The sequence below is a fragment of the Dinghuibacter silviterrae genome (assembly GCF_004366355.1).
Classification (GTDB): domain Bacteria; phylum Bacteroidota; class Bacteroidia; order Chitinophagales; family Chitinophagaceae; genus Dinghuibacter; species Dinghuibacter silviterrae.
In genome coordinates this window covers 1,497,815-1,613,157 of sequence record NZ_SODV01000002.1, presented here as the reverse complement: position 1 = coordinate 1,613,157, position 115,343 = coordinate 1,497,815, and the positions used below count along the sequence as shown (strand labels likewise).

The following is a 115,343-nucleotide window of genomic DNA, read 5'->3' as shown; positions in this document are numbered from 1 at the left end:
GACGTACGAGGGCTGGTACGAGGCCAGGTACACCTTCCTTTTCCCTGAAAATCTCATCCTTCCCCAGGCGCTTCCCAACCAGTCGTCCTTTTTCCAGGATTTGCAAAACGACCTCACCCAGGGCGCCGTCACCGTGGATATTGTGCAGGCTGCCTATGACAACTATTTGCAAAGCCTGGACCAGGTGGCAAGACTGCAATTAAAGGGAATGTGGTATGATGAACCCACCCAGACACTGCACGTCTTCGCCTGTACCTATGGAGGAGACCCGGCCACCTTCTATTACCGGTATTTCAAAAATATCGACAACATCAACGGGTCCTGGAGCCCCTGGGAAGAAGTCACGGCGGACATCTCCTCCGACCAGGTCATCCCGGTGGTTCAAAACGGACGGTTGTACCTGTACTGGCCCATGTTTACCCAGGCGACCGACGAAGACAAGAAGACGCAGACACAGACAGCGCAGCAAAACTCCGGGAAAACCACCGCCAGCACGCCCCCACCCAACAAATACTGGCAGATCCAACTGGCGTTCAGCGAGTACAAGAATGGCCAATGGTCGGGGAAAAAGGTTTCCAAGGATTCCCTGTCTTCCGCCACCATCCTGTACAGTGGAAACGGCCCCACGCTTTATCCCGACGTTCCGGACTTTGTCTTCGTAGCCCTTGACATTCCCACGCCTTCGTCGAATGCCTATACCGGGACCATAGACGCACTGCTCACCAACAATACCATGGTGATCACCTGTTTCCAGTCCTCCTCCGCCGAAGTGAACCTGGACCTGACCTTCAAGCTCAGTGGCAAGGACTATGACTTCTCCTATAGTGTCACCGTCGATATGGGGGCGCCCAACGTTCCCGTGCAGGAGCTCCTGGACCGGCTCAACAATTATATATTCGTGGGCAATCTTCCCGACACCATGTCGTCGGGCGCGCTCATCAATTATACAAGCTCGGGATCGCTCGCCACGCTTCTCTCTATCCTGAATCCGCTGCTGCCATCGGGTCTGACGATCGTGGCCTCTTCCCTGAGTTACAACACCAACGGGGGAGCGGGCACCCTCGCCATCATAGCCGAAGGCGGGCCCAATTCCTTCCTGTTGGATCCGGCCCGGGGATATGCGACCGCTATTGACCTGGCTTCCGTAGCCAATTACTCGCCTTATATCGCCCCCACCTGGTTCCAGGGCAGCAACTGGGATAATATGCTCACCGAAGGCACAGGCGCCTTGCTGGACGGCAGTGGATACGCCATACTCAACGCCCCTTCCGGCACACGGTATGCCAACCTTCTCTACCTGCAAATGGGGCTTTGGGCCAAATACCAATACCTGCTCACCAACAGTCTCGATTTCGATTACCTGGGGATCATGATGCCGTTTTTTTACCAGGATGCGACCCGCACCTTTTTTGTGAACCAGGCGTTTTACCTCAACGGCTTCCAGTACTACCAGGGCATGGAACTGGCCTTCCTGGCCACGGGCGGGGATGCCGGGCAACTCAGCACCTTTTTTTCCAACACCAATTACCTGACCCTCGACAACGGGCCGTACTTCCAGTTCACCAACTTCTATCATCCTTTCGCCCACCAATTCATCAAGCTCAATGCCCAACAGGGCATACAATCCATCCTCAACCGGCCGATCCAGCTTACGGGGGACGCCACCTATTACAATAGCCCGGAGGTGTTGGCCAATCCTATCGTAAGCAGCCCAAACTACAAAGACTTCAGCTTTTCGTCCGCGTATTCTCCTACGGGCAATGTGTTGAACGTGGATGCCTACGGGGGGCGCCCGCTGGAACAAATGGACTTCGGCCCCCTTTCCGTGGGACAGTTGTCTGCCTACGGCCAATACAACTGGGAACTGTTCTTCCACACCGTCCTCCTGTCAGCCATGATGCTCAGCCAGAACCAGCAATTCGAAGACGCAGACACCTGGTTCAAGCTGATCTTCAACCCCACCGACACTTCCAGCGACCCTGTGCCCCAGAAATTCTGGGTGACCAAGCCGTTTTTCGAAAATACCAACCCCACCCTGACGGCCGACCAGATCCTTCTCTATGAGATCGACCCTGGGGCCCAGGAAGCGTTTTGGCTCTCCGTCAAGCTCTGGCGCAACGACCCCTACGACCCGCACATGCTGGCCCAATACCGTATCGTACCCTACATGTATACGGCCTTTATGAAATACCTGGATAACCTGATCGCCTGGGCCAACTTCAACTACCAGCAGTATACCATGGAATCGGTCAACATAGCCATCCAGTTGTATATGCTGGCGCTGGAATGCCTGGGTACCGAGCCCGAGGCGATCCCACCCCTTGTAGAAACGCCGGTGTGTAGCTACTATCAACTGGAGCTGGGCTTGGAAGCCCTGATCTTTATAGACGGATCGGAAGGCTACCTGTCGGACCCCGTCGTACAGTTCGAGAACCTGATCCCGCCCGCCTCCCCCGGGGGCTCACCCTCGGGTGGCGGCAAGCCCAAACCCAAGATCCAACAATTGCCGGGCCTGTACTTTTGCATTCCTCCCAACCAGGTCCTGTTGGGCTATTGGACGAAGATCGAAACCCTGCTCAACCAGATCCGGAACTGCATGAACATAAAGGGTCAATTCCAACCGTTGTCCCCCTTCCCGAACGTACCGGGTATGGGAGGGCCGGAAGGCAGCAGTATCAGTGACTGGGGAGGTATCCTGCCCAACTACCGGTTTATGGTGATGATCCAAAAGGCCACGGAACTGTGTAGCGAGGTAAGGAACCTGGGATCGGCCTTGCTCTCCGCATTGGAAAAACAAGATGCCGAAGGCCTTTCGCTGTTGAGGGCGACCCAGGAGGTCTCTGTCCAACAAGCGGTGGATAAAATCAAACAACTCCAAATCACAGACGCCAACCTCAACCTGACCAACCTCCAGGATTACCAGGCGCTGATCAACGACAAGATTGCCTACTACAACGGGCTGGTACAGGGTGGACTCCTCCAATTGGAGCAGCAGGCACTTGCCCTCAACCAGCAATCCCTCTCCCTGGAAGATCCCATATCCGACGGGACTATCCTGGCCGGTATATTGCGGCAACTGCCCAATTTCACCATGGGTATAAATGGCGTGTTCGGTTCTCCGGCCGCGACCGTCACCTTTGGGGGTACGACCCTGGGCGAAGGCGTGGATTGTTTTGTACAACGGATGAGTTTCCAGGCGCACTTCGACGACCGGTCCGCCTCGCTGGCCAACACAAATGCCGGGTACACGCGGCGGATGGCTGAATGGAACTTCCAGTTAACCATGGCCAAGGACGAACTGACCCAGGTCGGCGCCCAGATCCAGGCCGCCCAGAATAAGATCCAAATCGCCACCCAGGACGAGCAAAACCAACAGCTGCTGATACAGAACGCAGAGGACGTTGAAACCTTTCTCCAAAATAAATATACCAACCAGGTGCTGTACACCTGGATGGTCACCCAGTTGTCCAACGTCTACTTCCAAAGCTACCAGCGCGCGTATAGTTTTGCGAAACAAACAGAAATCTGTTTCCGGTACGAATTGGGGATTCCGGGGACATCCTATATCCAATACGGGTACTGGGACAGCCTACACAAAGGCTTGCTCAGCGGGGAGAACCTGATGAACAGCCTCAAACAAATGGAAACGGACTACTTTGCCCTCAATGTCCGTGAATACGAGTTAACCCGGCAGGTATCCCTGGCGCAGCTCGATCCCATCGCGCTCCTCCAGCTAAAGTCCGCAGGCTCCTGTTACGTGACGGTACCGGAAGAGCTCTTCGACCTCGACTACCCAGGCCAGTACTTCCGGCGCATCAAACAGGTAGCCGTAACCCTGCCCGGTATCGTAGGACCTTATACCCCTGTCTGTCTCAAAATGACCCTGATGTCCAATTCCGTCCGTATCGACAATACCGCCGGGACGGCCGGCAACTACCCCCGCCTTACCGACGCCAAGGGCACGCCCACCAATGACAGACGGTTCCTGGACAATGTCGCCATGACCCAGTATATCGCCACCAGCTCCGGGGTCAACGACGCCGGGTTGTTCGAGATGAGCGGGAAAGACGACCGGTATGTACCCTTCGAAGGAGCAGGCGCCATCAGTACCTGGCAGATCCAGCTCACCAGTGTATATCCCCAGTTCGATCCCTCAACCATTACCGACCTCATTCTCCATGTCAAATACACCTCCCGTGAAGGAGGTCCGGCCCTTCAATCGGTGGCCAGCCAAAGCCTGCAAAGCAAGCTCGGCAGCGCCCTGAACACCTCGGGGCTGACGTTGACAAGGGGATTCAGCGCCCGGAGAGATTTCCCCACTCAATGGTACAAGTTCCTCCATCCCACCGGGACGACACAGGAGCTGGACCTGGATACCAGCACGCGATTCCCCTATTTTACGCAAGGGTTGACGGTTAAAATCAGCAACGTGATCGTTCTGGCCGACATGACGACCGGGGTCAACGCGCCTTCCCTATACCTCTCGGGACAGAAACTAAGCAACGTGCCGCTCCATTTCGGACCGAATCCGCTGTTTGGTCAAATGATGTACAGTACGACCCCTTGTAAGGATGCGCCCGGGCTTTGGACGATCAACAATGGGACAGGATCGGGGGTTGTGCCTGTTGCCCCGGCGGATATCAATGACCTCTTCATCATTTTCGTGTATAGTCTGTCGCCCCGGCAATAGGGGGCAAAAAGACCGCCGCGGTCGTCCGTGGCGGTCTTTTTTTGCCTATATTTAGTGGATAGCACCCTCTTTCATGTAAACTTTAAACCGCTTTTGATGAAGACCCTGACCGGTTTACTGGCTGCCGTCCTGCTATTCGCGTTTACCAGCCCAAAAAATCCGCAGACTTTTGTATCCCACTACGAGAACGTATTGGGCACGTCGATGGAGCTAAAAATCTTAGCCTCCTCGCCGGAGGAATCCGCGAAAGCGGAAACCGCCGTCCTGCAGGAAATTTCCAGGCTTTCCGGAATATTAAGCGGGTATGATCCCAGTAGCGAATTCAGCCGGTGGGTGGCCACGACGGACAAGCCGGTCCACATTTCGACGGATTTGTACGATGTGCTCTCCTTGTTCGACCAGTGGCGCAACCGGACGGACGGGGCGTTGGACGCTTCGGCCGAGGCGGTTACCCGTTGTTGGAAAGAAGCGGCGAAAAAGGGCAGGGTCCCTACGGAGGAGGAGCTGAGCGCGGCGGTGGCCGAAGTCCGGCAAACGCATTGGGCATTGAACCCTGTGGGCCATACGGCCACCCATCTTGGAACGGCCCCGCTTATGCTGAATTCCTTTACCAAAAGCTATATTATCAAGCACGCCTCAGACGTCGCTCTTGCCGCGGCAAAAGTGGATGCGATCGTCGTCAATATCGGGGGTGACCTTCTGGTCTCGGGCAGGCAAACGGAGGATATTCTGGTCAGCGATCCGAGGGCGGATGCAGAGAATGACGTTCCGCTCGACCGGATCCGGGTCAGCAACAGGGCGGTGGCGACGAGCGGCAACTATCGCCGGGGTGAATTGATTCAGGGCAAATGGTATTCGCATATCGTCGACCCCCGCACGGGCCAGCCTGCCGACAACATTCTCAGTGCAACGGTGGTCGCCCCCAGCGCCACGGATGCGGGGGCGTTGGCAACGGCCTTTAATGTCATGCGGCCGGAAGAAAGCGAAAAGCTGGCCGAAAGCATGCCCGGGGTAGATTACCTTATCCTCACGAGGGACGGCAGGACGGTAGAAAGCACCGGCTGGAAACGGCTCGAAACAGAAAAAACCTCAAAGCCGCAAAGTGCCGATAACGAGCTGCTGATCAGTCTCAGCATCACGCTTCAACAAGGTTTTGCCAAGCGGCCCTATGTGGCGGTGTGGGTGGAAGATGAAAATCATGCGCCTGTCCGCACCATTTCCGTTTGGCACGGCCCCGACCGTTACCTTCCCGAACTCAAGTCGTGGTACCTCAAATACCGGGACCGGTATTATACGGACAATACCTTCTCCGCTTCGATCACCAGCGCTACCCGGTCGGCAGGCAAGTATTCATTGAAGTGGGATGGCAAGGACGATCATGGTAATGCGGTAGCACCCGGGAAATACATCGTCAAAATCGAAGCCGCCAGGGAGCACGGAACCTATCAGCTGATGCGCCAGGAAATCCAATGGGATGGGTCAGCTCAGAAATATACCCTGGCTGGAAATGCGGAAATTTCGGACGCAACCATGGAGTGTACGCAGAAATGAGCAAACTTGTCTGGAAGCGGAAAACCGCCATGCTGGTCCGGTGGTTGCATATTTATCTGAGCATGGTGAGTTTCGCGATCGTTTTCTTTTTCGCGGTGACCGGTCTTACGCTAAACCATGCGGATAAATTTGGGGACGAGGTGCATACGGCCCAGCAAAAAGGCCGGTTAAACCCGGCCTGGACGAAGGACCCCGACACTACGAAGATCGCACGGCTGGATATCGTGGAATATTTGCGCAATACCTGCCACCTGAAGGGCACGCTCAGCGATTTTCGGATTGATCCCGACCAGATCGGGGTGTCCTTTAAAGGGCCGGGGTATGCGGCGGATGCATTTATCGACCGGGGGACCGGGGCATTCGATATCATGGAAACCACGGCCGGTTTTGTCGGGGTGATCAACGACCTGCATAAGGGACGGGACACCGGTCATACATGGTCGCTTTTTATCGATATATGCGCCCTTTTATTGGTGGTGGTTTCTCTGACCGGGTTTTTGCTGATTCTTTTCCTCAAAAAGAAACGGCTCAGCGGGCTGGCGGTCGCCGTTTGCGGGCTTTTTGTCGCCTGGCTGGTCTACCGGATATGGGTAAAATAAAAACTTTGCAATATGAAACTCCTCTTGTTGATTGCTTGCACCTTGTTGTCCACCGTCACGCTGGCTCAGAAGCTGAAACCATTTGACGGGTACTTTCAATCCCCCCAGAACAAGGACCTGGTCGTCCGTTTTACATCGACCGACAGCCTGCTTGTGGCCAAGTTGATGTGGAACAATGGGGAGATGCACCTGGTGCCGGACACCGGATGGAGCTTTGTCAGTAAAGAGACCGGCGATGAGGGGCATATCCACCTGGTTTTCCATAAAGATCCGGTGACGGGGGTTGCAGACCGCGTCAATGTTGGAGGAAACGGCGAATGGACCCGCATCAAAGATTACCATCCGGTGGAGAAAAAAGAGATGGCCCATACCCCGGATCAATTAAAACGCTTCGAGGGGCTTTACCAGTTCCAGGAAGACCCCACCCGTTTTGTACAGCTGATGGTCAAAGGAAACGAGCTTGTACTCAAACAACACTGGGACGGCCGTGAAATCCCCTTCGTGCCCGAGACCGAGCTTGCATTTTTTAGCAGGCAGATACCTCAATTCAATCTCTCTTTTACCAAGGACCCGCAAGGGAATATTACCGAGCTACTTGCGTTTGGGCGAGACCGTTGGATCAAGACCCAAAATCCGACCCTTTCTTCCGCCCAACTACAGTCGTATGAAGGCCAATTCCAGTCTGCAGACGATCCCGACAACCAGATCCAATTGGTTGCCACGGACAAGGGGCTGAAAGTCGTACAGCTTTGGGATAAGAAAGAAGTCCCCTTGCTGCCCCTGACGGACACCTATTTCAACAACGAAGCCCTTTCCTTCCCCTTGAACATTATAAAAGACCCGGCAACCGGCACGATAAAACAGGTAAAAGTGCTGGGGGATCAGCTTTTTAATAAAGTATCCCGGTAGTCCTACCACAATGCAAAAATCGGCACCGCCCAGAGATTTTTTCCAAAAGGCGCAACATCTTTTCCGGCATACAGCACTATCCCGCCCATAAAGTCATTACCCGCCAATTCTTGAAATGCTTTGATACCCTTGAAGTCTTCCATGGTCACCGCCTCCGTTCTTTTAACCTCGATAGCCAGCACAGAACCGTCCGGCTTTTCCAAAATAAAATCTACTTCTTTGCCATCACTGGTGCGGAAATGATATAACTCAGCTTTTACATCACTATTGCTCAATTGCTTTAACAACTCTGTCGCCACAAAATTCTCCAATAGGTGGCCAAATAGCGCTGGCTTTGTCCGGGCTATATCGTCGATATTATAATCGAGCAGGTGACAAATCAAATTAGTGTCTATCAAATAGCCTTTGGCAGCTTTGACCAGCCGTTTTCCTACGTTTCTGTGCCAGGGCCTGACGTCAAAGGTCAAAAACATGAGCTTCAGGATTCCCCGATATGATTTTCCTGTAACGGAGTTCAGTCCCACCTCTCTCGATATATCGGAATCGTTCATCAGGCCTCCGACCCGCGCCGCCAACACGTTCAATAATTGCGGCAATAAGGAAATCTTTTCCAGGTCAGAAATCTGCCGTACATCCCGTTGCAGTACGGAAGTAATATATCCATCAAACCAAATTCGACGTTCGTCCGTACCGACCTGGGCAATATCAGGAAATGTACCTCGCTTAATAGCTTCTATCAGTGAAATCCCTTTATCTTGGATTTCTTTAAAATCCAGCCGCAGCAGACGTTCGAGCCCACCTGGGATATTGTAGGTTGCTTCCGCTGCGGTAAACGGATATAAGGTCAGAATCGCCATTCGCCCCACCAAGGAATCTGCAAGTGCGGGCAAGGCAAGGATATTGGCCGAACCGGTCAGTAGATACCTGCCATTTGCAGTTTCCTTATCCGTGATTCTGGCTTCATCCACCGCAATTTTCAAAGCCCTGAATAGCTCCGGGGCCAACTGGACTTCATCAATAATAACCGGCCGTCCAGGATAGCTGGACAAAAAGGCTTCAGGCGCGGACGACGCAGAAGCCAAATAAACGGGCCTGTCAAGCGTAATATAGGTGGGCTGCTCTTTGCCAGCACTAATTTCCGGGGCAATCTTCTGTGCCAAGGTACTTTTCCCGGTTTGCCTGGCGCCATTCAAAAAGACAATCGGGCTTACCTTCAAGGCGTCCTTTATTCTAGGGGTAATATGGCGGTTTACGTACTGCACCTTCCAGTTTTCCTACAAATTTAAAGATATCCTTTAAATATTTAAAAGATATCCTTTAAATTTGCAAAAACTTCTTGTAGTTTGCCGGCAGCCCCACCTACCGTGGCGTTAACTGGCGACAAGGCCGTTCTGTCGAACAGAAACGTGTTGCCTGTCAGTGACTTCTGGGCCAGAGGCCACGCCATTAGGCAGGCGATCGGCCGCCCCGAGCACCTCATACAACCCATGCGGCGTCTGCGGAATCATCATTTGCTTACGGGACGGCAACCGGTTATACCCAAGCGGTATACCAAAGCACTGGACCCCATAGGGTGGCGGAACGACAGGTTCGGCCCGTACGCTATTGAAGACAGCTAAGGCAAAGTCTGCGCAGTTGTAGTCCAATAAACGATAGGAGCTCATGGAGGCGGAGAATGCGGCCTCTCGCACCGTTTCAAAATCCTGGGGAGAAATGGTCATCCTGGTACGTGCGTGCGCCCTATGCAGCCTGTTGTCCCGGATGCAGGAAGGATAGGGCCGGAGAGGCTTCCAGAAGGACAGCCTGCGTGCCGGATAAAAACCAAAGGACCTTGAATGGGCAACGGGGCCATTTTGCTTTCTGAGGATCAGGAAACAATGCCCCGCCATCAGCCCCCACCCGGAGAAGTTCATCGATGCGCCGGGGTCGTTCTTGACCGGAAGCGCAATACACAACTCAAGGGTATAGGTAGCACCGGCGTCCGGCACCCTCTCAAAGGTTTGAAAAATGTCTTGGATGTTCACTCCCCGTTTCCAGGAGGAATGTTGCGGTTTTCGCCGGCGGATTAGCCATTTCATAACGCTTGGATTGCCTTTAAATTAAATCCAGGCGTTACAAAAAAACGATGTGAAAAAGCAACTTCTCAGGGATCCTTACGACTGATCGACCAGGGAGCAAGGTCAAGATAACTGGCGATGTGTTTTTTTGGAACCCTTTGGAGAAGCTTTGGCCAGCGATCTCTTAATAGATTATACCGCTCCTCGGCTGTCCTCCTTCGGATGATCAGGAGACGTTCTTCGCTTTGAAGATAATTCCGCTTGATCAGTTCAAAAGCGATAAAATTGAATTCCAGGTATTTCCTTCTACAGTATTCCATATCCTCATAAGACAACGCATACAACTCGCAATCTTCAAAGGCGATGAGCGATTCGTAGCTTTGAACCTGCTGGAAAAAACTCAATATCGGGGCGACCGCATTCCCTTCCATCATAAAGCGGGCGGACACCTCTTCGCCGGTATCCAACACATAATAACACCGGACGATGCCTTTCCAGATGAAATAAATGTCCCGGGAAACCTGTCCCTCCTTCAATAGGAATTGTTTTCTTTTTACCTCCTGGAATCGTACCACTTTTGACAGATATTCCTTTAATTCCTCTGACATAGGGTAGATGGAATTCAAATAATCGATGATCATGGCTATAATTAAGAGACCGCCGCGGGGGTGGCGCGGCGGTCAATTTTTGCGAAACAAAGAGTTCAGCAGGGGTAGCTGCAGGGTACTTGCGTACTATACCAGGAACAGGCGTCACTGGTACAACTGGCCGTCCATCCCCCACCCAAAAAAACGCACGGTACGGTTTCTTTCACGTAAGAGCCACTGCAATAGCAAGTGATGCTCGCCGAGCAACCGCCGCCGCCGCCCTTCAATTTTCTCATGTCTTCCTTTGATAGTTTTGTCATAGTATGATTAGTTTAGCTGATGACAGTATACAACATAATTGATATAGTTCATAGGCATATAGGTTCGATTGTATAAGTGCGCATGGAGGGGAGCATTTATCTAAACCGTTTCAGCCACCCGATAACCAGGGGCCTCGGGCGGAATGGCCTTAAATTTATTAAACCGATTTAGTAAATATAACTGTATCTTTACCCCCACCTTTTTTAGACGCTACATCATGAAAAAACTGCTGTCGACTGCTGCTCCACTTTTCCTTGCCGCCGGCCTGGCGGCGCAATCACATTACCCAGGTCAACATGCCTCAAAATTTGCGATAAAGGACGCCCTTATCCCCAAAGTCTACGCCTTCGATCTGGAGGACGTTACCCTCCTGGACAGCCGCTTTACGGAAAACATGGAACGGGAGGAGCACTGGATCATGAGCATCCCCGTTGATAAGTTGTTGCATAGCTTTCGCACGAATGCGGGTGTGCCGTCCGGGACCGAGGGCGGGTACTCGGAGGAGCTCCGGTTGGGCGGCTGGGAGTCGCTGGACTGTGAGTTAAGGGGGCATACGACGGGGCATATCCTGTCGGGGCTGGCGATGCTGTACGGCACGACAAAGGACGACCGGTACCGGAGCAAGGCGGATAGCCTCGTCAAAGGCCTGGCGGAGGTCCAAAAGGCGCTGGACCAGGGGGGGTATTTAAGTGCTTTCCCCCAGGAGCTGATCAACCGGAACCTGGAGGGCGGGAACGTGTGGGCGCCGTGGTATACGCTGCACAAGCTGCTCGCGGGGTTGATCGACCAGTATTTGTATGATAACAACCGGCAGGCGTTGGACATAGCGAAAGGCATGGGGAACTGGGCGTATAACAAACTAAAAACGGTCGGGCCCGCGCAAAGGGCGGTGATGTTGAAGAATGAGTTCGGGGGGATCAATGAAACCTTTTATAACCTATATGCGATTACGGCGGACACCAGCTACCGATGGCTGGGGGACTTATTTTATCAGAACGAAACCCTGGAACCGCTAAAGGCGGGGAAGGATATATTGGCGGGCAGACATGCGAATACCTATATCCCCAAGCTGATCGGGCTGACGCGGGAATATGAGATCGACGGGAAAGGCGATGGAGACGGAATTGCCCGGTTCTTTTGGGAGACGGTGGTGGAGCACCATACGTTTGCGACGGGGAGCAACAGCGATCAGGAGCACTTTTTCAAGGCGGATGATATTTCGGATCACCTGACGGGGTATACCGGGGAAAGCTGTAATGTATACAACATGCTGAAACTGACCCGGCATTTGTATACGCATACGATGGACGAGCGGTATATGGACTTTTATGAACGGGCGCTTTTTAACCATATCCTCGGGCAACAGGATCCGAAGACGGGGATGATCGCGTATTTCCTGCCCATGATGGCGGGGGCGCATAAGGTGTATAGTACGCCGGACAGTTCTTTTTGGTGCTGCGTGGGGACGGGGTTCGAGAACCAGGCAAAGTACGGGGAAAGCATTTATTACCATACAGACCGCGGGGTCGTGGTGAACCTTTTTATTCCTTCGGAGCTGCATGGGCAGTTTGGATTGAGACAGGAAACGGATTTCCCGCAAACCGGTGCGACAAAATTGACGGTGTTGACGGCGGGTGGGGACATACAGGAGCTTCTCCTTCGGTATCCGTCCTGGGCCGTGGACGGAGCGAGCATCCGGATAAACGGGAAATCAATACGTATCAAGGAAAAACCAGGCAGTTATATCGTGCTGTCCAGGCGGTGGCAGACAGGGGACGTCATAGAGGTAAATTTCCCCATGCGTCTTCACACCGTTCCGGCCAACGACAATCCCAACGTCGCCGCCATAGCCTACGGGCCGATCATCCTGGCGGGGGAAATGGGGACGGAAGGGTTTACAGGACGGGAGCCGTATTCAGACCCACGGAAGCACAACGACTATTATACGTATGACTACCATGTACCGGCAAACATCGGGACGACGCTGGATAGCGCAAAGATCAGGCAGACCGGTCCGCTGACGTTCGAGGTCAAAGACCGTCACCTCGTGCTGCGCCCGCTGTACGACATCCACCGGGAACGGTATATTGTTTATTGGAAACTGGCGCGATGAAAAAGAAACTCTCTATCAGGGATATTGCGGAACAGCTGAAGGTGTCAAAGACGACCGTTTCGTTTGTGTTGAACGGGAAGGCGGCGGAAAACGGGGTGAGCAAGGCCATGGAGCGCCGGGTGCTGGCGTACATCGAAAAGGTGGGGTACCGGCCGAACCGGATGGCACAGGGGCTGCGGACGGGCAGGAGCAAAACGATCGGGATGATGGTGGAGGATATTTCAGACGCCTTTTTCTCATCGATCGCCCGGAAATTCGAGGAAATCCTTTCGGTAAAGGGGTACCGGATCATTTATGGAAGTACGGAGAACAACACCGCGGTAGCCAAAGACCTGATACAGGTTTTTAGAAACCACCAGGTAGACGGATACATCATTGCGCCGCCACCGGGGATCGAGGAGGACATCAGGGAACTGATCGCAGACGAGCTACCGGTCATCGTTTTTGACCGGACGTTGCCCAACCTGGAGGTGGACAGTGTCTTGGTGGATAACCACCAGGGCGCTTACCGGGCGACCCGGCACTTACTGGACAACGGCTATAAGCATATCACATTGGTGACGCTGACGTCGGAACAAATCCAGATGCGGGAACGGGAGCGCGGGTATTTAGACTGCCTGGCGGAGGCGGGGAAAAGAGCAAAAATCCTGCGCATCAAATACCACGAACAAAGGGAGAAGGCCGTCAGCGACATCGAGAAAAATATACCCGCGGACACGGACGCGGTCCTGTTTGCCACCAACTACCTGGCAGAAAACGGACTGGAAGCCATTGCCATGCGGAGATGGAATATCCCTGACCAGGTGGCAATTGCCGTATTTGACGATTGCAACTGGTTCAAATTATTCAAACCTTCGATCACGGCAGTGGCGCAGCCGCTGGAGGCCATCTGCACGGAGGTCGTCGACCTTCTTTTACAAAAGCTGGAACACGCGGGGCATAAGGCCCCCCGGTCGCTCCATCTTCCTACCCACCTTGTGATCAGGGATTCGTCTCAGCAAAGATCGCAGTAATCCACGACTGTCCTTACCCAGGAACAGTTGCTGGTGCAGCCTGCGGTCCAGCCCCCGCCGGCATACACGCAATCGACAATTTCTTCCTTGTCTGTACCGCTACAGTCGCAAATCAGGATGGCCATGCAGGTGCCGATGCCACCCCGTACCTGTTTCATTTCGCTTTTGGATAGTTTTTGCATACTTTGATTAGTTTAGCTAATGAAAGTATACTACATTTTTCCGGGATTTGCAAGCGTAAAAAGCGCCCTTTTAATTTTCCAATATTTCCTTATACCCCAGATACCACCCCCTTGGCTTAAGCGTGAGGCCCCTGGCCAAACGCCTTACTACGTTGATCTGCCTCGCCGTATCGTCGTATAGGTAAGCGGTAAATACGAGGTATTGGTTTTTTTCATGGCGGGTCAGCGCATATACTTCGCACGTTCCCGAAGGTTTTACTTTGGTGCCTACCAGCTCCGTGGCATCCACATCCCCCTTGGTCATTCCCCTCATGATCTCCCTGTCGGCCCTTATCTGACCTAAATCTTCAATGACCATGAGTGCATGACTGTCCATCCCCGCCAACCTGTCCTCCATGGTGGGGGTGGCCGGCGTAATGATGATGGTATCGCGGCTTCCGGGCGCTGTGTAGATGTCCCCTAGGGACCCCCTTTCGGCCAACCTGAAGTTTGCATGCACGGTGTCGAGGTTGTAGACGATGGGCATAAAAGAAGTGACCACGGGTCCTTCCATGGGTCTGTCCAAGACGGGGACACCCGCCGCTATATCGCTCACGTAAAGGGAAAGAAGTGTGGCGACAGCCGAATCCCTGGCCTTATTGTCGCCTGCGTTGAATTGGGCCAGCGCGGTCACATAGGATTCCCTGTTGCCGAACAGGTAGACCACCTGCTCTTTGCCTTGGTGACTGCTGGGGGCATAATAGAGCAACGCGGTATCGTAACTCGTTCGAAAGACACGCTTATAGTAAAGCGGGGCGGGGCGTCTTTTAAAAAGGGTGTCCAGCGTCCGTTCTATATAGGGAAAATCGTCCCTGAAAGAGGCATGAGCGGTGTATCGGATCTTTATAAGGATCGAGCTATCCCTGAAATAAAGGAGTTGACGGGGTGTATCCAATTGCCATCCGAGCGGCAGGGGTAAATAAAGGGGTGTCCCCGGGATGCCCTGGTCGTCGGTTGACCGGATGGGATCAATGGAAGAAGGTATGTTTAGATCGTGGGAGGTATGCCGGCAACTGATAAACAAGAGGAAGGACAGCAGTAAGAGGGTGCTTGTTTTCATTCCCCAACATACAAAAATGTCCTGAAAGTAAGGTTGACCCGGGGCTTGTTGATCTTCGCGGTCACCGGAAGGCTGTGCAGCCAGTGGGTCTGGGTTTCTCCCTTCATGACGAGAAGGCTGCCTTGTTCCAGAAAGACTTCCACGGTCTCCCGGGTCTTTTTGTGCCGGAATAAAAACCGCCGTTCGGCGCCAAGGCTGAGGGAAGCGATGGTGGTATTGACGCCGAGCGACGCTTCGTTGTCGCTATGCCAGGACATGGCCTCGGAGCCGTCGGCGTATAGGTTAAGGAGGCAGGAGTTGAAGGACGCTTTGCCCACCCCCTGGACAATCGTCTTTAATTCGTTGAGCACGGGCGTCCACGGCAATGCGTGGTGGGCCACACCGGAATAGGTATAGGCAAAGGAATGGTCCCCAAACCAGGCGACCTTGCGCCGGGTATTTCGAAGCTGGCCTTGTACAAAGACCTGGTCGTGTTGCCAGGGAATGTCAGCGAGTAACCGGGCCAGATAGTCGTTGGCTTGGGCAAGGATGGGCCCAAAGTAGCGCACTTCCCCGTCGTAGGGGAGCAGGTTGGTGCCGTAGTGTGTAAAAAGGTCGATCACTTAACAAAAGTACACCCCACCCTACGGCCAAAAAACCCGAATATTGCGACATGAGAACCCTACTGATCATAAGCGCGTTGCTTACCAGCGTTGCCGGCTTTAGCCAATCTTTCCTCCACCCGGGCCTTCTTCAAAAAGAGTCGGACTTCGACCGGATCAGACAGAAGATCCGGCAAGACGCCGAGCCCTGGGTGTCGGGGTGGAAGGTCCTGGAGGCCAATAGCCACGCCCAGGCGAACTACAAACCCCGGCCGGTGTCCATTGTGTACCGGGGTTATGACGGGGTGCACAAGGAGAATTATGCACTGCTATATAACGACATCGCGGCGGCGTATGCGCTCGCGATCCGGTGGAAGATCTCTGAAGACACGGCGTTTGCAAACGCGGCAGTACAGATCCTGAACGGTTGGGCGGATTCGCTGACGGCCCTGGAAGGAACGAACGACCGGGTGCTGGCGGCTGGATTGTATGGTTATGAACTGGCCAATGCCGCGGAGATCATGCGGACCTACCCGGGTTGGGATGTACCCGCATTTGACCGTTTCCGGCAAATGATGAAAAACGTTTTCTACACGATCAACCACCAGTTCCTGACCCGTACGGAGGGTTGCATGACCCATTTCTATGCGAATTGGGACCTGTGCAATATGGACGCGGTCATGGCGATCGGTGTGCTTTGCGACGACCGGTCCATGTATAACGAGGCGATCGGCTATTTCAAAAACGGGCCGGGAAACGGGAACATCCTAAAAGCGGTGAACGTATTGTACGGGGATAGCCTGGGGCAGTGGCAGGAAAGCGGCAGGGACCAGGGGCATACGCAACTGGGCATCGGCGAAATGGGCGCGCTTTGCGAAATGGCATGGAACCAGGGGGACGACCTGTATGGGTATGACAACAACCGTTTTTTAAAGGGCGCGGAATATGTAGCCAGGTATAACCTGGGGGATTCGGTGCCGTATACGGAATATACCAATTGCGCGGGGGTGGACCAACCGGTGATCAGCGCGACGGCGCGAGGCTCGGCGCGACCCGTCTGGGAGCTGGTATATAACCACTATGTCAGACGCCGCGGGCTACAGGCACCGAATTGCGCACGGATGGCGGCAGCCCTGCGGCCGGAAGGAGGCGGCGGGAATTATGGGCCGAACAGCGGTGGGTTTGACCAACTGGGGTATGGTACGTTGCTGTATACGCTGGAGCCTTAAACAACCGGCGCCAGCGCCGCCGCGACTCCGAGGCTCCTTCTCCCCGCCTGGTTATTCCGGTATTGGTGGGGCGAGAGGTGCATGTGCTTTTTGAACAACCGGGAGAAATAATAGGGATCGTCATAGCCCACCTGGCAGGCGATTTCCTTAATCTTGAGGTCGGAATCGAAAAGGAAGATGCAGGCTCGTTCGAGCTTTAACCGGATAAAGTATTCGAGGGGAGGCATACCGGTCGTTTTGTGAAACAGGTGGGAAAAATGCGAACCGGACAGGCCGCAGGCGTGGGCCAGCTCCTTGACCGTAAGGGTTTTGTCAAGCTTGCCGCGCATATACCCGATGGCGTCGTCGATGACGTTGTCTTTCTTCACCTTTGGCGTATTGGCAGGGAAAAGAAACGTCGCAATCAGGTGATACAGGCATAAATTGGCCCCCGCAAGGGTTTCGTTGGTATAGCCGGTTTCGAGGTGGCGGTAGATGGTATCCCATAGCTGCAGCCCCTTTTCATTGAACATGATGGGACGGGGCTCGGGGCTCGAACCGATGCCAAAGCGCTGGTTGAACATCTCCACGTCTCCCCCGCTGAAGTGGATCCAGTAGATCGTCCAGGGGTCTTTCTCGTCCGCGCCGTAGCTTAGGAAGTCACGGGTGGCGGGGAGAATGACGAATTCATTGGGGCCGACCGTAAAGCGTTTGTCCCTGACCGTGTACCAGCCCTTGCCGCCCACGCAATAAATGAGGATGTTGTCGGCACACCCCTCCCTTCGCCGCCGGTAATGGCCCGCCGCCTTTGGAAAGTAGCCGATCTCTGCGACAAACAACCGGCTCAGCACCGGGTCGGGCAGTATCATGTTCCTCCGGACCATGGCCGGCAGGCTGAGGAGCTTCTCCCCGATAAACCCATCTCGTTTTTTTTCGCTGGTCATCATACATCATTTTGCTAATCCATAAGGTGAAAACAGGAGGAACATCAGCACGACGGCGATGATCAACCCGAGGCTATACCAGTGACGGTGTTTCCATGGTCTTATGTCGATCAGGGGCATGGGCCTGGAGCGGTAAGGAACCGCCTGCGGCGCGACACGCCCGATGAAGAGCATCAACCCTGCAGTGAGTATAAACAAGATGAATACGACGTGGAGATAGTGCAACCCCGTCGGCAGGACCGACTGGGTGAGTGCATAGATGACGACGAAAAAGACAAGACCGGCTTTGGCAGCGACGGCCGGTACCTTTTTGGTCGCAAAACCGATCACCAGCACGGTAAACACGGGGATGCTGAAAAAACTGGAGACCTTTTGAATATAGGTGTAGAAGCCGCCCCTGAAAAACATGATGAAAGGGGCGATGCCCACGCCGAGCAAGGTCACGGCCACCTGGAAGCGTTTGCCGGCGCGGATCAGGCGGCGACCGTCGGGCGCGGGGGCGGCGGTTTTGCGTGGGCCGTATAGGTTCATGATAAAAAGCGTCGCCGAACTATTAAGACCGGCGTTGAACGTACCCAACGCCCCTCCAAACACGATGGCAGCGATAAACCCCACCCAAAGCGGGGGCATAACGTCGCCCACGAGACGGGGGAAAACCGAAGTGGTATCGTCGAGGTGGCTATAGACATGGAGGGCGATCAACCCGGGGATATTGAGCATCAGGGGCGCCAGCAGCTTGCCAACACAGGCCAGCGCGATCCCTTTTTGACCCTGCTCCAGGTTTTTGGCCGCCAGGGCGTCCTGCATGATGTATTGCTCCATACCCCAGTAGTACAGGTTCACGAGGAACATCCCTGTAAAGATGGTGCTAAAAGGTACCTGGTCGCCCGCGGAGCCGATGGCGTTGAGGTGGTCCGTCCGGGTGTGGAGCACGGTGCGTATCCCCGCCCAGACGTCCCCATGCCCCAGGTAACGGAAGCCAAAATAAGGTAATAAAAGGCCGCCGATCATCATCCCCAAACCCTGCACGCTGTCGGAAATGCTGATGGCCTTAAAACCACCGAGCAAGGTATAACAGCACCCGATGACGGCCAGCGCGACGACAAAAACCCAGATCGCCGCCCAGTGGCTGATGCCCAGGTGCTCGTGCAGGTGAAAAATGCCTTCAAAGGCCACCGCTCCTCCGTAGAGTACGGTGGGGATGAGGCTGAGCAGGTAACCGGCCAGGAAGATAAACGTGACGATCTTTTTGGTGGCTCCGTCAAACCGCTCCTCCAGGAAATCGGCGGTGGTGACCGCGCCGATCCGGAGGTAGAGGGGCATAAAGAATTCACTGACCACGAGCATGGCCACGATGGAGCTCATGCCCCAGGCCATGACCGTCATGTTGTTGATATAGACCGACTCGTTCTCGCCGATAAACTGGTTGGCGCTCATGTTCGTGAAGAACAGCGAGCCACCGACGACCCAGAAGCTAAGGCTCCGGGAGCCCATAAAAAAGTCGGAGGTCGTGCGTAAGCGTTGTTTCCTCGTCTTGAACCAGGAAACCGCGGCCACAAACAGCGTCCAACCCAGAAAGCTTATCGTCGCGAAAGTAATCATATCGACTTCCTTCGTATTAATATCGTCGGCACCACTTCCCGGACCGGGTGTCTATGCAGCACGAAATCCGCCGCCTTTTCCGCCATCAGCCTGAAGTCCGTGGAATACGTGGTGATCCCGTCGCAGATGATCTCCTTCACCACGTCGTCGTTGTGCGATAACACCCCCACGTCCTTGCCCAGCTTGAATTTCTTGACCCCGCTGTCCCGGAGCATTTCCCAGAGTTCCGCGTTGTTGATGGTGAAATAAGCTTTTCCTCGTTCAAGCGAACCAGGCAGGTACTCCGTTTTAATGCTCCCTTTAATTTTGAAATCCTTAATGAACTTCTTAAAGGCGCGATAGATTTCCACGGGTGTATCCGAATCCGGGCGATAGTAAAAAATCATTTCATCGAACCTTTTGATCGTCTCGCCGAGTTCCGCGAATGCTTTATACGAGGCCTTCTCGAACTCCTGTACGATGTAGGAGAAGTTCCCTTCCATGGGTTCGAACCGGTCGATCATCAGGAATTTGTCCAGCGGCAGGGTTTGCAGGATCCCGGCCGTGCGCTCGTTCGGAATAGGGGCAATGACGTACATGCCGTATTTGCCGCGCACGTTGGAGACGATGTTCTCGAAAACCGAAATATTGTTGTGGTGGAAAAAGACGTCAATGTGGACGTATGGTCCAAGCCTGTCGCGGAAGGTTTTGTAAAAGGTCTCCTGGAACGAATCGAAGGCAAACAACAACAGGGCGATTTTCAGTTGTTGCTCCGTATCCTCGTTGGAGACAAAAAAACCAAGCCGGTTCTTGGAGACCACAATTCCGCGGGTGGTCAACTCCTTGTACCCCCGGGCGATGGTTTCTTTGGCAAATCCCAGTTCCTTGCTCAGGTTATTGACCGAAGGGAGCAGATCCCCCCTGGACACGATCCTGGCGTTGATCGCATTGATCATCCCTTGTACCAACTGGTCGTGTTTAGACAAGCCGGGCGTTCCCTCCAGTTCCAGGATTTGTTGGTAGATCTCTCTCATACAGCAGCAATCTGTCCTATACTATACTATCCTACAAATATAGAAAAAATCGGATTGCAGCAAAAAAAAGTTAACGAGCCTTCGCCCTATACGCCGTTGTAGACATCCCGGCCATCTTTTGAAAGAAGGCGGAGAAGTAGTTGGCGTCCGAAAAACCCAATTGGTGAGCGATCTCCTTGACGGACCAGGAGGTCGTTGCCAGGAGGGACTGGGCTTCCATAAAGACCCGGTTGTCGATCGTTTTTTTGGCGTTCATCCCGTTGTACTTTTTCACCAAAAAATTCAGGTGCGCGGGGTGAACGTTCAAGGCATCGGCATAGAACCGGACCGTCCTTTCTTTGGAAGCATGCTGATCCAGCAGTTCGTTGAATTTTTCGATGGTCGGATGGTAGATGCTTTCCTTCCCGATGGCCTCTGCGTCGGTAAAAAACCGGTCGCATAGGATAAGCAGCTCCAGGATCTTGAGGGCGATCATCTGGTTTTTCTCCAGGTGGCCGGAGGCATTTTCCCGGAGAATGTACTCGAAGATTGCCTCCAGCTTCTTCCTTTGGCCGGCGGACACGGTCAGGTAGGGCCTCAAAGAGGACTTAAAGACCTTTTTGTCGATGACGTGTTTTTTGGGAAACGCGTTGTTCAGGAAAAAATCGATGTTGAAGTTGATGAGGTACCCGGAACACCGCAGCGACTGGTAGACCGTGGAATGGATCACCCTTTGCGGGATCAGCATCAGGGTATTGCTCCCGATGGGGAAATGAAACATACCGATGTTCTTCTGCGCCGTTCCTTTCTTAAAAAAGGTGATGTAATAGACCGACTGACGGTTGGGCGGCACGATTCCATTCATCTTCCGGACAACGTCTTCCAGGCGATGTACCGAATAACTGAATTTGTACTTCAGCCTTTTGTCCATATCGATGACACCGTCCTTTGCAAATCGCTGGAAGACCTCTTTGTACCTGTCCAGGATGTCGGAATCGCTGAGGGGTTTTGTTAATGACATGATGCAATGTACAAAAAGGCCGGACCGCATGCGGCGGTCCGGCCTTTTATGGATCAGGACTTTTTTCGCGCCTTGACCTTTTGGACAATTTTCTCCTTTAACCGCGCCTGTTTTTCCTTCAAGGCGTCTATCCGTGCCTTGACGGCCGCCTTGTCTTTGTCCACTGCGGCGGACAGCTCTTTCTCCTCTTCGTCGATCTCGGCATTCAACTCATCCCATTGCTTGCGATCGTCTGCGGCATACGCATCCCGGATCGCCGAACGGAGGATGACACCATGAAAGGGGGCCATGTAGCTGTCGATCATGAAGTCGCTGTCTTCTTCGGCATCCAGCAAAATGGCAAAGGAGCCCGGCGCCATTTGTTTTTTGGCGTCGTCCGCAAATTGCTGGGCCACGTCGTCGAAGTCGTCTTCTCCGGCAGCGCCGGCGGCGACACCTGTCAATAATCCAAGGGCGGCACCAAGCGGTCCGGCCAGCCACCCGATGAGGGAACCGGCGATGGCGCCCTTGGCGGGCAGGTCGGACCCTTCCGGCCCTTCATGATGCAGTTGGACGAGGCTGCCATCCACTTTTTTTTGAACGAGGGCGATATTGTAGATCGCGATATCTCCGATTTGGTCGAGCTCGTGCAATTTTTCGAAACCCGCCAAAGCGCTCGCCTGATCCTGGAAGGTCGTGCAAATAAGATTTTCCATATAATGTGTAGTGCTGGTTTATGCGAGATTCCTTACCGTCTGTTTGATGTCCCGGAGCCGGAAGGCCAGTGCGATGGACAAAATCCCCGCTACGATAAACGCGCTGCCGGAGCAGGCGATGATCCCCACGACGGCAGCGGCGGGATAGTAAATGACGAAGACCGAAAGGATCAGCAGCAGGATCCCCCCTGCCAGCAGCCAGCCCCAGCCGGGGACGTTATAGTTGTCGAGGTCGATGGAAGCCCCCATGATGTAGAAGGAACGGAACATCAGCCAGAAGCCGACGAAAAAAGGGAGGGTGGCCATGGTCACGACCGGGAACGCCAACAGGTAGATCCCGATGACGATGTCAATGATACCGGAAGCCAATGTCCAACCCCAGCCCGGCAGCCACCCCTTGTTACCGGTGGCAAAACTGACCTGGGTGATCCCCACGCCCAGCATGACGATGCTAAAAAGGATGCTCAAGCCGACATAGCCTTCCGCCGGTCTCATAAAAATGGCGACACCGGCGGCCAGAAATAAAATGCCTTTGATGACGAACCACCACCAATTTTTGATGGTTCCGACAGCGTTTGATACGATACTCATTACTGGGATTTTGAACAAAGAACGTGCGTATTGCGAAGAATACTATTGGGAAAACGAAGAAGGTTCTTTGATTTTCGAACTACCGTCTGAAAAAATGATCCGAAAGCCGCGCGTACCCGGTCACCACCTCGGCAGACACCTGCGCACCGGCAGCAATGGGAAATGACCCTATGAGGGTCACCCGGTTACCCGGAGCAACAGAAAGAATTTTCCCCTTGAAACGCCCACCGAGGGTAACCTCCTGCCCCGGCTGGAGGGAGGCGCTGAACAAAAAGCGACCGGTGACGGTATCGCCGGCGCAGGTGGAAACGACAAAGACCCCCTGTGCGGTATCGGTGTACCGAAGGGTCCACCCTACCCATAAAAGAAGCCCCACCCCCAGCGTCACCAGAAGCGTTCCCAGCCGCAACAACAGGGGCGGCCGGCGGATAATGATTTCTTGCGCCTCGGGGCTGTGCTGGAGCTCAGGTGCCGAGTTCGAGTTGATTTTTGACGAGCTCATAATACTTCCCTTTTTTTCCGACCAGGACATCGTGGGCACCGGACTCGACGATTTCCCCCCCATCCAGTACGACGATGTTGTGTGCGTTGCGAACGGTGCTCAGCCGGTGTGCGACGATGACGACGGTCCGCCCCACAAAAAACCGGTCCAGGTTTTCCATAATGGCGCGTTCGTTGTTGGCGTCGAGGGAATTGGTCGCCTCGTCGAAACAGATAAACCGGGGGTCCTTGTACACGGCCCGGGCAATGAGGATCCGTTGTTTCTGCCCCTGGCTGAGACCGGTACCATCGGCGCCGATCATGGTATGTACCCCGAGGGGAAGGGTGTCGACGAACGATTTGATGTTGGCGATCCGGAGCGCCTCGTCCAGGCGGGCGGGATCGGGATTCCGGTCGCCGATACAGACGTTTCCCTCGACGGTATCCGAAAAGATAAACCCGTCTTGCATGACGACCCCGCACTGGCTTCTCCAGGCGGCGTGCCGGATACTGGCCAGGTTTTCCCGGCCGACGCAGATCGTCCCCTGGTGAGGATTGTAGAATTTGAGCAGTAGCTTGAGCAACGTGGTTTTTCCGCTGCCGCTGACGCCAACAATGGCGGTCACCCGCCCTTCCGGAATGTGCAGGTGAATGTTGTTCAGCACGGGTCTGGCCTGGGCCTCGGTGCCGGGATACCGGAATTGAAGACCGGCGATGGATATGCTTTTATCAAGGGGCAGGTCGCCGGTCTGTTCTCCGGACCGGACGTCCTCGTGTTCCAGGGTGTAGATCTCGTTCAGGCGTTCCGCGCTGATGAGGGCGTCCTGCGCCGTTTGCGTAAACTGGACCAGTTGTTCGACCGGGGCGTTGAGCTGGCCGATGATGTATTGCACGGACAACATGGCGCCTAAGGTAATGTCCCCCTGGAGCACCAGCTTGGCCGCCAGGAAGGTGATCAGGATGTTTTTGCCTTCATTCAGAAACAGGCCGCCCACCTGTTGATACTGGCTGGACGCCATGACCTTTACGTTGATACGGAAAAGACCGGCCCGCAACCGCTCCCAGTCCCAGCGTTTGTCGACCTCGGCGTTGGCCAGCTTGATATCCTGCATGCCGCTGATCAACCCGATGAGGTTGCCCTGCTCCCTCGACATATAGTCAAAGCGCTTAAAGTTCAAGGCGCGCCTGTATTGCAGGAACAAGGCCACCCAAATACCATAGAGGATGCTTCCGCCTAAAAAAATCAGGAAAATCAACCAGGAATAAAAACAAAGAACCACGCCAAACACAAGCACATTGATCAGGGAAAAGACGACATTCAGGGTAGTATTGGTCAGAAACGCCTCGATGTAGGTATGGTCCTGGAAGCGTTGCATGATGTCGCCATGCCGTTTGGCGTCGAAAAAAGACAAGGGCAGCCGCATCAGCCGCACCAGGAAGTCCGACAGGATGGAAAAATTGATGCGGGTGCTGATGTGCAGCAGGATCCAACTGCGGATAAATTCAAGGGATATACGGCCGGCAAACAACATCATCTGTCCCAGCAATACCAGGTATATAAAATCCAGGTTTTTCCGGGCAATCCCGATGTCGACGATGGACTGGGTCAGGAAGGGGAAAATCAACTGGATCAGGCTCCCGATCAACAAACCCAGCAACAACTGAACGGTCAGCCCGCGGAACGGCCGCCAGTGTTTGCGAAGCAGTTCCAGGGCAAGCCCTCGCCTTTTGGGCCGGGAGGCCGGCTGCGCCTCACCGGGCATCGGTTCCAGGAGCATGACGACGCCCTGGTTATTGCGTCTCTCCCATTTCTCCAGAAATTCGCCGACCGTATACCGGAGAAGACCAAAGGCCGGGTCTGCCACCTGCACGCCCGTCACTTGCCCATGACGCTCGCGTTTGGAGACAAACACGACAAAGTGGTTTTGTGTCCAGTGAATAATACAGGGAAGGGGCGCTTTTTCCAAAAGGGTCTCCGGGGTCACCCTGGAGCACCTCGTCCGGAAACCCAGTTTGCCCGCGGCCTCTTCCAAAGAGAAAAAAGAAATGCCCTCCCGGGTGACCGTACATTGTGACCGTATCTCCTGAAGGGAAAAGACTTTCCCATGATGGCGCGCGATCATCCGGAGGCAGGTGGGGCCGCAGTCCATCGCGTCGAGCTGTTTGTAAAATCGGAATCGCATCTATCGCAACGCTATAATTTTTTTCCTATACCAATCGCTGAGCAGTACGAAGGCCTGTCGCTGGGAAAGGGGCGCCGACAGGTCCTGTATAAAATCGCCCATCCGGTATACGGTGGTTTCGTTATTGATCTTATCGATCGCGGCTGTCAGGCCGTCGCTGTAGTCGAGGACCTGTTCGTGCCCCCGTCCATAGAGGTAAAGGTCGCGGCCACGGCGGAAATAAAGAAGCCGGTAGGGTTCGGCCACATAGATTTCCCGGTCCAGGTCTTCTTTGGTCAGCACCCGGTCGTCTTCCGGCCGGCTTTTCGAAAACCAATACCCGCCGCTGGCTAGCCGGCGCATGGTCCGTTGGTGTTCGTCGTATAAAAGGCTCCTGAAACTCCGGTCCTGGGCGTTGTCCCGTAAGACGGAGGCTAGTTCGAAAAGCTTCGTCCGGTCTCCATTCTCCTGGCCCGCGTGTATCACAGCCTCCCCGTCACCGACGAGCCGGACCAGGAAGTCGTCGCTTAATTTCCTAAGATAGGACGCCCGGGTCGGATTATTAAACCACAAGGTGATACCGATGGAAAAAGCCTCCGTATTCCCGATATGGTATTTGTTCCACGGCATATAGTACAAATCTCCGGCGCTAAAACGATATTCGTCCGCGGCCGCGAGCTGCTCATCAAAAGCGCGGGATGCCATGTCCGCCGTGTATTGGTCCTCGTCCCAGTTGTACATCACCTTGTCCCCGGGACCGATGTGAAAATGCAAGACGTTATTGCCGGTTCCGTCGTGATGGATCCCCAGGGGCGTAAACCCGTAGTTCCCCATAAAGACGGTGCTGTTGTAACCCAGCAAGGGCAAGCCCGTTATCTCCTGGAGCCGGACGACGGCTTTCTCCAGAAATGAAGCCACGACACCGGACAACTGTTCGCACTGGTTGATGATCAGGGAGAATTTGTCGGCGCCAAAAACCCTGGTTCTCCATACGTCCATATCCTCCCCTTCTGCCGGGGGTGCCGACGCGACCAGGCGGTTGTCCGCCTGTTTCCCATTGATGTAGGTCCTGAAAGTATCGGCAAGGGCCGAGTTCCGGACGATGCAACCCGCTTCCTCCCGTAACTGCCGCACGTCCGCTTCCGAAAGAGCATTCCGGACGACAAGGGACTGTGTCCTGTCCGCGGTTTCCGCCAGGAAGGCACTCCACCAGTCCCTGGAGAAAGAAGGATGTTCTATAGAAATCGCTTTACCCAACATAGGCCATCAACTAATAAAAGAGCGAGTAAGCCAGAAAATCCTGGCCTACCCGCTTCCTGCAAGAACGGATTAATCATTCCCGGAGAAATCCCGGAAACCAGGCTCACTGTTCTTGGCAGTGACCGTGGGGTTTCCTGTTTCGGTGAGACCACCTTTGGTGATTTGCAATTCCTCTTTCGGGATGGGCTTGAAAATGTCGTCCGACAAATTTTCGAATGTGTTCATAAGATTAGTTGCAACCCTCCGTTCGACATTGAACGGCATCGGCATTCCGAACTTAAAGAATTTTTTTTAACTTTCAAATCGATCAGCATCCCGTATGATACTAATCTTATCAAGCCCCACAGACCACTCCACCAACCGGGTCTCCGAATGGATAACCAGGCTGGGCGGGCATTACATAAGATTAAACGACACCCTTCTCTACAACGCGGATACTCCCTTCGATTATGGCTACCGGAATGGAACGGAGGATGTAGGCCTAACCGTGAGCGGTTACAGCTTTCGCCTTTCCGATATTCATATCGTATGGTACCGGAGATGGACAAGCCGGGATTATCTCCGAGGTCTTCACGAACTTACCGAGAACAAGGAATGGGCCTCGAACCTTGTGCGCCATATTTCCGTCGAAATCCAAACCGCCGGGCAGTTCTTTTTACACCTGCTGCGGCACAAGCAATGGCTGGACCCGCCGAAAGCCACCGGAGCTGTCCGCAAACACGAAGTACTGACGATGGCTGTGGAGGAAGGGTTGCTCATACCCAATACCCTCGTAACGAACCATAGGGAACGGGCGCAATCTTTTCTCCTGGAAAACCGAAGGATCGTATCCAAACCCCTGTCGGAGATCACTTTTTACAACAGCGATGACTTCGAGTTCCTTTGTTACACCCGGGAGATCGCCGAAGAAGACCTGCTGAAGCTGCCCGCTTTTTTTTACCCGACGCTTTTTCAACAATTGATCGAACGGAAGCTGGAGATCCGGACGTTCTACCTGGATGGCGAATGTTTTTCGATGGCCATTTTTTCAGGGGAAGGATCGAAAATGGATTTCAGGGACCTCGACATGAACCGGCCGGTCCGGATGGCGCCCTACCGCCTGCCCCAACCGGTCGAAGCCTCCATACGGCGGTTGATGGACCGCCTTGGGCTTTCCACGGGCTCCCTGGATTTGATGCTGTCCACCGAAGGCCGGCTGTATTTCCTGGAGGTGAATCCTGTGGGTCAGTTTGGCATGACCTCCTATCCTTGCAATTATCAATTGGATAAAAAAATCGCTGAATACCTGATCGCGCATGACCAATGACACACCTCCACCCGGGTTCCACGACCTGCTCGATGGAAAGAACCCTTTTTTCGAACGGCTTCCCGCGTATTACCGGCACTTTACCGTCAGGGACGTCCGGGTAGAAGACGAGTTCAATACGGGGAAACGGGTTTTAGCCCGGCCCTCACCGGACGACGAGCAGGTCTTCTGCCCGCCTTTTTATAAACGCATCTCCAAATGTTTTTAGCGTGACTGAAACCTCCGTCATCGCCTTGTACGAAAACTGTATCCCGGTAAAGGGAGCAAGGCGCAGCATTATATGCGATCTCTTTTACCAAACCTATATGTTTATCCCCAATGTCCTCTACGAGATCCTGACCGTACACCGGCACCGGACCGTCGGCGACGTCAAGGCGGCCTACGGAGGTCAACACGACGCGGCGATAGAAAGTTATTTTGCGGAGGTCATCGCCAGGGGATATGCTCAGGAGTGTACCCCGGAGGAAGCCGGCCGTTTCCCCGCGCTGAACCCCCATTGGGAAAGACCTGAGCTCATCACGAACGCCATCCTCGACATCGACCCCCAAGATCCGTACGACCTGTCCAAGGCCATCAAGGAACTGGTATCCGTGGGCTGCAAGGCCGTACAGGTACGGATTTTCAACGAAGCATCCCCGGCCTTTCTGGGGTCCGTCCTGACCCTTTTCGACCGTACGCCCATAGAGCATATCGAACTATTGCTAAAGCACAGCCCCCTGCTGGAAGACCAGGCGCTGCTGGCCCTTTGCCGTCCTTTTCCCCGCGTCAACGCGATCACCCTGCACTCCGGTCCCGAAACACCCCCCACGGATTATAACCGGGCGGGTCTGACGGTAACCCGCGTGGCCCGGGAAATCCGGTCCTCCTCGCATTGCGGGGTCATCAATCCGGCCTTTTTCAACGTCACCCTGGAAAACTTCCTGGAATCCCACCGGTTCAATTCCTGCCTGCACAAAAAGATCTCCATCGACGTCCACGGCCAGGTGAAGAACTGTCCCAGTATGGAAAAGTCCTACGGACATATTTCGGAGACCCGCTTTCTAGACGTCCTGGACTTGGAAGGATTCCAGGATTTGTGGACCGTTACCAAGGACCAGGTCGACGTTTGCCGGCAATGCGAGTTCCGGTATATCTGTACCGATTGCCGGGTGTATACTTCACCAGAGGGCAAGCCGTCGAAGTGTAGCTATGACCCCTTTACCGCTACCTGGGCTTAAAATTCGATTTTATAATTCAACACCGGTATCAACCCCGTCTGGTACACGGTGACGACCTTTTTCCGCACCTGGTCGTATTCCACGTCATAGACATTCTTCTGGTTGGTCACGTTTTGCAGGTCGAGGGACAGGGTCGTGGTGTGGTGTTTTTGGTTTTTGGTATAACTGACCCGCAGGTCGGTCCGGAAGTAGGCGGGGTTTTGCTGGGTATAAGCAAGCTGTTGTTTGTAGATCGTGGTGCCCTGGAGCGAGGACTGGAGGGTATCCACGGGGGTGTTCCAATAGCCCCCCGCCCAAAGCGTGCGGAGGTTGGCGCCCCACGTATGGGTGCCCTGTACCCAGTCCTTGCCGCCGGTGAAGTTGACAATATAGTGCCCGTTAAAACGGGTGTTGCGCAACACGCCGTCGAGGGCCCGGTATTGGGATTGGTACAACGAGCCGTTGACCATGTAGTATACGTGGTGGCTGAGGTATTTTTCCAGGGTGAGTTCGAGTCCATAGTTCTGGCCGGAGCCCTTGTTGACCAATGGGTCCGACACGTAATCGCTGCTTTCGATATTAAGGGTGGAAAAAGTGTTGGTATCGGCGGCGTTGACGGGGACATTGAAAAGGCGTTGGAAGTATAGCTCCGCTTTAAAATGGAGGTCATGGGCCAGGCGCTGGTTGTAGGATAGCACGAAGTGGTGGGCGCGGGTAAGGCCGAGGTTGCTGTTGGGCCGGTAATAGGCGCCCGTAGCAGTGGTGTCCTGGCCGAAGTAGACGCCCAAAGGCTGTATCTGGCTGTGCAGGCCGTAGCCTAGTGAAAGGCTGGTTCGTGGGGAGACGTCCCATTGCAGCGACGCACGGGGTTCCACCGCCCAGGTATGATTGTACAACAATTCCAGGTAGTGCAGCCCTGCGTTGACGAGCAGGTGCGGCGCAGGCCGGCCCTGCCATTGTGCAAAGGCCTGTACGGTTTGCACGTGACCGCTGGCGTCGACCTGCACGAGGAGGGGTGCACCGGGGTCTTTACGTGCCTGCTGGTTATAGTTGAACCCAATAAGGTCTGCGCTATACCCTGCCCGGAGGATGTTGCCGTTCCCGAAACGGTGGTTGAGCGTCGACGTAAGGGTCCATTTAGGAGTCTGGTCATTGGCGCTGTACACACGCTCGTAGGCATAGTCGTCCTCCACATAATCTTCCGTGAGCTTTGATTCGGTATAGGAATACGCCAGCACGGAATGGAGGCTGGTGCGGGCGCCAAAATGCAGTGTGTGTGTAAGCCCGGTCATACCGGTAGGTCCGTCAAACCGCTCCGCATAACGATCGGGCTGGTTTTTCCATTGGGTCGAGTCTAGCTTTGGGGTGGTGCGCTGGGTGCTGAGTCCGCCAAAACCAAATAAGGAGAAGTCGCCGGCTTTTTTTGTAGGAAAAAATAAATTATAGGACAAGTCCGAATAGTTGATCGTACCGTTGGGCAGGTCCACCCCCATCGCCCCTAAGAGGGACAAGGTGGAGTAACGGTAATTGACGAGATAAGATCCCTTGGCCATCGGTCCTTCGGCCGAGGCTTCCACGCCCAGGAACCCCGCTTGCAGTGAAAATTCATGTTTCTCATCGTTGCCTTTCCGGAGGTGGAGGTCGAAAACACCGCTCAGGGCGTCGCCGTATTCCGCGGGAAAAGCGCTGGTGAGAAAGTCGGAGTTGGCCAGGAGCTGGGCGCTGAGGATGGAGATGCCGCCCCCGCTGCTGGCCGTATTGGCAAAGTGATTCGGATTGGGGATGTCGACGCCTTCCATGCGCCACAAAAGACCGACGGGTGAATTGCCGCGGATGACGATGTCGTTGTTGCCGTCCATGGGGGCCATGACACCGGCAAAGCTTAGGGCCATGCGCAACGGGTCTTCCACGGAGGCGGCGTATTTCTGGGTCTCTTCCACCGAAAAGGTCCGGGCGCTCACCAGGCTCATTTCATTGAGCGGTTTGTTCTTCCGGGGGTCGGCTTTGATGACGACTTCCTGTTCTTCGCGAGGCAGGATGTCTAATGTGATCGTCAGTACGGTTTCCCGCCCTGCTTCCACGACAAGATTGTCGTCGCTCGCTTCGCGAAAACCAACGTGCGTCACGCGGAGCTGGTGCTGTCCCAGGGGCACACCGGAGAAGCTAAAGTAACCGTTGGTGTCGGTCAGGACCGAACGATTTTCCCCTACCAGGGTAACAGTAGCGGAAGGGATGGGCTTTTGAAGGACCGGGTCGGTAACGGTTCCCCGGACGCGCTGGGTAAGCGTTTGGGCGGACACGGGTCCCGTGATGAATAATAGGAGTGCTAGCAGGCGGGTCATGTTTTTTGAAGTACGACAACCCAGCCTTCGTTTACCCCTATTGGATTTTTTCCCAATTTTTCACCTCATACAGGCTTCCTTGAAAATTTCCGCTCCTGGTGACGTGTCCGGCGTTCCCATCCCATTTCAGGACGACGTGGTTGTACTTACCTTTTTCGTACCCGTACGTCTCGCCATCGTCCTCGTAAAGGCTACCGGCCGCCGGTTGTCCTCCATAGACGCGGCAGGTGATCTTGAATCCGGTTTGCGCATCGATAAAGGGAACGGGGTCCGCCAGGGGCAGGATGCTCCCCTCCCGGACAAACAGGGGAACCTGGTCGAGGGTCATATCGAGCTCGTAAGACCGCCCGCCCGCGTATTTCCGGTTGGTGTTGAAGTCATACCAGTTGCCCGCGGGAAAATAGACGTTCCGGTGGCTGCTGCCATCCAGAAAGGGCGCCGCCAGCAAAGAAGGACCGATCAGGTATTCATCGTCTACCGTCCTGGCCGTATCGTCGGACGGGTAATCCATGACCAGTGCCCGAAACGGCGGCTCCCCGTCAAAGTGATAGGCTGAAAAAGCCGTATAGAGATAGGGCACCAACCGCATCCGCAGCTCGGACAAAGACCGGATCCTGTTTTCCAGCTCCTTTCTGTCGGGAAGGAATTCTCCATTGTCGTTTTTCGCGCGGTCGATCTGGAACCAGGGCGGGTTGCTCAGGTACCAGGAATTGAAACAAAGCTGGGCTGATAAAACACCGGTTTGTGTCCGGCGGATCAGGTCCGCCTCGGACCGGGTGTCCCGGATTTCCGGTGACCACAGCAAACCCGAAAAGCCCGCATTCAGGATCATCCGTACGTAGTCGGCATTGTTATACATATCGCTGTAAAGTACCGATGGATAAGGGGAGGCAAAGGCGCCGGAGGAGCGTACATCCAGCCAGGTCCGTTGGTTTTGGAAAATGCGCAGGATGGCCTTTTGATAAAGCAGGCCAAAAAGTTCGTGCATCTTTTCCCCGTCTATCCCGGAGGGGAAAAGCGACAACTCGGGGAAGCTCCATTGCGCGGCGGCGTCCTTGTAGTCCGCGGCGTCGCATTCATCGAGTTTAAAGGCGGCAATCCCCTTTTGCACAAAGGCGGTGTCGTGGTAGGCGCCGAAAATGGCCCTGGCTTTGGGGTCGGCAAAATCGGGTACCAGGCCGCCCCAAACCATATAGTCACCTGCCTTGCCCTTTAAGGGTTTGAACAAAGGAGACACCGGGTTCGTATAGGCATGTTCCCAAAGGTTGAGGTGGTAGTGCAGGCTGTCCATTTTATTGATGAACTTTGCCGGCTCGGGAAATCGCTGCTGGTTCCATACAAACGAGCAAGAGTACGCCCTGCTCTGCCAGCCCGGCTCCAGACCATACGTCGTACACGGAATGTTGTTCTCCCGGAAATACCCCGCCAGGTTCACCGCGCGCTCGTCTGTAAAGTCGCCCTTCCCCCGGTATTTCATCCCAAGGCCCCACAGCGGCGGCAGACAACCGCCCCCCGCGTACAGGTTATACCTGCGGACGGCCCCGTCCATACCCGGACCTGCAAAAAGCAGGACCTCGACCCCCTTTTCGGAAGGTACCTCGACGATCATCCGGTCGGAATACCGGTTGTGCGGCGAGTAGAGGTCCTTTGTGGTAAAACCCAGTTCCCGGGCCGTATTGTCCTTCAGGTCCACCGCCTTTTGCATGGTACCGCAATAAAACGTCACATACCGGCTGGAATTGATCAAGACGCCGTACCCATTGGTCGACACATAAAAAGGAACGGGTGCATGGGAAAACCCCACGTTACCGACGATGTTGCTGCTGGCGTGCATCTCGCGGCGCAGCCCCCTTTGCTGGAAGGTGTTCACCTGGAGACCGAAACCGTATATTTTCTCCGCGTCGTCCATGGGGAGTTCGAGGACGCAGCCCCTCGACGTCGTTTTAAACCGGATGTCTTGTATGTCTACCGGTGGTTGCTCCGGGGCGCTCTGGTTTGATTCCACCGGTGCCTTTTTGAACATCGACGGCGTAAACGTTTCCGGGGTTCCATAAGTGATACTCCATACACCGGGGGCGACTTTTTTTATCGTCTGTGCGGTTGCCCCCGAACAGGCGAGGGCGCAAAGGATCATTATTCTTTTCATGGCAATACGATAAACACCTTCGAGAGGGAATCCAATATGACTTGTTTATTTTTTCTCAAATAGCTGCCATAGGCGACAAAATATCTTTCCGCCTTGCCCTTTTCGGATGTGATAACCGTCAGGTAGGCATCGGTTTCCCATCCGTCAAACGAATTGTTGCTGTTACGGCCCATCATCCGGCCGTCCGCCAGGAGGTTCAGGTAGACGACGGATTCTTTGTCGCCTTGTATGATGGTCACGCCGATCATGTCCTTGCCTTCCCTCTTTTCGATGCTTGGGAGTTTGTTTGCCGAATCGGGGAGGATAATGGCCGTAATGAACTTGGTCTGGCGCGTTTGTTCAGGGGCCTTTATCGACAGGTAAGATTCTTTTGTATTGGCGTCATGATCCTTGTAACCCTCCTGTTCGCTCAACACCAGCTTTTCCGGAAAATCATGCGGGAAACCGCCGTTGACCAACGTCTCCGGGAAAAGCGGCCGGACCAGGACGTGGGCATTCCCCTTGGAAACAACAATGTCCTGCCCCACCTGTTTTGCGGTGGCATCCCCGTGGTGCAACAGCCATTCAAAAGTGCCCGGCTCGTAGGTCTTCAGGTCGTCGATGACCAGGATGACGTTCCCGATCCAAAGAAAGTGCCGGTAGTTCCGCTCGAAGTACCGCGCCGTGGGACCGGTGGCGTCCCCGTACACGTATTTGAGGTCCCCCGCGTCGATGAGGTTGTACAGGTGTCCGGGTGTTTTTACCCCATAATATTCGTCATCCGTGCTTTGCGCCTGTCCGTTAAAAAGGACGACGTTGTGGGCCCGGCTTTGAAAATAATAGTCCGAATACAACGGGTTGTTGTAAAAGACGGTACCCCCGTCCGTGAGTAAGTATTGTCCCTGGTAAAAAAGGATAAACGAATTCGCATCGGCATGCGCATGGTTCCAGGTTTCCCCTGATTTGACGGCCAGCAGCGTGGCGTTGTTGTCCCAGGAGGAGCGGAGCATGGCCCAGCCCATGTCTTTATAGAGCATGGCATTTTTTAGACCCGGCGTTACCGGGGCTGGCCTTTCTTCGTCATAAGCCAGCCCCATAGCGGTTTGCTCGTAGTGTTCGGATTTCCCCAACTGATGCAATAACCAGCGATTGGCCGGGCTGTCATACCCATTGGCCAGCAACAGCAGGACCGGATACCAGTCCCGGTTGTCCGCGTGGCTATCTCCGAAATCCACCCGCAACAAAGGACCGTCGTTTGGGTAGCTCGCCTGGGCAAAGAAGTCGCCTAACTTTTGCAGCAAGGGAACATCGTAGGGGGCTTTGTGTATCACATTCGTATACGCCAGCCGGAACAACAGATACTCCTTCATCGCAAAAGACGCATACCCCACACTTTCATAAAACCCTCCATCCCGGTCAAACGTGCGGGGTTTGTTGTTGAGGACATCGCCTTCAAAATCGAACCACTGCAATGAGGCCCCGGCAATTTTTTCGATCCATTTTTGGGCTTCGGGCTCCTCCTCCCGTACCGCCAGCGCCCCTACCCCTGCCATAAATACACAGGAGCTCCACCAGTTATGCCCCATCGAGTTCAGCGAATGGATCCGGGTATCCCCTTCAATCCAGTCACCCAGCGCGGGCAGGATCCCCTTTCTCGTGATGCTGTCTGCAAATGCCTTCCGCTCCTTTTCGTCCAGGTAGTCGTAGATACAGTCGTACGCGACGGAAGCCTTGTAGGTCCGGTCCGCCAGGTCAAGCCCTGCGTTCCAGGCCGGCTCCCGGCTTAACAGCGCCGCGCTTTCCCAAACCGGTTGGGCGCACAAGGTTTGTAAGCATTGTTTGAGCTTACGCGCGTATTTTTCTTCTCCCGTCACCCGGTAGACCAGCCCCAGTTCTTCGACCGCCTGTAACGAGTTCTCCCCGTCCGCTTTTTTTAGCACGGCACGCCAGGCGGTGGTGTCGTTTTTGATCCTCGCCCGCAAGTGATCGACACATTCTTTTGTATAGTAAAGGCTGGTATGGCCGGGCTTTGCCGCCAGGCCCCCCGCTGCAAACAAGAACACCACAAAAAGCAACCGTCTCATTATTGATGTGTTTTTTCTATGTAAATCGTTTGGGTCACCGGCTCCGCGGTTTGGTAAAGCGGCGTTTGGGTACGCCCCCATTGATACGCTGTCACCGTGACCGCTACAGGGTACCTGCTTCGGGGCGGGATTTTTGTAAGGATCAGGCTGTCGCCTTTGATGTAGGCGGGGCCAAAGTCGACATAATAGTATACGGGTCGTCCGTTGTCCGATGTCGCCTCCAGCTTTTGCCCTTTAATTTTGGGGAAAGTGATCCGCCCGCTCTCGTTTGGTCCATCCGGCAGGTGGATCTTTCCCGGCTGCACCGCCCATCTGTACTGTTCATCCCCTGGTTGCCAGGCCAGCAACCATATATCGCCCCCTATCCCGTCGCGGTTAAACCGCACGCGAAAGGTATTCGGCCCCGTTTGCTCCGCAGGGCCGGTGATCACCTCAAAACGTATAGGGCCGTCTGCGTGACCCAATGTCGTACCGCTGCCGAGCAGTTCCCTCGGCATTTTGTCCAGGAAAGCGCCTCGCACGGTAAACGTCAAACCGTCTTCCCCGGGCTCGAATTTTAGGGGCGCATACCCGGTTTTCGCAGGGTCTATGGTGTCTCCATCCTGTACGAAGGTAGGCATCTGGCGTGCCCGCTGTTTTCTGTCGCCTTCGAAGGCGGCGGCGGCTCGTGCGGTTTCTTCATCGAAGAACCAGAAGGCCTTCCGCGGGTCGCCCTGATATTTTTTGTAGGGAGCGGGTGGATAGCGGTCGGGGGACATACCGCCGGTGTCGGTAAGCCAGCCCTGGCCGGGGGCGATGGCGCGGAGGAGGGCGGGCGCGGAGGCCCGGCGGGCAGCGGCCGCAGAGGCGCCTGCGCCGTCGTTTCCGGCTGGCGCCGGTGGCAGACGGTACGCGCACGCCTTCCGGATGTACAACGCCACGAACCGTGCCAGGCGGTCATTCCAGTCGAAGTGCCCGCCTCCGGCGTCGGTGACCACCCCCACGAGGTTATGTTCGTCCGCGCTGCGCAAGGCCACCGCTCCCCGCGTCACTACGGGCCAGTAAAAGTCCCGGTCGCCCGGTTGCGTAGCCGGGTCCGGTACCCGGTACTGCGGCCACTCCGTGGTCTGGCCGACGATATAGCATACGGGCACATCCTTGAACCCAAGGCTGTCCGGCCAGGGAATCGTCTTGAAAGGGATCGTGGCGATCGTCCGGCCGGGGTTCCACTTCGCTACCGTCCATGCAAAGTGCCCGTGGGCTGAATGCCCCATGGGCAGCAATGGGGCCGTAGCGATCTCGGTGTACCCCGAGGCGTCCGCCAGGTCGTCGAGCAACTGCTCCAATGCCCGGCCCGAAGCCTTGTCCATGTCCGCGGTGATGGTTGCGTTCTTACCCAGGCTCACCCACGCGATCCCCAAACCCTCATCGGCTGCCGTTTTCCGGATCAGCGAATCTTCCAGCCAATCCCGCTCTGTCAGGTTGGAAAGCGCGATGATGATCCCCCGCACAAAGCGGCAACGCTCAGGAATCCACAGGTAGGCTGTGCAACCGGCTTCGGTGACGGCGTATTGATAGACGGACAGGCGCGGGTCAGGGGCGAACCGGGGGTGAACCGCGTTCTGTCCCCTTGCGGCGACCGTCAGCACGACGGCAAAGCCCAGGAGAATAGCCGTCCGTGTGCCGCTCATTTCTGCTTTATTAGTACGCAATTCCATGGCGTCAGGGTTTTTGACCAGTTCAAATATCCGCTTCCATCTGCCCGGACTTGCTCGACCTTTGTAGCAAAGGCCGCACGCTTCAACTGCTTCGTTTGTTCCCTGTTCGGGGGTTCCGGGCTTCCCATGGCACGCCAGGCCGGCCAGGCAAAACCATGATCCGCATCCAGCGTTTCGACGTCGAAGGCAGCACCGGGGGGTACACCGGCAATGCGCATGGCAAAAGGGCGCGGGGTACCCATGTGAAGTTCACCTTCCACACTTCCGCTCACCACATCTTTTACCTCCTGTGGATAATGGTACAAGAGGGCAACGACGCGGTGCCCGCGCCGGGTAAGGACAAGCCCTTCTTCCCGGTGGAGCAGCTCATCCCCCAGGTTGTGCAACATCCGATAGGCATGAAAGGAGGGTTTGACGATACCCTGGTAATTGATGAGGCCGAAGCCGCCATGAAATATGCTGTTTCCCGCACCTGCTTCTTCGAAGACGTCGGTGAACGTCCAATAAGACAAAGAATCGGCGAGCCCTATGCAGTCCAGGTTTGCGCGAAGGATAAATGCGGCTGCCTGGAGGGAATCATGGGTCGGGTCGCGGGAAGAGGGACTGGAGCTCCATTCTGTAAGATGAATGGACGCGTGAGGATATGGACTTTGGGCGATTGTCTCCTTAAGCCATTCCAGGTCCTGACGCGTAGCGCCCGCCGCCCGTACCCTTCCGGCGCTCTTTTTGGTTTCGGGGTCGAGGGCCCAGTCTGTGGGATAGGGATGTGTGGACACAAAGTCGACGGGGAGGCCCTCCTGCCCGCAGTAAGCCAGGAAGTCCCTGATCCAGACACCATGCCAGGAAAGGGCATTAATATCGGGCGTCGTCAGGGTCAGGTCCTTGCTTGGATCTTCGCGTTCGCCATCGAAGCGGCCATCGGGAACAAAATTGCTGGTGGCGGGACCGCCGACACGAAGGTGGGGGTCGACGGCTTTGATCGCCTGTACCGACACCTTATACAATTCGAAGTATTGGGACCGGGTCCCGTCCCAGAACCCGTGGAGATCGGGCTCGTTCCAGACCTCGAAGTACCAGGTTCGAACCTCATCAAGACCGTACCGGTCCACACAATGGGCGGTGAAAGCACCGACCAAACCACCCCATAGGGTATAATCCTTTGGCGGGCTCGTGTGGGCTTTCCACCAGAAAGTCGTATTGGAAGTGGAGGCCAGGGCGGCAGGCATAAAGTTCAGCGCGACGAAGGGGCGCACGCCGATGTCCAACAACCGGTCGAAAAGATCGTCTATATATTGCCAGTTGTAGGCGGGTTGTCCGTTTACCTCCCTGTACACGAACATGTCGTCATGAAACAGGCCATGGAATCGACAATAGCGAAACCCACACCGGTCGTGCACAAGCCTGAGGTGTTCGAGCCAACTGGCCCGGAGGCCTTCGTTGGCACGACCGGCACCGGTACAGTTGCTCCAGAAATGGTGAAGAGGGACGCCGGGGGCGCGGGCATCCAGGGATAGGGGCGGCGTTCCGGGCATAGGGCCCGTCAGGTATGCACCGGCCGACGCGAACAATGTTGTTTTCAAAAATGATCTTCTTTCCATTACACAAACGTTTTTTCCACCGCCCCATATACCCTGACCGGTCCGAGAAGACCGGCCTCTAACAAGGGAGCGTCTTTATCGAAATCTTTCCAAACCGCAAAAGTTTTCCGGTCGCCAGGCTTTGGTTGGTTCCCGACAAACCAGGCGGGAAGTCTTTCGATGGAGTGATCTTTGGTATACTCGTTTTCCACAGACAGGTATTCATCCCCTATAAGGCGGTTTGGCCAAAGGGTCGTCACCCGGATGTCAAGGTCATTCGCACCGGGGCGAAGTGCGGCAGTGATGTCGACGCGGTAGGGTTCCTTCCAGGCGATGCCGGTGGAACGGCCGTTGACGTATACTTCGGCGATGACTTCCACCCGGCCAAGGTCGATAAAAACCCGCCTGTCCCGTCCAGGTCCCGGCAGTTGCACCGTTTTCCTGTATGATGCCGTACCGGAAAAGTGGGCGACATCAAAGTCGGGATGCAAGCGAAGAGACGTCAGCGCAGACAGCGTGAAAACGGCGCTCTCCTGCAAATGCAGCGACCACGGACCATCCACATCCACCTGGTAACAACCGGTGATCTCGCCGAAATCATAGTGCCCGTTTTCCCAAACCAATCCGAGGGTAAGCGCCGGTGGCTTTTCCGGGGCCGGAAGCCCCTGGTGGAATAGATCGGCAACCGCTTGGGGAGATAAGGCCTCATGCATAAGAATGGGAGGCGTATTATTCCCTTCAAAGAAGCTGGAGAACTGATCTTCGGCAGGGAGTGTATCAAGACCCGGATGGACCAGAAGACCAGAGCCCTCGCCCTGGGCGGAAAGACGGCCGTCAAGATATAAGGTCGGTTTTCCGGCCTGGTATACCAGCGCCAGGTGCGTCCACCCCTGCAAGGGACCATTGGCAGACAGTACTTCCCTGGGGGCGCCGGTGGCCCGTTCGTATACCCTCACGATGTTCTGACCCGCGGACATCCCGACGCTGGCGTGGCCGGGGCCGTATATGGACGTTCCTTCGCAGGAGTGAAACAAAAAGCTCTTGCCCGGGTGCGCAAACGTGTCGGGTTTTGCCCAAAGGGTGATGCTGAAATCATTGACGACATCGGGGTAAGGCCCCGGGATACCCGTAGGAAAAGGCCGTGTATCCAGGAGCACGCGACCGTCCTTGTGAATCGTTGTCCGGGCAGGCGTGGCCGGCGTCTTGCCAAAGATGACGAAAAGCGCGCCGGCGGGTTCCATATCCAGCGGTATATACGTACGCCCGTCTCTGACATCATAGCAGGGAGGTACATGGACGACCCCACTTTCTGCGTTCCATATCTCCGGCCGCCGGCCGGTAACCCGGAAGGAGACATTGACACGCTCTGGGCGACGTCGATGGTTAGCCACCATATACACGTCGGTGTCACCCACGCGGCGGTGAACGTAGTGAAGTACGGCATCCTTCCGGTCGGCAGTATAGGAGAAGTCCGGTGGAAAGTTCAGGGCGTCCCTGACCGAATGCTGTGGTACCAGGACCATGCCCTGTCCAACCAACGCATCGAGCAAGGCTTGGGTGGCGGGCGTTATGACCGCCCCTTCGGCAAGGACACACAACCGGTAGGTCATCCCGCCGGGAAGAAGGATCCTCCCCCTCTCTATGGAAAATCGCCGGAGTGCATCGGGCCCCACGACATCACAAACATAACCCGCGGGCATGAAGGCATAGGTATCGGGGACGCCGGATTGAGGTTCGTCTCCTTTGAAACAACACGCGTCGGCTACAAAATGCCCCTGCTGAAGCAAGTACTGCGCCCGCGCCAGGTAGCGCGTCCAGGCATGTGCCTGTTCTGTCCAGGTGTTGTGGCGGTCGAAGTGCGAACCGAAGGGACCCATCGTCATGCCCGGACGGCCGGTGGTGTAGGGCTGGTGGACAAAGGTGTGAAAGACGAGACGGTTGACGCCCAGTGTAAAAAAGTAATCGCCCTCGGCTTTTAAGGAATAAGGATAATCCGTCCATTTAGAGGTGGCCGGCATGCCGGTAAAGGCCTCTGCAGCCGCCACCTTTTGCCCCAGGGCATGCGCGGCGGAGGCCGCTTGTTTGGACGTGTCGTCGCTCCCATAGATATACCTGGACCAAAACTCGGACATGGTGACATCCAGGTGGGTGGCGACCTGAAGGCTATCGAAAGTTCCATCCCCATAAGGTTCCGCATACAATTGGAGGCCGCCAGCGCGACACTTTTGGTGCAGGTGTCCGTAAAAATTCTCCGCAAGCATATCCGCCTGGACCCGGCGCATGTCCCAAAGGAACCGCTCCGTATCCTGGATGCTCCCCACGATGCGGCCTGTCATAGCGGGCATCCAGGGAATAATGTCGTACCCTCGTGATTGTTTAAATACACCGGGGAACTCCCGGGTCCAGTTTTGCTTGCCCGCCTCCCAACTGTCGGACATGATACCCCTAAAAGCCTTTCCTGCAAAAGGTTTTAGCCGTTGTATAAGGGGCGTCAAAAAGTGTGTAAAGTGCTGATCCAGGGCCTCCTTCCGCAGTTTATCCAGTTCCAGACCCGGGGCCGAATCGGGGTGGGCGGCGGGCATTTCGCCCGTCGTGGTATGTCCTATGCGGAGGATGGTCCAGGCGCGTGCTTCCGGGGCAGTCCAGCGAAGACGACCGCTGATATCCATGGAGGCCGTGATGTCAAGAACGGAACCTGGCGCGATGACAAGCTCCCGGGGGAAGGAAGGCGTTTCGCCCCCGGCATTGCCCCCCGTATAGTTGGTCTTACCGGGCCAGCCGGCCAGCCGGGGACCGGAATGCAGCTCCATCCCCGATATCCACGTCGGGCTTTGGGGAATAAGCCTGTACCAGGAAGCACGTACCGGGGCGAAGCTTTGGGCGCCGGGTGTATTCATGGCCCTGAGCGCAGGCATATGGATTCGACAAACGGGCGCAAACCGAGTCCCGTCGTCGGAACATTCAAGGTCGAAAACGGGAGGATAATCCCGGGGGCCGTCGAAGGCATCCAGGGGCGTCTCCGGTTGACGGTAGATCGTGATCGCCCGCGCTTCGAATGGGCCGTCAAGGCGAAAGCATAGTTGGCTGTTTCGGTCCAGCCTTAGCTTGGTTTCCGGGTTGCCGTCCAGGAGGAGTTGGGCATCGATTTCCTGTCCGTTAAGCGTAATTGCAGCTACCCGGTCCTTCATAAGCACGCCCTCCACCGGTAAAGCCGGATAAGCAAGTACAAAGGCATCCCTGTAATACCCCTGCCTGGCATAGGGTTGGGGAATATCCAGGTCGATCTGACCTCCCTGGGCACGGGCTTCGGTCCAAACAAGCTGCTGCATACTCATCTCCGGCGTAATCCAAGGCCCACCGGACCCCGAATAGCCGGGGGCATTCTGGAGAAAAAACTCCAACCCCAGGCGATCGGCTTCCATAACCGCGTGCCGGACGAGTTCCATCCATGTCTCCGACGCATAATCGACCGGGCCCCGGGGTATACCCAGTGCCACGTCAAAACCGATAGCGCCACCTATGCCCATGCGTCGCATGGCTTCGAGATCCATGGTAATGCCCTCCCGGGTAATATGGCCATTCATCCACGTCCAATAGGTAAGGGGGCGTGCGGAAGAGGGTGGGTTTCGAAAGCCTTGCAGGAGGCCGTCTTCCCCGGCCGAAGCGGGGAGCAACCACACGCCGGCCGAGGCCATACAAGTACTTTTTATGAATTCCCTTCGCTTCATATCGTCTATTCACCCAACACCGAACGAACGAGCCCGGCGAGCACACGGCTTGAATAAAAAGCGGAAAAACCGCGCTTGTTGGCCTGGTCCACATCGACCCTTGCCAGGAAAAATCCGTACGCATGGTAAGTCTTGTCCACCCAGGGATAGGCGCCCGCCCAACTGGGGCTGCTCAGGTGTGTTGCGTGACCGCTGGCGTCTATTTCTTCGCGCCACTCTCCCAGTCCATAGATGTCGTGTCGATTCCGCACAAACTCCCCTGGTCGCACGGCGGCACCGCCCACCTGGTCCGCCTCCATCGCCTGGAGTGCTGCGACGGATAATATCCTCGCCCCGTGGTATACGCCATCGTGGGCAATCATGTCCAGGAAATGCGCATAGTCATCCAGTGTGCCCCGGGCGCCGCCCCCGATCATGGGGTTGTGCCCGCCCGTGGTATCCACCGGTGTGAAATGGGTCCCTGTCATGCCCAAAGGCCTTGCGATCTTCTCCTGGAACAACGTCTCCCAGTCCTTTCCCGTCGCCAGTTCGGCCATGCGGCCCGCGACCTGCATCGCCAGGCCGCCATAGTGAAAAACCGTACCGGGGAGGGTGTCCTCCGGGAGGTCCTTTATATGCGCCACCGCCTCGGCGAGGGTCTGGTAGTCGTCCCGGTGGCGGCCTGCCGGCTGATAATCCGGATAACCTGCGGTATGTGACAACAATTGACGGAGCGTCGCCTGGCCCTTGCCGTCTGTAAATTCCGGGAGCCACTTTACCACCTTGTCGTTCCAGGAGAGCTTCCCCTCATCCACCACGGCGGCGATCGTGGCAGCGGCCAGCCACTTCCCCGCGGACGCTACGTGAACTTCCGTGGCAGGTGTGACGTTTCCCCAAAATTTCCGGTAAAGGATCTGATCGTTTTGAGCGACAATCAGGCCCGCACCGGGATAGAAACCGCTGTCGAGCCAGGTGCGGACCTGGCGGGCTAAAGGGGAAAAGTCGGGCGCAGCAGTACCGCGACCTTGCGGCAACCCAGCGCTTGCCGGTGTCTCTTCTTTTAGGAGCCGCATCAGCGCTTCCATATAGTAGTAGTCAGCGTAAATAATGGGCACGTCCACCTCCCCACCCCCGGGCTTATTCCCCGTGGAATGTGAGAGAACGGCAGGGTTTGCGTCGCTGCTGCGATAAGGCGACGCGGACAAGGCTTCCAGCATGGCGACGGCTTCGGTTTTATATCGTGTAATACCGGTATGCCGGGCGAGTTCCAGCAACCCGGAAGCGGCCACGGCCGCTGCCGAAGCGTCGCGGGGTGCATTTGGGATCGAGGGGTCGTCGAAGTCCCAATAAGGTATGTGGTCCGGGGGGAGTCGACGGAGATAAACGTCCGCGACTTTTTGGGCAAAATCCAGGAACCGGCGGTCATGGGTTTCCCGGTAGACCATGGTAAAACCATAGATTGCCCAGGCCTGTCCCCTCGCCCACATCGATTCGTCGGCGTAGCCCTGGTGGGTAACGCCCTTTATCTTTTTCCCCGTTACCGTATCGTAGACCACGACATGATAAGCAGAATAGTCGGGCCGGAAATGGTTCCGCATGGTCGTTTCGGCATGGGTCACCGCTATGTCGTACAACCGCCGGTCCCCACCGTTTCTGGCTGCCCAAAAAAGCAGTTCCAGGTTGATCATGTTGTCGATAATAGTATTGTGGGGCCAGCCCATGCGGGCCCGCATATCCGGCCAGGACAGGATCGTCCCGATTTTCGGATTGAAAAGGGTCGCCAGGGAGTCAGCTGCGGAAAGGAGAATGCGCCGGTAGGTCGTGTCACCAGTGAGGCGGTAACCTTTTCCAAAGCTGGTGTATAACTGGAACCCGAGGTCGTGGTCCCGGGGTTTTCGGAAAGCCAAAGGAGTTTGCAGGTCGTTGAACCGCTCCGCCGTCGTCCTCCAGGCGGGATCCGCGGTATATTCGTAGGCGTACCACAACATCCCCGGGAAGAAACCGGAGGTCCAGTCCTGGATGGGCACCAGGCGCCAGGCATTTTTGACCGTGTCCATGCTCCTGGGGACGCCGTCCCCCGGGTGGAAGGCCACCGTATCGGCGGCGAGCTTTTGGATGCAATCATTTAGGGCCGCGCTTGGATCGAAGGCCGGCCGTGTGACGCGGAACCAGTCAATGTCGGCGTGAGCCACCGTGACGCCGCCGTCCCCGGCGCTTTTCCCGGCGCCGCCCCGGCAAAACAGCCCGACCTTGGCGCCGATCCACCGCCCTGGCTGGGCGTAAAAGACGGGGCCGAGTTCGGTAAAGATCACGCCATCGGTGCTACACGAGAACCGGCAAAGGGCATCGGGCGCCCGGACTTCCACGCGCAGATAAATGGAGTCCGAATGAATCGCCAGCACAGCATTGTCTTCCTCCTGCGCACCTTTATCGGCGTGGAAACAAGTGCGGTGGACGACCCGGTAGCCGCCGCCGGATTTCTCTATCGCGAGGTAACTATAATCGGAGCCCATGACTAGCAGGCCCGCCTGCAGGACGCCTGGGCCGCGGTCTTTATGCGCAGCTGCCGACAAGCGCATTTTCGTCGTCACGGTAAAATCGGGGGCGGGGAATTTTTGCAGCAGCAGGTTGGGAGCCGTCCAAAGGTTGCCGGTGTCCGGTCCGGCGGCAAATAGACGCAGGCGGCCATTTCCGAGGGCGCTCCACCCCGGCTGCGGGTTCGCCTCCCATTGCCATTGGAGCCCCAGGCGGTGGCCGTTGAACTCATCGCTTTCGGCAGGTGCAAGGCCAGTTGCGGCCGGGACGGCGCCGGTGATGGCCGGGCTTGCGCCGGCGACGTTCGGAGCCGCCATCGGCAGCGGGTAATACGTCACCGGCTCACCTCGACCCTTTCCACCGGGATCCACCCCGATCACGGGCCAGTCATCTACCCAGCGCATAGGTTGGAGGTGGAGGATTCGTCCGTACGGTCCTTTGTCCTGGAAGTGAAGGAACCAGGAGGCCCCGGCGGGCGTTTCCACCCAGGCGCCCTGGTGGGGGCCGTTGACGCCGGTACGTCCCTGGTCCATGACAATTTTCGCAGCATATGGCCCGTAAATGGACCTGGAGCGAAGAACAACCTGCCAACCGGTTTTGACGCCGCCGGCGGGGGCGAAAATGTAATAATAGCCGTTTCTTTTGTAGAGTTTGGGGCCTTCGATGGTGGGGTTGACGCCATGACCGTCATAGACAAGGCGGCCGGTGTCGAGGGCACGGGCTCCGTCACTGCCGAGAGTGGCTATGGTAAGGACGCTATTGAAGCCAGCCCGGCTGGCGGCCCAGGCAAAAACAAGGTAGACGCGCCCGTCATCGTCCCAGAGGGGACAGGGATCGATCCGGCCTTTACCGGGTAGGACACATACGGGGGCAGACCAGGCGCCGGAGGGGTTCCGGGTCTTGACCATAAAGATACCCAGGTCGGGATCGGGATAATAGATATAGAACCAACCGTCGTGGTAGCGGATCGCGGGTGCCCATACGCCGTTGCCGTGGAGAGGGCGGGCGTAGCGGTCTTCGGGGACGAGACGCGGAAGGGCGTGGCCGATGAGGGTCCAGTGGACGAGGTCGGTCGAATGGAGGATGGGCAGGCCGGGGACGCAGTTGAAGCTGGAGGCGGTTAAATAGTAGTCGTTCCCGTAACGCACGGCGTCGGGGTCGGAGTAGTCGGCGTAGATAATAGGATTCCTGTACAAGCCTGCCGTCGACTGGGCGTCTGCAAGGCTAAAAGAAAGCGATAAAAGGGCCAAAAAACACGCGCGTATTACCATCCTACAATGTAAGGTTTTCCCTTGAAGGAGTCCCCGCCGTCAGGACGTAGACACGACCATAGGCGGGGACTATAAACGATTGCTATAATGTGTTTGCGCCGGGACGGGGTTACCACCCGGGATTCTGCACAAGGTTCGGATTGAGTTGCAGCTCCTGGGTGGGGAGCGGCAGGAGGTAATTTTTTTGCTGCCAGGTACGGCCCGTTTGAAAGATGATGCAACCGTTCCCATCCAGGGGCAGGGTGCCGGCGGCGGGCCAGGCCGTTTGATAGGCGGTGCCGGTCCACTGGATGCCGAGGAGGTCCATGGGCATTTCGGTTTCGGCGGTCTTCCAGCGTTTGAGGTCGTCAACGCGGAACCCTTCGTTGAACAGTTCTATCGTTCGTTCACGGCGGATTTCAGTCCGCATGTCCAGGCCATTGGCCGACACGAAAGCATTGGTGAGCGCCGGCATGCCGTTGTCCGTGTTGATGCGTAACCGGACGAGGTTGAGGGACTGGTTGAGATCGGCGTCGCTGATCGAACCGTTGAGTTCGAACTTGGCTTCGGCATAGTTAAGAAGGACCTCGGCGTAGCGGATGACAGGGTAATCATAGGCTTCAGCGTTGGGAAGGACGTTGCGCTCGGTCGCCCACTTGTCCGCATGATAACCACTCGCAAAACAGGGATTGAAGTCGGGGTAATCCGCATTGGCAAGGTCGGCGGCATCCCCTTTCCAATCGATCCTGTTCCTGGGCGCCTGCGACCAGTAGGTTTTACCCGGGATCATCACGGTATACAACATGCGGTTGTCCCGGTGTTGGAATTCGGAAGTCTCGGTGGCATAACCCTGGAACACCTTGGAGGTGGTGACGGGCAGGCCATCGGTACAGAGGTACATGTTGGCGAGCTTGCGGGTAATTTCGTAGTGATTGTTGGCAAAGGAGAAGTTCGTCCCGAATTGGCGTTTGGCGTAGTCGTACTGGTTGGCGAGGATGTACTCGGTATTGGCGGACTTGCCGAGGCCGGCGGGGTTCGACAGCCCCTGTGCGTCGGCGTTTTCGAGAACGAACAGGTATTTGAGGGCGGAGTCGCCGAGGACAGCGGGGTTGAAAAGGGCGTACTGTCCGCTGCTCATCACGGCCTGGCTGGCGGCGACGGATGTCGTGAGGAGTGCTTGGGCGCGGGCGCTGTTGCCGCGGAACTCCTGCCAGGTGCCTTCGTAAAGGGTCACCCGTCCGAGGAAGGCTTGGGCGGCACCCTGGCTTACCCTGCCCTTCTCGCTGGAGGGCATGGCGCTTTGGACGGGAAGATTGGTAACGGCGGCCTGGAGGTCGGCGATGATTTGATTGACGACGGAGTCCCTGGACGTACGCGGGGCCGTGAGCTGGGGCGAGTTGGTCGCGAGCGGGGTGGTCACGAGGGGGACTGCGCCATACAACTGAAGCAGGTCGAAATACACATACGCCCGGAAGAACTGGGCCTCGCCAACGAATTGGGCGATGTCCGCAGGCTTAGCGTAAGACTGCGCCTTGTTCAGGAAATAGTTGATGTTCCTGATCTTGGTATAGTCTCCGCTATAGAAGGGATCGGTCGTATACACAGGGTTGGAGCCGCTGCTGAACTCGTTGAGGGTCGCACTAAGGTCCGAACGGATGTCGTTGTGTGGATTACCGGTATTGTCGTTATTGGTATTGTTGGCGTCGGTAAAGGAACGCTGGTAGGCATAAAAGGCATTGGCCGCGAGCATGAAGTCGTTGGGGGTCTTCCAGTATGTCGCGTCGGACAGTTGGTCCAGGGGGTTCAGGTTGAGCATTTTGTTGCAACCCGTCAAGAAGAGGAAGGCCAGCAGCGTTATGGATAATTTTTTCATTTTGCCGGAATTTGTCGTTAAAACGTAAGGTTTATGCCACCCGTAAGAAAACGGTAGAAGGGAAAGCGTTCGTTCCCGCTGATCGTCATGGTGGCTTCGGGATCCCAGCCATCGTTGATGTGGCTGATTTCCCAGAGGTCGTTGCCGGAGAAATAGATCCTGAGCTTCTGGATTTTCGCCTTTTGCGTCCAGGCTTGTGGCAACGTATAACCGATGACGAGGTTTTTGAGCCTTAAATAAGCGCCGTTCTCGACCGACCAGGTGGAGGGCTGGTAGTTGTAGGTGGCGATGTTGCCGGCAAACAAGGTGGCCAGTGTGGGATATTTGGCGTTGGTGTTGGTGGGTGTCCAGGTATTGTTATAGTATTCGGAGGACTGGCCGATCCATATCCAATAGAAGGGGATGCCCCATCCATACCCACGGCGGTAGATGGTCCGCTGCCCTACCCCCTGGAAGACGACCGAAAAGTCGAAACCTTTCCATTCAGCGCCGAGGTTGAACGAATAGCTCCAGCGGGGGTCGTTCCTACCCAGGTATTTCAGGTCGCCGGGCAAGGTGAGCTTGCCGTCCCCGTTAAGGTCTTTGAACATATTGTCGCCCAGCCGGAGACCGGAGGTGGTGGAGCCGATCGTAGACGGCGCTGGCATCCCGATGCTGTTACCGGCAGCGTATTTCGTATTATAGGCGTCGAGTTGCGCCTGTGTCTGGATACGGCCGGCGTATTGGAGACCGAAGTAGGCGCCGATGGGTTGACCTTCCACGGCGTTATTGTACCCCGACGCGATGACCTTTTGACCGCCAAAGCTGACGAGCTTGTTTTGGTTGTCGGATATGTTCCCACCGATATGATAGGTCACCGGGCCGATCCGGTCCTGCCACATCAGGGACAGTTCCTTGCCCCAGGTCCTCAGGTGACCGCTATTGCTCGCAGGGGCCGTGGCGCCGAGGATGGCGGAATAGGTGTGGGCTAGCAACATGCCGATGTTGTTTTTTACAAAATATTCTATCGTGCCGCTCAACCGGTGGTTAAGCACAGAGAAGTCGAGTGCGAGGTTGGCGGTCCGGACGTCTTCCCAGGTCCGGTTGAGGCTTACCAGGGTATTGGTAGGCCCCACCGTAACCACAGGGTTACCGCCGATGACCGGGTAACCGCTGTTGGTCGCTCCGGTGGACTGGCTGACGTTCAGCAACTGTATATAGTCATAGAGCCCTATCCCGTTCTGGTTCCCCACAGACCCGTAGGAGGCCCGCAGCTTCAACTCATTGAACACCTTTTGGTGTTTCATAAAGGTTTCTTCGGTCAACCGCCAGCCCCCGGACAAGCCATAGAAGGCTTTCCAGCGGTTGGAAGCGATAAACTTCGAGGAGCCGTCATAACGTGCGTTGGCCTCGAAAAGGTATTTATTCTTATAGGCATAGTTGAACCGTCCGAAATAAGAACCGAGTGCCCAGTGGGACTGACTTTCACCGTTGGTGATCACGGTACTGCTGCCAACCAGGCCGAGGGAGGGAACGTTGTCGTCCTGGAGGTCTGTGGAGCGGGTAGTATAAGCGTCGGTCTCGTCGCGCTCGTAGGAAGTCCCGAGTGTGAGGCCGAGGTCGTGTACCGTGCTAAAGGTATTCCGGTACTCCAGGTAGGCATTCGCGTTATAATAAAGGTCCTTGTTCAGCCCCCGTTGATAATAGGTGTTGACCTGGCTGGGGTCCTGGGCAATGACGGTCGTTCCCGCATAGCTATACCAGTTGATCCCCTTTTGCTGGGCCTTATTGTCGGAAAAAGTAGCGTTGTACCCGGCGCTGCCGATAAAATGGAGGTGCGGGGTAAAGGCATACGTCAGCTTGGTGCTCGTCACCAGGCGGGTATCGTATTCCTTGTTGTCGCCCCCGTCGGCCAGCTGCCAGTTGACGCTGCGCTGCCCACCCCACGTATACGGCAGGCCGTATTTGTTGGCGGAGGGGAAACCCGGCTGCTGCCAGGGACCCAGGGCCGAGGACAACATGGTGGGTTCGACGATGTTATTTTCTTCCAACGAGATATTCGTTTCGACTTTTAGTTTTTCGGAAAAGGTATAGTCGTGTGCGAGCCGGAGGTTGTATCGCTTGTTGGAATTGTCCCCCCATTGCAACTGGCTACCGTCGTCCATGTACCCCAGCGAGACCCGGTACCCCGAGTTGGTGCCCCGGCCGGAAATGGCTATGTTTTGCTGGGTCGACGTCGCATTGCCCCAAAGCACCTTTTGCCAGTTCATGCCCTGGAACATAGGGAAGTCGGCCACGTCCCCAAAACCGGGGTCGGCGCTGTTACCACTTATCCAGCCTGAATCGGGGGCATTGGCATAAAGGACGCCCAATTGGTACCAACTGTCAGACGTCGGCACCGTCCCATAATTGTCGGCGATCCGCGCCGCCATCATCATCTGGCCGTAGGGCTTGACGTCCAACAGGTGCGGCATCAGCCCCAGCACCTTTTTCGACACGGACCCATCGTATTGGATGGTGGGTTTCCCGGACTTGCCGCGTTTGGTGGTGATCAACACGACCCCGCCGGCGCCCCGGGCGCCATAGATCGCGGCGTCGGCGTCCTTGAGGAAAGACATATTGTCGATGTCGTTGGGGTTGATGGAGTTCAGGGCGTTCAGACTGCTGACGGGGATCCCGTCGATGATGACCAGGGGGTCCGCGCCGTTGGTGGACGTGGCGCCCCGCATCTGGAAGTTCCAGTTCTGGCGGCCGGGCTCCGTAGAAGTCCGGGTCACCACGACGCCGGGCACCTGTCCCTGCAAGGCGCCGATGGGGTTGTCGACCGGGCCCTTGTCCTGGAAGGCCTTGGCGTCGACGACGGAGACGGAACCGGTGAGGGTGGCTTTTTTTTGCGTGCCGTACCCAACGACGACGACGTCGTTCATGGCTGTTTTCAATGATTTGAGGCTAAATACCCGAACATTGGTCAGGGCGCCCGCCTTGACCCGTATCGGTTCGTAACCGATGCTGGTCAGGATGATGACCTGGTCCCTGCCCGCCCGGATGGTGAATAAGCCCCCGGCATCCGTCACAACACCCCGATCCGACCCTTCGATCGTCACCGAAACGCCCTGGACGGGCTGCTTGGTGTCCTCGTCGATGACCTTGCCGTGGACGACGTGGTTGGTATCCGACAGGGCCGCGACTGCGCCGTCAGAGGAGCGCAGCACCGCGGCTCGCGCGCCCGGGGCAGGCCGCCCGGCAGCGCGGACGAGCGGCGCGGCGACCCAGGAAGGCCGCCCGGCGGCCCCGGCGCCTTGGGAGATCATTACCCCCAGGTAAAGGAGGGAAAATGTAGAAAGCAATCTTGTCATATGGCTAGTTTTGGAGTGCATGGAGCCTTACCAATAAGTGTCATTAAAACATTTTTTTGATGACGCATAAAAAAATGCCTTGCAGCATCATGTAAGTTGGGGGAGATAGCAAGCATGTACCATCGTTAATGCGCTGAAGTATCATTGCAGAACAAGAATACACAACATTCCCATAGAACGAAAATTTCCGTCCGGTTAATTTCCGGCAACGTTCTCGAAAAACCCTCCAAAACCCCCACCCAATCTACACTACAACGTTTTCGCAGATTTTTTGCCTAACCGGTTAACCAATGCCTAACTTGGACCCGGAAACGATATGAAAAAGAAGAAAGTCTCCATATACGACATCGCCGAAGAAGTGGGTGTTTCCACGGCTACCGTCTCATACGTCCTCAACGGAAAAGCCGCTGAAAAGCGCATCAGTCCTGAACTTCAGAAACAAATCCTTCGGTCGGCAAAGAAGAACGGCTACCAGCCGAACATGCTCGCCAAGGGATTGAGCACTGGCAAGAGCAAGATCATCGGGATGATGGTCGAGTACATCTCCGACCCTTTTTTCTCCACTATCGCCCGGCAGATCGAGGACAAGGCCTCCCGCCGGGGGTATAAACTGCTTTATTCCAGCACCGAGAACTGCACGGATAAGACAAAGGAACTGCTCCGGGTGTACCGGGAAACCCAGGTGGACGGGTACATTATTGCGCCGCCACCGGGGGTCGAAAAGGAAATCCGCACCCTGCTGAGGTCCCAGGTCCCGCTGGTGCTTTTCGACCGTTTTTTCCCGGACCTGCCTTCCTTTAACGTGATCGTGGACAACCAGGCCGGGTGTTACGAGGCGACCCGGCATTTTATCGCCAGGGGACACCGGAACATCGCCCTGGTGACCCTGGATTCCTTGCAGGTGCAAATGGCCGAGCGGACGACGGGCTACCACAAGGCGCTGGAGGAATCGGGCCGTACACCGCTGGTCAGGCATATCCCCTTTACGGCGCCCGAGGAAGAACGCGTCCGGCGGATTATTGCCTTTATCGAAGACCACCCGGAGGTGGATGCCGTCCTGTTCTCCACCAACTACCTGGCGATCAGTGGCATCAAGGCGATCCAGTCGCTCAGGCGTTCCATACCCGGGGACCTGGGGGTGATCAGCTTTGACGACAACACCCACTTCGACCTCTTTACCCCTTCCATCACGTCGGTCGCCCAGCCGGTGTTTGGGATTTCGGAGGCCATTATGGATCTGTTGTGGCGGCAGATGGACGGACCCGTTTTGCCGCGGGCGAAAAAGGAAACGGTGGTCCTTCCCCCCCTGTTGATGGAGCGGAATTCCGTAGGCAGGACGTGAGCGGGGAAACCCCTATTTTTACTCAAAAAAATATGGATCAACCCGGCCTCTGCACGCACCTGCGTGCGGTCAAAGAACTCAAGGTGGCGACCGAGCACGTTTGCGAAGAATGTGTCAAACACGGATGGGATTGGCTCCACCTGCGGACCTGCCAGACTTGCGGCGCCACCCTTTGCTGTGACAGCTCTCCCCACAAACACATGACCAAACATTTTCACCATACGGGCCATCCCGTTGCCTCTTCCGCGGAGGAAGGCGAGCGCTGGCTGTGGTGTTACCAGGATGAGATGATGGCAGAATACTAAGAAACTCGCCGTATCTTATGGGGGATGCGTCGGTCGCTTACCATCTTGCTGGCTCTGACCTTTCCCCTGGGCGTGGCGGCCCAGCTTCCCTTGCGCACTTTTGGCCTCCGGGGCGCCCTGGAGGCGGATAGTATGACTGTGTGCCGCATAGACACTGGGTTAGACCTGGCGGCGGCGGCCGGGGGCAGATTCTCACCCGGTCGCGAAGCGATTATGAGCTGGCTGGAGCGACCGGGCCGGGAGCGTATCCGCGGCTCGTCGGAGCCGGCCGGCCGGCGGTCAGCGTCACGCGGTCAAACACTTTGGCTGAAATTCAGCCTGCGCAATACGACCGACACGGTTTTAACCTTTTTCGTCTACTGCGGCGACCTCGACTACGTCGACGCATGGATAGCAGGGCGCGACACGCTTCATAGCGCCGCAGGCGTTTTGCAACGCGTGCCCCCGGGGAGCACCCCGGCCCAACGGTACTTTTCGGCCATACCGCTTCACCTGGCGCCGCACGAGCAGGGGGTCGCATTCTTTGCCATCCGGCAGGTCAATTCCGGCGCCGGCCTTGACGGGGTGTCGCTTTATGCCCCGGCGGCCCTGGACGCCGCCTGGGCGGGCGCCAATACGGCCGACCAGGGGTATTATGTGTTCGAATGGCTTTTCCAGGGGTTTTTGTTGTGCCAGGTGTTGTACGTCCTTTTTCAATGGCTGATCGTGCGCCGGAAGGAGTACCTGTATTATTTCTGTTACCTGGTCGCCCTGACCTTGTATTTCCTGAGCAAGTTCGAGTCCTTTCTCGGGGTCGAACTTTTGTTTTCCCGTTTGCCGTTGCTAAAGGTGTACCTGTCCAAGACGCTGCTCATTTTTCCTTACTTTCTTTACCTGCGCTTTGTACGGAGCTTTTTGGATATACCGCACCGTTATACCGCGCTGAACAAGTGGATCGTCTGGGTGGAATATTTTCTGCTGGGGTATACGGTCTTCGACCTGGTGCTGATTGCGGTGACCTTTGATCCGCGGTTGCAGGCGGAGTTTTTTACGTACGTCCTGCTGGCGCTTTTCCTGTTGTCCACCTCCTTTATCGTATACCTGTTCCGGCACCGGGAAACCCTGATCTACTATATCCTGACGGGAAGCCTGTGCGTGGCCGTCGGCAACATCCTGGGACAGGTCTTCACGTATGTTGAATTTTACCACCACATCAACCTGGGGATCGATCATATCCTGGTTTTCCCGCAGACGGGGATCCTCCTGGAGATCCTTTGCTTTACCGCGGGTCTGGGTCACAAGACATTGCTCGCGGAAAAGGAAAAACTCCGCAGCCAGGCGAAGTTGATGCACATCCGCGGACAAGTCGCCCAGGACCTTCATGACGATATCGGGTCGACCCTGAGCTCCATCTCGATCCTCAGCGACCTGGCGTTGCGCGGGGGGCAGACCCAGGAAACGGTGAGCGAAATCAAGGACAGCGCGATCCTGCTGATGGAACGGATGGATGACCTGGTGTGGAGCATCCACCCGCGGAATGATTCGCTGGAGCACCTCCTGATGCGGGTCCGGCATTTCGCCACCACCCTTTTTGAGGCAAAGGGGATCGAGTATGACATCTCGATACAAAAGGACATCGGCGAGGTCAGGCTCCCCATGGACTTCCGCCAGCACGTTTACCTGGTGCTGAAAGAGGCGATCAACAACCTCGTCAAGTATGCCGGCGCCCAACAGGCATACATACGGGTGGGTTTTGACGCCCGTCACCTGGAACTGTCGGTCAGGGATGACGGGCGCGGGTTTGATACCACGCAATCCCGGAAGGGCAATGGCCTGGAGGGGATGCGCAAACGGGCGGAGATGATGGGCGCGACCCTGACGATTGTGTCGGAACCGGGGGCGGGCACCGAAGTCATGTTACAAGTGAAGCTATGATCAAAATCGCGATAGTCGAAGACAACGACGCGCTTCGCAGCAGCCTGGAAGGCCTCTTCAACCGGTCCGAGGGGATGCGGTGTGTAGTGGCCCTCCCCCACCTCCTGAACGTGGTCAGCGAGCTCGCCCGGGCCCGGCCGGACGTCATCCTCATGGACATAGGGCTGCCGAATATTTCGGGGATAGAAGGCGTGTACACCGTAAAGACCCACTACCCGGAGGTCCAGGTGCTGATGTTCACTGTATTCGAAGACGACGAGCACATCTTTGACGCCATCCGCGCGGGCGCTTCCGGTTACCTGCTCAAAAAAACGCCCCCCGAAGACATCGTACTGGCCTTGCGGGACCTTTTTCACGGGGGCGCGCCCATGACCGCCAGCATCGCGCGCCGGGTCCTCCAGTCCTTCCGGACCGCGCCCTCCACGGTCGCCAGCGACCACCGGCTGACGGCCAGGGAAAATGAAATCCTGTATTCCCTTGTGGACGGCCTCAGCTACAAAAAGATCGCGGACAAGTATTGCGTCAGCATCAGCACCATCCGTACGCACATCTGCAATATCTACCACAAGCTGCATGTCAATTCGAAGGCGGAGGCGGTGGCCAAGGCGCTGGGGCGGGGCGGCAAGCGCTGAGCGCGGCGGGGCGGCGCCGCCCGAAATCGGATGTTTATCCGATTGACCTTTGTCCGGATTTAGTGTCTCTTTGCCTTATGTTACGGAACGTCGTTGCCATCCTATGTTATTGCACCTTCGTGGGCTGGGTGATTGCCTACGGCCTGCACCGGCGCGCCAAAACACCCCTGGGCGCCTTCCACCTGCGGCAGACTTTTTTGCTGTATGTCCTTTCACTATCCCTGTCCCTGGCGGACGGGATGATCGAATGGAACCCCGTGTACAGACCGGCGCTGTCGCCCGTGCTCGTCCTTTGGGGTACGGCACTGTTTGTCCTTTGGCTGGTGGGTCTTATCGGCGCCCTGAACGGAGCTGCCCGGTCGATCCCGTTGATCGGGAAAAAAGCACAAGAAGTATTTCCGGGTATTACGGCTTAGTCGCGAACGAGCCGCTGGATATACGGCTCTATGGCGGCCGGTTTGGTGATGGGTGAAAACCTTTTTACCGGCCGGCCGTCGGTGTCTAAAAGGAACTTTGTAAAATTCCATTTGATGCGGCGGCCCCACCAGCTTCCGAGCCTGCCTTTCAGCCACGCGAAAACAGGATGCGTATCCGGTCCGTTGACGTCGATCTTGGCAAACAACGGAAAGGTCACCCCAAAGTTGACCTTGCACGTCGCCTCCATATTTTCGTTGGTCTCCGGCTCCTGGTGGGCAAACTGGTTGCTGGGGAAACCCAGGACGACCAATCCCTTGTCCTTATACGCCTGGTACAAATGCTCCAGGCCCTCGAACTGCGGGGCCAGGCCGCATTGGGTCGCGGTGTTGACGACGAGGATGACCTTACCACGGTAGTCTCCGAGGGAGACCGTGCGCCCCTGCGGGTTCAGGGCGGATAGGTCGTAGAACGTAGTGGGCATCGGTGTGGCTTTTTGCGAAGGTACGCCTCTTACGACGCCTTTAGCCCAATATAGTGGTACGTATAATCGAGGAGAAAATAATTATTGAGGAAAAAATCGATCCCGAAGATGCACCGCTGTTGCCCGCTGCTGGACACGCTTGTCTGGTAGAGCGCGTTGTCGGTGGTATAGCCGTACTGAAACCCCTGGCTGGTGGTCATTTCAACCGCCTGGCCGCTTTGGGTGGAAGCAGGCGTACTGGTCGAATAGATGCTAAAACCAACGGGCGTACCGGTATCGAGCAAAATGTTGCTGGAGAGCGCCACGGCGGACCCCGCATAGCTGACGATGCCCAAAACGTCAGGGTCGAAGGTGTTGCCTAAGTCAAGGCGTTGGGACTGCAGCGCAAAACCGGATTCCATTCCGCTGGTGAGCCCGATCGTTAGCAAGGGGGTGGCCGCATACCCCTGGTTGGAAGGCGTGCCTGTCCAGCCGATCTGGCTGAGGGGCGCCAGTTGAATCCCGGCGGACAGGCCGCTGCCGTAGTTGAAGTAGTTGAAGGGACCTTTTATACCGGCCCGGGTGGTCACCACGGTCACCGAGGGATCAAAACCGGTGGAATATACCCCGGCCACGCCGTCGCTGGACGCGTCCAGGGGAACGGAGGCCTGGGTCTGGTTGTCCACGCCTTTGTAGACGATGACAAAGGGCATGCGGTAGGTTTGGACGCTGCCGTTCTGATCGCCGAAGGTGATACGGGCATACGCGATGTTCCCATAAAATGTACGGGTAGCCGGTGCGCTCCCGTACGTCGTGGTCACCTTGACCGATGTAACGGTGATGCCGTTGATGATGGCAGAATCCGGGCTGTTGATCACAATCCCCGTATCGGCGATATAGGTCGACGGGAAAACGGAGGTCCCGCTAAGCAGGAGCCCCTCGGACCCGGTATCGAACACCGTCTTCAAACTCAGGCTCGACGTCCCGATCTTGATAATAGGCAAATAAATCCGCCGGTCACCCGGGGTCTGGTTCTGGGCAGGGATCAAATCAATAGTCACCGGAGAAACGATAGAAGCATCCACCGTGCTCTGCACGGCAGGCTGGTCGTGTTTGCTACAAGCATTCAGCAGGACCAGGATCGATAGGGACAGGATGGGCGAAAACCTCCTCAAGCGTAGCATCATATATGGTGAATATTAACGAGAAAATACATCAAATATTGCTCCTGGCCAAAGGTCGGCCGGCGTGCGCGCGAAGTGGTTTGTCTTTTTCTTTCTTTTGCGTAGGATCCAGGCCCGCAATGCGTGTTTAAGTCCTACGCAAAAGAAAGAAAAAGACAAACCACTTCGCTCTAGGCGCGGTCAGGCGGATGACCGGTACATTCGGGTTGCGGGAATCAGAGGTAACTGGAAACCTCGGTGACCATCTCCTTGCTGCCGATGAAGAGGGGGGTGCGTTGGTGTAGCTTCGTGGGTATGATGTCGAGGATACGGGAGGGACCGGAAGTGGCGAGGCCGCCGGCGACTTCGAAGAGGAAGGCGAAAGGGTTGCATTCGTAGAGGAGGCGGAGCTTTCCTTCGGGGCGTTCTTTGGTGCCGGGGTAGAGGAAGAGGCCGCCTTTGAGGAGGGTGCGGTGGAGGTCGGCGACCATGCTGCCTACGTAGCGTTCGGTGTAGCTGTCGGGGTTGAACTCGTTCCAGCGTTGGATGTCGGTGATGTAATGGCGGACACCGGCGGGGTATTGAAAGAAGTTGCCGTGGTTGATCGAATAGGTGTTGCCGTTTGAAGGACAGGTGATGTCGGGGTGGCTGAGACAGAATTCGCCGATGGCGGGGTCGAGGGTAAAGCCATTGACGCCCCGGCGGGTGCCGTAGACCAGCATGGTAGAAGTGCCATAGAGGACATAGCCCGCGGCGACCTGGCGGGTGCCGGGCTGGAGGAAGTCGGCGTCGGTCGCGGGGCTACCGGGGGCGGTTGTGCGCCGGTAGACGCCAAAGATGGTGCCTACGCTGATGTTGTTGTCGATGTTGCTCGATCCGTCCAGCGGATCGAAGAGCACGACGTACTTGCTTTGGTTGCTTTTGTGGTCGTCAAAAATGAGGACCTGGTCCGACTCTTCGCTGCCTACGCCGGCGCAGCTGACACCTTTGCGCAGGGCGGCGATGAGCTGTTCGTTGGCAAGGACGTCCAGTTTTTTGACGTCTTCCCCCTGGACGTTGCGCAAGCCTGCTTCTCCCAATACTCCGACGAGGCCGGCCTTGATGGCGTCGGCGCTGATCCTTTTGGCGGCCAGCCCGATGTCCCGCAGGAGGTGGCTGAGCTCCCCGGTGGCGTGCGGGAAAAGCCTTAGCTGATGGACGGTAAATTCGTCCAGCGTCATGATTTGTGTGGCATTCTGAACTAACATAGTGGATAAAGTTAATGGCGGAAACCATTACGACACCCGCGATAGTAAGATGTTCCATCAGAATAGTAAAACCTTACATTGTCCCCCGCGCGAAGTGCCGCTAACTTGACCCGGAATTTCTCCTAACTTTTGCTATATGAAAATGAACGCGCTTCGTTATTGCCTGCTATTGCTATGCCTGTCTCTTTTTTATCACCCCACCATAGCCCAAAACATCCTTGCCTCGGGTAAGGTGACCGACAAGACCACGGGTTTGCCCCTGGCCGGCGCTACGGTCACCATCAAAGGGACACCCGTGGCGACCACGACAGACGTGGACGGTTCCTTCCTGATCAAGATACCGCCCGGACACACCACGGTGATCGTCACCTTTGCGGGGTACGAGCCCCAGGAGCTGGAGGTCCACAACGGGCGGCTGAAAGCCAAAATCGCGCTCATCCCTAGCGAGAAATCACTGGACGACGTGGTCGTCATCGGCTACGGTACGGTGAAAAAACGGGACCTGACTGGTTCGGTCTCCACGGTAAAGGCCTCGGACATTGTCCGTTCACCAACGGGGAATGCGCTCGAAGCGATCCAGGGCATGGTACCGGGGATGGACATCGTCCAAACCAGCGGTCAGGCGAACGCGAACGTCAACATCGAGATCAGGGGAACGCGTACGTTTAGCGGCAATACGGCCCCGCTCTTTATCGTTGACGGGGTACAGGGCGTCGATCCTACCCTGCTCAATCCAAACGACATCGCCTCCATCGACGTCCTCAAGGACGCCTCTTCCACCGCCATCTACGGTTCCCAGGGGGCCAACGGCGTCGTCATCGTAACGACCAAAAAGGGGGTGGCGGGCCAGGCCAAAGTATCCTATAGCGGTTATTACGGGGTGGACGGCTGGTCGCAGTTTCCCGAACCGTTAATGGGCCAGGCCTATATCAACCTCCGGAGGGCCGCGTATCAAAATACAAACCCGCAGATCTGGAACAGCCCCGCGGATGATTCGAAGATCTTTAGTGCCACCGAGCTGGCCGGTATCCAGGCCGGTCAGTGGGTCAACTGGATAAAACTCATCCAGCAAAACGGCATCCGGGAAAGCCATTCCGTATCCGTTAGCGGCGGCTCGGACAAAACAAAGGCCTACCTGTCGGCGAGCTATTATAAAAATTCGGGCATGGTCAGCGGGAACGACCTGACCCGGTACAATGCGCTGCTGAACCTGGACCAGACCGTTACCTCCTGGTTCAAGGCGGGGATGAAGGGCGCCCTGACCTACAGCAATGTCAACGTCCGGGGTTCGGATCCCTATTCCAGGGCCTTGTATACCTCCCCGATCGGCGTACCTTATGACTCGAACGGGAACATCAACGTATACCCCGAATACGGCAATACCGGCGTGGTCAGTCCGCTTGCCGACAACCGGGGAGCGGAGATTTCCACCAACAACACCGTATCCACCAACGTAGCCTTTAACGGTTATGTGGACCTTACCCCCCTCAAGGGTTTAAAACTCAGCTCCGTCTTTGGCGTAAACCTGGCCAACTCCCGGCAAGGCCAGTTTTTCGATTCCTCTTCTTTGGAAGAAGTGAATACCAAATATTCCTATGCGGCCATCAACACCAACAACAACACGTTTTACAACTGGGAAAACATCCTGAACTACAATCATGGATTTGGAGACCATCAGTTTGACTTCACCGCATTGACGAGCTATACACACGAGAACGCCCTGACCTACTCCGCGGCTGGAACAAACCTGGTGTACAATTCGCAGCTCTTCTACAACCTTTCCGGGACGTCCGCCCTCAACCGGACGATCACGTCCAACTACGGCCGCCAGGACAATATGTCCTATGGTGCGCGGCTCAACTACGGTTATAAAGGCCGTTACCTGCTGACCCTGACCGAAAGGGTGGATGGGGCGTCCATCCTGGCCCCGGGACACAAGTGGGCGTCCTTCCCCTCGGCCGCGGTGGCCTGGCGGATGGGGGATGAAACCTTTATGCATTCGGTCCGCCAGGTATCGGAGCTCAAATGGCGGTTGAGCTACGGCGTGACGGGGAACGCCGGGATCACGCAGTACGGTACCCAAAGCTACCTGATCAACCAGACCATGGGTTTTGAAAACACCGCGGCGCCTGCGTATATCTTCAATACGACGATCGGTAATGAAAACCTGGGCTGGGAATTGTCCAAGACCGCGGACTTCGGCATGGACCTGGGGCTTTTCAAAAACCGGTTGAACGTCACGGCGGACATTTATAATACCAACACGACAAACATCATCATGCCGCGCAGCCTTCCGCCCAGCCTGGGAGTGGGCACGACCCTGCAAAACATCGGGTCAACGCGCAACCAGGGGATAGAGCTCGCCATCAATTCGCAAAACATCCGTACCCATTCTTTTTCCTGGTCTACCACCCTTACGTTTACGTCCAACCGGGAAAAGATTACGGGGCTGATCAGCGGCACCAACATCATCGACGGGACCAACCCCGAAACCGCGTCCCTTCTTTTGGGCCGCCCCATCCACTCCTTCTACAACTACGAGAAACTGGGGATCTGGCAAACCTCCGAGGCCACCGAGGCTTCGGGGCTGACATTCGGGGGCACGGCTTTCCAGCCGGGGGACATCAAACTTGCCGACCTGAACCACGACGGCAAGATTTCCCCGGACAGCGACCGGACGTATATCGGTTCTGCCGTACCCAAATGGTCTTCGGGTTTTCTGAATACCTTTACCTATAAAAATTTCGACCTGTCGGTGTATACCATCGTCCGCTGGGGCCAGATGATCCAGGACAACGTCCTCGGCTGGTACAACCCCGCGGGCCAGGGGAACAACAGTGCCGCCTACTTTAACTACTGGACGCCGGCCAACCCGACCAACGACTATCCCCGGCCGAAAGCCAACGAAAGCCTTGCCAGCGTCCCCGGGTATACCACCCTGGAATACGTGAACGGGTCTTACTTCAAACTCAAGACGGCGACCTTGGGATACACCCTGCCCCGGAAGGTCATCCGCCACGTGTGGATCTCCAACCTGAGGGCGTATGTGACGTGTAACAATATTTACGTAAAGGCCAAAAGCCACCTGATCAAATACTACGACCCGGAAGAGGGAGGTGCGGACAGCGCACCGCTGACCCGGCAACTGGTTTTTGGTTTGACTGTAGGTTTTTAAAATATACAACATGAAAAAGCTGATATACGCCCTGGCGGCGATCGTTATACTGGCCTCCTGTAACAAACGCCTGAACGAATACAACCCGTCCAATACCACCGCGGATGCGCTTTGGAGCACACCGCAGGGTTTTGTAACCGCCGTCAACGGCGCTTATTCGTGGATCCCCTTTCTGTACGGCAACAATGAAAACGGGCTTTTCTTAGCCGAACCGGGGACGGACCTTTGGTACAACTATAACAAGGTCTCTTATGATATAGACCTTACCCAATACCAGGCCTTCACGTCGGCATCCAACCCTTGTCTTGGCGTCTGGACGACCTTGTACAAAGCCATCAACCAGTGCAACGCGGGTATCGGCCGTATCGACCAGCCCACCTGGCCCAGCCAGACGATCCGCAACGAACGCCTGGCGGAACTTCGTTTCCTGAGGGGCTTTTATTACTGGTGGGTGGTCGAGTCTTTTGGCAACGTGATCCTCGACACCGTCGAGACAACGACCGTGACCCTGACGGCGCAACGGAGCCCCGTGACGGCGTTTTACGACCTGATCATCCGTGACCTCCAATATGCGGCCGCCAACCTGCCCGTCACCTACGGCAACGGCTGGGAATACGGACGCGCTACACAGGGCTCCGCGGAAGCCATGCTGGCCCGGGCATACCTGTCGAGGGCGTATTACGCCACCGGTGCCGACGCCCAGACCTATTTCAAGGCGGCCCATGACGCGGCCGTCCTGGTCATCAACAACCAGGCCCAATACCAGGTCAGCCTGTACCAGAACTATGCGTCTCTTTGGGACCCCAATAACCGGGATCCGAACAACGCCACCCACAACCAGGAAGCGTTGTTTGTGGCGACGTTCTCCACCAACACCGCCCTGGACATCAACAGCAACGCGGACCGGACACACATGTGGTTCCTGACCAACTACAGCGGCTACAGCGGCTCGTCGATCCCCGGTCTGGGCATCAGCCTGCTCTATGGCAACGACCAGAAAAACCGCCGATTTATGCCCACCCGGGCCCTGCTGGACTTCTACAACGACACCATCGACGCACGGTATACCGGGTCTTTCCAGGAGGTGTGGCTGTGTAATAAGGCATACACCTGGACCTCGACCGACGCCGCTTATTGGCACAAGGCCCCCAGCCTCGTGGGGCACGTCATGAAGATCGGGGACACCGCCCTGTACATTACCAAACACGTGGTGCCCAACCAGTCGTTTCGCCCCTACGCGGTGTTCGACGTGGACACGACCTATTTCCCATCGTCGGGCAAGATCAACTACGGCGATCGTTATGTGGTGCTCAAAAAATACCTCGATCCCCTGACGCGGACCGGGTTGACCAGCTACCCGGGCTACCTCGACGTCATCATCCTGCGGTTGGGTGAAATGTACCTCGACGCCGCCGAGGCCGACCTGCAGATGAGCAATACGACCGAAGCCGCCCAATATATCAATGTGCTCCGCACCCGGGCCGCTGTAAAAACACCCGTGGACTATACGGCCGCCATGCAGGTACAATCGTCCCAGATCACCCTTGACTTTATCCTGGATGAACGCGCCCGGGAAATGTGCGGGGAATACTGCCGCTGGTTCGACCTGAAACGCACCGGGAAGCTGGGCAGCCGGATCGCCGCTTATAATCCGGATGTAACCGGTTTTATTCCGGATTATGCGTTGCGGCCGGTGCCGCTGTCGGAAATTCAGGCGCTGTCGAATGGGGCTGAGTTCGGGCAGAATCCGGGGTATTAAAGGCTTCGCCCCGTCAGCCGCTGGATAGCCTCGCGATAGGTCTCGCCCACCGGCAATTCCATATCCTTGATAAATACGCTGTTCTTGCGGACGGCGGTGATGCTGGCCACGGCGATGATATACGACTTGTGAATCCGTACGAACCTGTCCGTGGGTAGCTCGGCTTCCATGGCCCGCGTGCTCATCCGGACGAGGAGCGGGCGGGGGCTGCTGTGGAGATGGACCTTGACGTAGTCGCCCGATCCTTCGATCCAGATGATGTCGGAGAAGAGCACCTTGACGAGGCTGTAGTCGACGTTTAGGAAGAAGAAGTCGGGGTGCGCCTGCCCCGGTGCGGCGGTCGCGCCGGGGGCCGGTGGGCCCGCCGCCCGCGTTGCGGCCGCTCCTGGTGCCGCCTGGCCCGCGGTGGCCCGCAGCTGAAAAAGCTCCTGCGCCTTGTTGCAAGCCTTCATAAACCGATCCAACCCCACCGGTTTGACAAGGTAATCCACCACGTCAAGGTCGAAACCTTCGAGGGCGAACTTGCGGTAAGCCGTAATGAGAATGACCATCGGCCGTTTGGTCAGGCTTTGGATAAACTGCAGACCCGTCAGCCCGGGCATCTGGATGTCAATGAACAATAGGTCGACCTCGTTGGCCTGGAGAACGGCGGCGGCTTCGAAGGGGTCCCCGCAGGTAGCCACCAGCTCCAGGAAAGGCACCTTGCTGATGTAGTCCTTGACCAGGGCCAGCGCAAGGGGTTCGTCGTCTATGGCGATACACCGCATCATTGGTGGAGGTTTAGTTCTAGGGTGGCGGTGAACCAGTCCGCCTCCCTGACGATGTGCAGCGTTTGCTGCTGGCCGTACAACAGGTTCAGCCGGCGGCGGACGTTGGCGAGACCGATTCCGGAGGTTTTGTCCTTGACCTCTTCCGAGGTAGGGTTATAACGGTTTTTCACGGAAAAATGCAATAGGCCGTCGCGGACGTGCATGTCGATGGTGATCGCCGGGTCCCTGATCAATCCCACCCCGTGTTTAAAGGCGTTCTCCACAAACGGGATGAGGAGCATGGGTTCGATTTCGTAAAAACCGCCGGGCATCTCCATGTTCACGGTAACGGGTACCTTCTGCCCGAAACGCTGGCGCTGAAGGTCGATATAGCTTTGCAGGTATTCGACCTCCTGGTTGAGCGGGACGCGTTCCTCGTCGGTTTCATAAAGCATGTACTGCATCAGGGACGACAGCTTCAAAATGGTCGGACCCAATTCCTCGGACTTCATGCGTTCCAGGGCGACCAGGTTGTTGAGGATGTTGAAGATAAAGTGGGGGTTAATCTGTGACCGGAGGAACGAAAGCTCGGTCTCGCGGGAAAGCTGGTCCGCCACTATTTTTTCCTCCACCACAAAGATCGTCGTACCAACGGCGATCGTCAGTACATAAGCCGGCAACAAAAAACCCACGGCCCCGGCCAGGTTGAAGTCGGGGATACCGAGCACCACGCTATGCAGGAAAAGATGAATGAGGACCATGAGCGCAAACAACAACACAAGGCCCAACGCAAAGCCCGCATATCGCCGCTGGTTGAACAGCCGTGGGGTGAGCAAAAGGGTGTTGACATAGTAAGGCCCGATCCAAAGAATGCTGGTAATCGCGTTCAGGTAGAAAAAAGCCGTGTCATACTGGTGATGGTCGTTGTGGTGCGCCATACCGTGCCCGGTGTTGAGCAGGTAGGGGAGGGACAAGACTACCGCCCATACCGCCGCATGCGTCAATATCGTATTCCACCGCTTTTTCATTCCCCTAAATATAAAGGTTTATTCGCCCTCGCTGGAGACATTGTTATTCCTACGCTTGAACAGGCTGGCGTCGACTTTCCCAAAGTTATAGGACAGGTTGAGCCGGAGCATCTGCGGGTCGCGCAGCCGGTCGTATTCCTGGACCAGGTAGGTGCTGTATGTATACTGGTCCTGTTTGTGGCTCCGGAAAATATCGTCAAAGCTCAGGGTCGCGGCGAGCTTGCCGGACAGGAACGTTTTCTTGACGCCCAAGTCTACCTCATAGAAGGGCTTTATATACCCCTGGGAGGCGCTCTGGGACTGCATGTTCGGGGGACCCGGCTGGTTCTGGTTGCTGTTCACCGGCAGGTTGGTTTTCGACTGGTACAGACCGGATACCTGGAGGGTAAACGAAGACGGGAGCTTTATGTTGGTATTGACTTTCCCAAACCAGCTCCATAAGGCTTGCTGGGCAAGGGCCGACCCGGTATTGATCTTCGAATTGTAGAGGTTCACGTTCGTGGACACATCCCACCAGGGTGTGATCGTATTCTGTGCCGTCACCTCGGCGCCCATCTGGTAGCTGGACTCGGCGTTGATGTACGTATTGATCAGGGTCGTCGAGCCAGCCGTCGTGTCTTCTTCGATGTAACCGGTGATCAGGTGGTCGGTATACTTGTAATAGATCGATCCCAGGATCGTGTTGTTGCCCGGGAAGCTTTTCAGGTAAGAGAGCTCCAGGGACTGCGTGAATTCCGGGACGAGGTTGGGGTTCCCCCGGGTAATGTTCAGCTTGTTCGAGGAATCGGTATAAGGAATAAGCTGGAAAAAGTTCGGACGGTTGACCCGGCGTGTATAGCTCAGTTGCAATTCCTGCCCGTTGCCCAGTTTCTGGCTAAAGAAAAGGGAAGGAAAAAGGCTGATGGGATACGTGTTTCCAAAGCTTTGACCGCTGTTCAGCAAGGTGCCGTGGTAGTTGGAGCTTTCCGCACGCAACCCGATCTTGTAGCTGAAGTTGTTGATACTGCTGCTCAGGATGGCATAAGCGGCATATACGTTGCTCCGGCTTTTGTAGTTGCTGGCCGCCGCGGGGACAAGCTCGTAAGCCGAAGAATCGGGGTTATAGGTATAGTTGTTGTTGATGTTCAGCCGCGATTGCAGGGCAGCCCGGACGCCGGTTTCCAGGGTGGTCTTTTTGCCAAGCGGATCCGTATAGTCGGACTGGAGGATGATGTTGTGGTCGTTCCCCCCGCCCTCGATCTTTTGCAGGGTGGTCGACCCCAGTTCCGTCGTATACAGCGAATTGCTCGTTGCATTCCCGGAGAAATAGCTGGCGTCTGCGGTCCATTCTTCCTTGTCTTTCGGGAAAAGGTGTTTTATCCCCAGCGTGCCACCCCGGCCGTTAAAGGTATGCGCCGCATCGATGGTCTCCCAGCCGGTGCCGCTGACTTTGCCTGTGCTGTAGAGGCTGTCGGTGTTCATCTGTATGTTCGAGGTGGTCGTTGCCCCGTGGTGCATCATAAATCCGGTCAGCGACAACGTGGTCCGGTTGCTGATAAAGTAGTCCACACCAAGCCGGCCGAAAAGCAGGTACCCCTTATTGGTATCCAATTCACTCTGGTCGATAAAGGTCGTGGGGGTGGTACTCAGGTCCGTACGCTGCGTGGAACTCGTCGTCCGGTCACTGATACGACGGTAGTTGATGTCCGCCGAAACGTTGATCTTGTTTTCCCGTACGTTCAAACTGGCCCCCGCCTGGGCACCGCCATACCGGTCCCCTCCGGCACGGACACTCCCGTTATATCCCTGTTTACGGTTTTTCTTCAGGACGATATTGAGAATCCCCGCCCCGCCGCCCGAGGCATCGTATTTCGCGGACGGATTCGTGATCACCTCCACGCTTTCGATGGCGTCCGCCGGTATCTCGTCCAGGGTCAGGGTCGTCGGCTTCCCGTCCACCATCAGCTGCGGTGACGCCCCCCTCAGGCTGACGTTCCCGTCGATGTCCACGTTCACGCTGGGGACGTTCTTCAATACATCCAGGCCGGTTCCTCCGGCGCTCACGATGTCCTTGGAGACGTTAAACACTTTTTTATCCATGTCCAGGGTCATGGTCGGTTTGGTCGCAGTGATGACGACTTCTTTCAGTTCCTTGGCCGCCGGGTTCAGCACCAGGTCGCCCAGGTCCTTGTCGGCGGCTTTCAGCGTGAGGTCCTGGCTGATCGGGCTATACCCTACTGCCGTGATGCTCAGCTTCAGGTGGGCATTCAGCGGCAGGTCTTCCACCGAGAATTCGCCGCTGCTTTTGGTGACCAGGCCTTTGAGCAATGTGTTTTTGTGCCGGGCATCATCCACTTTCAGGATCATGACCGAGGCATTGACCACGGCTTTGCCCGTGGAATCCACGAGCTTGCCGTATACGTGGGCGGTGCCGCCGGTTCCGCCGGGGCCGTTTATGCCGCCAGGTCCGCCCGGAGGGGGGCCCTGAGCCTTGAGTAAGCTGGAAACCAGGAGCGCGCAGAGGAAGTTCAACATCTTTTTCATACCGCGAGTTTTTTCATACCGCAAAGCTAGACTGCGGGTATTTCTCCCTCGGGGCGTTTGCGGAGAACCCGGAAAAAAGCGCGGGGAAACCGGAAAAAAAGGGGATTTTTAGTTTATGAAATGGCGTCCAGTTGCGATCACTCTTTGCTTTCTCCCGTTTTATGCCTCCTCCCTGGCGCAAAACCCCATGGAAGGCAAGTGGACCAATGGCGATTACATCTTTTTAGGGGGCATGGTGAATGATACCGCCCTCCAATATGGCGGTGGGAATGCACATGAAGGCGGTTACGACTTTTTCGCCATCCGCCGGGCAGACGGCAAGTTCTACATAGCGGGAAAGGACTCCACCCGTGACGATGCCTCACTAAAGCCCGGCCTGGGAGACGTAGGTGACCAGATCACTTTTAAAAATATCGCGGGTCTCTCCGTCATGATCATCCGGGGTAAAAATGGCAAGCTCCATGACGTCCTTCAACGCATACCCGAAGACATCGGGCTTAGCGACCTCCAGGCGGCTGACCAATCCCGCTATGGTTTGTCCGGTAGCTATGTCGACAAAGCTTCCGGCCAGAAAATTACGTTCACCCCCGATGCACAAAATGTTTTGGGCAGCACCATGGGCACCCATTACCAATTTGAAACACACTATGACTTTCTCACAAGCATCTTCACTTTTGACAACAAGAAATCTTTTGAATATGTGAAAACCCCGGACGGTATTGATATTTATACCACCCACCAGACCAGCGAAGACGACGACGACAGCTGGGTCCGTGGAAAACGCGTCCTAAGCCTTCGGAAAACGGAGTGGTTCAACCTTTCCGGCGACGCAAGTCTTCCGGGGCGATATTCTTTTGCTTCCACCTGTCTGTTGACATCGGACATCCTCCAACATTTCAGTGCCGCGGAACGCCGGCTCATACGCAATGAAATCTTTGCACGGTATGGGTATCGATTTAAGTCAGAGGACTTGAAGGCGTATTTTTCCGCACAGCCTTGGTATAAACCGGTGTCGGATGATGTGTCCGACCGGTTGACGGAGTTGGAGCGGTTGAATGTGGAGGTGTTGGGGCCGGAGGGGAAATAAAATTAATGATGAAAAGTTTTTTGTACCTTTAGGTTGTCGGCGGCTGGGCATCTGCCCCCCAACGACTAGGACGTAGACGGGGTTCCACTGAGAGCCCTGTCATTTTTTTATAGCTACATAGATCCTTTTATTGAGGATCAAGGAACGCGAAAGAGCATAGAATCTTTTTTTGTAAATCAAAAAAATCTCCAACAGGAGCTTGTTTCTCTCCACCCCGCTACGCAAACTCTCAATAAGCGGCTTCTTCTCAATATCCGAGACCACGTCCAATACAAGCCGCGGAGCTTGTTCGGAACCCTCCTTGATACGACTACGGATGTTATCCGGGCTTTTACTGATGATTCTTTTGAAATCAACCTTTAAGACAATGTGGTCTCTCCATAGAAATGCATCGAACCGCCTTTCATCTCTAATTTAGAAGCATATAGAAATATATAGCATCCCACTACTCCCCTACCCAAAAACTCCCCTCCACCCGTATATCCCTGGAGGAACTCCCCACCATCACCTTAAATTCCCCCGGCTCGACGACGCGTTTCATCTGGCGGTTCCAGAGAGAAAGCTGGTCGGGACCAAGGGTGAAGTGCACCGTTTGAGCGGCACCGGGCGCGAGGTCGACCCGCGCAAAACCGCGAAGGGCTTTTAGGGGCGTGGTCACGCTGCTGACGACGTCACGGAGGTAGAGCTCCGCGACCTCGGCGCCTTCGCGGTCGCCGGTGTTGGTGATGGTGACGCTGACGTCGGCGCTGCCGCCGGGGGTGATGCGGGCGGGGGCGATGCGGAGGTCACTGTAGGCGAAAGTAGTATAGCTGAGGCCGTGACCGAAGGGAAAGAGTGCCGTGTCTGCTTCATCCACGTAGTGGTGACGGGAAGTGGGCTTTCGGGCTTCATAAAAAGGAAGCTGTCCTACCGAGCGGGGGAAAGTGATGGGGAGTTTGCCGGAAGGATTCACCTTGCCGAGCAGAACATCAGCGATACCCTGGCCTTCGACTTCCCCTCCATACCAGGTCTCCAGGATCGCAGGGTAGTGGGCGGCGATCCAGTCAATAGTGAGCGGCCTGCCGTTGACAAGGACGAGGGCGATGGGTTTGCCGGTGGCGTAGAGCGCCTGGGCAAGGGCCTCCGCCCGAGGGCTGAGGTTCAGGCTTGCCCGGTCTTTGCCCTCTCCTACTTCCCAGGGTTCCTCACCCAAGACCAGGACGGTGACGTCGGACTGTGCGGCAAGGGCAACGGCCTCGGACCGGAGGCTGGCTTCTTCGGGATAGCCGGTGGTATCGGAGCGGTGGTTGGACGAGGGGGTGTAACCGGCGGCGTATGTAACCCTGGCGCCTGATTGCTTTAAGCCGTCGAGGATGGACAGGCCCTGCGCCGAGGGACTGGAATAGCCGCCGGTGTAGGTGCTCGTGGCGAGGGGGCCAATCACGGCGATGGATTGGTGGGCGGCGTCCAGGGGCAGGACGTGGCCATCGTTTTTGAGGAGCACGAGTGCTTCGCGGGATGCACGGAGCGCCAGGGCGCGGGCGGCGTCCGTGTGTACGTGTAGTCCTACCAGCGTGGTATCTGTATAGGGATGGTCGAACAAGCCCAGGTAGAACTTGACGCGAAGGATGTCGCCCGCGGCGCGGTCCAGGTCCTGTAATGACAATGTCTTTCGGGCTAGCGCCGTCTTGACGGCCTCCACCAGCGTCTCGTGGGCAAAGTCGTAGAATTGCATGTCCAGCCCCGCGGCGATGGATTGACCAAGCGCGTCGGCGGTGTCGGCCGCCACGTGGTGTTCGGTCAGGGTCATCTTGATGGCGCCCAGGTCGGAAAGGACGAACCCTTTAAAGCCCCATTCCTTTCGAAGTACTTCGGTCAGCAGCCACCGGTTGTCAACACAAGGGATACCGTCCAGCTCGTGGTACGCCGCCATGATGCCCATGGCACCGCCTTCCCGGACGGCCTTTTCAAAGACATACAGGAAGGAGGACCGGGCTTCGCGTTCGCCCATATTGACGGGCGCTGTGTTGCTGCCGCCTTCGGGTACGCTGTGTACGGCAAAGTGTTTGGGTTCGGCGATGACGGCATCGGGGCTGTTTAACGACAACCCTTGTAAACCCTCCACCATGGCCACACCGTTGCGGGCATTGAGGTAGGCGTCTTCCCCGTATGTTTCCTCTGTCCGGCCCCAACGCGGGTCCCGGGCCATGTCGAGGACCGGTCCGAGGATCATGTCTACCCCGTGCGCACGGGTTTCGGTACCGATGACGCGCCCCACCTGGCGGACCAGGGCGGTGTCCCAGGCGGTGGAGAGCGCGAGCGGGATGGGGAATTCCGTGGAGCCTTTACCGGCATACCCATGCAGCCCCTCTTCGATAAAGAGGACCGGGATGCCGAGCCGGGTGTGTTCGATGGCATACCGCTGTATCCGGTTGGCAAGCGCGGTACTCAACGGATAAAAATCGTGGATGGAGCCGATGCCGTGGTGGCCGATCGCCGCCTTCACCAGCGTATCGTTATACTGTGCGGCCTCGTGTCCATCCATGCCGGCTACCTGGTAGCCCCAGTACATGTCCAACTGGCGGATCTTTTCTTCTACGGTCATACGCTGCAGAAGGTCTGCGACGCGGCTGGCAACCGGTGCGTGAGGGTTCTTGTACGTTTGTGCCATCGCGGCATTCGACGCGAGACAGGCTAGTATTATCCAACGTTTCATATCTGTTTATTTGCCGGGCGGCACCGGGGTGATGACCCAGCGATTGCCCGGGGTGAATCCGACGGGACCGGGTTTGTCCCGCATGAGCCCGTTTAGTTTGTAATAATTTTCCAACTGACAAAGCATGATCCGCTCCCCCGCTCCCACCTCGATGATGGCCGGGTCCTGGTCTGCCCCGTATCCGCCCAGGGCGGCGGAGCGCACATCGGCTACGTACCCGGGCCAGCGGCCACCGGACCAGGTGTACCCGAAAAGGAAGGGGTTGCCACCCCCGAGTGCGATCTTTTGTTTCCAGTCGAGTTGTAAGGTAGAAAAAAGTTCTCCCGGACAGGCCGCGATCACGATATTGTTGTCGATGATCAGCGTGGATAAGTGGACGGGTATGCGCAACGTCTTGTTGAATCGACCGGTGAAGGTCAGGGAGTCGTCGAGCAAGCGGAGCGTCTGTTCGGTGTCGTCGGTCTTGAGCATTTTCGCCAGCATGATCGTCTCGGCCGCCAGGAGCTCACCTGTACGCTCCATCGGCCGGTAGTCGGTCTGGAAGGGGTCGTTCGGACCGGTACGCCTGGAGCTGATCATCAGCGGCTCCACGTTCCCCCCTGCCCCCTGGACAAACAGACAATTCACCTGGTTGCCAAAAGCCCCTTCGACTTTTTTACAGGCGACGCCCGGGTAGTCCGCCGAGATCGCGTAATTGAAACACACGACGTCCGCATGACAGGCATAGTTCATGAGGATCACCCTCGGCTGTCCTTGCAGATCCTCGATGCGGATGACGCCGACCTCCGGGTCCACCGGGCCGAATGGAATGCGCTCGGGATTCTCCGAGGTATAGTGGGCGTCCCCGTACCAGGACTCGCGGGCATGGCCGTCCTCCCGGACAATGAGGCGGTTGAAACCCAACTGCGGGAAGCTCCGGTGTCCGGCGGCGATACGGGCAGGGAAAAGATGGCTCATCGCGTCGCCAACGGCCCGGATGATCTGGTTTTCGTAAAACGTAGTATATGGATTGCCTTTCTCGAAGGAGCGGCCGCCGTTTTTTTGCGGCTCGGAATGGTTGTGGCTGGAGCACAGGAACACCTGGTCGAGGCCGTATGTGTCCTTGCAAATTTGCTCGATACGGTCGCTGGTAAAGACGGCGAGGTCGACAGAAACGAAAGCAATTTTTTTACCGTTGCCTTCGAGCACGAGCGTCCGGGCATAGATCGAATCGTGGAGGGGTTCGTCGCTGGGTGGGGTGAGGTTGATTTTCGAGGTGCCCGCCAGGAGTGTTGGGGGTTCGGGGGGGCCGGTGCCGCGGTCCGGCGCGGCGGCACGGCTTTGGGCCGCGGCGGCCGCGCCGGCGGGAGGGGCGGGGGCGGCGGGGGGGGCGGCGCTGGTAGTGGCGGCGCCGACGCTCGGTTCTTCCGGCCGGCGCGTTGCCGGGCTGGCCCAGATCGTTTTTATGGCGTCCTCGACGTCAATCCCCTCGGGGGTCGCGGCACTGGCGCGGTTGCCATAGTACCAGCGGCGGTGATCGAGCGGGGAGCGCATGGTGCGGCCGCCGGGCATTTCGAGGTAGGCGTTGGTGTCGACGGTACGGACCCAGTCGTAGGCGTAGCGTAGCCAACGATCACGGTAAGGCTGTGGCTGGAGCGCGAACCAGGTGACCTCGTCATAGCCCCAGATCCAGTCGAAACCGCCGTGTCCCTCATTGGGCTGGCCCGGATGTTTGCTGACACCATAGTTGTCGAATTCGACCAGGTACGGGAGGTGGTTGCAGGACCAGCCGCTGGGGGTGATACCGCCCTTGCTGCGGTTGTACAAACCGTCCGAAAAGCCCAGCTCCAGTTTGGCTTTTTGCGGAGTGTCCGGAACCTCTTTGATGCGCAAAGGGAAGGCGTGAAAATCGAGGAGCAGGTGGCCGTCCTTTACCAAACCGCCGCCCGGGGTGTGGGCGTCCAAAAGGACAAGGTGCCGGCGGGCATGGGCGGAGGCGTAGGCACGGACAAGGGCAAACACACTCGCCCAATGGCTTAGATCCGGGTCGTTCCCGTTCATCAGCTCCACTTGTCCGAAGTGGATGGCCTCGATGCCGAGGTCTATATAGGACTTGGCGAGGTAATAAAACCAGAGTTTCGTTTCCGGCCGGCTGACATCGGGAACGGACGCTCCCGGCCCCCATTGGTCTTTGCGGCGGCCGTCGGGGTAGAGCATATCGGCGTAGCGGAAGTTCCGCGTTTCTACCGGCAGGTGTAGCGCCTGGAAAGCCCAATCCGGCACAGGGACCTGCTCCACCTTGTCGGTAACAATCTCGAAGATACAGGCCTCCAGGATCATGTCGGGATCGATGGCCCTGACCTTGGGCATCCCGGCGGCTGCGCGGGAGAGGTTGTCGGGGAGGTGGTCCTCGCCTCCCCAGAGACAAAGGCTACGGCCCACAAACTTGGCGCCGATGTTCCGGAGCATCCGGAGGTTGTCGGTGAGGTCGCCCCGGCCGTTGAGTAGGCCTTCCATGGTGATGGCGCGGGAAAGGTAGGCGTCGAGGACGGGGCGGGAGATCGAGCCGTCGAAGCGGTAGTCGGGAGCGGCGCTAACGGCGGCCGGGGAAGCGGCGCCAACGGCAACTGGGGGGGCGGCGCCAACGGCAACTGGGGAAGCGGCGCCAACGGCGATTCGGGGTGCGCGGGCGCGGGTCGCCCGTTCGATAAACGCCACCACCGCGCCTGAATCGGCAGTTGGCAAGACGTGGAAACGCCCGCCGAGGGCCTTGTAGCGTTGTTCAGCGACGAAGGTATTGGATTTGAAAAAAAGATTTTTGTCCCCGGCCATGTGGAGGATGGGTACACCGGCGCGGGCGAGGGGGGCAAGGTTGTCCAACGGTTGAATGCGGGCCACGAGGCTGCGAAGGAGCGGGTTTTCAGCGTAGATGCAGGCGACGCGGTCGGGGTGTAGCTCTGCCCAGGCGTAGACGTCCCCTGCGCCTTCCATCACGGGTTTCGTGGAGAAGCCGTGGCGCACGAGGTAATCGTAAACAGCGTCCCATTCGCCGGGAACGGGGCCATCGGCATTGGTACCGACAGGGCCGGTGACGATGTAGTAGCCCCTGGCGAGTAGGGCGAGGTCTATGGGCGCTTCTTCTGTGAAGTCGGCGCGAAAGACCCAGGGGTGGCCGGCGGAGACCGGGGCAGCCGCGGCGGGCGCAATAACGGTCACGGTCACCTTCGGACTATCGAGGCCGAAGCTGTACCGCTTGTAGGACCCGCTGAAAAAGGGCCCGCGGCAGGTGAGATAGACGTCGTCTTGGAGAAAGCTATGGCTTTGCGTACCATAATAGTTCCGCACGGCCGCACGGGCGGGCACCCAGTCGGGGAGGGCGGGCGGCGTCTCGTAAAAGCTCTTTTCCATAAAGTCCGCGATGGGTTTCGGGTCGCGGAGGCTATGGGGATGGTGGCCGTAGCCCTCTTTATACATCACCGAAATACGGCCGCCCAGCTGGCGGTAGATGGTTTCGATGGTGCGGGTACCGTAGAGCGGCTGGTATTCGTTGTTGAGGACCCAGGAGGGATCGCCGAGGATGGGGTCCAGGCTGCCACAGACGTGGAGCAACGGGACGTCGGCTTTGGCCAGTCGCCAGAGATTCGACAGGCTTTCCTGGTTGATGGCGGGGTTGTCGGCGTAGATCGCGGATACTTTGCCGGGGTGCGCGGTGGCCCAAAGGAACTCGTTAAAGCCGCCCTTGCTCATACCGACGAAGGCGGGTTTGGGAGAGAGACCGTGCTTCGACGTCAGGAATTCGTACCATTTATCCCAAAGGGTGTCGGGTTCGGGGTTGATAAAGGCGATACACCAGCCGCGGTGGAGGAGCTCCACCTCGGCCTGGGGTTGGTGATCCCAATAACAGGCTTGCCATGACCAGGGGTTGCCGGGGGCGGGTTGTCGGGGGACGACGAGGATGCAGCGCCGCTGACCGGCGACCGGGTGGCGGATGCCGTTGCCTTCGTCGGGTTGGGCTACGATGGGGCTTAGCGAGCCGGTGGCCTCGTCCATCAGGAAGTCGTAGCGGTCATAGCCGTGCCAGGAGGTGTGCGCACCCGTGAATGTCGTCGACTGTGCATGCACGGTGAAACAAAACGTCATGCAGAGGAGACACAGCCAAAGGCAGGGGGATTGCTCCCCCTGTCTTGTAAAGGCGCTCCTAAAATAACTGGGAAATACCGTCATATACATCGCCAAGATTACCGTCATTGTAAGCCACCACACAAATAACCGTACTGCTCCAATGGCAGTTGGTCTGTTCGTCGGTGTACAGCAGCGGATCGTTGTCTACGGCAGCCGTGACGTCGGTCCAGTTCCCTTCAAAGGGGTCGGTTGACTGGCCCGGGTAGTCCTGCTGCAAGTACGTCGTCGTGAATGCGGGGGACGCCTTTGGGGATGGAGCGAATGCGCTGCCGGCCACTGCGATGGCCACGGCGAGCGCCGGGGTGATGTTTGCAATGTTTTTCATGCTTTTTACAGTTTAGCTTTTATGAATTGCCTACTCTGTTCAAGGGTTTTCGGCTTCCCCCTATTTGTGATCACAAATTTTTATGGAGTGGCGGGCGGGGGCGCCCCATTGACCAACCGGTAGGTAACAAGCCCACCGGGATAACAAACAACCATCGCCCGCCCCCGGACGGCGAAGGACACGAGCTTACGCCCGTCCAGGCGGGGGACCTTCAGGCTGTAGCGGTAACCGCCACCCGACAGGTCGTAGACATCGATGTCGGAAGCATCCTCGAAAGTGCCTTTGGGTTCGTTATCGGCCCGGAGCAGCGAATTGATGAATAACAGGCCGTCGCTCACGGCGGTGTTCCAATTCACGAAAAACTGCGGCGTGCTGTTGGTATATTTTACCGTGCCGTTTTCCTGATAGCTCCCGTCAGCGGTTCGTCCATGGGCAACGGTGTCGATCGTCGGCAGGAACCGGGTAACCGAAAAATCCGTGTCCAGCATCAAAATACCATTCCGGTAAAACTGTACGAACACCAATCGCTTTGTGGCGGTATCGTAGTGCATGGTGCCATCGGCGGCCAGTCCAAAGGCGGCAGCCGAATGGAATGGGTCGGTTTTGCGCACCTGCCGGTTCGTGGCGGGGTCCCACAGGATAAAAGGAAGATGGTAGGCGCCACTGTCCTTATCATAACCCCGGATCAGGTACTCGCCGCCGGTCAGTGCGATGCCCTTTATAAACGTGGGGTAAGGATAATGGTGTTGTAACAGCTGAGCCGGGGTATCCAGTCGTCCTTTAAACACATCCGGGCCGTTCCCCGCAAAGAGGTATATATAGGGCGAATCCACCTGGCAATGTACCCTGGACCAGATGTGTGGATTATTGGGCAAGGCGAAGCCGGAGACGTGCGCCGCTCCAAGAGACCACCCGAACCGGGCGACCTGGTTCTTGTGTCCGGGCATTTCAACAAAAAAGCCGGAAGGGGTGACACCGCATATTTCACCGTACCGGAAGTCCGCCCGGATCGTGTCTTCAGGGGCAGCCACCCAGCCGGCCCAGGTCCGGTTGAACCCATTGTCCTCCTTGTTGGGCTGATAGGTCCCGGTATACAGGCAATAGACCATCAGCACGGGCAGGGCGATACAGGCCACCGTGAGGAGCCAGCGGGCGGAGGGCGTCATAGGGCCTCCGTTTTAGGCGGCCGCCGGCTTCCCGACAAAAAGATACCCGCCACCGCGAGCGCCATGCAACCTATGTTGAAATAAAAGTGCACGCCCCAGCTCATCTGGTTCAATACACCCCCGCAGGAGCAAGGGATATAGTAACTGTAGTGGGTCATGACGAAGATATACGCCGTGAACAACGACATCAGGAACAAGGACGCAAACAGACCCAGCAGGCGAATGGATGGGATCAAGAGCACCAGCGCCACCAGGATCTCCCCCAACGGCAGGCTCCAGGCCGTCCACCCGGCATAGCGGGAGACAAAGGGCGACCGGTTGAGCTGGAAAACAAATGTATCGTACGCTTTCAGCTTGCTGAGCGCCGCATAAAGGAAAAGAACCACAAAAAAGGAGGCGATGAGCCGCACAACTTGAATCCTTTTCATAACATCATTTTGGGGGGCCGCTTTAACGGGCGCGACCCCAGCTTTTATTGGGTTTCGGCCCCATCACCAATTCGAGGGTACCGCCCGCCTCCAGCTCGGCGTGTGTAAACCAAGGCGTATCCAGGGGCCGCCCGTTCAGGGTGGCGGACTGGATGTATTTGTTGACAACCGAGGAATGGCGGGCGATGATCGTGAAGGTCTTTCCGTTGGCCAGCGCGATGGATACCTTGCTAAACACCGGGCTGCCGATCGTATAACGAGGGAGGCCGGGTGTCATGGGATAAAAGCCCATGGACGAAAAAACCACAAAAGCAGACATGCCGCCCCCGTCTTCATCCCCGGGTATGCCGAAAATATTGTCCTTGAACCAGGCGTCTAAGAGGAACCGCACCCGCGCCTGTGTCTTCCAGGGTGCATCGGTCACGTTGTACAGATAGGGAATCACAAAACCGGGCTCGTTCCCCATCGAATGTTGACCGGTAAGCCCTGTCGCGTCGGGGAACTTCGCCCAGAATTCGAATTTGGAGCGTCCAAGGCCTGTTCGGAAAAGTTCGTCAAGCCGGTCTTCAAAAGCCTTACGTCCGCCCATCAGCCGGACCAGCTCGGGGATATTTTCCTGGACCTGCCAGAGGTACGTCCAGCCATTGTTTTCGTCATAGTAGTCCCGGCCGCCCATACCGCCGTCCCAGGCAGGATCGATGTTGATCCAGTTCCCTTCCGCGTCTTTTGGCATGAAGAACCGGCGGCTGCTGTCCCAAAGGTTTCGGAAGTTGAGTGCCCGGGCCGCAAATTGCGCGGCGTCGTCCTTTTTGCCAAGATCGGACGCCAGCCCGGACAGGGCCCAGTCGTCATAGCTGGCACCCAGCGTGACGGCCACTGCCTGGCGTTTTTCAAAGGGATGAACGGCTTCCACGGTTTCTTTTTCCTCCGGATGAAGGGCGGGAAAGTAACCGTGCGTATAGTAAAAATCATCCAGGACCGTCTTCTCCCCGTTCCGCCAGGGAAGCATGGTCGCCTGAACCGCATTTTTGCGCATGCCTGCATAGGCCTCCTCTATGTCGAAATGCCGGAGGCCCTTTCGATAAGCATCCAGGAAAACGACGGAAGAATGAAAACCGTTCATACAAGGGTTGTCCCCGAACAAGACGGGAAAGGTAGGCATCCACCCGCTTTGGCTGTACATCCGCACATAAGATTGGAGCATGTCCTGCTCCTGGTCCGGATGCAGGATCATCCGCAAGGGGTGCAGCGCCAGGTAGGTATCCCAGGACCAGTCGTCCACATAAAAGGGCCGGGTGTCCTGGTGCACCTTCATGTCATACCCGCTGTAATACTGCCCATCCTCGGTGATGTCCACCATGCGTTCGTGACATCGATACAGGGCCGTATAAAAAGAACGGCGTTGTGCCGGTGTGCCGCCTTCGACGCGGATCTGGCCCACCACGCGTTCCCAGGCCTTTTTACCGGCCGCCGCAAGCTCGTCGAAGGAACGGTTTTCTTCCTCGTAGTTTTTTTGTGCCTGCTCCGGGCTGACGTAACTGATCGCGTATCGGAAAGTCACTTCAGTAGTAGTGGAAGGAAAAGTAATGTATGCTTTTCTATCGCCCGGCAAAACACCGGTGGCACCGCTCCGGCTGAAGACCCCATACATAAAGACCTTGATGTTCTCGTGATAGGTCTCCATGCCCGTGACTACACCGGGCTTGGGGAAGCTCCACTGAGAGGGTCCGTCGTTGTAGACGTTGAAGAGGATGGATTTGGCCGGCGCCTGCGCGGGGAAATGAAAGCGGTAACAGCCGACTTTGCGGCCGGCGGTAAATTCGAGGGTGATCCCGTCGTCCAGGAGAAAGGTAGAGTAATACCATGGGCGATTAACCTCCAGGTCGTGGTCGTAGGCCTGGCGCGCGCCCCAGGCGGAGAGCGCAGGGGCGGTGCCCGGGCCCGCGGTGGAGGGCGCGGCGGCGGAGCCCGCGGCGGCAGGCGCCACCGACGGCTTCAGCCCAAACACCTCCCCCAGCCTGTGCGACACAATGCACAGCGGGAAACTGCTGATCTGGTCGTCCATGTAGTCCTTTCGCTGGGGCGTAAAACGGATCATCTGGTTGGGCAGTTGGACCGTGGGGCGAGTGGGTTCGAGGAGCCGGCCGACGTTGCCGATGGTCGGATCGATATAGTCGACGGCGGAGGCACTGTCCTGGGCGTACGTGGAGCCGGATAGGCAAAGGGCAATCATCAGGAGGACAAATCCATTCTTCATCAAAAACAATATTTAAGGGTTATCGTTGGGGCATGGTCGTGGTGAGGGGGTCTTCCTTTCGGAGCATCCGTGCGGCCCGGCCGGTGAGCCAAAGATAGGTGTCGCCCGGTTCTCCGTCGAGGTGCAAAAAGGAGGTCCTGGCGGTATCGAGGGGTGGTTGACCGGTGACTTTGAAAATGGCGGTGCCTTCGTTGACCTCGTCGAACATGGCCACGTAGAGCATCGTGGCACCGGCGCGAATGGCGGTGGAGAGCAATGACCAGTAGAATTGCCCGCCCTCGCGGGGAATGGACCCGACGGGTTTGACGTCGTTGGGGAATTCGTACTGGCTGAGGTTGTGCCAGCTAAAACCGGGATATACGCAGGGCACGTATTCCACGTGGTTGTCGGCGCACCAGGCTTCGTCTTCCTGGACCTGGTCGCGGTAGCGGTTGGTGTCGTTGTAAAGCAGGGGTGAAAAACGGCCGACCATCCAGGGCATGATGATGTCGGCCTGGCGGATGAGCGTGTGGAGATAGGCGTCGTGGACGCAGTCTTTATCGAGGGTACGCCAATACGTGGGTACACCGAGCATGACGGTGCAGTGCCCGTAGACGGGGTCGTTCTTTAAAAAGTCGATGAGGCGCTCCAACCCGATGTCGCGGATGTCATAGGGGCGGTCGGGGAAGCCGACGCCCCATATCACGACCACCGGCTTTCCGTTTTCGTGGAGATAGGTATTGACGCCATCCTGGCGGGTGACCCGGATGGAATCGACGAGGTATTTCCAGTCTTCGATGATGGAGGTGCAATCCTCGTCTTTGGCACGCAAACCGGAAAGATCATACATGACGGCAATGGCGCGTTTGTATTTGGAAGCGGAGGCCAGTGCGAGCTGCAGGACGTGGGTGGCTTCGCGACGGCCCTCACCGGGTTTGGTGTTGCCAAAAAAGCGCTGCATGAATACGCCGTCCAGGCCGTAGGTCTGCATCCAGTGGAAATGGACGTCGACCGTGCTTTCGTCCACGGAGCTGAAAAAACGCGCGTGGCGTCCGTCGGAGAGCAGGAAGGGGGTTTCGTAGGTTTTTTTGTACTCGCTGACGTCGGGCCATACGTCGATCCCGCAGTGTTGGGGGTTGCCGTAGGCGAAGTGGTGCGCACCGGATCCGTCGCCTTCCGCGCGGAACCAGCCTTGATAGCCGGCCATTACCAAACCGTGGTACGTAGGATAAAGGGTTTCGGAAGAGTGCCGAAGCTGGCCCTGGGCAAACCAGGGGCCAGACATCAGCAGTGTCACTACGAGAGAGAGAAACTTGTCTTTCATGCCATTCCAAAGTTATGGCGCCCGTGAAGGGCGTTTAGTATCCGGGGTTTTGTTGCCAAAGCGGGTCGTTGTTCATATCCGACTGCGGTATAGGAGACAGATAGCGGGTATTGATGTCTACCGACGAATTAATCGGGTTTTCCAGGGGACTGCGGGCCGCAATCACCTGGGGCAGGAGTTGAAGCCGCACGATGTCGAACCAGCGCACGCCGTTCTCCCCGGCAAATTCATACGCCCGTTCGAAGACACAGGAATCCTGGAAGGCAGCCTGGGAAAGCCCCGTGGTCAGGGCGGGTTCACCGGCGCGTGCCCGGACCTGGTTGATGGCGGCGTAGGCGGCGGGTGTCGGGCCACCACCTGCCATTGTTGCGGCTTCGGCATAGTCGAGCAGGACCATGGGGTAGCGGATAAAGTCGATGACCTTGTTGGTGCTGGGGCTCATGGACATAATGGCGGTATTGGTTTCGACGACGCCATCGCCCACGCCCGCGCGGAACTTCCTGTAATAGGGGTGACCGGCGTGTGTCTGGCTGGAGTTCCAGGGGACGAAAATATAAGACTTGTCGGGCTGGATGAGCTTGATGGTATCGTAAAAGGTTTCGTGAGAACGGAGGCATTGAGGCCGGTTGAGATAGAAATTGATCTCCGGGTAGTAATCGTCCCATCCGCTCGCGCCGTTGAGCGCCACCTCGTCGAGGGGCACACAGGAGTTGCCGTAGGTACGGTCGGGCACACCGCCGGCGACGTTGAATTGCAAACCAAAGATGGACTCGGTGCTGTTGTTGGTGGTAAAGACTTTGAGGTAGTCGGGGACCAGCGTGTATTGGTTGCTGTTAATTACGGTGTCGGCTTCCGCAGCGGCCAGGGCATAGTAGCTGGTTTGTTTCAGCGGCCAGCCGGTCATCGTCAGGTAAACATCGGCGAGCAGGGAGCGGGCGGCATTTGCGGTGGCCTTCCCCGGTTGATTCGGGAACGTGGTGGGCAGCCAGGCGATGGCCACCTGGAGGTCGCTGACGATGGCGGCATAGACCTTGGACACCGAATCCCGCTGGGGACGCGCATTGGCATCGAGCGGACCCAGGATGACGGGGACGGGGCCAAAGACGCGCACCAGGTAGTAGTAGCTAAAGGCCCTCAGGAACAACGCCTGACCGGCGGCCTGTTCTTTGTCCTGTTCGGTGGTCTGGACCTGTTGGTAATTGGCAAGGACGTTGTTGGCCTGGTAGACCGCAGCCCAGGGTCCCTGCCACTGGTTGAGCATGCTGGTATTGGTCGAGGTTCCATTGAGCTCGTCAAATTCCCGGAAAGGGCCTTTGTTCAGCGCCGGGTCCGTCGTGAGGTCGTCCGCTCCGAAACAGGACGTCATCCGGGAGGTGAAGCCAAAGGCATAGTCCGGCGTGAGTTCGGTATAGATGGCGGCGACCGAGGCGTCCAGGTCGGCCTGTGTCTTGAAATATTGACCCGGTGTGAGGCTGCCTTTGGGGTTTTCGTCGAGCTTCTGACAACCGGCGCCGAACAGCAACAGCAGGCCGGGCAGCGATAAGAGACTGATATGATAAATGGTCTTTTTCATTGTCGTAAAATTTGATGGTTAGAATGCAGCCCTCAATCCAAAGGTGTATGACTTTGGCACCGGGATGATCCCGTTCTCCAGCCCCGCGGTAAAGGCGGTGCCGGTGGAGGGGCCTGTGACGTTTTGGACTTCGGGATCGTAACCGGGGAATTTCGTAATGCAGAACAGGTTTTGTCCGCTTACATATACCTCCAGGCTGGACATCTTCCATCGGCCGGTAACGCTTTGAGGGATATGGTAAGTGAGGCTGATGTTCCTGAGTTTGATATAACTGCCGTCATACACCCAGCGGCTGCTGTTGATATAGTTGCTGCTCGTTTTGCTAAAGGTGGGGTTGTTGGTTTGGTTGGTGGAGGTCCACATATTCAAAGCATCCACGGTCGTGGGGTTACGCTGGTCCCCTACCCCGCCCCAGGTATAGGCGATGGTTTCGGAATAGATCTGGTTGCCGTGGGTCCCCTGGAGCATAAAATAGAGGTCGAAGTCTTTATACGTAAGGGTATTGGAGAACCCAAAGGAATATTTGGGGAGGCCGTTGCCGATGGGCACCAGGTCGTTGGCGTCGATCTTGCCGTCGTTGTTGACGTCCTGATAATGGGAGTCGCCGGGTTTGTTGCCGTAAGCGGCAGCTTGCTGAGCCTCCGTCGTCTTCCAGGTGCCGAGGAACTTGTACCCGTAGAATTCACCCATAGGGTTGCCAACTTTCAACAAGGAAAGACCCGTTTCGGGAGAGCCGATCCCATTCACGGCTACGTTGTCCAGCCCGCCCAGGTTAAGGAGCTTGTTCCGGTTGAACGAGATCGTGAAGAAACCATTCCACGAGAAGTCCCTGGTCTTTACGGGCGTGCCGCCCAGACCGAATTCCAGGCCCTCGTTCATCATGCTCCCCAGGTTGACCGCGTAAGTCTGCCCGCTGTTGTAATAGGGCGCCTGGAGCTGGTAAAGCAGGTGGGTGATCTTTTTATGATAGGCATCGGCGGTGAAGTTGAGCCGTCCGTGGAGGAAGCCCGCGTCCAAGCCGGCATCCGCCTGGGCGTCGTCTTCCCACTGCAGGTTTGTCGACACCGGTCCGCCCAGGGGCGTATAGCGCGTGGGCGTGGTGCCGTCGTAGAAGTAGGCGCTCGCGTTCTCGATCCCACCCACATTGATCTGGGGGATCGTTGCGTACGCGGGGACGGCCTGGTTGCCGGTGACGCCGTACCCACCGCGAATCTTCAGGTCGGAAAAAACGGACCCTTGCATGAATGCTTCCCGGCTGATGTTCCAGGCCGCGCCAAAGGAGGGAAACAGGCTGTACTTTTTGACCAGGTGCGAGGAACCATCGTCCCGGAGCGTGGCGTCCAGCATATACCGGTCTTTGAAAGCATAATTGATTCTGCCCATGTAGGATTGCAACGCGTCCGCGGAATAGGTGGACGATGTGGTCTGGGTGGCGCCAAGACCGAGGTTGTAATACCCCAGCGCATAAGTAGACAAGTTGGTGGACTTGGAGGTCGTGCTCATGGACAACCCGTTGGCTTGTTCGTACAGGGCCGTTACGGTCAGTGAATGGCCCCCGAAGACCTGGTGCCAGGTCAGGAAGTTACTGTTTTGATAGCTCCTGCCCCGGGCGGAGTAGACCTGGGCGTAGTCCGTACCGATAAACCCATTGCCCGTATTGGGTCCGAATACGCTTTGGTTATAGTTGTACCCCAGCGAATAGGTATTGTTGGAGGTGAATGTGAGCGATTTTAAAATATGCCACGTCAGGATGCCGGTGGCGGCCACGCTGACGGAGTTGCCGTCGACCGCCTGGTTAGTGGCCTGCGCGATGGGGTTGTACTGGATGGATGCATAAGGTGCCGAAGGGATCCAGTTCCCGCCCGCATCCTTGATGGGGGAAATGGGATCCCATTGAAATGCCTGGGCAAAAGGATCCAGCAGGTCACCGGGATAGCTGTTGTTGTGGCTTTGCGGTATCTCTCCATAAACGTTGAACTGGAGGTCCAGTTTTTTGTTCACTTTGACACCCACGTTGCTCCGGAAGGTTGTTCTTTTATACCACTGGTTGAGGATAAGCCCCGGTTGATCCAGGTAGCTGAGCGAAAACAGGTAATTGACCTGGTCTGTCGCACCCGATACACCGACCTGGTAATTTTGAACCCAGGGTTTGCGCTGGAGTGACCGTTGCCAGTCGGTTCCCGCGGGATGCAACTGGAGGGAATCCAGGTAGGTCTGGTTAAAAGAGGCGCCGGAACCGTTCATCGAATCCTGCAGGTTGACAGTTTTGGCAAACTGGTAGGCATTCATCAGCTTGAGCTCTTTGGGGACCTGGTTGTTCTGGAACCAGGTGCTAAAGGTCACGCGTGCCTTGCCGGGCCGGCCTTTTTTGGTGGTGATGAGGACGACGCCGTTGGACGCCCTGGATCCATAGATCGCGGTAGCAGACGCGTCTTTCAGAATTTCGATGTCGTCGATGTCCTCGGGGGAAAGGGATTCGATATTCCCCCCGATAAAACCGTCGATCACATACAAGGGATCGTTCCCCCCCGTAATCGAATTATACCCCCTGATCCGTACAGAGAAAGGGTTGCCGCCGGGCTGACCGCTGGTCTGCGTGACCACGACCCCGGGCGTGGTGCCTTGCAGGGCGCCCTGGGCCTGGGTGATGGGCCGTTTGGCGATGTCTTCGGATTTCACCGAGCTGATGGCCCCGGTAACGTCCCTTTTCCTTTGACTACCATACCCGACCACGACCACGTCGTTCAGGCTTTTGGTGACCGATTGAAGGACAACAGGTACCGTTCCTCCGGGCGTAGCCGCCACTTCTATAGATCCATACCCCACGGAGGTAATCACGAGAATGGGTTGCGCGTGGTTTCCCGGATCGATGGAGAAGGCTCCCTGGGCGTCCGCGGTGACGCTGATGCGTGTATTCTTAATGGTGATGGTCGCACCGGGGAGTGGTGCGCCGTTTTCGTCCGTGACCCGGCCCCGGATCGGGGTTTGCTGGGCCTGAGCGATCGACAGACCGCAGACCAGCCAAAGGGCATACATGAGCAATCTTTTCATATAACAGCAATTGGTGTTTTACTAAATGTTACCACAAGAATAGGCGGGGACGCCTAATGAATACCTTAACGGCGCCCCTAACAAGGAACTAATTTGCCAAAAAGGCGCGTTGATGATCCAGGGCCAGGGCCTCCTTCACCGTCCGGGCACCGGCGAGGTCTTTTTCCTTGATATAGTAGTCGTACAGATCCCCCATGGCATCGGACCAGGGCTTGTGGCGGAAAACGATGTTGAACGCGAGCTCTTCCTCTACGGTAGCCACGCGCACCGGGTCCCGGGGCGTACCCGGGGGAAAAGGCCACTGTCCCTTGAGGCGCCATGCTTTATCGACACCCACCAGGGAGTCCACGCGGGTAATCGGCATGGTACATACCGCACTGGAACCGGCGAAACCTTGTACCGCCAGCGCCTTGTAAAACGCATCCGACATCAACCGGTATCCATCCAGGTTGGGATGAAGGTGGTCCAGGAAAAGTTCATCTCCCGGGATGCCCCCGGTGGAATTCTTTTGAAAAACGTCTTTTGTATCGACCAGGTGCGCATCGGGGAATTCCTTACACAAGGAAGCGATCAGCCGGTTGAGCGTGTCGGGTGCGCGGAACCGGAGCTCGTCCAGGTCCCTGGCTTTGCCCAGCCAGGTACGGGCGGCGGCATAATCTTCCCGGGCATACGCCAGGCGGCCCAGGTAAAAACAGCAAAGGGCGTGCCCGGGGAAAAGCGTGTCCGCCCTCAGAAAAGCTCCTGCTGCGGCTGACGAATCGCGTGCACGAAACGCCCGAAGTCCGTCATCGAATACGCGATCGAAGCTGCTGCCACCCGGCGCGCTGGCAAATGGTTCCAGGTCCTTGTCGTTGGAGACCAGGTTGCTCAGGAAAACAGGAATGCGTTGTGCCCCCAACAGGGACAACGTTGCACGCATGTTCTGGTCGAAGCGCGTGACGCCCCTCCAGTAAGGAGCTGAACCATAGGCAATATTTGCCCTCAAATCTTCCTTTTTGCGCGTGAACCAGGAAGAGACCAGTTGAAAGGTCCGTTGTCCCCGGAGCCATTGCAAAATGCTTCCCGCCGGTGCCTCCCCGTACTCGTTGTGCCCGGTATAGATCAGGACCGCGTCCGGCCGGTAAGGGGCGAGTTCCCGTGCAAACCCCAGGACGGTATAGGAATCCGCGTCTGTCAGTGAAAGGTTGACGACCTCGATCGTTCTCCCCGGAAAAGTATGCATCAACCGGTACTGAAGCCAGCGGTGAAAAGAAGCGTTTCGGGGATAGGGATAGCCGTTGGACTCCCCCAGCACAAAGATCCGGAGGGACCCGGGTGCTTTGACCTTCAAAAAGGGATCCGCATCCGCGGGCGCCGGCCGGCCCGGCAAATACCGCCGGGGCGCGTCGGGATTAAAAACCAGGTAACGGTGATCCTGCGGGTCGTCGATAAAAAGGCTCAGGTCCCTGCCGTAGTGGCATACCCGCAGCCCGAGCTCCAACAGGCAAAGCAACAGGAAGGGAAGGATCACGGCGACGCGCTTATACGACAGGGCTCTTTTCACCATGAGGGCAAAGTTGTACGCCAACCCCTAACCGTCCCCCTAATAACGCACTAATTGGCCAGGATTTCGTGAAAGGAATGCTGAAAATCCTCGCCGTACATCTGTTGATATTCTTTTGCAAACTTTTCAAACGCGACTTTGGCCAGGGAATGCCGCCCCAGTACACTCAGGCTTTTACACTTCATCTTCAAGGCGTCCTCGTTGACGGGATCAAAAAGGAAAATCCCCGCCGCGATTTCCAGCAGAAACTCGGGTTCACCTTCAAAACGAACGCTTGCCGCTGACAAAAAGTCGATCGCCTTGTCCGAAACCTCGGACTGGATGTCGTCGAGCCAGGGATAGATGGTATCCGAAAGAAAGGCGCCCCGGTGGACGATGGCCAGTAACCGCCGGACGTCCGGCTGTCCGGGCGTGGACAACTGTACCAAAGCCAGGAACTCCGCCAGGTCTATCCGGATCTCACCGGTTTCATAGTGCAGCACCCATTTGTCTGCTTCCTTCGCGATCCCGCAACTACCGAGCTTGTCCAATATGCCCTTCAGCTTGACCATATTCACCGACCGGTTGTTTTGGGCGTCCTTCGCCGATTTGTCTTTCCACAAAGTGGCGTAGAGCTTCTCCGAAGAAATACCTTTCCCGGAGCGGAGCGTATGGAGGAGAACGAGGAGGAACAATTCTTTGAGCAGAGGCGTAAAGAGCTTGGTGAGTTCCAGGCGGTCCTTGTCGTAGACTTCGAACTGGCCGAAAAGGAGGACCGCGGAGCGGGGATCGGGGGGAGGCGCCGTTTTCAGGGGGGGCGCGGCGGGCGCCATCGCGGGCGGCGCTTGGGGCGGCGTGCCTATTGGCGGCGCGGCGGGCGTCATCACGGGTGGCGCGGGAAACGGCGTGCCCATCTGCGGCGCAGCGGGCGCCATCGCGGGCGGCGCTGGAGACGGCGTGCCCGTCGGCGGCGCACCGGGCGCCGTCCCGGCGTGTGCGACGAGCGTCGAGGGCAGGCCACTGGTTTTTTTGCGCCGGCGACGCACCCCCACGACGGCCAGCGCAACAAGCGCGAGCCCCGCCAGCGCCCATAGCACAGCCCGCTGCGGAAAACTGCGTGGAGCGGGCGCGACGGAGGGGACGTATGGATTGGGAGGGCTAGCGATGGTATACACCTTTACCTCCGTCATATCCTCCTTATTGGTATACATGGTCACCGCCAGCAACTTCTGGCTTTGGGGCGCATAAAAAAGATCGGCGAAGGATTTGACGTCGTAAAACGAATAAGGAATGGAATCCCCCAGGCGTGTCATCACCGGGGTTGTCAGCGACCCGCGGATCAGCCGGAGGGAAGAATTGAATTTGTCGTTCTGGAAGATCAGCCCATAATAGTCCCGGTTCACGGGGTCGATCACCAGGCTGTTGGCAAAGCAAAAAGGTTCCTCTTGTTCCTTTAAACGGTAGAGGGTAGTAAAGGACCGGTCACGGACACTATAGGCCACCAGGTCATAGTCATATTTGGGATTGACCATCTGGTCACCGGTATTGCTGCCATAGCCACCCATGATGTAGGCCGTATCGCCGATGGCGTTGGTGCCAAGACCCGCCAGGTAGCGCGGTGTAAAAGGATCACCTTTGGCAGGAAGGGTCTCCCACTTCCGGGCGGCAAAGCTGTACCGCTGTACCGCGTTTTTGTAGTGGAGTTGTCCGTATCCCCCGACGATATACAAAGAAGAATCCTGGTAGGACAGAAACTTATTGGCCTGCCAGAACTCTGTCAGGGGACCGTTTGGAAAGTCCCCCACCCAACCGCCCCGGCCGGGGGTGTAGGTACGTACGCTTTTGGCGTCTATGTCTATGTCATAGACCGTCCCCGTGCGGGGGTCGGCGATGGCCTGGTTGCCGGGAAGCAGGTTCTTCGCACGTACGGACAAAGGCGTACTGCCCCCCTGCCCTTTCTGGACCGAATACGTATACACGGAATCGGCGCCCAAAATGTACAGTTCTTCCCGGCTGGCGTCAAAGGCAACGGCGGGTGTACCCGATACTACGGTAACGGATGCCTGTTGCCAGTTCTGGTGCAATGGTTTTATCCAGATGGGATTGCTGACAGCGGCCACCTTCCGCTGTACGCTGTCATAAGATTCGTTGCCGGTGGATTCCGACAAGGGCCAGTAATACCGGGTCTCTCCATCCGACGACAGGCGAAGGTCCCGGATACACATCGGGGGAATATCCGCGGTCTGGAACGCATCGAAGGTACTGGCACCAAAACACATTCTGAAACACATATCCTCCTTGAAAACGGCCCGGGTGCTGCCTTTGCGGACCCGGTCGACCGACCAGGCCACCAGGCCCCCCTTACGGTCGATGTGGAGCCCCACGTTTGTCCAGCCGGTGTACATACGGGGGGAATCGATGGTAAAGGAGCCCCTCAGCGCGTCTCCGATGATGAGGTTGAAATTGCGCAACCGCTGGTTATAGACCAGGTCGATGTTTTGATGTTCCGCGGTGATCAACCGGAACACATAGCCGAAGTAAACTTCCATGCTGGGAACCAGCATCAGGTCGAAGGAAATATCGATGTCCCCCCGCAGACAAAGGTTGTCCGTGGGGGTGATATTGAGCGTCGTTCTTTTTTCCTGTACTACCTCATGGCTGGAAAACCGTAACCCGTAGGATTGGCCGTTGGTGAAAAGGGGACAAAAAAAACAAAACAATATGGCACAGCGTAGTCCTCGCATAGGATAGTAAAAACTAAAAATACGTATTTTTTACTACCACGTCCGCCCTCCTTGAAGCTGGCGTTACGACGAGGTTTGTGAGGTGCCCTGCTTCGATCGTTCCTTCTACGGTGGTGTTGCCCGGCGCGTGCAGCTTGAAATCCGCATCCCAGTCCGCGGGCCAGGCCGGCAGCAGCAGGATCTTCTGTCCATCCGATTGCAACACCATTTGCTGCAGCCCGTTTTCCCCATTGCCCCCATTGTCTTCGTCAGGCTTGTAGTCATGACCCGTGGCCCAAAAGGCGGGGAAGGCCAAAAACGGATCTTTGCGGGTGAGGTTGTAGGCAACATAATACCGGGCAACATCCGCAAGCCCCAGCATGGCGGCTTGTATGGGGTCTTGCACCCAGCAACCGGGTTCCGTAAACCGCCGCGCGGCAAAGGTATGCAGGGCCAGGTCGAGGTTCGGACGGTTCAGGCCGAACAAACGGAAGGGATAGACCGCGTACAGTTCCGGGTTCTCCAGGTTGTGTCCCTTTACCGTTTGCGGACCGGTATAGGGCAGCAGCACGGGCTGACCGTCTTTTACACCGACGGGGAGTTCCGGGAGCTGTGCGTAGAGCCGTTGCCACGCGGTCCGGTCGGCATCGGTGGCGAGCCCCGCGGGCAGGTCGAGCATTTTTTGGAGGACCGCGTGGAGACCGGCGAGGTCCGGGGCGGGATCGTGTGCCTTCCAGAACATTTCAATGGAATTGTCCGGGTCGAGCAGGAGCTTGCCCGCCGAGTCCCGTCCGAAGTGTTTGCTAAAGAATTCGAGACCGGCCCGCGCGATGGGAATCAGCGTATCCCGGGCAAAGGCCTTATCCCCCGTGTACGCATAATAGTCCAGCATCATCATGCTGAGCTCCAGGATGGGGGTGAAATAGTGCCGGGTCCAGAGCGCTTCGGCATCGGGTCCGGCGTAGGACAGACCACCCCAGAAGGGCGCGGTTTCCTGGAAATACGCACCACCGTGGTGATAGTATTGGGTCACCTGCGCGGCGTTAGCGGCGAGCATGTGGCGATACATACCGAACAGGGGCCGCATCATATCGAAGTCGCCCGATTCCAGCAGCGGCCAGTACATCGGGCGTGTGTTCTGGAACCAGTATTGACCGCCCCAGGCCCGGAAGTCGGGGTTCCCTTTTCCGGCGGGGTCCTCCACCGTGAAGATCGATCCGTTAAACTTGATGGGATACGTTCCCCTGCCCGCGCAGGCGGTGACAAAACGTTGCAGGACATACCCCTGGGTCACGGCTTCCCCATCCAGACCGCCCCGTACGCGGATCCAGGACCGGTTCCAGAAGGCCTTCCACCAGGCGAGGTGGGCGGCCCATGCCTGTTCTTCCGGAACAGCGTCCACCCTTTTGACCAGGCGGTGGAGGCCCGCCAGCCATTGGGCCGGGCTGCCTTGCGCTTGCGTATAGGGATAAATGGACAGACCGTTGCCCGTGGTTTTTATCATGGCACCGAAGGTGCGGCCGGCCAGGTGTGGGTCTGCGTCATCGGGGTTGCGGTGGTACCATATTTGTTCGGGGCCGTTCAGGAGGGTGTCGCCGTGGCTGAGGCGCCAGTCGACGAGGGTGGCTTTGAGCTGTGCGTTCTGCGCATCCACGTGGATGACCGGACGGTTGGCGTCGACCCACACGCGGAGGTCGGCGGAGCCTTCGTGGATGAGGATGGCGCCGTCGCGGAGGCGGAGGATCTGGTGGAAGCCGTCGCTGAGCTGCGCGGTGTCTGTGCCGCCGCGGGGGCGCACCGACACCCGCACTTCCCCCAACTTCATAAGGACTCCACCCGTCTTCATCCAACTATCCCAGCCGGCCTCTGTCTGCGCCCCCCAGGCATCGGTCTTGGCGATGTAAAAACAAAGATCCCCGCCGGGCTCGACCCATACGTTCAACCCGATGTCCCCGTTGCCCAAGGGCATGGATGCCGCGGAGGTGGGGCCGGGTACGGTCCAGTCGAGGGTATAGGGATCGGACGCAGCGGACTGGATAAAATCAACGATGCGGGTCGGGTTGGGGAAGCTGTGGGGGTGGTGCCCAAAGCCCGGTTTGTGGAGGACGGTGATCTGACCGCCCAGTGCTCGTACCTTTTTCTCAAAGGGCAGGGTATTTTCGGCCGGCGGGACGAGGCTGTCCGCGTCGGCGCAAAGGATGAGGATGGGGTATCGCCCCCGGACGATTTGGGGGACCTTGTCGATCGGGCTGCCATGGAAATCGCGGAGCCCGGCGCTGTCCAGGTGATAGTCTGCGAGCAAAGCGGTCCGTTCCGCGTGCGCCGCCTTTGACCGGCCAAGACCGCCGGGCCAACTGCGCAGGTCGAGCACCGGGTTGTCCACATAGACAGAGGCCACGGTTTCGGGGTGACGGGCGGCCCAGTTGAACACATAGACGCCGCCCCGGCTCATTCCTTCCAGGACGGCTTTCCGGCTGAGGCCGTCGCGTTGCAATAAGGCGTAAAAATCCGCCCAGCGCGCGAGCGCTTCGTCGTTGCCGAACAACTCGGCAACGTCTTCGTAGACGAGGGTATATCCCCGTTCCAGTAATGCAATATCGGTTTGGGGTTCGTGGCCCCAAAAACGCGCGCGCCATATCCACGGATGTCCGGGGACCGCGTGCGGATACCCGGGGGCCGCGCGTTTGGGCCGTACGACCTTGCAGCTCCGGCCGTTCAGGGTGAAATCAGCACAATCGTATCCGTGAAACGAACTGACGGTATAGGGTACCCCGAGGTTCGCGAAGGGGTCAAACGCGTCATCCCTTGGAGAGGCGATATCCTCATATACGCGGCGGGCCATCAGCGTTGCCCCTTCTACGTTGGGGTGAACACGGTCCAGCATCCAGTCCCCGTGATCGATCATCAGGGAATGCAGGTCGAGTAATTCGCAGTGCGTGTCAAAAGCTGCCTGCTCCAGGAGCGGGATCACCTGTCCGCGGATCACCGGGTCCCAGATCCCTGTCGAGTCGGTTTCAAAACTGGGCAAAGGGTCCAGCAGGATCACCCGGGCATGCGCCTGGAACGACCGGATCATGGCTTCCGCGTCGGCTTTGAATTCGTCAAGGTGGACACGGTTGATAAGCTTGGCGTCGTTACCCCCCAGGTCGATGATGACGATGTCGGGGTTCCAGGCAAGGGCTTCGCGGTATCCGGCAGTCGAGGCGTAGGGAAGATCCCCCTTGCGCAGCGTCGTGGCACTGCTCACGCCATAGTTCATTACCTTATAACCGGGCCCCAGCATTTCCTCCAGTTGTCTGGGATACGATTCCCTTTCCCGGTTTTGGAGACCATAACCGTAGGTGATGCTCGCGCCGATACAGGCGACCCGGGTTTCTGCGGTGGCTACCTGGGCCGCCAGCAGAAGGCAAACAATCCAATACTTATGCATAAGCCCTGCAAATCAATAGGGGACAGCCTAACGTCCGCCATAAAAAGGACCTAATTAATGGTCAAAGCTGAAATAATAGTTGTTCCCCATGGTCTTTTTCCGGGACCTCGCGGATAAAATTGTCGTATGCGGCGTCCTGGTCGTCATACACCCCGTAGGCGTTTACGCTATAGCCATAGGTGTTAGCGCCGAGGTCGAAGACATAAACGATGGACATATCCGAGGGGTCGGAAACGCCCTCGAACCGGAAGACCTTGGTGATCAGGAGTTCGGAAGGCTTGTAAAAGCGGGTTTCGTCGACCGTCATTCCCTGTTGGGTAAAGGTTAGCTCCCGAATGCCCTTTTGATCGAGGCGGTCGAGGACCTCAGAAAGCGTGTTCATATAAATATTTTGGGGTGAATGTCCTATTTTTCCTTTGCCAATTGACGATTCAGCATAAAACAATTTTTTATGAACCAATTTCTGATCATCGTCCGGGGCAGCGATCACTCCACCGTCAGCCCGGAAGCCATGCAAAAACGGATGGCCGCCTTTGGGGGCTGGGTTGAAAAAGTGCTGAACGGACGGTATGTGTCCGGGGCACCGCTGGAAGATTTTGACGCCCGCCTGCTCAAAAACAAGAAAGAGGTGCTCACCGACGGCCCCTTTATGGACTCCAAGGAGATGATCTCCGGTTATATGGTCATCAACGCGGAGAACATCGACGAAGCGGTAGCGCTCACCAAGGAATGCCCCCTTGTCGAAGAATTCCAACTGGAAGTCCGCCGGCTGAAACCCATGATGTAAGATGTACGACGTTCACCAGTTGGTAGACCATCTTTTCCGTAGGGAAGCGGGAAAGATGGTCTCTATCCTGACCCGCATATTCGGTCTGCACAATGTGGAGCTGGTCGAGGACATCGTCCAGGACACCCATCACCAGGCCCTGTGCGACTGGACCTGCGGCCCGCTACCGGACAACCCCGGCGGCTGGCTGATGACGGTGGCCAAACGCAAAGCCATCAACGCGATCAAACGGGAACGGACGGTCCGCTCGTTCGCGGGTGACATGGACGCCCTGCTGAAATCGGAATGGACGGCCGCGTATACAATGGACAATGTTTTCCTGGAGACAGAGGTCCGGGACAGTCAGTTGCGGATGATCTTTACGTGCTGCCACCCCGCCCTGTCCCCCGAAGCACAGGTCGCGCTGACCCTCAAAACCCTTTGCGGTTTTGGCGTTGCGGAGATCGCCTCCGCCCTGCTCACATCGGAGGCCAACGTCAACAAACGGCTTTACCGCGCCAGGGAAAAATTCCGGAGCGGCGGGATCGACTTTACCGTCCCCTCCGGTCAGGCCTTGTTCGAGCGGCTGGATGCGGTCCTGCTGGTCATCTACCTGTTGTTCAATGAAGGCTATCATTCGTCGGGAAGCAACCTCGCCATCCGCAAAGACCTTTGTCTCGAAGCCATGCGGCTGGGCATGCTCCTGATGGACAAGCCCAGCCTGAAAGGGTATCCTCAAACCCCGGCCCTCATGGCGCTGATGTGTTTTCATACCGCGCGCTTCGAGGCCCGCGACGAGGGGTTGGTCCTCCTGGAAGAGCAGGACCGTTCGCGCTGGGACCAGGATTTGATCGTGGAAGGGCTCCGGTTTCTTTCCGAATCGGCCGGCGGTTCCCACGTCACCGAATACCACCTGGAAGCAGCCATCGCGGCCGAACATTGTCTGGCGCCGCGTTTTTGCGACACCAACTGGAGGAAGATATACGATTATTATATCGCTTTGTTGCGCATCAAACCCTCGCCGGTGATCCGGCTGAATTTGGCGGTTATTTCCTCTATGACCGAGGGACTCCAAGCCGCCATTGCCCAGCTGCACGCGCTTGAAGCGGACGGGTCGCTGTCCGCTTACCCGTTATTGTACGCCTCACTGGGGGAGTTTTACTTCCAGTGTGGGGATAACGAAACGGCGCTCGCGTATTTCGAGCGCTCAATAACGTTTACCCGGGTGCCGGCGACGATCGAGGTGCTGGAGCGGAAAGCATCAGCCTGCCGGCGCTAAGGTTTTAGCAGCAGGTCGACGCGGCCGTAAGCCGGGAGGTGGACCGGCTGGTTACCCAGGGGCGCCAGTATCACTTGGTGTATGTCGCTCCGGTAGACTTTACCCTGTGCTTTTATTTGCGTGATCGCCGGTCTGTCCGAAGGGTTATAGACCTCGACCCAAATCGCCCCCTTTACAGGGATGATCGTTGCGACCACGACGTCCGGATTGCTCAGTCGCAAGGGCGCGTCGATCGTGCCATTCGCGAGCACGGGTGGCGCCTCCGCTTCCTCCCCTCTTTTGTAACAATCCACCAGGCCCCCCGGCCCGTGCGGTTCGAGCACATACCGGAAGCCCACCCAGCCTTCCTGGTCCGCCTTGTAGTTCGTATGCCAGTAGTTGTTGAGGGCGTAGGAAAAATAGGTTTGGGTCGGGGCGAACGTCTTCTTCCATGCGCTCACCGAGGACCCCGGTGCGATCACCTCACTGCGCATGGAGCCCCATTCCATGATGGGCGTCTCCAGGGAACAAAGCGTTACCCCCCAGTCTTTGTTGGACAGGTCCATCCATTTGCCGATATACCCAAAGTCGCGGTTGCCCCCCGCAAGCGTATCGTTGAAGGGCCTGTAGGGAAAAGAACCATTGTCGGCAACCAGGTCGCCGCCAGGCACTTTCATGGGGAAGGCGAAGTGGACAGCTTCTTTGGTTCTTACTTTTACTTTGTCCACACTGTCGATGATGATTAGTTTACCGGTGATGTTGTCCAACCGGTATTCGATTTTTAACGCCCTTGCCCCCGGAGCGTCGGCAGTGAGACGGATGACCGTCAGCAAAGGACCATTTTCTGTTACGTCCAGGCTTTTTACTTTGGCGGTTTGGGCCTCGGAAGGGTCCCTGCCGGGCACGTATTCATATTGGTTAAGACCGTAGTTGCCGTGTCGGACAATGTCGTTCCCTTTCCAGATGAGCGACGTAATGGAGCCGTTGAGCGAGTCTATCTGCAAACGCACATGGTCGTTTGTAAATGTATACCCGTTTTGTGTTGCCCCACCGGTCGGGCTGATATGGGATGATTCCCCGGCCTTGAGGATAACAGCCGAAAAGCCCGGGATGTCGGGGAGGTATACAAGGCGGTCTCCATCCGACAACGTTTGCTGTTGCAGGGGCGAGCCGTCCGCAAGTGTAACGTGGGCCCCTTCAGTAAAACCAGGTATCCGCACCGTAGCGTGGGTGCTCCAGGAATGGGTGTTCACGACCTGGAGTGTTCCCGGCGCCGGTTGAAGGCTTCGCGCCAGGCTATCCGCGGTGACAAGGAAATTTCGCTTAAACTGCCACTGCGCCACGGTAAAAGGATTGTCCGGATCGGAAATGCTGCACCAGGCGCCCCAGGTGTGTTCGTCAAACATGACGACGCCCCGCCACGCCCCCGCGAGGGCGACCGTGTCCGGGGCCGCGCCCCCCAAGGCCTCCAGCGCCTCCGTCTGTTCCAACCCCGCGCGGACGTGCCTGTTCCAGCCCAGTTCCATCCCGGTGGACGCCGCGCCGTCTTCCCAGTAGGGAGACATATCCCCGCTGTATACCGGCAGCTTATTGCCATAGGCTTTCTCTATCGCCGACAAGGCCATCGTGGGTGTCGACAACACCAGCCGCGGATAGATATAGGTCTTGTTCCAGTTCCGGATAAAATCCGAGATCCCCGTATCCAGAGGCGCATTATCGGACACGATGTTGTAGCGTACCAGCGCATACTTATAGGGATAATGCTCGTCATTGAGATGACGGACATACGCCAGCAATCGCTGTGTCAGCCGGGCCGGGTCCCGCGCACCCGGGGTTCCATGGAACCAGGCATAGGAGGAACCCGCCACGTCTGTCAAGACCTTTTGGCCGGTGCCCGGGGTCTTCCAGTAAAAAGGTTTATCCCCCCAGGTACTCAGCACCCCACCGATCCGGTCGGAGTTGTTCGGTCCAATAGAAAAATACTTGATCCCCGCCCGCCCCAGCGCCTGTATCGTACTCCAGGTATACCCGGGCACGTCGGTGATCATGGCGGAGTTCACGGTCACGTGAAACCGCTTTTCCAGGGTCCGGGCATACGCCGTCAGCCACGTCAGTTCCTCGGCATCGAGAAGCCCCGTCAGCTCGTTGGCCAGGAACGCCTGGAGCGTCATCCGACCCGTTCTAAGCGCGTCCCCAAAAGCCTTTACGTCTTCGTCGCTGGCGCTGTCCAGGAAATTTTCCACCGCCCAAAGGCTTTCTATATTCCAGCGGAATTGCGCTGCTTCCGGGTAGTCCTTTGTCTTTTCGATCAGCCGGATGGCCTCGCGGATGTTCCGGTTCTGGATGGCCGCCACCTCCTGTTGCAGGTTTGAATAGCCAATATCCGTGTGCGAGTGATGGACCAGGTGAACCTCCAGGGGTTCCAGAGGGGAGAGTTGAAACGTATCGGACTCTTTTTTGCCGTCGACCTCCAGGGACAGCGTTATCGAGCGGTCCCTTTGGTGATAGGGCACGGCCCATTCCACGTCATTGTAGTCGCTGTGCAGCGCGAAGGTCTTGTGTTGTGCACCCTCGGCGGCCTTTAATAGGCCTTGGGCTTTTGCATAGGTCCCATATATCCGGATCACGCGCAGCGTATCCCCGTTGGGCGCCCGTTTTAAAAGCGGAAAGACCTCCGCCAGGAACCGGTCGCCGATCTGGTACTGATACACCATCAGCCAGTCCTGGTTGTCTTTATGCTGACCGGTGATAGACAACCTTAATGGACGGCCCGGCGTCACCATGGACCGCGGGACCGCCAGCGTAACCCTTCCGCTAACGTCGTTGTTTCCATCCAGCGCTTTTCGTTCGAAGCGGATGGAAACGCCTTTATCATTCCTATAAAACCAACCCGGCTCGCTGAAATTCTTGTGTGTCGTGATCGTCAGCGCCGGTATACCGTCGATGGCCAGATCATAGGGTTCATCCCCCGACGACGTACCGGCGGCGTTCCCTCCTACCCAGCAGAAATAGGCCGTATCCCCTTTGAAATCCTGGGGCACCGCTTCGGTTTCCCAGGTAATGACACCCTGACCCGTATTGGTCCGGGTCAACAACGCCTGGCTGGCCATCGGCGTGTAAGCGCTGTACCCGATGGTTTCACCGGTAATCCGGCGAGTGTAGCCGGCCAGGGTGTCCTGGGCGTGGGCACTGGGGGTGATCCCCCATAAGGGTAACAGGTAGAGGGCAAGTCGCATCGATATGTTCATTTGTTCAGACATATCAAATGTAGGGAATTTTCAATGACATCAAACAAGATACAAAAATCCGACTAAGGCAATTCCGGGGGCGTCTCCTCCCCTGCCGGCCGCTCAAACCGTGTATCGAGCGCCACCCGCTCGTTGAAAAACCCGGCGTTCTTCAGGAAAAACGCCCCGTCCATCACGCCCCCCGCATAGTCCAGGCGATAGCCCTTGCGGGCGGTATTGTCCCCGGTGAAGCGGGCCTGGTGGAGCGGTGTCCAGTGTCCCTGGTCGTCGCCGATCCATTGGTGGTTGAACAGAACATAACGCGTCTTGTCTCCCTGATTGGGCTCGAAATTCTCCAGGAAGGAGTGTAGCCCGGTGAGCCAGCCCCGCGTCTGGGGGCGACTAAAGCTGGCAATCAGGCGCCAGTGGCCCTCCTCCGGGGCATAGAACCAGGCGGTAAAGGCGGTATGTCCGTCGTCCTGCGGCTGGGCCTTCAGTAGAAAGCGGTAAGTGTTCCCGGCCTTCCACATATAGTTCAGGTAGCTCTGGCCACCGGATCCTTCGTTTCCAAATGCGCCCGCGTGCACGCCCTCGCCCTTTTTGAGAAGGATGATGCGAAGGCTGTCTGGGATGGCTTTGGGGTCATCGGTCGTAAATGGACTCCATACGGAGAAAAGGATGTGCCGTTCGGTCGGGGAATTGACCTGCATGCCGAAATACCCTACGGAAAAACCATCCGCCATAAAATATGATCCCAATACGTCCTGTCCCTTCGGTACGGTGACCTCGTTGTAAAACCACTGGATGTGGGTGTCTTTCGGGTAGGTGTAAGAGAGGTGGACCGACGGGCCCCTCCTACCCCAATAAAAGAAGTTGCCTTCGTCGTTCGGGACGTAGGCGGTAGGGCCTTGCAGGGCGGAACCGGTGACCGTCAGGGAGCGGATGTTGGCGAAGACCAGGCCCGTGCGGGTGAGGCCGCGTATGACGACGGCTTGGTAGCCGGTGTCTTTTATAGTCCATTCGCCGGCGTCGAGGTGTAGCGCGCCGGAGGCGTTGATGCGCAGCATCCGGGCGGCGCCGTTTGCCGCGCTGGCGGCGCCCGCCAGGGCAACAGACACCTGGCTCTCTCCCTGCGGCACCTCCAGGTCCACCCACAGGTGGACGGTCCCCGGGGTGGAAACGCGGAAGTAAGTGGTGAACTGCTCGGAAGCGTCGCTCCAGTGTTCGATACCGGCGGCCGGGATGTCGTTCCCGAGGCTGCTCCAGGTGTTGCCCCCCAGGGGGATCACCAGGCTATCGGGCGCCAGGGCGCTGAAGGCGAAAAGTAAAAATGTGTACATACCCTGCAATTTGGGGGTTTTTCGCACGCGCGTACCGCTCAACCGGTTGCGCAAAATTGGTGTAATATCCGGTAATGGGGGGCAGGTTGGTCTCGGATAAATCCTGGATATTGGGATATGCGTCGCCTGGCGTTGTTTTGCCTATGGTGGTCCGTGCTTCGCGCGGACGCACAGGTCCTCCGTACCACGGCGGGGGAGCCTGCCCAGCTTAGTATCCGGAGGGCCGGGGTGCACGGGGTGCGCATCACCCTGAAACCGGTCAGCTATACACCCGATTATCCCTTTTGCCCTGCCCTTGTGGATAGCCCGAAAGAGCCGCCTGTGTTGGTGATCGGGGCCGGCGGGCCCGCCGCGGAACCGGGGGCGGCGAAGACGCCGGGAGCTTCGCGCTCCTGCCGCATCGGCGACCTCACCGTCACCGTACGTCCGTCGCCGCTAACGGTAACGATTACACGTAAGGATGGCAGCCTCGTGCAGCGTTTGACCTTTGGCGACAGCGTTCGCTTCGTACTGGACGGGGCGCCCCTGCTGGGCTTGGGGGAAGGCGGCCCATTGACCCAAAGGGGCGTGGACTGGCGGACCGAGCCAATCGAGTTTGACCGGAGCGGCCGCCTGGACGTGATGCAGCCGCGCTGGCAAAGCGGCGCTTATGGGTCGCGCAACCCGGTACCGCTGCTCATCGGGACAAAGGGGTGGGCCATTTTTGTGGCCTCGCCCTGGGTGCAGGTGGACCTTCGAAGCAAAGGCGCAGGCGTTTTTATTCCCCGGAAAGCCGATACCGCGCGGCAGAACGAAAAGAACCAGGGCCAGGCATTATCCAAGGGCTTGCCGCCCGCGGACGCCACGATCGATGGCCTCTTTGATTGCATCGTCTTCGACGCGAAGAAGCCCGCGGCCTTTATGAAAGACGTCTCCACGCTGAGTGGCCCGGCGGTGCTTCCACCGCTTTGGGCCTTGGGATACATGCAGTCCCACCGGACGTTGCAGGACGAGACCCAGATGATCGCCATCGTGGACAGCTTCCGGGTCAAAAAGATTCCGATAGATGCAGTCATTTACTTAGGCACCGGTTTTACACCCCGGGGCTGGAATACAAGTCAGCCTAGTTTCGACTTTAACCCGGAAGTGTTCCACCGCGATCCGGCGCAAGTGCTCCGGGACTTGCACGACCGCCACGTACGGGTGGTCTTGCATATAGTGCCCTACGACCGGGACAAGCTGCCCTGGTTGCACGGGTCAATTCCCGCCCGGCCGGGGGAGGACCTGAACGCGCCGGGAGGAGGGCCGGACCTGGGGCACATTCAGAATTACTGGGCGCTGCACATCCCGCTCATGCAATCGGGCGCCGACGCTTTCTGGCCGGACGAAGGGGACTGGTTCGACCTGTATGAAAGAATAGCCCGGCACCGGTTGTATTACGAGGGACCGCTCTCCACTTACCCGAACCTCCGCCCCTGGAGCCTGCACCGGAACGGCTACCTGGGGATCGCGCGGTACGGGGGCTTTGTGTGGTCGGGGGACACGGAGTCCTCCTGGAAAACCCTGGAGGGACAGGTGTCGGTCGGGCTCAATTATTCGCTTAGCCTGAGTCCTTATTGGGGGTCGGACATAGGCGGGTTTTATAGTAACCCGGACAAGACGGGTGAGCTTTATGCACGCTGGTTCCAGTTTGGGACGTTTTGTCCCTCTTTCCGGTCCCACGGTCGTACGTGGATGACCAGCCTGCCGTGGGGCTGGGGGTTGCCGGACCGGGGCGTCGTAGAGGATAAGAACTCCGTTTTGCCCACGTCGATGAACAACCCGTTGATCGAACCGGTTACCCGGTTGTATGACGAGCTGCGCTACCGGCTCCTGCCCTATACGTATACGTTGGCCTGGGAAGCGCGGACCCAGGGGATGCCGCTGATGCGGGCCCTTTGGTTGCAGTATCCCGCGGATACCGTGGCCCGGGGCCTGGGAAGCGAATACCTGTGGGGGCGTGACCTCCTGATCGCACCGGTATTTGAGAAAGGCGCCACTCAGCGACACCTTTACCTCCCGCGGGGCCAGTGGTACGATTGGTGGACAAACGACATCACCACGGGCGGCTGTTGGATCGACCGCCCCGTCACCCTATCGGTAATGCCGATTTTTGTGCGTGCCGGCGCCATCATTCCATTGGATACGATCCGGCAGTACACCGGCGAGCACGTCACCACACCCATGACGCTAAAGATCTATCCGGGCGCGGATGGCGACTTTACCCTTTACCAAGACGATGGCATCAGCGAGGCGTATCTGAAAGGGGTATCCACCCACATTAGGATCACCTGGAATGATAAAACCCGTGTGCTGACCCTGCGTACGACCGGGATCGAGCGGCCGCAGCGTTTCCGTGTGGAAGTGGTGGCCGCGGGGAAGGTCGTGGAAATAGCCTACGGGGGCGGCACCCGCACCCTAAAGCTGTAACCTTACACGCTCCGCAACCGCGCAATCGGGTTGGCCCGCGCTGCCCTTATCGCCTGAAAACTGACGGTCCCCAAAGCAATAACGGCGGACACCGACCCCGACAATGCAAACATCCACCAGGCAATCCCCACGCGGTAAGCAAAGTTCTCCAGCCACCGGCTCATGATCCACCAGGACAACGGAAGGGCAATCACAAATGCAATCCCCACCAGTACCAGGAAGTCTTTTGACAAAAGACTGGCCAGGCCTGCGGTGCTGGCACCGAGGACCTTGCGGATACCGATCTCTTTGCCCCTTTGTTCAGCGCTGAAAGCAGCAAGACCGAAAAGACCGAGACAGGAGATCAGGATGGCCATCAGGGTGAAGGCGTTGATGATGTGGGAAAGGGCGATTTCGGTCTGGTATTGTTCCTGTACGGATTCATCCATGAAGGTGTACATAAAAGGTTCGCCGGGGACGTACTGCTTCCATAGCCGTTCGATGGAGGCGAGGAGTGCGTGATAGTCGTTGGTCCGGGTGTTCATGATGATGATGGGCCAGCGCGAATCGATGGCCTGCTGCTTCCAGACCATGAAGTTCTCGATGGTGTCGTAAAGGGCGCTGTAGTTGAAATTTTTCATCACCCCGATGATCTGGACCTCCCGTTGCTGGTCGTCGTAAATGTGCACGCCGATGGCGGTCGCGGGGGTCAGACCCAATTGGTGCGCGTAGGTTTCATTGATCAGGCACTTGCCCGAATCGATGGCGTCGAAGTCGCGGCCGCTGAGCAGGTGAAGGCCGTTGACGCGGGTAAAGTATTCATCCGAGATGACGAAGTTGGTATAGCGTTGGTCGGCGTCGCTCTGGCCGCGTAGGAAAAAGTGGTTGGAGAAAAACGGTGCGCCGCTGTTCAGGTACTGGCTGCTGTTGGTGACCGCCTGTACGCCCGCTATGTTACGTAGCTCGTTTAAAAACGCGGCGACGCGTTCGTCCGGGTCGATGCCCTGGATCTTCAGGACGAGCTTCTGGTCCTTGTCGAAACCCAGGTCTTTATTCTTGATATAATTCAGCTGGCTGTAGATCACGACGATACCGGTAACCAACACGATGGAAAGAACGAACTGGAAGACAACCAGCGACCGCCGGATACCTGCGGCAGATATATGGCTGGTGAAATTGCCCTTGATGACCTTTATAGCCTGGAAAGCGGAAAGGTAGAATGCAGGGTAGCTCCCCGCCACAAGACCGGTAATCGCCATCAGCGCGAGCAGCACACCCCACAAACGCGGATCGGCGAGGAGACCGGGTTGCACCGAGGCGCCGGTAATACCGTTGAGATAGGGCAACAGCAGGACCAGCAGAAGTACGGAGAACAATACACCGATGACGGACAGCATGTATGACTCTCCCAGGAACTGGCGCACCAGGTCTCTCCTATCTGCCCCGATCACCTTGCGCACGCCGACTTCCTTCGCTCGTTTGGATGCCCGGGCGGTGGACAGGTTCATGAAGTTGATACAGGCGATCAGTTGGATCAGGAAGGCGATCAACAGCAGGATATTCAGGAAGACCGGGTTGATGTTCTTTACAAAATCAAGCCCCTTCCATTCGGGTGAGGTGTGTACCGACGTCAATGGCTGGAGGTGGAGCCGGTCAGTCATATTGAATTGCATGTACTGGGCGGCTGCTATCCGGTTGACGAGCGCCGGCAGTTTTTGTTCCAGAACCCCGGGGTCGGCATCGGGTCTGAGGCGGACAAAAGAGTTAAGGTAGTTGTTCCGCGTCCAGGTCGTCGATGTCAAAGCATCATTGCCCAACGGGCTGCCGGTCAGGTTGACGACAATCTGGGGGTTTATGACGGATTTACCCAGGCTTTCGTCTATGATAGCACGGACGATGTAATCGGTTTTGCCGTAGATATTTTCGATGGTGATCGTCTTTCCAACGGGATCTTCGGTCCCAAAAAGCCGGTCGGACAGGCTCCTTGTCAGCACGGCCGAAAACGGCCTGGACAGCGCGGTGGCGGCGTTACCTTCCTGGAAATGATAGGTGAATACGTCGAAGAAGGTGGAGTCGACCAGGGCGGCTGATTTCTCCGCGATCACTTTTTGGCCGTAGTGGAGGAGCTGGGTGGAAGCCCCAATGTACGGTATGACCCGGGTGTACTGCGCTATCTCGGGGAAATTTTGCGCCATGGAAGTTACGATCGGTGCAGCGGTGGTTGAATTCTTAAACGTCTCCCCCGTTTTCAGCTGGGTCACGACCTGGTCTACCCGGTAGATGTCTCCGGCGTCTTTGTGGTGCCGGTCGTAGCTGTACTGGTCGACCACGTACAGGACGATGTACAGACAGCACAGGGTGCCGGCGGTAAGGCCGAAGATATTGATGGCGCTGAAGAAGCGGTTCTTACGCAAGAAACGCAGCGCGGTTTTGAGATAGCTTTGGAGCATACGCAAAAACCGCGCGAAGATAATGCCACAATATAGACGACACTATTTCAATCAGTTGCGCACCCGCTCCTGTTCGCTTTCGATACAATAAGTGTCCGGATCGACGCGATGGGGCCCGCGGCCCCGCCGCGGGCTACTTCAACTCCTTGATCTTGATACTCCGGAAATCCACATGAAACCCATGGTCCTGCAACAGGATGTGCCCCTTATCCGCCTCACCGAAATGATCCCATACCTTGTACTTGCTGATGGCGACGAGGTCTTCGAATTCCTTGGACTTGCGGACGTAAGAAAGGACCTTGACGCCGTTGAGCCAGTGTTCGACCCGGTTGTCGGGGTAAACGACGATGCGGCCGGTGTTCCATTCGCCGATCGGGCGAAGACAGCTTTGGGGTTTGTTGGCCGGGATGAGGTCGTACAGGGAAGCCAGGGTGCGGTCGCCGTTGCGGCCCAGTTTGGCGTCCGGGTGGACGGAGTCGTCGAGGATCTGGTATTCAAGACCGATGGCGGAACCACCGGTTTGCTCTTTCAGGGTGACAAAATATTTTACACCGCTGTTACACCCCCTGCTCGTCCTGAACTGGAAGCTAAGGTCGAACGCGCTGTATTCGCCGGTGGTGACGATGTCCCCCACATTCTTGGCTTCTTCGCCCCCGGAGCCCTGGATGGTAATCATGCCGTCCCTGACGATCCAGCCACCGGTTTTGGTGGGGAAAACGTCCTGATGCGCGCCCACCCAGCCGTCGGAGGTCTTGCCGTCGAAGAGCAGCTTCCAGCCGGCTTTGCGTTCGGCGGGGGTCAGGGTGTTGGGCACTTCAAGCTGCTTAAGAAAAGCGATGCTTTCCGGCACCTGTGTTTCCGAGCGGTCGCTCTCATCTTCGATATAGTAGTGCCCGACACCGGCTTTCTCCGCGGCGGCGATGATCGAAGGCATGTCGATCTGACCCGTGCCTAAAACCACGTCGTTGTTGCCGGAAGTACCGCCGGTATTGCTGCCGGGGATGCCGATTTTGAGGTCTTTCAGGTGCAACGCCTTGTACCTTGTAGGATACTTGTACAACAGCCCCGCGGGATCCTGACCGGGGAAATATGCCCAAAGGACGTCGAGTTCAAAATTGACATAGGCAGGGTCCGTCTGGGTGACCAGCAGGTCGTACAACGTGCCCTGACCATAAGGCACGAACTCATACCCGTGGTTGTGGTAGATGAGCGACAGGCCATATTTTTCCTTCAAAATCTTGCCTACTTTATTAAAATCCGCGATGGCCTGTTGAACCCCCTCCAGGGTAAAGTCTCCCTTGTGTGGAATCCAGGCGACCCGCACATACTGCGCGCCCAGGGTCTTTGCGGCGGAAGCCACGTCATCGGTTTTGTTCAGGAGGTCGTCGTACCCCACCCCATACGAGCTACAGTACAGCCCCCGGTCGTCCAGCATCTTTCGCAACGCCGCCGGCGTCTGGCCAAAAAGGCTGGAGAACTCGATGTCCTGGAGTCCCTGGGCTTTGATCATGTCCAGGGTGCCGGGTACATCCTTGGCGAACTGGTTGCGGTAGGTAAAAGAAACAACACCGGGGTGGCGGGCGGTGGACGTTTGTCCGGCAATCGCGTGGACCGTGGTGGCCAGGGAGAAAAGGCCGATCAGGGTCAAGGTTAACTTTTGCATAGGGCAATTTAGAAATTTTCCCCGGAACCGCCGCTCATCGCACTGCCGCTCATCAATAAGATAGGGCCCCCTAGTGCGTCTGCACCACCATCTTTATGGACCCGTCGGGGTTATAATACAATTTGTCTACACAGACGGACCTTAGCCAATCATTGTGCGACAAGTTGCTATTGTGGTAAAACGCATACCACTGCCCCTTGTACTGGACGACAGACCCATGGTCGGTATAACTGTCCGTGGGTGTGATATAAATCCCCCGGTAGGTCCAGGGACCTAAGGGGTTGTCGCTGGTGGCATACCGCATCTGGTTGTGCATGCCGGCAGAGTCGTGGTTGTCGGAGTATGTGAGGTAATACACCCCATTGTATTTATGTACCCAGGTTGCTTCGTGGAAATCCACCAGGCCTTCCATGGGTTTCATATCGCCGTCGATGTCCATCATATTGTCTTTGAGCTTGCCGCCTTCGCAGTGGCCTCCTCCTCCATAATAGAAATAGGCCTGACCGTCGTCGTCAACAAACACACAAGGGTCGATCATGGACTTTAAACCCGTGATAAAGCCCTGGACGGTAAACCCGCCGGCCGGGGATTTGCTGGTGGCCACGCCGATCTTCCAGGTGTGGTTCCAGTCGGTGCCGCTGGGGTGGGGAAAATAAAAATAATACGTCCCATTTTTATACGCACAATCCGGCGCCCACATGAAACCGCCTTCCTTGCGGCCCCAGGGGACCTGGCTGGAATTGAGGATTTCACCGTGGTCCTTCCAGTGGACCATATCGTCGGTGGAATACACATGGTAGCGATCCATGAGGTCGCATCCCCGGGGCGGTGCGACGTCGTGCGAACAATAAATGTACAACCGGCCGTCCGCCCAAACGTGGGCGGACGGGTCGGCGGTGTACATGCTGGTGATGATGGGGTTGTGCTGGGCTGCAACCACCAGCGGGGCCAGGACAACGGCCGTACAGAGGAATCGGATCATATTGTTATTTTGTCGGTACATCCACTTCTACGATGGGGCTGAAATTATACTTCCTGTAGCTGTCATTGACGCGCACCCCGAGCCGGGCGAAATAGGTGCGGCCCGCGATCAATCCGTGAACCACCAACCGGTAGGTCGTCGCCGCGATCGTGGCGTTCCAGTTGCTGTTGATCGCAGCCAGGTTGTAGCTGCCGTTGGAGGGGTCGGAAATCGTAAAGTTCGTGATAAAGGCGCCACTGCCAACGAACTCCGTCGAATTCACAAAAGGCCAGATTTCCAGTATTTCGGGCAGGCCGTTTTGTCTCGGCGCCATGAGCTGACAGGTCATCACCAGTGAATCGGCGCTCAGGGTATCGGTGAAATGGGTGATCTCCAGGTAGGGCACGACCGTAAAATTCTGGCTGGTCGAACCACCGATTTGGGTCACGACACTGTCGGTCGGCCAGAAAGCGCCCTGGGTGGGGAGTACACTGTACTGCCCGCTGTAGATCCGGGTATCTTCAAAAGAGCCGTCGGGTTTGGTGGGTATATAGTAGGGATCGGGGGTACCGCTCCAGCTCAACTGTTTGAGCATGAGTGACGCGCCGCCGGTTTCCGTTAAAAGATTCTTTCCCGTTACGCTGTCGATCAGGTTCCCCTGGTAGGTCGAATTCGGGGCGGCATAGTTATCGGTCTTGGCGCAGGAATAGGCGGCAAGGACCAACGCTGCTATCAAAAAATTTTTCATGCGCATAAGTTTTAGTACCCTGGATTGTTGGGATACAGATTGGGATTCTTTGCCAGCTCACCGCCCGGCAAGGGTTCATAATACCAGATTTTCTGGAAGGTATAGGTCCGTTGGAAAGTTTCTATCTGCTTCAGGAAAATGAATTTGTTTTCCGAAGAGATATAGTAGGGCATCAGGCCGTACAGTTTCCGGTTATCCAACACCTGGTCGGCAATCCGCCACCTCCGGATGTCCCACCAGTACTGGTGTTCGAAGGCCAGTTCCTTGTCGCGTTCGTTGCGGATGGTGTCGATCGTCATACTGTTGGTCGCTTCCACGGCACCGGCCCGGTCCCTGATCGCGTTGATGTCCGCGAGCGCGTCGGCGGTATTGCCCAGTTCATAAGCGGCTTCGGCCCGGTTTAGCAACACTTCCGCATACCGCATGTCGATATAGCTTTGGGTGCTCTGGTACAGACCGCAGGCGGAGGCGGGCGCATTGTAGTTGATGTACTTCCGCAAATAGAAACCGGTACGGGTATTATCGTCACCCGTGGACGGGTTGAAACCCGCCCTTCCGATCACGTTATGACCGGCATACACGTTATTCGAGCTGGAGCTAAAGATCAGGTTGACACCCGCGGCGGTATCTGGATATTGCCCATACACGTCGTTGGGTGTATTGAGGTTATCGCTCAGTTCCTGTGCGGCACTGCCGGTAAACGTTTTATAGATTCCTCTTTGCTGGTCGAAGGTTTGTCCACGCAGCGTCATGCCCGGGAAATAAACGGTCGCGAGCAACCGGGGTTCGAGACCATTGGTAATATCCGCCAGGTTGTTAAACCGTGTGGGCGTCCCGTCCGCGTTGACGATGGGCAGCTCGCCGTAGCGTTCCACATAGTCGTAGTCGGGATACGCCCTGGAAAGACCGTCGCCCGTCATGATGCGGCAGGTCATCGTGGCGTCCCAGCTGTGCGGCCCGGAGTTGTCGCTGTTCAGGTTGGGATCGGACTGGGAATACTGGCGGATAAAGATCTGCTCGTTGTTGGGTTTCAGGAACAGGTCGACATAGTTCTGTTCCTTGTCGGGATAACCGCCCGTGTACAGGCTGAACTGTCCTTCCACCAGCTTGGCGGCGTCATAAGCCGCCTGGAAGAACGTATTCGCGTCCCCCGCTGGGATACCTACCAAACCTGCCGCTCTTGCTGGCCCGTCGACATAGTTGGCCGCGCCATACTTCGCAATGGTCGCCGCGTACAACATGGCCCTCGACTTATAGGCCATGGCCGCGTATTTGCTGGCGGCGCCCTGTTCGATCGACGGGTTGCCGCTCGCCCCCGGTACCCACATCAGGGAGTAGGCGGTGTCAAAGTCCGCGCCGATAAATTTATAACAGTCCTCCTCCGTGTTCCTCGGCACCTGGAGGCTGGCGATGCTGGCATTGGGATCCACGACAGTCTTGACGATGGGAACACCGCCATACCGTTTTACGATGGCAAAATAGGTATACGCCCTGCAGAAGTAGGCTTCCCCCAGCCATTCGTTTACCTGGGCCGGTGTATAAAGGCTGGCGTATTTGGGGAGGTCGTTGATCAGGATGTTGATCACGCGGATCCGGTCGTAGGGCCAGAATCCAAAACCGGTGGCCGCGTCACCGGTACCCCCGAAGGGACCCGCCATTTCGCCGTCAATGGCATCGGTATGATAAAAACACTGCCAGCGTCCCCCGTTGCCCGTCATAAAGCCGCCGTTCGGCTCGTACACGAAGTCTTCCATGGGCAGGAACGTATAAATATTGGCCAGGTACGCTTCCACACCGTTGGCGGAGCTGAAGACCTGGTCTTCGCTGATGATGTTCAGGGGGGGCACATTCAGCTTGTGGCAGGATGCCAGGATGTATGCGGCCAGTATCGTTATGGTATATTTAATTTTTTTCATGTTGTACATTTTAGAAGGAGACGGAAGCCCCGACGCTAAAGGTTCTGTTTTCCGGATACAGGTAACCGCCTTGCGAAATATTCCAGTCTTGGTTGATCCGCGAGTCCCCCGCCGAAGTCGATCCGGTGACACCGGGGTGTTCCGGGTCGCTGTATTTCAGATGGGTGAACGTGGCGAGGTTATAGCTGTTGACATACACGCGCAGGTTTTGGATACCTACCCTGGTCAGCAGCTTCCGGGTCAGGGAATAGCCGATCTCCAGCGTCTTGATCCGCAGATAGGAGGCATTCTGAACGGCAGCGGTACCCTGTGCTTCGGTCGAACCGGTCGTAGGATAGTACCCCGGCACCCACACCGTATTCGGGTCGAACATATTGGCATTCGGGTCTTTGGGGTGCCACCTGTCCATGAACTCGACCAGCGCGCTCCGCTGATACATCAGCGGTTGTGACAATTGTTCCGCGTATTGTACATGGAAGTCCGTCGAACCCTGGAACAGCACGGAGAGGTCGAAATGCCTCCAGCTCGCGCCCAGCGTCAGGCCATAGTTGAGCAGCGGGAGATCCCGGATGCCGATGGGCACCATGTCCTTCTGATCGATGACGCCGTCGTGGTTGACGTCCTTATAGTAGTAGTCGCCGGGAACGACATTCTGGTTGCCGCCGCCCGTATTGGCCTCATATTTTTGTATCTGCGCATAGCTCGTGAACCGGCCTTCGGCGATATAGCCCCACCAGATGTTCGTGTTGCGGCCCGTCAGCGAGTACAGGTATTGATCGTACTGGCTGCTGGCGCGCGTTTCCTCCTGGAAGGCATACCGGTTTCTGCTGTAGCCGATGTTAAAGGCGACGTTATAGGAAAAATCGCGGATGGAGTGCCGGTGTGTCAGCGTGAGCTCCACCCCTCTTGTCACGTCTCCATTCAGGTTGGCTTGCAGCGGCTGCAAACCCGAGGTTCCGGGTAGCTGGGCATTTGGCGTAGCCGGTATACCCGTCCGCGTACGCTTGAAGTAGTCAAAGCTGCCGCCGATAAGCCCGTTGTACAGGTCGAAGTCCGCCCCGATATTAAAGGTCTTGGACACCATCCAGGTCAGGCCTGGGTCGGGTATCCCCTGGGACACCACACCACCGGTATAGGAACCGTTGAGGACCGCACCCGGACCCGGGTAGGAATAACCCGATACCCATTGGTAGTTCAGGGCCCCGTCGTCCCCCAACTTACCGTAAGACGCCCGGACCTTCAGGTTGTTCAATATGCTCGGGGCGATCAGCTTTTGCAGGAACGGTTCATTACTGATCCGCCAGCCGACCAGGGCTCCGGGGAAAAAGCCCCAACGCCCGGTGGGGCTGTATTTGCTGGAACCGTCGTCCCTGAAGGAAAATTCCGCCAGGTACCGGCCCTTGTAGTCATAGTCAAACCGGCCGATGATGCTTTTCGTCACCTGGTTGACCAGACCGCTACCGTCTTGCAGGGCTTTCAGGTAATTATAGTCACCGGCGTTCCCGGCAAACAGGTAGGGTATGCCCAGGGAAAAGCTTTCCTGCGCCTGGAAGTTGTCGCCTTTGCCATAGTTTTCTTCATACAGCATCAGGCCCGTGACGTTATGCGCCCCTGCAAACTGCCGGTGGTAGTTCAAGGACAGTTGCATCAGCGTATTGGTATTGGTATAGTACTGGCGCTGCACCCAGGAAGGCGAAGACACCGTGGTCGCGTCATACACGTTGTTGATGGCATCATAGGTGTACAGGTTATGCGCCTGGTTGATGATCGTATTGTCCGATACGCTATAGCCATAGTTATACATCCCCTTTGCCATCAGGCCGGGGATACCGGGGACGTCGTATTCCAGTTGCATCTGCCCCTGAAAGTTGTTGTTCTTGTACGTATTCTGACCAACCAGGTTCGAATTCGTCATCACCACCGGGTTGCTGTTGTCCGGCTCCAGGTGGGGGTACAGCGGGTTGTTGTTGGCATAGATCGGGTCCGTGGGCAGCAGGTTTTCCGCATACTTGAAGATGGTCCACACCGACGCGTACGGCGCGTTTTTGGTGTCCGAATACCCGGATACCAGCACCGCACCCCTTAACCGCTTGGTGAAATTGAGGTTGACATTGCTTCGGAAGTTCCACCGGTCGTAGTTGATGCTGTTCGTCTTGAACAGGCTGCCCTGCGTCATATAGCCCAAGTCAAAAAAGTAATTGACCTTGTCGCTGCCGCCGGTCATATTCAGGTTGTGCTGTGTTTCCGGGGCAAAAGGCCGGGTAATCGCGTGCATCCAGTCGGTGGATTGCAGTTTGCCCGTGGCGTATTCCTGGATAAGGCTATCGGAAAAAGCGGGGGGCGCTGTCGACACGATATTGGTCTGGTAATTCCGCTTGATGGATTCGTTATACAGCTCCATGTATTGCGCCCCATTGACTGTTTTGGGCACGTCCAGGAATTGCTGCCAGCTCTGGTTGAAGGAATAATTAATATTAAATTTCCCGTTGGCGTTCCGGGCGCCGCGCTTTGTCGTCACGAGGATGACGCCGTTGGCGGCCTTCACCCCGTAGATAGCCGCAGAGGCATCCTTCAACACGGAGATGTTGTCGATTTCGGAAGGGTCCATCCGGGAAAAGTCACCGCTGCTGCGGGGAACCCCGTCGATGATGATCAAGGGGGGGCTGGGGCTTTCGGTGGCATTGCTGCCAAAACCCCGGATGTCATACGCCGTATTGAAGGACCCCGGTTCCGAGCTCATTTGCTGGATACGCATGCCCGGCACCTTGCCTGTTAGCATATTGACGACGTTCTCGTTTTTGGTCACCACCAACTCGTCGGACTTGACCACGGAGACGGCACCGAGCACATTCACCTTTTTTTGCGTGCCATACCCGACGACAACCACGTCATTCAGGCTGTTGTCCAACACCTTCAGCGTGATGACCATCGTTTTGGAAGCGCCGACCGTCTTTTCCTGTTTCGCAAAGCCGATATAGGAAAAAACAAGCACGTCTTTGTCCCCCGGAACATCGATCGAAAAGTGACCTTCCGCGTCCGTTGTCGTGCCTTTGGTGCTGCCCTTGATGAGCACACTCACGCCCTCGATCGGGGCACCTTTTTCATCCCGAACGACGCCATGTACCACGGCCGGTGGTTGTTGTACCGCAGGGGTTGTTTGCTCGGGCGCCATCACGAGAATCGTCTTGTCGTCGATCTTGTAGCGCAGGTGCGCGCTTTGGAAACAGGTCTCCAGTATTTCGGATAGGGGCGCATTTTTCAAGTGGACGCTGACCAGGGGAGCCCCCGCCAGGACGTCGTCGTTATACATGAACTGGTAGTCCGTTTTTTTCTGGATGAGCTCGAACACCTTTGACAAAGGCGCGTCTTTGAGCGAGACCGTCAGCCGGGGCTCCTGGGCGGGTCTCCCGGCGGTTAAGCCTATCGTTCCCAAAAACGCCAGCAAGAGGCATACGGCCTGTCTGATTTTATTCATAATGCAAGCAAGTTTTGTATGAATGGAAACAACCAGAGGAGCAAAGTGGGTGAAAGGAGGTAGGAAAAAAATGGTTTATTGTCCTTTCACCGTAAGCGTCAGCCCCGACTGCTCGAAGGTGACACGGTAGGTCGACTCCAGCATACGCAGGAGTCCTGTGATATGGTCGTCGCGTTTGACCCGCCCGGTAAAGCGCAGGCTTTTATACTTCGGATCCTCGAAACGGAAGTCCACATTATACCAGCGCGACAGCTTCCGGCATATACTTTCCAGGGGCTCGTGCTCAAACACAAAAAGCCCGTTCCTCCAGGCCAGCGCTTCTTCCAGGTCGGCGTCGCCGCTTTCTATTTTTTGACCCGTGGTCACGGTCGCCTGCATGCCGGACTGTAGCACGACGGTGCCTACTTTTACGCTGCCGTCCACCAGGGACGTCCGTTCGTAGGGTTCGTCCTTATAGGATTTTATGTTGAAGCAGGTCCCCAGTACCGTCACTTCCGTCCTGGGGGTTTCTATGATAAACGGATGCGCCGCGTCCCTGGCGACTTCCAGGTAGGCTTCCCCTTCCAGCCAGACCTTTCGTTCCCGACCCGTAAACCGCGTGGGATAACGGATGCTGGAGGCGGCGTTCAGCCACACCTTCGTACCGTCCGACAAAACCAATTCGTATTCCCCACCCCGGGGCGTGATCATGGAATTGAATTCCGCATTTTCATTGAGGTTGGCGCCGGCATTCGCATATTTTAGCTCGGTTTTGGTCGTGGCGGCCTGCGAGCCGTCGTCCTCCCGTATGGTGTCCTTTTTATTGCCGCCCAGTGCGAGGACGCGGCCGTTGCCTAAGACGAGTTGTGCCTTGGCGGCGCCCGGATGGATGTCGTCGAGGGTTTTCGCCGCGATCGGCGCCGGGGCGGGGTGCGGGGCCTCCCTGCGGTAGGCGAAGATGGCTATGGCCGCGAGGATGGCGGCGGCGGCCGCATAGCGTGCCAGCGCGAGCAT

Annotated in this window: 74 protein-coding genes (2 of these 74 running past the window's edge); 21 read left to right on the top strand and 53 right to left on the bottom strand. The window is 56.9% G+C overall.

The features are described 5' to 3' along the window. The 4 genes from EDB95_RS23835 to EDB95_RS23820 all read left to right on the top strand — a co-directional run. Window positions 1-4,690, top strand: partial view of a Tc toxin subunit A-related protein gene (locus tag EDB95_RS23835; protein ID WP_133998399.1) — the final stretch only. 7,835 nt of this gene lie to the left of the window's left edge; 4,690 of the gene's 12,525 nt are visible here — the last part of the coding sequence; its start codon lies beyond the left edge, outside the window; the stop codon is at window positions 4,688-4,690. Window positions 4,691-4,786: 96 nt separating this feature from the next. Next, window positions 4,787-6,241, top strand: coding sequence for a DUF2271 domain-containing protein (locus tag EDB95_RS23830; RefSeq protein WP_133998396.1), 1,455 nt, complete (start codon window positions 4,787-4,789; stop codon window positions 6,239-6,241). Further along, on the top strand, window positions 6,238-6,840 hold the full coding sequence (locus tag EDB95_RS23825; protein WP_133998393.1) for a PepSY-associated TM helix domain-containing protein: 603 nt from the start codon (window positions 6,238-6,240) through the stop codon (window positions 6,838-6,840). The genes EDB95_RS23830 and EDB95_RS23825 overlap by 4 nt, the downstream gene beginning before the upstream one ends. A gap of 12 nt (window positions 6,841-6,852) precedes the next feature. Then, on the top strand, window positions 6,853-7,749 hold the full coding sequence (locus EDB95_RS23820; protein WP_133998390.1) for a hypothetical protein: 897 nt from the start codon (window positions 6,853-6,855) through the stop codon (window positions 7,747-7,749). Window positions 7,750-7,751: 2 nt separating this feature from the next. Here EDB95_RS23820 and EDB95_RS23815 read toward each other — a convergent pair whose 3' ends face one another. From EDB95_RS23815 to EDB95_RS23805, 3 genes are all read right to left on the bottom strand, one after another. Further along, window positions 7,752-9,011 carry an ATP-binding protein gene (locus EDB95_RS23815; RefSeq protein WP_133998387.1) on the bottom strand — a complete coding sequence of 420 codons (1,260 nt, stop codon included), beginning with the start codon at window positions 9,009-9,011 and terminating at the stop codon, window positions 7,752-7,754. 108 nt (window positions 9,012-9,119) lie between these two features. Beyond that, on the bottom strand, window positions 9,120-9,827 hold the full coding sequence (locus tag EDB95_RS23810; RefSeq protein WP_133998384.1) for a hypothetical protein: 708 nt from the start codon (window positions 9,825-9,827) through the stop codon (window positions 9,120-9,122). 65 nt (window positions 9,828-9,892) lie between these two features. Then, window positions 9,893-10,447: a Crp/Fnr family transcriptional regulator gene (locus EDB95_RS23805; protein WP_133998381.1), complete on the bottom strand. Its 555-nt coding sequence runs from the start codon at window positions 10,445-10,447 to the stop codon at window positions 9,893-9,895. 484 nt (window positions 10,448-10,931) lie between these two features. On the opposite strand from EDB95_RS23805, the gene EDB95_RS23800 reads away from it, so the two are divergent. Continuing rightward, window positions 10,932-12,827, top strand: coding sequence for a glycoside hydrolase family 127 protein (locus EDB95_RS23800; RefSeq protein WP_133998378.1), 1,896 nt, complete (start codon window positions 10,932-10,934; stop codon window positions 12,825-12,827). After that, entirely contained in the window at window positions 12,824-13,840 is a 1,017-nt protein-coding gene (locus EDB95_RS23795; RefSeq protein WP_133998375.1) for a LacI family DNA-binding transcriptional regulator, read from the top strand. Before EDB95_RS23800 ends, EDB95_RS23795 begins: the two co-directional genes overlap by 4 nt. Here EDB95_RS23795 and EDB95_RS23790 read toward each other — a convergent pair. The 3 genes from EDB95_RS23790 to EDB95_RS23780 form a co-directional block, all read right to left on the bottom strand. Then, window positions 13,822-14,022, bottom strand: a complete 201-nt coding sequence (locus EDB95_RS23790; protein WP_133998371.1) for a hypothetical protein — start codon at window positions 14,020-14,022, stop codon at window positions 13,822-13,824. The genes EDB95_RS23795 and EDB95_RS23790 overlap by 19 nt on opposite strands. 70 nt (window positions 14,023-14,092) lie before the next feature. Continuing rightward, a complete protein-coding gene (locus EDB95_RS23785) occupies window positions 14,093-15,121 on the bottom strand; it encodes a hypothetical protein (protein WP_133998368.1) in 1,029 nt (342 codons plus the stop codon). Beyond that, the gene (locus EDB95_RS23780; protein ID WP_246073775.1) at window positions 15,118-15,723 is read right to left on the bottom strand and encodes an alpha-ketoglutarate-dependent dioxygenase AlkB family protein; all 606 of its coding nucleotides are present in this window, start codon (window positions 15,721-15,723) and stop codon (window positions 15,118-15,120) included. Before EDB95_RS23780 ends, EDB95_RS23785 begins: the two co-directional genes overlap by 4 nt. 50 nt (window positions 15,724-15,773) lie before the next feature. Between EDB95_RS23780 and EDB95_RS23775 the strand changes: the two genes are divergently transcribed. Continuing rightward, window positions 15,774-16,931 (top strand): alginate lyase family protein, encoded by a 1,158-nt coding sequence (locus EDB95_RS23775; protein WP_133998365.1) that lies wholly within the window; start codon window positions 15,774-15,776, stop codon window positions 16,929-16,931. On the opposite strand, the gene EDB95_RS23770 is transcribed toward EDB95_RS23775, so the two are convergent. The 10 genes from EDB95_RS23770 to EDB95_RS27400 all read right to left on the bottom strand — a co-directional run bounded on the left by EDB95_RS23770 (window position 16,928) and on the right by EDB95_RS27400 (window position 26,882). After that, entirely contained in the window at window positions 16,928-17,857 is a 930-nt protein-coding gene (locus EDB95_RS23770; protein ID WP_246073774.1) for an AraC family transcriptional regulator, read from the bottom strand. The genes EDB95_RS23775 and EDB95_RS23770 overlap by 4 nt on opposite strands. Before the next feature lie 3 nt (window positions 17,858-17,860). Beyond that, on the bottom strand, window positions 17,861-19,456 hold the full coding sequence (locus tag EDB95_RS23765) for a solute:sodium symporter family transporter (RefSeq protein WP_133998362.1): 1,596 nt from the start codon (window positions 19,454-19,456) through the stop codon (window positions 17,861-17,863). Then, complete coding sequence (locus EDB95_RS23760; RefSeq protein WP_133998359.1) at window positions 19,453-20,469, bottom strand: GntR family transcriptional regulator; 1,017 nt, start codon at window positions 20,467-20,469, stop codon at window positions 19,453-19,455. The genes EDB95_RS23765 and EDB95_RS23760 overlap by 4 nt, the downstream gene beginning before the upstream one ends. A 70-nt stretch (window positions 20,470-20,539) precedes the next feature. After that, on the bottom strand, window positions 20,540-21,469 hold the full coding sequence (locus EDB95_RS23755) for a helix-turn-helix domain-containing protein (RefSeq protein WP_162852759.1): 930 nt from the start codon (window positions 21,467-21,469) through the stop codon (window positions 20,540-20,542). A gap of 53 nt (window positions 21,470-21,522) precedes the next feature. After that, window positions 21,523-22,164: a DUF1269 domain-containing protein gene (locus tag EDB95_RS23750; RefSeq protein ID WP_133998353.1), complete on the bottom strand. Its 642-nt coding sequence runs from the start codon at window positions 22,162-22,164 to the stop codon at window positions 21,523-21,525. Between the two features lie 18 nt (window positions 22,165-22,182). Beyond that, window positions 22,183-22,755, bottom strand: a complete 573-nt coding sequence (locus EDB95_RS23745) for an HdeD family acid-resistance protein (protein ID WP_133998350.1) — start codon at window positions 22,753-22,755, stop codon at window positions 22,183-22,185. Between the two features lie 79 nt (window positions 22,756-22,834). Continuing rightward, window positions 22,835-23,257: a hypothetical protein gene (locus EDB95_RS23740; protein ID WP_133998347.1), complete on the bottom strand. Its 423-nt coding sequence runs from the start codon at window positions 23,255-23,257 to the stop codon at window positions 22,835-22,837. Then, on the bottom strand, window positions 23,220-25,418 hold the full coding sequence (locus EDB95_RS23735; protein ID WP_133998344.1) for a peptidase domain-containing ABC transporter: 2,199 nt from the start codon (window positions 25,416-25,418) through the stop codon (window positions 23,220-23,222). Before EDB95_RS23735 ends, EDB95_RS23740 begins: the two co-directional genes overlap by 38 nt. Beyond that, on the bottom strand, window positions 25,419-26,657 hold the full coding sequence (locus EDB95_RS23730; protein WP_133998341.1) for a hypothetical protein: 1,239 nt from the start codon (window positions 26,655-26,657) through the stop codon (window positions 25,419-25,421). Between the two features lie 69 nt (window positions 26,658-26,726). Continuing rightward, window positions 26,727-26,882, bottom strand: coding sequence for a hypothetical protein (locus EDB95_RS27400; RefSeq protein WP_162852758.1), 156 nt, complete (start codon window positions 26,880-26,882; stop codon window positions 26,727-26,729). Between the two features lie 94 nt (window positions 26,883-26,976). Between EDB95_RS27400 and gwsG the strand changes: the two genes are divergently transcribed. From gwsG to gwsS, 3 genes are read left to right on the top strand one after another with little or no spacing between them, the layout of a single operon-like run. Then, window positions 26,977-27,963: a grasp-with-spasm system ATP-grasp peptide maturase gene (gwsG, locus tag EDB95_RS23725; RefSeq protein ID WP_133998338.1), complete on the top strand. Its 987-nt coding sequence runs from the start codon at window positions 26,977-26,979 to the stop codon at window positions 27,961-27,963. After that, window positions 27,953-28,171 (top strand): hypothetical protein, encoded by a 219-nt coding sequence (locus tag EDB95_RS23720; protein ID WP_133998335.1) that lies wholly within the window; start codon window positions 27,953-27,955, stop codon window positions 28,169-28,171. Before gwsG ends, EDB95_RS23720 begins: the two co-directional genes overlap by 11 nt. A 1-nt stretch (window position 28,172) precedes the next feature. Continuing rightward, window positions 28,173-29,180: a grasp-with-spasm system SPASM domain peptide maturase gene (gene gwsS, locus EDB95_RS23715; protein WP_162852757.1), complete on the top strand. Its 1,008-nt coding sequence runs from the start codon at window positions 28,173-28,175 to the stop codon at window positions 29,178-29,180. On the opposite strand, the gene EDB95_RS23710 is transcribed toward gwsS, so the two are convergent. From EDB95_RS23710 to EDB95_RS23670, 9 genes are all read right to left on the bottom strand, one after another. Continuing rightward, the gene (locus EDB95_RS23710; protein ID WP_133998329.1) at window positions 29,177-31,501 is read right to left on the bottom strand and encodes a TonB-dependent receptor; all 2,325 of its coding nucleotides are present in this window, start codon (window positions 31,499-31,501) and stop codon (window positions 29,177-29,179) included. The two genes, gwsS and EDB95_RS23710, sit on opposite strands and share 4 nt — an antisense overlap. Before the next feature lie 37 nt (window positions 31,502-31,538). Beyond that, window positions 31,539-33,647 (bottom strand): glycoside hydrolase family 31 protein, encoded by a 2,109-nt coding sequence (locus EDB95_RS23705; protein WP_133998326.1) that lies wholly within the window; start codon window positions 33,645-33,647, stop codon window positions 31,539-31,541. Further along, window positions 33,644-35,710: a heparinase II/III domain-containing protein gene (locus EDB95_RS23700; RefSeq protein ID WP_162852756.1), complete on the bottom strand. Its 2,067-nt coding sequence runs from the start codon at window positions 35,708-35,710 to the stop codon at window positions 33,644-33,646. The genes EDB95_RS23705 and EDB95_RS23700 overlap by 4 nt, the downstream gene beginning before the upstream one ends. Further along, on the bottom strand, window positions 35,710-37,407 hold the full coding sequence (locus tag EDB95_RS23695; RefSeq protein ID WP_133998320.1) for a hypothetical protein: 1,698 nt from the start codon (window positions 37,405-37,407) through the stop codon (window positions 35,710-35,712). Before EDB95_RS23695 ends, EDB95_RS23700 begins: the two co-directional genes overlap by 1 nt. Next, window positions 37,377-39,005, bottom strand: coding sequence for a GH39 family glycosyl hydrolase (locus tag EDB95_RS23690; protein ID WP_211352199.1), 1,629 nt, complete (start codon window positions 39,003-39,005; stop codon window positions 37,377-37,379). The genes EDB95_RS23695 and EDB95_RS23690 overlap by 31 nt, the downstream gene beginning before the upstream one ends. Beyond that, entirely contained in the window at window positions 39,005-42,679 is a 3,675-nt protein-coding gene (locus tag EDB95_RS23685) for a glycosyl hydrolase (RefSeq protein WP_162852755.1), read from the bottom strand. The genes EDB95_RS23690 and EDB95_RS23685 overlap by 1 nt, the downstream gene beginning before the upstream one ends. Before the next feature lie 38 nt (window positions 42,680-42,717). Continuing rightward, window positions 42,718-46,476 (bottom strand): family 43 glycosylhydrolase, encoded by a 3,759-nt coding sequence (locus EDB95_RS23680; protein ID WP_211352198.1) that lies wholly within the window; start codon window positions 46,474-46,476, stop codon window positions 42,718-42,720. Between the two features lie 130 nt (window positions 46,477-46,606). After that, window positions 46,607-48,349, bottom strand: a complete 1,743-nt coding sequence (locus EDB95_RS23675; protein ID WP_133998311.1) for a RagB/SusD family nutrient uptake outer membrane protein — start codon at window positions 48,347-48,349, stop codon at window positions 46,607-46,609. 17 nt (window positions 48,350-48,366) lie between these two features. Beyond that, window positions 48,367-51,684 carry a SusC/RagA family TonB-linked outer membrane protein gene (locus EDB95_RS23670; protein WP_162852754.1) on the bottom strand — a complete coding sequence of 1,106 codons (3,318 nt, stop codon included), beginning with the start codon at window positions 51,682-51,684 and terminating at the stop codon, window positions 48,367-48,369. A 316-nt stretch (window positions 51,685-52,000) separates the two neighbouring features. Between EDB95_RS23670 and EDB95_RS23665 the strand changes: the two genes are divergently transcribed. From EDB95_RS23665 to EDB95_RS23645, 5 genes are all read left to right on the top strand, one after another. After that, window positions 52,001-53,026: a LacI family DNA-binding transcriptional regulator gene (locus EDB95_RS23665; RefSeq protein WP_133998305.1), complete on the top strand. Its 1,026-nt coding sequence runs from the start codon at window positions 52,001-52,003 to the stop codon at window positions 53,024-53,026. 32 nt (window positions 53,027-53,058) lie between these two features. Further along, window positions 53,059-53,331 carry a UBP-type zinc finger domain-containing protein gene (locus EDB95_RS23660; RefSeq protein ID WP_133998302.1) on the top strand — a complete coding sequence of 91 codons (273 nt, stop codon included), beginning with the start codon at window positions 53,059-53,061 and terminating at the stop codon, window positions 53,329-53,331. 24 nt (window positions 53,332-53,355) lie between these two features. Then, entirely contained in the window at window positions 53,356-55,245 is a 1,890-nt protein-coding gene (locus EDB95_RS23655) for a 7TM diverse intracellular signaling domain-containing protein (RefSeq protein WP_133998299.1), read from the top strand. Beyond that, window positions 55,242-55,877 carry a response regulator transcription factor gene (locus EDB95_RS23650; RefSeq protein WP_133998296.1) on the top strand — a complete coding sequence of 212 codons (636 nt, stop codon included), beginning with the start codon at window positions 55,242-55,244 and terminating at the stop codon, window positions 55,875-55,877. The genes EDB95_RS23655 and EDB95_RS23650 overlap by 4 nt, the downstream gene beginning before the upstream one ends. Window positions 55,878-55,954: 77 nt before the next feature. After that, window positions 55,955-56,293 (top strand): hypothetical protein, encoded by a 339-nt coding sequence (locus tag EDB95_RS23645; RefSeq protein WP_133998293.1) that lies wholly within the window; start codon window positions 55,955-55,957, stop codon window positions 56,291-56,293. On the opposite strand, the gene EDB95_RS23640 is transcribed toward EDB95_RS23645, so the two are convergent. From EDB95_RS23640 to fbp, 3 genes are all read right to left on the bottom strand, one after another. Then, window positions 56,290-56,775, bottom strand: coding sequence for a glutathione peroxidase (locus EDB95_RS23640; RefSeq protein WP_133998290.1), 486 nt, complete (start codon window positions 56,773-56,775; stop codon window positions 56,290-56,292). The genes EDB95_RS23645 and EDB95_RS23640 overlap by 4 nt on opposite strands. A 29-nt stretch (window positions 56,776-56,804) precedes the next feature. Continuing rightward, window positions 56,805-57,941: a hypothetical protein gene (locus EDB95_RS23635; protein ID WP_133998287.1), complete on the bottom strand. Its 1,137-nt coding sequence runs from the start codon at window positions 57,939-57,941 to the stop codon at window positions 56,805-56,807. A 212-nt stretch (window positions 57,942-58,153) separates the two neighbouring features. Then, entirely contained in the window at window positions 58,154-59,164 is a 1,011-nt protein-coding gene (fbp, locus tag EDB95_RS23630; protein WP_211352195.1) for a class 1 fructose-bisphosphatase, read from the bottom strand. A 136-nt stretch (window positions 59,165-59,300) separates the two neighbouring features. On the opposite strand from fbp, the gene EDB95_RS23625 reads away from it, so the two are divergent. Both EDB95_RS23625 and EDB95_RS23620 read left to right on the top strand, forming a co-directional pair. Continuing rightward, entirely contained in the window at window positions 59,301-62,339 is a 3,039-nt protein-coding gene (locus EDB95_RS23625) for a SusC/RagA family TonB-linked outer membrane protein (protein ID WP_133998285.1), read from the top strand. Between the two features lie 10 nt (window positions 62,340-62,349). Then, a complete protein-coding gene (locus EDB95_RS23620) occupies window positions 62,350-64,098 on the top strand; it encodes a RagB/SusD family nutrient uptake outer membrane protein (RefSeq protein ID WP_133998282.1) in 1,749 nt (582 codons plus the stop codon). On the opposite strand, the gene EDB95_RS23615 is transcribed toward EDB95_RS23620, so the two are convergent. From EDB95_RS23615 to EDB95_RS23605, 3 genes are read right to left on the bottom strand one after another with little or no spacing between them, the layout of a single operon-like run. Further along, complete coding sequence (locus EDB95_RS23615) at window positions 64,095-64,868, bottom strand: LytR/AlgR family response regulator transcription factor (RefSeq protein WP_133998279.1); 774 nt, start codon at window positions 64,866-64,868, stop codon at window positions 64,095-64,097. The two genes, EDB95_RS23620 and EDB95_RS23615, sit on opposite strands and share 4 nt — an antisense overlap. After that, window positions 64,865-65,875 (bottom strand): sensor histidine kinase, encoded by a 1,011-nt coding sequence (locus EDB95_RS23610; RefSeq protein WP_133998276.1) that lies wholly within the window; start codon window positions 65,873-65,875, stop codon window positions 64,865-64,867. Before EDB95_RS23610 ends, EDB95_RS23615 begins: the two co-directional genes overlap by 4 nt. Before the next feature lie 18 nt (window positions 65,876-65,893). Continuing rightward, complete coding sequence (locus EDB95_RS23605; RefSeq protein WP_133998273.1) at window positions 65,894-68,398, bottom strand: TonB-dependent receptor; 2,505 nt, start codon at window positions 68,396-68,398, stop codon at window positions 65,894-65,896. 115 nt (window positions 68,399-68,513) lie between these two features. Between EDB95_RS23605 and EDB95_RS23600 the strand changes: the two genes are divergently transcribed. Continuing rightward, on the top strand, window positions 68,514-69,485 hold the full coding sequence (locus tag EDB95_RS23600) for a YARHG domain-containing protein (protein ID WP_133998270.1): 972 nt from the start codon (window positions 68,514-68,516) through the stop codon (window positions 69,483-69,485). A gap of 445 nt (window positions 69,486-69,930) precedes the next feature. On the opposite strand, the gene EDB95_RS23595 is transcribed toward EDB95_RS23600, so the two are convergent. From EDB95_RS23595 to EDB95_RS23535, 13 genes are all read right to left on the bottom strand, one after another. Next, entirely contained in the window at window positions 69,931-72,180 is a 2,250-nt protein-coding gene (locus EDB95_RS23595) for a glycoside hydrolase family 3 N-terminal domain-containing protein (protein WP_133998267.1), read from the bottom strand. A 6-nt stretch (window positions 72,181-72,186) separates the two neighbouring features. Then, complete coding sequence (locus EDB95_RS23590; RefSeq protein WP_133998265.1) at window positions 72,187-76,383, bottom strand: hypothetical protein; 4,197 nt, start codon at window positions 76,381-76,383, stop codon at window positions 72,187-72,189. Next, entirely contained in the window at window positions 76,358-76,666 is a 309-nt protein-coding gene (locus tag EDB95_RS23585; RefSeq protein WP_133998263.1) for a hypothetical protein, read from the bottom strand. The genes EDB95_RS23590 and EDB95_RS23585 overlap by 26 nt, the downstream gene beginning before the upstream one ends. An 80-nt stretch (window positions 76,667-76,746) precedes the next feature. Next, on the bottom strand, window positions 76,747-77,832 hold the full coding sequence (locus EDB95_RS23580) for a hypothetical protein (protein WP_133998260.1): 1,086 nt from the start codon (window positions 77,830-77,832) through the stop codon (window positions 76,747-76,749). Next, complete coding sequence (locus tag EDB95_RS23575; RefSeq protein WP_133998257.1) at window positions 77,829-78,260, bottom strand: MauE/DoxX family redox-associated membrane protein; 432 nt, start codon at window positions 78,258-78,260, stop codon at window positions 77,829-77,831. The genes EDB95_RS23580 and EDB95_RS23575 overlap by 4 nt, the downstream gene beginning before the upstream one ends. Window positions 78,261-78,282: 22 nt before the next feature. Then, window positions 78,283-80,517 carry a GH92 family glycosyl hydrolase gene (locus tag EDB95_RS23570; RefSeq protein ID WP_133998254.1) on the bottom strand — a complete coding sequence of 745 codons (2,235 nt, stop codon included), beginning with the start codon at window positions 80,515-80,517 and terminating at the stop codon, window positions 78,283-78,285. A gap of 19 nt (window positions 80,518-80,536) precedes the next feature. Further along, window positions 80,537-81,820 (bottom strand): glycoside hydrolase family 71/99-like protein, encoded by a 1,284-nt coding sequence (locus EDB95_RS23565; protein ID WP_133998251.1) that lies wholly within the window; start codon window positions 81,818-81,820, stop codon window positions 80,537-80,539. A 34-nt stretch (window positions 81,821-81,854) separates the two neighbouring features. Beyond that, a complete protein-coding gene (locus EDB95_RS23560) occupies window positions 81,855-83,393 on the bottom strand; it encodes a RagB/SusD family nutrient uptake outer membrane protein (RefSeq protein WP_133998248.1) in 1,539 nt (512 codons plus the stop codon). An 18-nt stretch (window positions 83,394-83,411) separates the two neighbouring features. Further along, window positions 83,412-86,444, bottom strand: a complete 3,033-nt coding sequence (locus EDB95_RS23555) for a SusC/RagA family TonB-linked outer membrane protein (protein WP_133998245.1) — start codon at window positions 86,442-86,444, stop codon at window positions 83,412-83,414. Between the two features lie 88 nt (window positions 86,445-86,532). Further along, window positions 86,533-87,990: an SGNH/GDSL hydrolase family protein gene (locus tag EDB95_RS23550; protein ID WP_133998242.1), complete on the bottom strand. Its 1,458-nt coding sequence runs from the start codon at window positions 87,988-87,990 to the stop codon at window positions 86,533-86,535. Window positions 87,991-88,037: 47 nt separating this feature from the next. Then, the gene (locus EDB95_RS27915; RefSeq protein WP_133998239.1) at window positions 88,038-90,710 is read right to left on the bottom strand and encodes a hypothetical protein; all 2,673 of its coding nucleotides are present in this window, start codon (window positions 90,708-90,710) and stop codon (window positions 88,038-88,040) included. 13 nt (window positions 90,711-90,723) lie between these two features. Continuing rightward, a complete protein-coding gene (locus EDB95_RS23540; RefSeq protein ID WP_133998236.1) occupies window positions 90,724-94,119 on the bottom strand; it encodes a DUF5703 domain-containing protein in 3,396 nt (1,131 codons plus the stop codon). A gap of 61 nt (window positions 94,120-94,180) precedes the next feature. Further along, on the bottom strand, window positions 94,181-94,501 hold the full coding sequence (locus EDB95_RS23535; RefSeq protein WP_133998233.1) for a hypothetical protein: 321 nt from the start codon (window positions 94,499-94,501) through the stop codon (window positions 94,181-94,183). A 69-nt stretch (window positions 94,502-94,570) separates the two neighbouring features. Here EDB95_RS23535 and EDB95_RS23530 point away from each other — a divergent pair, with 69 nt between their 5' ends. Together EDB95_RS23530 and EDB95_RS23525 are read left to right on the top strand one after the other, a co-directional pair. Further along, complete coding sequence (locus EDB95_RS23530) at window positions 94,571-94,906, top strand: YciI family protein (RefSeq protein ID WP_133998230.1); 336 nt, start codon at window positions 94,571-94,573, stop codon at window positions 94,904-94,906. Window position 94,907: 1 nt separating this feature from the next. Next, window positions 94,908-96,164: an RNA polymerase sigma factor gene (locus EDB95_RS23525; RefSeq protein WP_133998227.1), complete on the top strand. Its 1,257-nt coding sequence runs from the start codon at window positions 94,908-94,910 to the stop codon at window positions 96,162-96,164. On the opposite strand, the gene EDB95_RS23520 is transcribed toward EDB95_RS23525, so the two are convergent. Both EDB95_RS23520 and EDB95_RS23515 read right to left on the bottom strand, forming a co-directional pair. Next, complete coding sequence (locus tag EDB95_RS23520) at window positions 96,161-99,403, bottom strand: glycoside hydrolase family 38 N-terminal domain-containing protein (protein WP_133998224.1); 3,243 nt, start codon at window positions 99,401-99,403, stop codon at window positions 96,161-96,163. The genes EDB95_RS23525 and EDB95_RS23520 overlap by 4 nt on opposite strands. Window positions 99,404-99,453: 50 nt before the next feature. Beyond that, the gene (locus EDB95_RS23515; RefSeq protein ID WP_133998221.1) at window positions 99,454-100,710 is read right to left on the bottom strand and encodes a DUF3472 domain-containing protein; all 1,257 of its coding nucleotides are present in this window, start codon (window positions 100,708-100,710) and stop codon (window positions 99,454-99,456) included. 117 nt (window positions 100,711-100,827) lie between these two features. Between EDB95_RS23515 and EDB95_RS23510 the strand changes: the two genes are divergently transcribed. Beyond that, complete coding sequence (locus EDB95_RS23510; RefSeq protein ID WP_133998218.1) at window positions 100,828-103,158, top strand: glycoside hydrolase family 31 protein; 2,331 nt, start codon at window positions 100,828-100,830, stop codon at window positions 103,156-103,158. 2 nt (window positions 103,159-103,160) lie between these two features. On the opposite strand, the gene EDB95_RS23505 is transcribed toward EDB95_RS23510, so the two are convergent. The 7 genes from EDB95_RS23505 to EDB95_RS23475 all read right to left on the bottom strand — a co-directional run. Next, window positions 103,161-105,587 carry an ABC transporter permease gene (locus EDB95_RS23505; protein WP_246073794.1) on the bottom strand — a complete coding sequence of 809 codons (2,427 nt, stop codon included), beginning with the start codon at window positions 105,585-105,587 and terminating at the stop codon, window positions 103,161-103,163. A gap of 133 nt (window positions 105,588-105,720) precedes the next feature. Beyond that, window positions 105,721-107,250 carry a family 16 glycoside hydrolase gene (locus EDB95_RS23500; protein WP_133998212.1) on the bottom strand — a complete coding sequence of 510 codons (1,530 nt, stop codon included), beginning with the start codon at window positions 107,248-107,250 and terminating at the stop codon, window positions 105,721-105,723. A 70-nt stretch (window positions 107,251-107,320) separates the two neighbouring features. Then, window positions 107,321-108,232, bottom strand: a complete 912-nt coding sequence (locus EDB95_RS23495) for a family 43 glycosylhydrolase (protein WP_133998209.1) — start codon at window positions 108,230-108,232, stop codon at window positions 107,321-107,323. A 4-nt stretch (window positions 108,233-108,236) separates the two neighbouring features. Beyond that, window positions 108,237-108,959 (bottom strand): DUF3823 domain-containing protein, encoded by a 723-nt coding sequence (locus tag EDB95_RS23490; RefSeq protein ID WP_162852753.1) that lies wholly within the window; start codon window positions 108,957-108,959, stop codon window positions 108,237-108,239. 11 nt (window positions 108,960-108,970) lie between these two features. After that, a complete protein-coding gene (locus EDB95_RS23485; protein ID WP_133998203.1) occupies window positions 108,971-110,875 on the bottom strand; it encodes a RagB/SusD family nutrient uptake outer membrane protein in 1,905 nt (634 codons plus the stop codon). A gap of 10 nt (window positions 110,876-110,885) precedes the next feature. Then, window positions 110,886-114,350, bottom strand: coding sequence for a TonB-dependent receptor (locus tag EDB95_RS23480; protein ID WP_133998200.1), 3,465 nt, complete (start codon window positions 114,348-114,350; stop codon window positions 110,886-110,888). A 75-nt stretch (window positions 114,351-114,425) separates the two neighbouring features. After that, on the bottom strand, window positions 114,426-115,343 hold the 3' portion of the coding sequence (locus tag EDB95_RS23475; protein ID WP_133998197.1) for a FecR family protein. Its footprint extends 306 nt past the window's final position; the window shows 918 of its 1,224 coding nt (coding positions 307-1,224); its start codon lies off the right edge, out of view — the gene reads right to left on this strand; it ends in the stop codon at window positions 114,426-114,428.

Bases quoted from the DNA above. Each gene is read 5' to 3' on its own strand.
- EDB95_RS23830 (WP_133998396.1), top strand. From the start codon at position 4,787: ATGAAGACCCTGACCGGTTTACTGGCTGCCGTCCTGCTATTCGCGTTT.
- EDB95_RS23825 (WP_133998393.1), top strand. From the start codon at position 6,238: ATGAGCAAACTTGTCTGGAAGCGGAAAACCGCCATGCTGGTCCGGTGG.
- EDB95_RS23820 (WP_133998390.1), top strand. From the start codon at position 6,853: ATGAAACTCCTCTTGTTGATTGCTTGCACCTTGTTGTCCACCGTCACG.
- EDB95_RS23810 (WP_133998384.1), bottom strand. From the start codon at position 9,827: ATGAAATGGCTAATCCGCCGGCGAAAACCGCAACATTCCTCCTGGAAA.
- EDB95_RS23805 (WP_133998381.1), bottom strand. From the start codon at position 10,447: ATGATCATCGATTATTTGAATTCCATCTACCCTATGTCAGAGGAATTA.
- EDB95_RS23800 (WP_133998378.1), top strand. From the start codon at position 10,932: ATGAAAAAACTGCTGTCGACTGCTGCTCCACTTTTCCTTGCCGCCGGC.
- EDB95_RS23795 (WP_133998375.1), top strand. From the start codon at position 12,824: ATGAAAAAGAAACTCTCTATCAGGGATATTGCGGAACAGCTGAAGGTG.
- EDB95_RS23790 (WP_133998371.1), bottom strand. From the start codon at position 14,022: ATGCAAAAACTATCCAAAAGCGAAATGAAACAGGTACGGGGTGGCATC.
- EDB95_RS23785 (WP_133998368.1), bottom strand. From the start codon at position 15,121: ATGAAAACAAGCACCCTCTTACTGCTGTCCTTCCTCTTGTTTATCAGT.
- EDB95_RS23775 (WP_133998365.1), top strand. From the start codon at position 15,774: ATGAGAACCCTACTGATCATAAGCGCGTTGCTTACCAGCGTTGCCGGC.
- EDB95_RS23770 (WP_246073774.1), bottom strand. From the start codon at position 17,857: ATGATGACCAGCGAAAAAAAACGAGATGGGTTTATCGGGGAGAAGCTC.
- EDB95_RS23765 (WP_133998362.1), bottom strand. From the start codon at position 19,456: ATGATTACTTTCGCGACGATAAGCTTTCTGGGTTGGACGCTGTTTGTG.
- EDB95_RS23760 (WP_133998359.1), bottom strand. From the start codon at position 20,469: ATGAGAGAGATCTACCAACAAATCCTGGAACTGGAGGGAACGCCCGGC.
- EDB95_RS23755 (WP_162852759.1), bottom strand. From the start codon at position 21,469: ATGTCATTAACAAAACCCCTCAGCGATTCCGACATCCTGGACAGGTAC.
- EDB95_RS23750 (WP_133998353.1), bottom strand. From the start codon at position 22,164: ATGGAAAATCTTATTTGCACGACCTTCCAGGATCAGGCGAGCGCTTTG.
- EDB95_RS23745 (WP_133998350.1), bottom strand. From the start codon at position 22,755: ATGAGTATCGTATCAAACGCTGTCGGAACCATCAAAAATTGGTGGTGG.
- EDB95_RS23740 (WP_133998347.1), bottom strand. From the start codon at position 23,257: ATGAGCTCGTCAAAAATCAACTCGAACTCGGCACCTGAGCTCCAGCAC.
- EDB95_RS23735 (WP_133998344.1), bottom strand. From the start codon at position 25,418: ATGCGATTCCGATTTTACAAACAGCTCGACGCGATGGACTGCGGCCCC.
- EDB95_RS23730 (WP_133998341.1), bottom strand. From the start codon at position 26,657: ATGTTGGGTAAAGCGATTTCTATAGAACATCCTTCTTTCTCCAGGGAC.
- EDB95_RS27400 (WP_162852758.1), bottom strand. From the start codon at position 26,882: ATGAACACATTCGAAAATTTGTCGGACGACATTTTCAAGCCCATCCCG.
- gwsG (WP_133998338.1), top strand. From the start codon at position 26,977: ATGATACTAATCTTATCAAGCCCCACAGACCACTCCACCAACCGGGTC.
- EDB95_RS23720 (WP_133998335.1), top strand. From the start codon at position 27,953: ATGACCAATGACACACCTCCACCCGGGTTCCACGACCTGCTCGATGGA.
- EDB95_RS23710 (WP_133998329.1), bottom strand. From the start codon at position 31,501: ATGACCCGCCTGCTAGCACTCCTATTATTCATCACGGGACCCGTGTCC.
- EDB95_RS23705 (WP_133998326.1), bottom strand. From the start codon at position 33,647: ATGAAAAGAATAATGATCCTTTGCGCCCTCGCCTGTTCGGGGGCAACC.
- EDB95_RS23700 (WP_162852756.1), bottom strand. From the start codon at position 35,710: ATGAGACGGTTGCTTTTTGTGGTGTTCTTGTTTGCAGCGGGGGGCCTG.
- EDB95_RS23695 (WP_133998320.1), bottom strand. From the start codon at position 37,407: ATGGAATTGCGTACTAATAAAGCAGAAATGAGCGGCACACGGACGGCT.
- EDB95_RS23690 (WP_211352199.1), bottom strand. From the start codon at position 39,005: ATGGAAAGAAGATCATTTTTGAAAACAACATTGTTCGCGTCGGCCGGT.
- EDB95_RS23685 (WP_162852755.1), bottom strand. From the start codon at position 42,679: ATGGCCTCGGCCGGCGTGTGGTTGCTCCCCGCTTCGGCCGGGGAAGAC.
- EDB95_RS23675 (WP_133998311.1), bottom strand. From the start codon at position 48,349: ATGAAAAAATTATCCATAACGCTGCTGGCCTTCCTCTTCTTGACGGGT.
- EDB95_RS23670 (WP_162852754.1), bottom strand. From the start codon at position 51,684: ATGACAAGATTGCTTTCTACATTTTCCCTCCTTTACCTGGGGGTAATG.
- EDB95_RS23665 (WP_133998305.1), top strand. From the start codon at position 52,001: ATGAAAAAGAAGAAAGTCTCCATATACGACATCGCCGAAGAAGTGGGT.
- EDB95_RS23660 (WP_133998302.1), top strand. From the start codon at position 53,059: ATGGATCAACCCGGCCTCTGCACGCACCTGCGTGCGGTCAAAGAACTC.
- EDB95_RS23655 (WP_133998299.1), top strand. From the start codon at position 53,356: ATGCGTCGGTCGCTTACCATCTTGCTGGCTCTGACCTTTCCCCTGGGC.
- EDB95_RS23650 (WP_133998296.1), top strand. From the start codon at position 55,242: ATGATCAAAATCGCGATAGTCGAAGACAACGACGCGCTTCGCAGCAGC.
- EDB95_RS23645 (WP_133998293.1), top strand. From the start codon at position 55,955: ATGTTACGGAACGTCGTTGCCATCCTATGTTATTGCACCTTCGTGGGC.
- EDB95_RS23640 (WP_133998290.1), bottom strand. From the start codon at position 56,775: ATGCCCACTACGTTCTACGACCTATCCGCCCTGAACCCGCAGGGGCGC.
- EDB95_RS23635 (WP_133998287.1), bottom strand. From the start codon at position 57,941: ATGATGCTACGCTTGAGGAGGTTTTCGCCCATCCTGTCCCTATCGATC.
- fbp (WP_211352195.1), bottom strand. From the start codon at position 59,164: ATGTTAGTTCAGAATGCCACACAAATCATGACGCTGGACGAATTTACC.
- EDB95_RS23625 (WP_133998285.1), top strand. From the start codon at position 59,301: ATGAAAATGAACGCGCTTCGTTATTGCCTGCTATTGCTATGCCTGTCT.
- EDB95_RS23620 (WP_133998282.1), top strand. From the start codon at position 62,350: ATGAAAAAGCTGATATACGCCCTGGCGGCGATCGTTATACTGGCCTCC.
- EDB95_RS23615 (WP_133998279.1), bottom strand. From the start codon at position 64,868: ATGATGCGGTGTATCGCCATAGACGACGAACCCCTTGCGCTGGCCCTG.
- EDB95_RS23610 (WP_133998276.1), bottom strand. From the start codon at position 65,875: ATGAAAAAGCGGTGGAATACGATATTGACGCATGCGGCGGTATGGGCG.
- EDB95_RS23605 (WP_133998273.1), bottom strand. From the start codon at position 68,398: ATGAAAAAGATGTTGAACTTCCTCTGCGCGCTCCTGGTTTCCAGCTTA.
- EDB95_RS23600 (WP_133998270.1), top strand. From the start codon at position 68,514: ATGAAATGGCGTCCAGTTGCGATCACTCTTTGCTTTCTCCCGTTTTAT.
- EDB95_RS23595 (WP_133998267.1), bottom strand. From the start codon at position 72,180: ATGAAACGTTGGATAATACTAGCCTGTCTCGCGTCGAATGCCGCGATG.
- EDB95_RS23590 (WP_133998265.1), bottom strand. From the start codon at position 76,383: ATGACGGTATTTCCCAGTTATTTTAGGAGCGCCTTTACAAGACAGGGG.
- EDB95_RS23585 (WP_133998263.1), bottom strand. From the start codon at position 76,666: ATGAAAAACATTGCAAACATCACCCCGGCGCTCGCCGTGGCCATCGCA.
- EDB95_RS23580 (WP_133998260.1), bottom strand. From the start codon at position 77,832: ATGACGCCCTCCGCCCGCTGGCTCCTCACGGTGGCCTGTATCGCCCTG.
- EDB95_RS23575 (WP_133998257.1), bottom strand. From the start codon at position 78,260: ATGAAAAGGATTCAAGTTGTGCGGCTCATCGCCTCCTTTTTTGTGGTT.
- EDB95_RS23570 (WP_133998254.1), bottom strand. From the start codon at position 80,517: ATGAAGAATGGATTTGTCCTCCTGATGATTGCCCTTTGCCTATCCGGC.
- EDB95_RS23565 (WP_133998251.1), bottom strand. From the start codon at position 81,820: ATGAAAGACAAGTTTCTCTCTCTCGTAGTGACACTGCTGATGTCTGGC.
- EDB95_RS23560 (WP_133998248.1), bottom strand. From the start codon at position 83,393: ATGAAAAAGACCATTTATCATATCAGTCTCTTATCGCTGCCCGGCCTG.
- EDB95_RS23555 (WP_133998245.1), bottom strand. From the start codon at position 86,444: ATGAAAAGATTGCTCATGTATGCCCTTTGGCTGGTCTGCGGTCTGTCG.
- EDB95_RS23550 (WP_133998242.1), bottom strand. From the start codon at position 87,990: ATGGTGAAAAGAGCCCTGTCGTATAAGCGCGTCGCCGTGATCCTTCCC.
- EDB95_RS27915 (WP_133998239.1), bottom strand. From the start codon at position 90,710: ATGCGAGGACTACGCTGTGCCATATTGTTTTGTTTTTTTTGTCCCCTT.
- EDB95_RS23540 (WP_133998236.1), bottom strand. From the start codon at position 94,119: ATGCATAAGTATTGGATTGTTTGCCTTCTGCTGGCGGCCCAGGTAGCC.
- EDB95_RS23535 (WP_133998233.1), bottom strand. From the start codon at position 94,501: ATGAACACGCTTTCTGAGGTCCTCGACCGCCTCGATCAAAAGGGCATT.
- EDB95_RS23530 (WP_133998230.1), top strand. From the start codon at position 94,571: ATGAACCAATTTCTGATCATCGTCCGGGGCAGCGATCACTCCACCGTC.
- EDB95_RS23525 (WP_133998227.1), top strand. From the start codon at position 94,908: ATGTACGACGTTCACCAGTTGGTAGACCATCTTTTCCGTAGGGAAGCG.
- EDB95_RS23520 (WP_133998224.1), bottom strand. From the start codon at position 99,403: ATGTCTGAACAAATGAACATATCGATGCGACTTGCCCTCTACCTGTTA.
- EDB95_RS23515 (WP_133998221.1), bottom strand. From the start codon at position 100,710: ATGTACACATTTTTACTTTTCGCCTTCAGCGCCCTGGCGCCCGATAGC.
- EDB95_RS23510 (WP_133998218.1), top strand. From the start codon at position 100,828: ATGCGTCGCCTGGCGTTGTTTTGCCTATGGTGGTCCGTGCTTCGCGCG.
- EDB95_RS23505 (WP_246073794.1), bottom strand. From the start codon at position 105,587: ATGCTCCAAAGCTATCTCAAAACCGCGCTGCGTTTCTTGCGTAAGAAC.
- EDB95_RS23500 (WP_133998212.1), bottom strand. From the start codon at position 107,250: ATGCAAAAGTTAACCTTGACCCTGATCGGCCTTTTCTCCCTGGCCACC.
- EDB95_RS23495 (WP_133998209.1), bottom strand. From the start codon at position 108,232: ATGATCCGATTCCTCTGTACGGCCGTTGTCCTGGCCCCGCTGGTGGTT.
- EDB95_RS23490 (WP_162852753.1), bottom strand. From the start codon at position 108,959: ATGAAAAATTTTTTGATAGCAGCGTTGGTCCTTGCCGCCTATTCCTGC.
- EDB95_RS23485 (WP_133998203.1), bottom strand. From the start codon at position 110,875: ATGAAAAAAATTAAATATACCATAACGATACTGGCCGCATACATCCTG.
- EDB95_RS23480 (WP_133998200.1), bottom strand. From the start codon at position 114,350: ATGAATAAAATCAGACAGGCCGTATGCCTCTTGCTGGCGTTTTTGGGA.